96 protein-coding genes (2 of these 96 cut by a window edge) are annotated in these 115,343 nt (G+C 54.3%); 67 read left to right on the forward strand and 29 right to left on the reverse strand.

Annotated elements, in window-relative coordinates:
- Positions 1-748: the final stretch of a DEAD/DEAH box helicase gene (locus U9O48_RS04585; protein WP_324723638.1), read on the forward strand. The gene continues 1,448 nt to the left of window position 1, outside the view; 748 of the gene's 2,196 nt are visible here — the last part of the coding sequence; its start codon lies beyond the left edge, outside the window; its stop codon occupies positions 746-748.
- Positions 749-1,015: 267 nt separating this feature from the next.
- Here the strand turns inward: U9O48_RS04585 and U9O48_RS04590 are convergent, their stop codons facing one another.
- Positions 1,016-4,003, reverse strand: a complete 2,988-nt coding sequence (locus tag U9O48_RS04590) for a DEAD/DEAH box helicase (protein ID WP_324723639.1) — start codon at positions 4,001-4,003, stop codon at positions 1,016-1,018.
- A gap of 272 nt (positions 4,004-4,275) precedes the next feature.
- On the reverse strand, positions 4,276-7,908 hold the full coding sequence (locus U9O48_RS04595) for a DEAD/DEAH box helicase (protein WP_324723640.1): 3,633 nt from the start codon (positions 7,906-7,908) through the stop codon (positions 4,276-4,278).
- A 431-nt stretch (positions 7,909-8,339) separates the two neighbouring features.
- On the opposite strand from U9O48_RS04595, the gene U9O48_RS04600 reads away from it, so the two are divergent.
- Positions 8,340-8,969, forward strand: a complete 630-nt coding sequence (locus U9O48_RS04600; RefSeq protein ID WP_324723641.1) for a hypothetical protein — start codon at positions 8,340-8,342, stop codon at positions 8,967-8,969.
- 462 nt (positions 8,970-9,431) lie between these two features.
- Positions 9,432-9,875, forward strand: coding sequence for a GNAT family N-acetyltransferase (locus U9O48_RS04605; protein WP_324723642.1), 444 nt, complete (start codon positions 9,432-9,434; stop codon positions 9,873-9,875).
- Between the two features lie 62 nt (positions 9,876-9,937).
- Here the strand turns inward: U9O48_RS04605 and U9O48_RS04610 are convergent, their stop codons facing one another.
- The 9 genes from U9O48_RS04610 to U9O48_RS04650 form a co-directional block, all read right to left on the reverse strand.
- Positions 9,938-11,008 carry an ABC transporter ATP-binding protein gene (locus tag U9O48_RS04610; protein WP_285154684.1) on the reverse strand — a complete coding sequence of 357 codons (1,071 nt, stop codon included), beginning with the start codon at positions 11,006-11,008 and terminating at the stop codon, positions 9,938-9,940.
- Positions 11,001-12,770 carry an iron ABC transporter permease gene (locus U9O48_RS04615; RefSeq protein WP_324723643.1) on the reverse strand — a complete coding sequence of 590 codons (1,770 nt, stop codon included), beginning with the start codon at positions 12,768-12,770 and terminating at the stop codon, positions 11,001-11,003. The genes U9O48_RS04610 and U9O48_RS04615 overlap by 8 nt, the downstream gene beginning before the upstream one ends.
- Before the next feature lie 125 nt (positions 12,771-12,895).
- Positions 12,896-13,987 carry an ABC transporter substrate-binding protein gene (locus U9O48_RS04620; RefSeq protein WP_324723644.1) on the reverse strand — a complete coding sequence of 364 codons (1,092 nt, stop codon included), beginning with the start codon at positions 13,985-13,987 and terminating at the stop codon, positions 12,896-12,898.
- A 692-nt stretch (positions 13,988-14,679) separates the two neighbouring features.
- Entirely contained in the window at positions 14,680-15,162 is a 483-nt protein-coding gene (locus U9O48_RS04625; protein WP_285145301.1) for a SymE family type I addiction module toxin, read from the reverse strand.
- A gap of 356 nt (positions 15,163-15,518) precedes the next feature.
- Positions 15,519-16,211 (reverse strand): response regulator, encoded by a 693-nt coding sequence (locus tag U9O48_RS04630; RefSeq protein ID WP_324723645.1) that lies wholly within the window; start codon positions 16,209-16,211, stop codon positions 15,519-15,521.
- Positions 16,189-17,829 carry a sensor histidine kinase gene (locus U9O48_RS04635; RefSeq protein ID WP_324723646.1) on the reverse strand — a complete coding sequence of 547 codons (1,641 nt, stop codon included), beginning with the start codon at positions 17,827-17,829 and terminating at the stop codon, positions 16,189-16,191. The genes U9O48_RS04630 and U9O48_RS04635 overlap by 23 nt, the downstream gene beginning before the upstream one ends.
- A 102-nt stretch (positions 17,830-17,931) precedes the next feature.
- On the reverse strand, positions 17,932-18,957 hold the full coding sequence (locus tag U9O48_RS04640; protein ID WP_324723647.1) for an ABC transporter ATP-binding protein: 1,026 nt from the start codon (positions 18,955-18,957) through the stop codon (positions 17,932-17,934).
- A gap of 1 nt (position 18,958) precedes the next feature.
- Positions 18,959-20,533, reverse strand: a complete 1,575-nt coding sequence (locus U9O48_RS04645) for an iron ABC transporter permease (protein WP_324723648.1) — start codon at positions 20,531-20,533, stop codon at positions 18,959-18,961.
- Between the two features lie 25 nt (positions 20,534-20,558).
- On the reverse strand, positions 20,559-21,575 hold the full coding sequence (locus U9O48_RS04650) for an iron ABC transporter substrate-binding protein (RefSeq protein ID WP_324723650.1): 1,017 nt from the start codon (positions 21,573-21,575) through the stop codon (positions 20,559-20,561).
- A 905-nt stretch (positions 21,576-22,480) separates the two neighbouring features.
- Between U9O48_RS04650 and tssB the strand changes: the two genes are divergently transcribed.
- The 24 genes from tssB (at position 22,481) to U9O48_RS04770 (ending at position 52,356) form a co-directional block, all read left to right on the forward strand.
- Positions 22,481-22,978, forward strand: coding sequence for a type VI secretion system contractile sheath small subunit (gene tssB / locus U9O48_RS04655; RefSeq protein ID WP_285145295.1), 498 nt, complete (start codon positions 22,481-22,483; stop codon positions 22,976-22,978).
- A 35-nt stretch (positions 22,979-23,013) separates the two neighbouring features.
- Positions 23,014-24,564 carry a type VI secretion system contractile sheath large subunit gene (tssC, locus tag U9O48_RS04660; RefSeq protein WP_324723652.1) on the forward strand — a complete coding sequence of 517 codons (1,551 nt, stop codon included), beginning with the start codon at positions 23,014-23,016 and terminating at the stop codon, positions 24,562-24,564.
- A 12-nt stretch (positions 24,565-24,576) separates the two neighbouring features.
- Positions 24,577-25,914, forward strand: a complete 1,338-nt coding sequence (gene tssK, locus U9O48_RS04665) for a type VI secretion system baseplate subunit TssK (protein ID WP_285145293.1) — start codon at positions 24,577-24,579, stop codon at positions 25,912-25,914.
- A complete protein-coding gene (tssL, locus tag U9O48_RS04670) occupies positions 25,911-26,564 on the forward strand; it encodes a type VI secretion system protein TssL, short form (RefSeq protein ID WP_282492728.1) in 654 nt (217 codons plus the stop codon). Before tssK ends, tssL begins: the two co-directional genes overlap by 4 nt.
- A gap of 3 nt (positions 26,565-26,567) precedes the next feature.
- Complete coding sequence (locus U9O48_RS04675; protein WP_324724378.1) at positions 26,568-28,298, forward strand: OmpA family protein; 1,731 nt, start codon at positions 26,568-26,570, stop codon at positions 28,296-28,298.
- Between the two features lie 2 nt (positions 28,299-28,300).
- Positions 28,301-28,792 carry an Hcp family type VI secretion system effector gene (locus U9O48_RS04680; RefSeq protein WP_282492727.1) on the forward strand — a complete coding sequence of 164 codons (492 nt, stop codon included), beginning with the start codon at positions 28,301-28,303 and terminating at the stop codon, positions 28,790-28,792.
- Positions 28,793-28,947: 155 nt separating this feature from the next.
- Positions 28,948-31,587: a type VI secretion system ATPase TssH gene (gene tssH / locus U9O48_RS04685; protein ID WP_324723655.1), complete on the forward strand. Its 2,640-nt coding sequence runs from the start codon at positions 28,948-28,950 to the stop codon at positions 31,585-31,587.
- 12 nt (positions 31,588-31,599) lie between these two features.
- A complete protein-coding gene (locus tag U9O48_RS04690; RefSeq protein WP_285149862.1) occupies positions 31,600-32,136 on the forward strand; it encodes an eCIS core domain-containing protein in 537 nt (178 codons plus the stop codon).
- 29 nt (positions 32,137-32,165) lie between these two features.
- Entirely contained in the window at positions 32,166-32,633 is a 468-nt protein-coding gene (locus U9O48_RS04695) for a putative T6SS immunity periplasmic lipoprotein (protein WP_350318548.1), read from the forward strand.
- A gap of 138 nt (positions 32,634-32,771) precedes the next feature.
- On the forward strand, positions 32,772-35,411 hold the full coding sequence (locus U9O48_RS04700; RefSeq protein WP_285149909.1) for a type VI secretion system Vgr family protein: 2,640 nt from the start codon (positions 32,772-32,774) through the stop codon (positions 35,409-35,411).
- A complete protein-coding gene (locus tag U9O48_RS04705; protein WP_285149864.1) occupies positions 35,411-37,435 on the forward strand; it encodes a peptidoglycan DD-metalloendopeptidase family protein in 2,025 nt (674 codons plus the stop codon). Before U9O48_RS04700 ends, U9O48_RS04705 begins: the two co-directional genes overlap by 1 nt.
- 11 nt (positions 37,436-37,446) lie before the next feature.
- Complete coding sequence (locus U9O48_RS04710; RefSeq protein WP_285149865.1) at positions 37,447-38,307, forward strand: hypothetical protein; 861 nt, start codon at positions 37,447-37,449, stop codon at positions 38,305-38,307.
- A 320-nt stretch (positions 38,308-38,627) separates the two neighbouring features.
- Positions 38,628-39,431: a hypothetical protein gene (locus U9O48_RS04715; protein WP_324723656.1), complete on the forward strand. Its 804-nt coding sequence runs from the start codon at positions 38,628-38,630 to the stop codon at positions 39,429-39,431.
- Positions 39,432-39,458: 27 nt separating this feature from the next.
- On the forward strand, positions 39,459-39,716 hold the full coding sequence (locus U9O48_RS04720; protein WP_285149867.1) for a PAAR domain-containing protein: 258 nt from the start codon (positions 39,459-39,461) through the stop codon (positions 39,714-39,716).
- A 7-nt stretch (positions 39,717-39,723) separates the two neighbouring features.
- The gene (locus U9O48_RS04725; protein ID WP_324723657.1) at positions 39,724-40,947 is read left to right on the forward strand and encodes a hypothetical protein; all 1,224 of its coding nucleotides are present in this window, start codon (positions 39,724-39,726) and stop codon (positions 40,945-40,947) included.
- A gap of 322 nt (positions 40,948-41,269) precedes the next feature.
- Positions 41,270-44,368, forward strand: coding sequence for an ImcF-related family protein (locus tag U9O48_RS04730; protein WP_416382161.1), 3,099 nt, complete (start codon positions 41,270-41,272; stop codon positions 44,366-44,368).
- Positions 44,368-45,945, forward strand: a complete 1,578-nt coding sequence (gene tssA, locus U9O48_RS04735) for a type VI secretion system protein TssA (RefSeq protein ID WP_324723659.1) — start codon at positions 44,368-44,370, stop codon at positions 45,943-45,945. The genes U9O48_RS04730 and tssA overlap by 1 nt, the downstream gene beginning before the upstream one ends.
- Before the next feature lie 11 nt (positions 45,946-45,956).
- Entirely contained in the window at positions 45,957-46,610 is a 654-nt protein-coding gene (locus U9O48_RS04740; protein ID WP_285145280.1) for a hypothetical protein, read from the forward strand.
- 52 nt (positions 46,611-46,662) lie between these two features.
- Complete coding sequence (tssF, locus tag U9O48_RS04745; RefSeq protein ID WP_324723660.1) at positions 46,663-48,426, forward strand: type VI secretion system baseplate subunit TssF; 1,764 nt, start codon at positions 46,663-46,665, stop codon at positions 48,424-48,426.
- Positions 48,381-49,484, forward strand: coding sequence for a type VI secretion system baseplate subunit TssG (gene tssG / locus U9O48_RS04750; RefSeq protein WP_324723662.1), 1,104 nt, complete (start codon positions 48,381-48,383; stop codon positions 49,482-49,484). Before tssF ends, tssG begins: the two co-directional genes overlap by 46 nt.
- Positions 49,465-50,001 (forward strand): type VI secretion system lipoprotein TssJ, encoded by a 537-nt coding sequence (gene tssJ / locus U9O48_RS04755; protein WP_282492707.1) that lies wholly within the window; start codon positions 49,465-49,467, stop codon positions 49,999-50,001. Before tssG ends, tssJ begins: the two co-directional genes overlap by 20 nt.
- Before the next feature lies 1 nt (position 50,002).
- The gene (gene tssE / locus U9O48_RS04760) at positions 50,003-50,446 is read left to right on the forward strand and encodes a type VI secretion system baseplate subunit TssE (RefSeq protein WP_282492706.1); all 444 of its coding nucleotides are present in this window, start codon (positions 50,003-50,005) and stop codon (positions 50,444-50,446) included.
- 8 nt (positions 50,447-50,454) lie between these two features.
- Positions 50,455-50,925 carry a hypothetical protein gene (locus tag U9O48_RS04765; RefSeq protein ID WP_324723665.1) on the forward strand — a complete coding sequence of 157 codons (471 nt, stop codon included), beginning with the start codon at positions 50,455-50,457 and terminating at the stop codon, positions 50,923-50,925.
- Between the two features lie 66 nt (positions 50,926-50,991).
- The gene (locus tag U9O48_RS04770; protein ID WP_324723667.1) at positions 50,992-52,356 is read left to right on the forward strand and encodes a VasL domain-containing protein; all 1,365 of its coding nucleotides are present in this window, start codon (positions 50,992-50,994) and stop codon (positions 52,354-52,356) included.
- A 1-nt stretch (position 52,357) separates the two neighbouring features.
- On the opposite strand, the gene U9O48_RS04775 is transcribed toward U9O48_RS04770, so the two are convergent.
- Together U9O48_RS04775 and U9O48_RS04780 are read right to left on the reverse strand one after the other, a co-directional pair.
- On the reverse strand, positions 52,358-53,806 hold the full coding sequence (locus tag U9O48_RS04775) for a capsule assembly Wzi family protein (protein WP_324723669.1): 1,449 nt from the start codon (positions 53,804-53,806) through the stop codon (positions 52,358-52,360).
- A gap of 17 nt (positions 53,807-53,823) precedes the next feature.
- Positions 53,824-54,477: a helix-turn-helix transcriptional regulator gene (locus U9O48_RS04780; RefSeq protein WP_324723670.1), complete on the reverse strand. Its 654-nt coding sequence runs from the start codon at positions 54,475-54,477 to the stop codon at positions 53,824-53,826.
- Between the two features lie 687 nt (positions 54,478-55,164).
- Between U9O48_RS04780 and U9O48_RS04785 the strand changes: the two genes are divergently transcribed.
- The 5 genes from U9O48_RS04785 (at position 55,165) to U9O48_RS04805 (ending at position 59,305) form a co-directional block, all read left to right on the forward strand.
- Positions 55,165-56,718 carry a peptide MFS transporter gene (locus U9O48_RS04785; protein WP_285145271.1) on the forward strand — a complete coding sequence of 518 codons (1,554 nt, stop codon included), beginning with the start codon at positions 55,165-55,167 and terminating at the stop codon, positions 56,716-56,718.
- Between the two features lie 110 nt (positions 56,719-56,828).
- Positions 56,829-57,434 (forward strand): class I SAM-dependent DNA methyltransferase, encoded by a 606-nt coding sequence (locus U9O48_RS04790; protein ID WP_285149879.1) that lies wholly within the window; start codon positions 56,829-56,831, stop codon positions 57,432-57,434.
- 99 nt (positions 57,435-57,533) lie between these two features.
- Positions 57,534-57,830 carry a hypothetical protein gene (locus tag U9O48_RS04795; protein ID WP_285149880.1) on the forward strand — a complete coding sequence of 99 codons (297 nt, stop codon included), beginning with the start codon at positions 57,534-57,536 and terminating at the stop codon, positions 57,828-57,830.
- A 63-nt stretch (positions 57,831-57,893) separates the two neighbouring features.
- Positions 57,894-58,655, forward strand: a complete 762-nt coding sequence (locus tag U9O48_RS04800; RefSeq protein WP_285149881.1) for a PD-(D/E)XK nuclease family protein — start codon at positions 57,894-57,896, stop codon at positions 58,653-58,655.
- Between the two features lie 14 nt (positions 58,656-58,669).
- A complete protein-coding gene (locus U9O48_RS04805) occupies positions 58,670-59,305 on the forward strand; it encodes a hypothetical protein (RefSeq protein ID WP_285149882.1) in 636 nt (211 codons plus the stop codon).
- A 41-nt stretch (positions 59,306-59,346) separates the two neighbouring features.
- Here the strand turns inward: U9O48_RS04805 and U9O48_RS04810 are convergent, their stop codons facing one another.
- Positions 59,347-61,131 carry a diguanylate cyclase gene (locus tag U9O48_RS04810; RefSeq protein ID WP_324723672.1) on the reverse strand — a complete coding sequence of 595 codons (1,785 nt, stop codon included), beginning with the start codon at positions 61,129-61,131 and terminating at the stop codon, positions 59,347-59,349.
- 746 nt (positions 61,132-61,877) lie between these two features.
- Positions 61,878-62,987, reverse strand: a complete 1,110-nt coding sequence (locus U9O48_RS04815; RefSeq protein WP_282492698.1) for an AI-2E family transporter — start codon at positions 62,985-62,987, stop codon at positions 61,878-61,880.
- A gap of 417 nt (positions 62,988-63,404) precedes the next feature.
- Here U9O48_RS04815 and mmuP point away from each other — a divergent pair, with 417 nt between their 5' ends.
- Both mmuP and mmuM read left to right on the forward strand, forming a co-directional pair.
- Positions 63,405-64,805, forward strand: a complete 1,401-nt coding sequence (mmuP, locus tag U9O48_RS04820; protein WP_324723673.1) for an S-methylmethionine permease — start codon at positions 63,405-63,407, stop codon at positions 64,803-64,805.
- On the forward strand, positions 64,792-65,724 hold the full coding sequence (gene mmuM / locus U9O48_RS04825; protein WP_324723674.1) for a homocysteine S-methyltransferase: 933 nt from the start codon (positions 64,792-64,794) through the stop codon (positions 65,722-65,724). The genes mmuP and mmuM overlap by 14 nt, the downstream gene beginning before the upstream one ends.
- 156 nt (positions 65,725-65,880) lie before the next feature.
- On the opposite strand, the gene fbpC is transcribed toward mmuM, so the two are convergent.
- The 6 genes from fbpC to U9O48_RS04855 form a co-directional block, all read right to left on the reverse strand.
- A complete protein-coding gene (gene fbpC / locus U9O48_RS04830; RefSeq protein ID WP_282492695.1) occupies positions 65,881-66,927 on the reverse strand; it encodes a ferric ABC transporter ATP-binding protein in 1,047 nt (348 codons plus the stop codon).
- A 4-nt stretch (positions 66,928-66,931) separates the two neighbouring features.
- Positions 66,932-69,010: an iron ABC transporter permease gene (locus U9O48_RS04835; RefSeq protein ID WP_324723677.1), complete on the reverse strand. Its 2,079-nt coding sequence runs from the start codon at positions 69,008-69,010 to the stop codon at positions 66,932-66,934.
- A 77-nt stretch (positions 69,011-69,087) separates the two neighbouring features.
- Entirely contained in the window at positions 69,088-70,119 is a 1,032-nt protein-coding gene (locus tag U9O48_RS04840; RefSeq protein WP_063135461.1) for an ABC transporter substrate-binding protein, read from the reverse strand.
- Between the two features lie 3 nt (positions 70,120-70,122).
- A complete protein-coding gene (gene uhpC, locus U9O48_RS04845) occupies positions 70,123-71,433 on the reverse strand; it encodes an MFS transporter family glucose-6-phosphate receptor UhpC (RefSeq protein WP_324723678.1) in 1,311 nt (436 codons plus the stop codon).
- Positions 71,434-71,518: 85 nt separating this feature from the next.
- Entirely contained in the window at positions 71,519-73,060 is a 1,542-nt protein-coding gene (locus tag U9O48_RS04850; protein ID WP_324723679.1) for an MASE1 domain-containing protein, read from the reverse strand.
- On the reverse strand, positions 73,060-73,689 hold the full coding sequence (locus tag U9O48_RS04855) for a response regulator transcription factor (RefSeq protein ID WP_324723680.1): 630 nt from the start codon (positions 73,687-73,689) through the stop codon (positions 73,060-73,062). Before U9O48_RS04855 ends, U9O48_RS04850 begins: the two co-directional genes overlap by 1 nt.
- Before the next feature lie 662 nt (positions 73,690-74,351).
- Here U9O48_RS04855 and U9O48_RS04860 point away from each other — a divergent pair.
- The 15 genes from U9O48_RS04860 to tauD all read left to right on the forward strand — a co-directional run bounded on the left by U9O48_RS04860 (position 74,352) and on the right by tauD (position 87,104).
- A complete protein-coding gene (locus U9O48_RS04860; RefSeq protein WP_103949952.1) occupies positions 74,352-74,867 on the forward strand; it encodes a fimbrial protein in 516 nt (171 codons plus the stop codon).
- 88 nt (positions 74,868-74,955) lie between these two features.
- Positions 74,956-75,510, forward strand: a complete 555-nt coding sequence (locus tag U9O48_RS04865) for a fimbrial protein (protein ID WP_095280923.1) — start codon at positions 74,956-74,958, stop codon at positions 75,508-75,510.
- A 1-nt stretch (position 75,511) separates the two neighbouring features.
- Positions 75,512-77,998, forward strand: a complete 2,487-nt coding sequence (locus U9O48_RS04870) for an outer membrane usher protein (protein ID WP_324723681.1) — start codon at positions 75,512-75,514, stop codon at positions 77,996-77,998.
- 29 nt (positions 77,999-78,027) lie between these two features.
- Positions 78,028-78,783 carry a fimbria/pilus periplasmic chaperone gene (locus U9O48_RS04875; RefSeq protein ID WP_282492688.1) on the forward strand — a complete coding sequence of 252 codons (756 nt, stop codon included), beginning with the start codon at positions 78,028-78,030 and terminating at the stop codon, positions 78,781-78,783.
- 19 nt (positions 78,784-78,802) lie between these two features.
- Positions 78,803-79,387 carry a fimbrial protein gene (locus tag U9O48_RS04880; protein WP_324723682.1) on the forward strand — a complete coding sequence of 195 codons (585 nt, stop codon included), beginning with the start codon at positions 78,803-78,805 and terminating at the stop codon, positions 79,385-79,387.
- On the forward strand, positions 79,380-79,862 hold the full coding sequence (locus U9O48_RS04885) for a fimbrial protein (RefSeq protein ID WP_324723683.1): 483 nt from the start codon (positions 79,380-79,382) through the stop codon (positions 79,860-79,862). The genes U9O48_RS04880 and U9O48_RS04885 overlap by 8 nt, the downstream gene beginning before the upstream one ends.
- 13 nt (positions 79,863-79,875) lie before the next feature.
- Positions 79,876-80,742 carry a hypothetical protein gene (locus U9O48_RS04890; RefSeq protein WP_285145257.1) on the forward strand — a complete coding sequence of 289 codons (867 nt, stop codon included), beginning with the start codon at positions 79,876-79,878 and terminating at the stop codon, positions 80,740-80,742.
- On the forward strand, positions 80,742-81,515 hold the full coding sequence (locus U9O48_RS04895; protein WP_324723684.1) for an EAL domain-containing protein: 774 nt from the start codon (positions 80,742-80,744) through the stop codon (positions 81,513-81,515). Before U9O48_RS04890 ends, U9O48_RS04895 begins: the two co-directional genes overlap by 1 nt.
- A 145-nt stretch (positions 81,516-81,660) precedes the next feature.
- Positions 81,661-82,398, forward strand: coding sequence for a winged helix-turn-helix domain-containing protein (locus tag U9O48_RS04900; RefSeq protein WP_324723686.1), 738 nt, complete (start codon positions 81,661-81,663; stop codon positions 82,396-82,398).
- Positions 82,361-82,846, forward strand: coding sequence for a hypothetical protein (locus tag U9O48_RS04905; protein ID WP_324723688.1), 486 nt, complete (start codon positions 82,361-82,363; stop codon positions 82,844-82,846). The genes U9O48_RS04900 and U9O48_RS04905 overlap by 38 nt, the downstream gene beginning before the upstream one ends.
- 114 nt (positions 82,847-82,960) lie before the next feature.
- Complete coding sequence (locus U9O48_RS04910) at positions 82,961-83,551, forward strand: hypothetical protein (protein ID WP_324723690.1); 591 nt, start codon at positions 82,961-82,963, stop codon at positions 83,549-83,551.
- A 138-nt stretch (positions 83,552-83,689) separates the two neighbouring features.
- Complete coding sequence (gene tauA / locus U9O48_RS04915) at positions 83,690-84,652, forward strand: taurine ABC transporter substrate-binding protein (RefSeq protein ID WP_095280932.1); 963 nt, start codon at positions 83,690-83,692, stop codon at positions 84,650-84,652.
- 12 nt (positions 84,653-84,664) lie between these two features.
- On the forward strand, positions 84,665-85,432 hold the full coding sequence (gene tauB / locus U9O48_RS04920) for a taurine ABC transporter ATP-binding subunit (protein WP_324723691.1): 768 nt from the start codon (positions 84,665-84,667) through the stop codon (positions 85,430-85,432).
- Positions 85,429-86,256 (forward strand): taurine ABC transporter permease TauC, encoded by an 828-nt coding sequence (tauC, locus tag U9O48_RS04925; RefSeq protein WP_324723692.1) that lies wholly within the window; start codon positions 85,429-85,431, stop codon positions 86,254-86,256. The genes tauB and tauC overlap by 4 nt, the downstream gene beginning before the upstream one ends.
- Positions 86,253-87,104, forward strand: a complete 852-nt coding sequence (gene tauD, locus U9O48_RS04930) for a taurine dioxygenase (protein ID WP_282492679.1) — start codon at positions 86,253-86,255, stop codon at positions 87,102-87,104. Before tauC ends, tauD begins: the two co-directional genes overlap by 4 nt.
- A gap of 60 nt (positions 87,105-87,164) precedes the next feature.
- On the opposite strand, the gene U9O48_RS04935 is transcribed toward tauD, so the two are convergent.
- Positions 87,165-88,865 (reverse strand): lysophospholipid acyltransferase family protein, encoded by a 1,701-nt coding sequence (locus U9O48_RS04935; protein WP_324723693.1) that lies wholly within the window; start codon positions 88,863-88,865, stop codon positions 87,165-87,167.
- A 131-nt stretch (positions 88,866-88,996) separates the two neighbouring features.
- The gene (hemB, locus tag U9O48_RS04940; RefSeq protein ID WP_100777467.1) at positions 88,997-89,971 is read right to left on the reverse strand and encodes a porphobilinogen synthase; all 975 of its coding nucleotides are present in this window, start codon (positions 89,969-89,971) and stop codon (positions 88,997-88,999) included.
- Between the two features lie 462 nt (positions 89,972-90,433).
- Here hemB and U9O48_RS04945 point away from each other — a divergent pair, with 462 nt between their 5' ends.
- Positions 90,434-93,259, forward strand: a complete 2,826-nt coding sequence (locus U9O48_RS04945) for an autotransporter outer membrane beta-barrel domain-containing protein (protein WP_324723694.1) — start codon at positions 90,434-90,436, stop codon at positions 93,257-93,259.
- A 91-nt stretch (positions 93,260-93,350) separates the two neighbouring features.
- Complete coding sequence (locus tag U9O48_RS04950) at positions 93,351-93,977, forward strand: helix-turn-helix domain-containing protein (protein WP_282492676.1); 627 nt, start codon at positions 93,351-93,353, stop codon at positions 93,975-93,977.
- Between the two features lie 4 nt (positions 93,978-93,981).
- Here U9O48_RS04950 and ampH read toward each other — a convergent pair whose 3' ends face one another.
- Positions 93,982-95,139, reverse strand: a complete 1,158-nt coding sequence (gene ampH, locus U9O48_RS04955; RefSeq protein WP_285145248.1) for a D-alanyl-D-alanine-carboxypeptidase/endopeptidase AmpH — start codon at positions 95,137-95,139, stop codon at positions 93,982-93,984.
- A 203-nt stretch (positions 95,140-95,342) separates the two neighbouring features.
- Here ampH and U9O48_RS04960 point away from each other — a divergent pair, with 203 nt between their 5' ends.
- The 3 genes from U9O48_RS04960 (at position 95,343) to U9O48_RS04970 (ending at position 98,325) form a co-directional block, all read left to right on the forward strand.
- On the forward strand, positions 95,343-95,876 hold the full coding sequence (locus U9O48_RS04960) for an isochorismatase family protein (RefSeq protein WP_324723696.1): 534 nt from the start codon (positions 95,343-95,345) through the stop codon (positions 95,874-95,876).
- A 113-nt stretch (positions 95,877-95,989) separates the two neighbouring features.
- Complete coding sequence (gene sbmA, locus U9O48_RS04965) at positions 95,990-97,210, forward strand: peptide antibiotic transporter SbmA (RefSeq protein WP_324723697.1); 1,221 nt, start codon at positions 95,990-95,992, stop codon at positions 97,208-97,210.
- Between the two features lie 14 nt (positions 97,211-97,224).
- Entirely contained in the window at positions 97,225-98,325 is a 1,101-nt protein-coding gene (locus tag U9O48_RS04970) for a DUF1615 domain-containing protein (RefSeq protein WP_324723698.1), read from the forward strand.
- Between the two features lie 3 nt (positions 98,326-98,328).
- On the opposite strand, the gene U9O48_RS04975 is transcribed toward U9O48_RS04970, so the two are convergent.
- Positions 98,329-98,631, reverse strand: coding sequence for a DUF2755 family protein (locus tag U9O48_RS04975; protein WP_282492671.1), 303 nt, complete (start codon positions 98,629-98,631; stop codon positions 98,329-98,331).
- 248 nt (positions 98,632-98,879) lie between these two features.
- Here U9O48_RS04975 and U9O48_RS04980 point away from each other — a divergent pair, with 248 nt between their 5' ends.
- Positions 98,880-99,116: a DUF2754 domain-containing protein gene (locus U9O48_RS04980; RefSeq protein ID WP_285145244.1), complete on the forward strand. Its 237-nt coding sequence runs from the start codon at positions 98,880-98,882 to the stop codon at positions 99,114-99,116.
- Here U9O48_RS04980 and ddlA read toward each other — a convergent pair.
- Positions 99,113-100,213, reverse strand: coding sequence for a D-alanine--D-alanine ligase (ddlA, locus tag U9O48_RS04985; RefSeq protein ID WP_285145367.1), 1,101 nt, complete (start codon positions 100,211-100,213; stop codon positions 99,113-99,115). The two genes, U9O48_RS04980 and ddlA, sit on opposite strands and share 4 nt — an antisense overlap.
- Before the next feature lie 108 nt (positions 100,214-100,321).
- Between ddlA and U9O48_RS04990 the strand changes: the two genes are divergently transcribed.
- The 6 genes from U9O48_RS04990 (at position 100,322) to adrA (ending at position 106,552) form a co-directional block, all read left to right on the forward strand.
- Entirely contained in the window at positions 100,322-101,005 is a 684-nt protein-coding gene (locus tag U9O48_RS04990; RefSeq protein ID WP_324723699.1) for an extensin family protein, read from the forward strand.
- A gap of 169 nt (positions 101,006-101,174) precedes the next feature.
- Entirely contained in the window at positions 101,175-102,386 is a 1,212-nt protein-coding gene (locus U9O48_RS04995; protein WP_324723700.1) for a multidrug efflux MFS transporter, read from the forward strand.
- 234 nt (positions 102,387-102,620) lie between these two features.
- Positions 102,621-102,881 (forward strand): anti-adapter protein IraP, encoded by a 261-nt coding sequence (iraP, locus tag U9O48_RS05000; protein WP_282492667.1) that lies wholly within the window; start codon positions 102,621-102,623, stop codon positions 102,879-102,881.
- 98 nt (positions 102,882-102,979) lie between these two features.
- Positions 102,980-104,395, forward strand: a complete 1,416-nt coding sequence (gene phoA, locus U9O48_RS05005; protein WP_324723701.1) for an alkaline phosphatase — start codon at positions 102,980-102,982, stop codon at positions 104,393-104,395.
- Positions 104,396-105,026: 631 nt separating this feature from the next.
- Entirely contained in the window at positions 105,027-105,347 is a 321-nt protein-coding gene (gene psiF, locus U9O48_RS05010; RefSeq protein ID WP_282492665.1) for a phosphate starvation-inducible protein PsiF, read from the forward strand.
- Between the two features lie 89 nt (positions 105,348-105,436).
- A complete protein-coding gene (gene adrA / locus U9O48_RS05015) occupies positions 105,437-106,552 on the forward strand; it encodes a diguanylate cyclase AdrA (protein ID WP_324723702.1) in 1,116 nt (371 codons plus the stop codon).
- 16 nt (positions 106,553-106,568) lie between these two features.
- Here the strand turns inward: adrA and proC are convergent, their stop codons facing one another.
- A complete protein-coding gene (proC, locus tag U9O48_RS05020; protein ID WP_282492663.1) occupies positions 106,569-107,378 on the reverse strand; it encodes a pyrroline-5-carboxylate reductase in 810 nt (269 codons plus the stop codon).
- Between the two features lie 97 nt (positions 107,379-107,475).
- Between proC and U9O48_RS05025 the strand changes: the two genes are divergently transcribed.
- The 5 genes from U9O48_RS05025 to ppnP all read left to right on the forward strand — a co-directional run bounded on the left by U9O48_RS05025 (position 107,476) and on the right by ppnP (position 110,241).
- On the forward strand, positions 107,476-107,934 hold the full coding sequence (locus U9O48_RS05025; RefSeq protein WP_285145240.1) for a YaiI/YqxD family protein: 459 nt from the start codon (positions 107,476-107,478) through the stop codon (positions 107,932-107,934).
- A gap of 270 nt (positions 107,935-108,204) precedes the next feature.
- Positions 108,205-108,729: a shikimate kinase AroL gene (gene aroL / locus U9O48_RS05030; protein ID WP_282492661.1), complete on the forward strand. Its 525-nt coding sequence runs from the start codon at positions 108,205-108,207 to the stop codon at positions 108,727-108,729.
- Between the two features lie 45 nt (positions 108,730-108,774).
- Positions 108,775-108,966 (forward strand): protein YaiA, encoded by a 192-nt coding sequence (yaiA, locus tag U9O48_RS05035; RefSeq protein ID WP_282492660.1) that lies wholly within the window; start codon positions 108,775-108,777, stop codon positions 108,964-108,966.
- Between the two features lie 238 nt (positions 108,967-109,204).
- On the forward strand, positions 109,205-109,882 hold the full coding sequence (locus U9O48_RS05040) for an AroM family protein (protein ID WP_282492659.1): 678 nt from the start codon (positions 109,205-109,207) through the stop codon (positions 109,880-109,882).
- Positions 109,883-109,953: 71 nt separating this feature from the next.
- Positions 109,954-110,241 (forward strand): pyrimidine/purine nucleoside phosphorylase, encoded by a 288-nt coding sequence (ppnP, locus tag U9O48_RS05045; protein ID WP_324723703.1) that lies wholly within the window; start codon positions 109,954-109,956, stop codon positions 110,239-110,241.
- Positions 110,242-110,289: 48 nt separating this feature from the next.
- Here ppnP and rdgC read toward each other — a convergent pair whose 3' ends face one another.
- Positions 110,290-111,204, reverse strand: coding sequence for a recombination-associated protein RdgC (gene rdgC / locus U9O48_RS05050; RefSeq protein WP_282492657.1), 915 nt, complete (start codon positions 111,202-111,204; stop codon positions 110,290-110,292).
- A 123-nt stretch (positions 111,205-111,327) separates the two neighbouring features.
- Here rdgC and mak point away from each other — a divergent pair, with 123 nt between their 5' ends.
- Complete coding sequence (gene mak / locus U9O48_RS05055) at positions 111,328-112,233, forward strand: fructokinase (protein ID WP_285153302.1); 906 nt, start codon at positions 111,328-111,330, stop codon at positions 112,231-112,233.
- Positions 112,234-112,367: 134 nt separating this feature from the next.
- On the opposite strand, the gene sbcC is transcribed toward mak, so the two are convergent.
- On the reverse strand, positions 112,368-115,343 hold the 3' portion of the coding sequence (gene sbcC, locus U9O48_RS05060; RefSeq protein ID WP_324723704.1) for an exonuclease subunit SbcC. The gene runs 162 nt beyond the window's last position; the window shows 2,976 of its 3,138 coding nt (coding positions 163-3,138); its start codon lies off the right edge, out of view; the stop codon is at positions 112,368-112,370.

Here is a 115,343-nt window from a genome sequence, read left to right on the forward strand (position 1 = left end):
AGAGGGGGAGAAACTGACTAACCATTACACTTTTTATGCTGTGTTCAATACTCCAGAAGAGTTCCGCATTGTCACCGGAAACAGAACCCTTGGAACAGTGCCTGTTGACTCCCCACTGCTACCAGACCAACACATCATCTTCGGTGGGCGGCGCTGGAAAGTGACAGAGATCGAGACAGAGAAAAAAGTTATCTATGTAGAGGCAACCAAAGGCGGTCAGCCACCACAATTTAGTGGGGGAGGTATGTCTGTTCATGATGCCGTTCGTCAGGAAATGCTCGCTATCTATAGGGAAGGTGATTACCGCATAGCAATAGGTAGCAAGAAAGTAGATTATGCCGATACTGCCGCCAGAAACCTATTTGCGGAAGGCTGTAGTAACTTTCAGCGTTTTAAACTTCAAAATGAGTGTTTTATTACGAGTGGACAACACTGTTACGTAATACCCTGGATGGGGGATAAAGTTGTCAATACGATTACAGCCTTGCTCATAAGCTGTGGTTTTAAAGCTAATTCATTGGCTGGAATTATAGAAATTGACGGCTCAAGTGTCGCTTCTGTTCAACAGGCACTTAAAGGTATGCTGCTGTCAGGCTTGCCTTCAGCGTTTGATCTTGCTGTAAATGTTCCAGAAAAGTACTTAGATAAATATGACGAATACTTACCTGAGTCTCTGCTTGTGAAAGGATTTGGGGAAAAAGCGTATGACATTGAAGGCACTCGTATTTGGTTGAAGCAGCACCTTTAGTAAACTGGTTACATAATAAGAGGGAGATGCTCCTCCTAAGATTTAGGCCGATTTTTGATTTCAATGTTCGCTCTTGGCTCGGATCTGCCAGAAATCTAGGTCATAAGATCAGCTTTGAGATAGAAGTAACCTACGCTGAATTATTTGCAAGTCAAATCAATGAATCATTTTCCATTTTTTTCTGGAATAACAATATTTATACTCGCTCGTTTAAAAAAGACAGCCATACTACTTAATGGCTGTCTGATGTTCATCATGTCTGTAGTATTACTTATTAATAATTACCCTCATCTTCACTCCGGAAATCTCATCTAAGTATGCCTCTGTCGAGCCTAACAAGGTCAATATTTCATTAGATATTTTCCCCTTCGAAAGGGCGGGCTGTACAATAGTAACACCATGTTTAAATGTTGCGTACCGTGCAATCCGTGCGTAATAAGTCAAGTCAGTTATTGTACCTTTTTCTATCCTGGATGAGAGTCCTTTCTCTAAACGTGCTTTTTCGCGTTCAACTAGTCTTAGTAGCATTTTTTCATTATCAGCGAACCATTTAACACTTTTAACTGTTTGACCCGCAACTTGATATACATCATCCACCCGTGCACCTGGTGTGGAAATACCGTTTACCGCAGGGCAATATTTACAGTGATATAGATGAATCACCAGTTCGCTATCATTAATATTTTTAATGGCTACAATATCCGCCACTTCTCCTGAACCATCATCATCAAAAACAAAATCGTAATCATTCAATATGTTTTTAATAGTGTAATATTGTATTGAATGTGTCAATTTCATTGCGGTTTGTGACTCTACCGATATATTAACTCCTTTCCAATCCCATTCTTCCAAATTATCTACGCTATAAATGTACTGGTAACTATCAGTTGGAGTAATATGAAGTCCACCATCAATAAAAGAGGTGTCCTCTAAATAAAATAATGGTGGGTATTCATTGAAGAAATCCGCTAGATTATATTTCTGACCACCGAATAAAATATAAGCATTCTCAGGGCAACTGAAAGCAACTTCACCTTTAGACGTAAATTTCATTGTCATGGTGATCATTCCTTTGCTTGAGCGAATCTCAAATAAAACTGCTTCTTTTTTCGGTGAGTAGTAATGGCTAAATAGTGGTTCGCAATGAATAATTGAATCTTCCCATTTTTCCGTATTAATAACTAGTTTTGAGTCGTTCTTTCTCAAAATAGAAAGTGGCCATTCCATTGCTATTACTCGAGTCTCTGGGAAGCAATCAATCTCAATCATTTGCATTGCTGTTTTCATTATGGTATTGGTATCGATAGTATCATCAAGTATTTTTTTACCTATTGAGTTACACCATATTATCCATTGATCAACTGAGTCACTGTCCATTGACCAAATCTTCCCTTTATATGAACAACCAATGCTTACAGGCTTGCCATTTTCATAACCTTTTCCAAATATATTGGATTTAGTTGCACGTTTAGCTTCAATATCAGGTATTTGATCATTAATTTCGGTTCCGGTGTGCATTGAATAACGCAAACCCTTTTTGTGTTTATTTAACCCAACATTTTGTAGTTTTAATCGTTTTAAACCTGCTAATGTCCTGAAAACGCGTTCACCTTGAATTTTTGTTGCATTTTTCGCAATTAGATTTACAAGACGTGTTACAAACCCATCTTTAGCAGATGAATGAACGAATAGTAGGTTGTTTTTAATGTCGAAATATACAATATATAAATCCCACAGCTCATCGTAAAATTCTTTAGAGCTAGTCCATCCAACAGGAGAGAAAGTTTTAACTGAAAAAATTATGATGTTTTTTTCATCATTAATACTCGAGTCATATATATTAAAGTGTTTTTTCCCAAACTTAAGGAAGTTGTCAGGTTCCCAATTAGACATATACGTGTTAAAAACAATGGTGCTAATGGATGGCATTAGGCCTAAGTCGAGCAACTTTCCTGTGGAATTAAATTCTGTGCGAAAGTTTTGATATTCTTTTTCATTTTCTATTTTTTTAGCGCTAATATCACTTATTATATGATTCCAATCAGAATCCTCCTTATATAGTTCCTCCAAACTTTCATTTACAGCAACGCTGGCGACATTAGCTACAAATTTTGCCGCCCCAACATTATGTATATTTCTTGTGAATCTGCCTGTAAATTGAAGCATCACATTTATACTTTTATGAGGGTCATGTATAGCGCATACTTTCAATTGAGGAAGATCAAATCCTTCTCCTAACATATCGACACAAATGATCACTTTGTGTAGTCCAGATTTGATATCCTGTATTATTTTATTTTTGCCTTTTGTCTTACTACTAACTAATATAGGATTGAGATCTTTATACTCATTATAAATATTCAGTATTTCCTCGGCCCTTTTTATAGGGTAGGCTCTCGCCATTAAAATATGGTCAAGGCCTAACTTTAGATCATCGCGCAATAATGAGACTGCTTTTTCTGCTATCGCCTTGTCTGATTTTTCATCCAAAAATTCTCGCACAGGGTGAAATTCTATAGCCTTAAAGTATCCATCTTGCTGTGCTCTTTTTAAAGGGTAATTAAATATGATTCTGCCTTCAATTCTTGAACCGTCTGTTCTGAATGGTGTTGCGGTGAACTGAAAAACACTTTTATGGGAAAATTTCTCTTTAATCCTAGACCATGTCGTTGCAATAACATGATGTGCTTCGTCTATAATCAGATGGGAACAGTGAGAGGCTAATTTGTTAAGATACTTTTCAGGAAAAAAGGATAATGCGGGGGCAGATGCTACGATTACATTTGAATTAAGGATTTGATCAAGTTCTTCGTCATTTTTGATACCATGATTTAAAACGGCGACTATTGGATTTTGAATTTTTGTATCGATTAATCCAAACTGTCTCAATAATCCATATTCAATTATTTTTTTTGCTGTTTGAGAGCGAAGTGCGTCAGATGGAACAACAACTAATGTCCTGTTGAATTTTCCTGCAATTATAATTGAAAGTATAGTTTCAGTTTTTCCTGTGCCTGTAGGCATTATAACGGTAGCTGAGTAGCCCTTATCAGATTTATCGTACCCTAAGGCTGCATATATTCCACCTAATTGAGGAGGGCGTAAGCCTATACTATCTGTCCTTTCCTCTTTGAAAATAAAGTGATTCATCTTCCAAGTTTCTAAAATTTGGTCTCTATTAAATTTTTTTTCATTTAATGGTAACCATGCCACATAGCTTTTGCTTTTTCCTACTTTTTGCTGTATCAAGTCCATGGACGTCTCCATCAAGGATATATTGTATATAGTAAATCATTAACTCTATAAATTACTGGGATTTTTATTATTCTATATATTTTATTAAATCAAAACTTAAGTCAGTTTTGTATGATCTTTCTCTCACTTGTTCAAGAGCAATCATAGTTTTGTAGGATAGTAATTCTCATGGGCAATGTCAGCTTTTGATACATAGTGACCGGTCCATTAATAAAGTAAGCCAAAAATGAGTTGCGATGCGCCCTCAGCAATGAGGGCCACCGCGGAGATTGTCAGGCTGATTGCGCCAATTGCCGATGCAGGACCTGAAGACTAGTTCCCGCCCCAGCCCATGCAGTAGCCGAGCCGACCACATACAGGTTTTGCTTGGCGCGTGAGACGGCTACATTGATTATGTTTGGCGGGCTGGCCGCCCACTGACGCGCTCTTTGCTGGCTCGCTTTCGGCGCACCTAGCAACAGGATTACCGTGTCTGCTTCTCGGCCCTGGAACGTGTGGATCGTGCCTACACGATTACGGCACCACTCATCCAATTTTGCGCCGAACGCCCGCAGCAGATCGGTCTCTCTGTCGAGACGCCGACGCATGTTCTGCTCTACGATCTTGAATGGTGTAATGATAAATACGTCCGGATTTGTAATGCCCGATGCTGCCAGCTCTTTGAGCATTCGTACAACCGCTTCGCCCTCGTCGGGGCACCATTTCGTTTCAGCATCGCCATTGATATCCACCCAGCGAGATCTCCCCAAAGCCGAGCCGATAGCTCCTGGGCTTTTAGGCCCGACAGCATGGACCATCTGCCCGGCATAGGCGATGGAGTTAGAAACATCGAACATTGGCTTCTGGCAACGCCTGTGAACGAGGAGTGGCAGCCCGACTTCTCGATCGCCTACGTCCATGACGAAGGTGGATTTGAAGCGCGATGCCTGATCAGCAAGGGTCTGTGTAGATGCTGCGGGGGCAGACCATTCGATTTGGTCAATGTCAAAGAACTTGCAGATTTCGGCGTTCAGCTTTTCAGGAAGTGAAACTACAGGTGGGATTTGCAACGGGTCACCTACCACGATGGAGCGCTTTGCTCGCATGATAGCTCCAACTGCTGCCTGAGGAACGGCCTGGCCCGCTTCATCTACCAGAAGCCAGCCAAGGCTCTCTGGTGGCAGATCCCCGAACATCGTCCGAACAGAGGCGAATGTCGTGGACACGGTCGGCACGACCATGAAAAGGCTCGACCAAAGGTCGGGGAGAAGTTCACGGTGAGCGGAAGACTGGAAGGCACCAGCCACCATGCCCGACATCAATAGCCCAAGATTGTGTTGCAAGCGGCTGGCCGAAGCATCAATGAACGCTTTATGCACAGTCAGGGCAGCGGCGAAAAGATCCTCTCGCAGGTGATGAACCTCATCGGGAAGCCATGGCGCAGTCAGGTGGATAGCCTCGTGCTCGCGCTCGAAGAATCTCTCATCAACGACCCTGTCTCCCATGCGGTTTCGTGCCTCTGCCTCGGTTGCCTTCAATTTCGAGACAGCCTGACATTTGCTGGAAATTTCCTGGTCGAGTTGCTGTAACTGGGACTTAATATTGCTCCACTTAGTCCTTGCAAGCTCCAGGGCACCGTCTGTCTCCTGCGCCCGTAAGACTGATTGCTGCAAGGTCGCCGAGAGCTTCTGCAGTGTCGATCTCCACGACTTCCAGGCCGCAGTCGCGAACAAACGGGAGAAGAAACCTGGACGGCAAGCAAGATGGCTGTTGAGCATGATCTTGTCCTGCTCGATCTGCGATTTTGCCTTCTCATGCTCCCATTGGTAGGATTCAGCAGTTTGGTGTGCCTCTTCGACAGCTTCAATCAGACTCGGACGACGCTGTTCCACCCTTTGTAGTTCGGTAGTCGCTCCCTTGAGCGCCTGGATATCCCGTCGCATCTCTTCGATGCTGGCGATTTCGGCGTCTACCGTCTCCTTGAGTTTAAGGAAAACGGTTCGTGCTTTCCGCCAGGCCGTTAAAGCGTCCGCTTCGTTGGTGCTGGGCCGCTCATTGACGACCACGCTGGGCATCACGCGATCGATGATTTCGCCAGTTTGTTCATCTTTAATCTCACGCAAGACGTTTAAGCCGCGAGCTGCTTTCAGGTAGGTAAGGAAACCACCGTCTTCATTCCACCAGAAACTTTGCTGGAACGCGCCTCGGTTGCTGCTCTTGCCGAGAGCTGCGGCGATCAAACCCCAGGTTTCGACAGGGTCGGAGGGGATGTCCCCCTCGGCCTCGGCTTCGAAATAGCCGGCGCGTTTGGGATTCGCAATCAGGTCGCTGATGGACCGGAAGTAGGCGATCTGTTCATGGCGACCATTGGCTTCCTTGAGAGGAAGCTCTTTACTGACGTTTTCGACTGCTTTGTTATTGGAGGAGGCTACGACGATCTCATGGCCCCTCAAGGATGCATGTAACTTGTAGAAGTGCAGGAATGCATTGGAACCGAATGCCAGCTTCTCGCCTGTTGTGGAAAAGGCATCCTGCGGTTTATTGAAGCCGCACATCGCCGTGGCCCGATCAAGAATGCACCCAACGACAATATCTCGCAGAAGAGTGGTCTTTCCAGTACCCGGTGGCCCATTGACACCGATGATACCTGGAGCATCATTCAGCTCAGCACGCGCCGCATTCACGGCAGCCTGTTGAAGCAGTACCAATGGATGGCCGCCTTTCGAAGGCCAACGAGCCTGCGGCATGAGCGACGGTGCGACGAAAGGCTCAACTGCGGAAATGGGCGATAGCACGTCGATTTTTTGGTCAGGCCTGCCAATTCCCATATAGCGGCGCAAACCGGTTCCGGCTTTGCCCGTCTCGAGCAATTTGGTTGCTTCACCGAGATCTTCAAGATAGAAGGAATTCAGTAACGAAGGTTCAGGCGGCGACTTGGCCTTGAAATGATGAAACACCTTAATCGCGAATGTGGGTGGCTCAACCAAATGTTCGGGTACACCGAACTGAGACACAAGCCATTTATAAGCATTAAGAACGACATCCAAATCGATCGGTATGGGTTCTCCATCCTCGTTGTGGCGGCGAACTATTCGATTCAGATGCTCAATAATGCGCGGCTCAACATTCGGCCAATTCCCTAAGCTCCCAAGCTTCAGATCGAGAGCCGGCTTGAGTGCCCAGGCAAAACTGGAAACGGCAACGCCTTTTTCCTCAAGCACATAACCTTCCTTGTCGATGAGAATCGAGCCGATGGCCGCTTTCTTACCGTCCGGGCGTGAACTCTCCTCATCCTCGCCAAAAACCTTGACCAGCTCGTCCGTCGCCTTGTCGAGAGCGATGGAGCCGAGGACGACCTCGAAATAAAGCTTATAACTAGGCTTGCTGCGGGCATTTGGTCCCCAAGGAACACCTCGCTCCAATAGAGCTACCCTAGAGCGGTCGCCGGTTGCCATATCCTCTGGGCGTTTATAACCTTGAGGCGACAGTGCTTCGAGGGCTGTCCATGCTGCCAGTATTGCTCGCGCATCATTCGCCTTATCTGACGGAGAGAAAGATGGGAGTGGACCTAGATCAATTTGGCCTTTGTCGAATTGCTGTCGCATGGCAGTGTCTGGGATAGCCTTCGGTTGCAGTTGCTCTGCAGCTGCAGGTGCACTGTGGGGCACCACAGCTTGAGAAAATTGTATGGACGCCGAATCGGGATTACATGTTGATGGGTTGGAAGCCGACATGGCGACCTCGCTTCGGTCGCTAAGTGCAGTTAGAGATTGCTCGATTTTAGACGTCAGCGTCCGCGCCTTGGCAGTGTTGCGAAAGGTCAGCTCGCTCAACAGCTGTTCAAGTTCACTAACATTGTTGCGGGACTGTTCGAAGATTGCTTCCAGATCGAAGATAGATTTTTGCGCATACTGCCGTGTCTTCATTTATTTCTGCGGCTCCATATCCCTTCAGTTAAGAGATATTATGCTAATTAGCTTGATTTCAAAAACTATTAACGTGCGCTCATGACGTAGATCCAGATCTCGGTGGGATGCTTAACTGGCTGCTTACGTGCGAAGACGCACTCTGTGCAAATTAATATAATGCAGGTTCGTTGGTATGACTTGATGGTTGAGGGCCAGCCAAAGGCTATTATCCGTGAGCTTGAGGTTCGGTAATAAGTTTTCGACATCTAGATAGATTTTTATTCGCGTGTCTATGAGCACATTGACTTCGTCCCTGCACATTAATGATATGCAGCATATTGCCCAGGCCCCCATGCTTTTTGCCCTCTTGTTAGCAAGTAGATTTCCTTATTCCCATTAGCTAAACTGTGCGGCTGGATTCCTCCCAGCGAGCACGCGCAGAGTGAACCATGATCCGCAGAAACAAACCATTTAATACTCTTTCCCGCCGTCGGCGTCGTGCCCGGACACAACAAGTCAAGAACCTGATCCACCGCGAGCGTCACCGCTGCGGAGGACTGCATTATGATGATTGCGATTCTGAAAATGCAGAGGCGATTGCTGCGGGTTGGATGTGGACCTGGAGCGATGTTTTATTCTTGGGTAATTCGCCAGATGTGTACTGGAATGCGGAGATCATTACCATTGACGTAGCGCGTGCGGATATTGTGGAAAATCTGGTGTTTGAAGAAGCTCATGCCATGTTGAGCCAAAACCAGCAGGAAGATGAAGCCCGCATGGATACAACACCAAACTACAATGCGAAAGGGAAGGTGGTTAGCCATACGATGGTAGAACGTACCCGCGTTTCTTATCCTCAATTCGGTGGATTAACCTATTTCGACTACATTGATAAACGCTTGGCCGAAGTCATGCGCGACAATCCGCCTGTAGTTACTCCAGGCTATCGCATTCAACCTGGCTATCGTAGCGGCATTGGTTTGCAAATCATCGTGGAAGAGCCGGTGCTCACTCGCGAGATAATCGACAGTGCGATCCGCTCATTTTTGGCTGGGGATATGCCCCTGGTCCCTAAGTAAACAAGATGATGAAGTAAACTCTTTGTATATCAACCCAGCAATAAACGCTCTAATGCACCCGATGAAATCTATGGCAGCCGCATGAACGTGTGAACATGAATTCGACCCAGTAGTAGCCCCGGATGCCACAGGAATGATTTCAGATATCAAGGCTGATGCCTGATACTTTTGAACGCCACTAAAAAAAGAACTGTGCGGCATACTGACATCTGGGGGTACTTATGGGGGTATTCCAAAAGATCGAATAAAATAAATTAATTAAAAATCAATGCATTTATGCAAGTTGTTTTGTTCCTATTATCGCACCATTTCAAACTCTTTTTAAAATCCACCAAAACCAACTCCCCCACAAACACCCGCTTTCACCAGCCCCAACCTCGCATTTCCAGAACAAAAATCTCATTAACCCCATATAGATAATGCAATAATTCCGCCAACGATCGTGCCAACAAGGAAACCACCATGCTCATCCAGGAAGTATTACATAACAAAAAAGACTACCTTGAACTCCTTCTCTTAGGCGATGAGCAGGAGGATATGATCGATCGCTATCTCGACGCAGGGCGAATGTTCAAGCTGGATGATAATGGCGTGAAATGCATTGCCGTCGTTCTGGCGTTAAATAGCCACGAGTGTGAACTGAAAAATATCGCGACCGACCCTGCATCCCAACGAAAGGGATATGGCAAGACCATGATCGCATTCCTGAAAAAAACCTACTTCACGTCTTTTAACACCATGTATGTCGGTACCGGTGATGTGCCTTCAACCCTTGATTTCTATCAGCGTTGTGGATTTGTTGAGTCCCATCGGGTGAAGGATTTCTTTATCGATAATTATGATCATCCTATCTTTGAGGGCGACATCCAGTTACGTGACATGGTTTATCTGAAACAAACCCGATGACCACTACAACCCAGAATCAAATTTCTGCAAAAAGGGAGCGACATAATCGCTCCCTTTCATCATCACCCTTTCGGGAAAATCCAGACGTGCTTTTCCGGTAACGCCAGGTGGCAATGCTGCGGATCGCGAACCTCAGTGCCATAGGCGCGGATCACGAAATCATCGCCGCTGGTGCGGAACAGGTATTCCCAGCGATCGCCGAGATACATGCTGGTCAGGAGTGGGAGTTCGAACTGATTTTCCCCTGGCCCGTCGACTAATGCCACGCGTTCAACGCGGATCACTGCCGTGCCTTCCTGGCCGCTTTGCACACCCTCGGCGGCTTTGCCCCACAGAGACCAGCCGCTGCCTTCGATGCGCGCTTTGCCGTCGCGCACCTCGGTAATTTTGCCGTGCAGGCGGTTGTTGCTCCCCATAAACTCGGCGGTGAACAGCGTTTTTGGCGAACCGTACATCTCCTGCGGTGTGCCCTGTTGCTCGATTTTGCCGTTGTTGAGCAGCAGGATGCGGTCAGAAATCGCCATCGCCTCATTTTGGTCGTGCGTCACCATCAGCGCCGACAGCCCGAGCTTGATGATCAGCTCGCGCAGGAACACGCGGGCTTCTTCACGCAGCTTGGCGTCGAGGTTCGACAGGGGTTCATCCAGCAGGATCACCGGCGGGTTATAAACCAGCGCACGGCCAATCGCCACGCGCTGCTGCTGACCACCGGAAAGCTGATGCGGATGGCGTTTGCCCAGATGTCCCAGCCCGAGCTGATCCAGCACATCCTGCACCCGCTGGGTGATCTCTTTGGCCGGCACTTTGCGCAATTTCAGCGGGTAGGCCACGTTCTCAAACACCGTTTTGTGCGGCCACAGGGCGTAAGACTGAAACACCAGCCCGAGATTACGCTCTTCGGCGGGCACTTCGCTGCGTGGCGTTCCGTCATACACTTTGTTGTTGCCGATGACGATCGCGCCCTGAGTGGGTTTTTCCAGCCCGGCGACGGCGCGCAGCAGCGTGGTTTTGCCGCTGCCCGAGGGCCCCAGCAGCGACACCACTTCGCCGCGCTTCAGGTTCATGGACACACCCTTCAACACCGGATTGTCGCCGTAGGTTAAATGCAGATTCTCGACCGTTAACTCAATCATGTAATTTGACTCCAAAACGAAGGGCAATACCCAGACCGACGACCACCAGCAGGATGTTAATAAAGGAGAGCGCGGCCACGATATCAATCGCGCCTGCCGCCCACAGGGAAACCAGCATCGAGCCGATGGTCTCCGTGCCCGGCGAAAGCAAGTACACGCCGGTAGAATATTCACGCTCGAAAATCAGGAACATCAACAGCCACGAACCAATCAGACCGTAGCGAGAGAGCGGGATCGTCACGTGGCGGGTGATCTGTCCGCGCGTGGCCCCGGTGCTGCGCGCCGCTTCTTCCAGCTCTGGCGCCACCTGCAGCAGCGTGGAGGAGATGAGTCGCAGGCCGTAAGCCATCCACACCACGGTGTAGGCCAGCCAGACGCTGAAGATGGTGCTGCGAAGCGATCGCAGCCAGACAATCAGGTTATCGCGCAGCCACTGCGACCACGGCATCCCGGAAAGCCAGCCCGTTTTCAGGGCGTTATCCAGCCACATCGGCAGGAACAGGAACACCCACAGGAACGCCAGACCGGCGAGCAGGCCCGGCACCGCGCGTGGTACCAGCACGCTGTAATCGAGGAAGCGCGTGGTGTTGTCCGGCTTACGGTGCATGGCGATGCCGATAAACAGATAGCAAACCACCGCCAGCGCGCCGCCGAACACGCCAATCGCCATCGAGTTGACGATCGCACGCAGCAGGTTCGGCTGCTGCCAGATGGTGCGGAAAGTGTTGATCGACAGCTCATCCCAAATCGACACGCCCACGCCCCAGTTGGAGATAAACGCGCGCAGCACCACGCCCAGCAGCGGGACGCCAATCGTCACCGTCAGCCAGAAGGCGACAAGGGCACCGGCGACCCAGCGCCATTTGCCGAGCGGCAACGCGCGTGCCTGAGAGGCTTTGCCTTTCATAGTGACAAAACGGTTGGCGGTACGCATCAGGCGGCGCTGGAGCATCACCAGCGGGATGGTGATACAGATCAGCACCACCGCGACGGCGGCCATCAGATGGTAAGACGGCGTGCCGAGTTTATTGGTCAGCTGGTACAGGTAAGTCGCCAGCACCATGTTGCCTTCCGGATCGCCGAGCACCAGCATCAGGCCGAACACTTCCAGCCCGAGGAAAAACAGCAGCACGACGGCGTAGAGAATAGAAGGGCGCACCATCGGCAGGCTGACGGCGGTCATGACCTGCAACGGCGACGCCCCGGCGATACGCGCGGCTTCTTCCACATCAGACCCGACGCTGCGCAGCGCCGAGGAGATATACAGATAGGCGTGCGGAACGTGCGTCAGGCCGGCAATCACCACGATGCTCGACATGTCGTAGATATTCCACGGCACAAAGCCGATCAGCGACTGCGCCCACAGGGAGAAGAACCCCACCGGGCCCGCGGCCACCACGTAGCCAAAGCCGAGTACCATCGGCGAGACAAAGATCGGCACGAGGATCAGCGGCTCGATCAGGCGGCGGCCGGGGAGGTCGGTTCGCACCATCAAAAAGGCCAGCACGCCCCCGAGTGGAATGGCGATCGCCACCAGGCCGAAGGCGAGAATAAAGCCACTTTTCAGCGCCTTATAAAAATCCGGGTCGGTGAAAATGAAGCCAAATGACTCCAGGCTCCACTCTTTCGACGGGGAAAAGAACGGCGCGGATAAGAAACTTTGTATCACGATGAACGACAAAGGGATGTAGATCACCAGCGCCGTGATCAACACCACCACGCCGCGTGGCAGGCTTTGCCATTTTCTTTGTAAGGCTTGCATAGGGTTTCCCTGGCTGTTGACCCTGAAGAACGACATGGGTTGCCGGATGCGCAGCGCTTATCCGGCCAACTTTTTGTAGGCCCGGAAAGGCGTGAGCTGCCACCGGGCAATCAGACGTAGTGAGGTTATTTACCTGCCGCTTCGCGCCACTGTTTGATGTAATCGAGGCGTTTTTTCGGCTGCAGGTATTCCAGCAGGCTTTCATCCACCGGAATCGGCTTCAGGGCATTGCCCAGCATTTTGGTCATGCCGTCGATGTCGTTTTTGCCTTCGATATCGTTACGGATGGACGGGATGTCGGCCTGGTTCGCCAGAATGCTCTGGCCTTTCTCCGACAGTACGTAGTCAAACCACAGCTTCGCGGCGTTGCTGTTTTGCGCCTGCTGGCTGATGAACGACACGCGTGACAGCACCAGGGTGTAATCCTTCGGATACGAAATGCCGAGCGATGGGTCTGTTTTCGCACGGGCTTCGGCGTATGAGCCCAGAATGTTAAAGCCAATCAGGTTTTCGCCGGAGGAGACGCGTTCCATCATGGTGCCGGTGGAGGACTGCACGGCTAAACCGCCTTTGGCGACGTCAGCCAGGGTTTTGAAGTAGTTCGGATCGGCTTTGGAATCCTGTACCGAGAGCATAAAGCCGAGGCCCGATTTCTCGATATCGTAGGTGGTGACTTTGCTTTTGAATTTATCGGTCTGGCTGGCGATCAGTTTTGCCAGCGAGGCGTGGGAATCCGGCACTTCGTTCGCCGGGATCATGCGCTTGTTATAGATAAACACCACCGGCTCGTAGGTGGTGCCGTAGGCTTTGTCGCTCCATACCGCCCATTTTGGCAGCTGGCTCTGCTCAGGCGATTTGTACTCCATGGCATAGTCGGTGGCGAGCTTCAGGCCGGTGTCCATAGAAGAACTCCAGACTACATCGCCGCTCCCGCTACCGGACGCCTGTTCGCTGATAAAACGGTTGTACAGTTCGGTACTGTTCATATCGTTGTATTCAACTTTGATGCCCGGATAGGTTGCCTCAAAACCCTTAATCAGCGGCCCGGCGGCTTTGGTATCGGTGGTGGAGTAGATCACCACTTTGCCCTCTTTGGTCGCGGCATCGACGACTTTCTGATAGTCCGCCGGATAGCCTTGCGGCAGGGCGGACAGGGCAGAGACAGAGAACAGCACAGTAGCGGTAAGCAGAGAAATACGGAATGTTGTGTTCGACATTGTAATTAACCTTTCAGTTACATTTTATTAGTCAAAACTCAACATAGCGGATGGCGATTTACAGACAATAGGGGGGAACGAGCTCTGTTGCCGAAGTGTGATTGCTGGCCTTTTTTTAGCAATTAACACCATAGAAACCACGGGTGATTGGTTTTTTGCCGGGTGGCGGCTGCGCCTTACCCGGCCTACAAAAGCCACAAGGACACGAAACGTAGGCGGTTGTTTTAAACCGCCCATCCCAAACCTCCCAACCGACAAAAGCGTGATGACCTTGTAGGCCCGGTAAGCGCAGCGCCACCGGGCGGATGTTTTAAACAGTGCAGCGGATGCCTTAAGGGGAATGGTGGGGGTTCTGGTTCAGTGGGGAGGCGGAGTAATTAATACAGCTTGTCCTCATCATGCTGATTAACACGAATATCTATAGACATGCTGTAATGTCCTGAAACGTCACTTCCGGCCGCATACTGGCATCCGCAGCTTAAAGCATGCGATGAAAAAATGTTTATGGAAACGGTGGCGTCATGGTTTTTTGAGCATCAGCAATTGCTGCAACGGTAAATGCCTGGCGGGAATTGTATTTTTAACTCAATTTATGACTGAGTCGTAAGAAGTGAAGCATCCGCTCTTCGCTCAAAACAGCCACTCCCCCCGCATCCCAAAACCTCCCGGCCCTCAGGCCGGGAGCAGTCCCGTCAACTTCCCCCACGAATCAAACCATCCTCCGGTTTACGGCGGATCACTGGGATATTGCCGGTATCGTTCAGGGGATAAGGGAAGGTTTTGAGCCAGGTGGCGACTCTGCGCTGGTTAATATCAATGAAGCTCAGACCTTCCAGGCAGCCCCACAGCTCGCGGGTATTTTGCGGGGTGATGACGATGCAATCCGGCATGACGCGGATTTTGACCGGCATTCCGTCGAAAAATCCGGCTCTCTTCAGCCATTCGCCCTGAAGGGGAATATAGCTCTGGCGGATCCGCGAATGCAGCTCGCAGCAGGCGGCGCTGGATTCCGGGGTGTCGGCTCTGGGGTGGATTGCGGCGGCATCTGGCGCTTTTCCGTGCAGACGGCGGGCGCTGGTTTTGCGAGTCACCTCGGGAAAACGATCATTAGCCTCTGATCCTGGAAGATCTGTTTGGGCCACGATGGGATCTGGCATACACTTCTGAACAGCCATAAATAACTCCTTCTAAGTTGTTTGTGGTAAGCGGCGTGAAGGTGTTCCTGCACCTTTGCGCTGCGTCTTCTTAATTACCTTACTTTAATGCCTTTCTTTTAATTCCCTGGTTCAACCTTGTTAATTGCGCGCGTGCCTATTCTACCTTGCTGGATATAAATACAGGCGCTGCCATTATGGGCAATGTTGTTAAATGCGAGGACGCTTCAGCGAAAAGTGCAGGGGAATGTAACGGTTGCAGGAATGGCTGAACGGAGCCCGCGAATTGCCGGGTGGCGGCTGCGCCTTACCCGGCCTACAAAAGCCACAAGGACACGAAACGTAGGCCCGGTAAGCGCAGCGCCACCGGGCGGTTGTTACGGGACTTTTCGATACAGCCTTCGCGGATGCCCGATGCTGCCATATTGCAACTCCGCGCTAATCAACTTCGCTTCCACACAATATTCCAGGTAACGCCGACAGGTGGTTTTGCTGATGCCGGTTTTTTCCACCACCTGTTCCACGGACCAGTTGGTGTCGGGATCGACGGTGAAAACCTGCTTCACCCGCTCGAGGGTATTGGGTTCGATGCCTTTGGTTGATGGTACCGCGGAGGTGTCGGCGGCGGGGAGATTAAACAGCTTGTCCAGCGCGTGCTGATCGACCACTTTTTGCTGGCGCAGGGTGTGGACCAGCAGCATAAAGCGCTCCAGCGACGCCCGCAGGCGCTGGAAAAAGACCGGTTTGATGAGGTAATCAAACGCCCCGCTGCGCATGGCGTGGCTGCAGGTCTGCATATCGCTGGCGGCGGTGATAAAAATCACCGAGCATTCGAAGCTTTTCAGCAACGGGCTGTCAATCAGGTCCACGCCCTGACCGTCCGGGAGATAGTTATCGAGCAGGATCAGCCGCGGCTGGTGGCGCTGCAACAGGGCGCGGGCCTCCTCAATCGTCCCCGCGATCCCGACCACGCGCAGGTGGAAATTCTGCTCGATATACTCGCGATGCAGCCCGGCAAGGTGCGGCTCATCTTCCACAATGACGACATCAAGCGGCTGGCTGTGCGTCATGGACTCCTCCTGTCTCAAAAGGAATGAACACCGAAAACAGCGTGCCCTGCGGCGTGTTGTCCGTCACTTCAATACTGCCACCGGCCCCTTCCACATAGCCTGCCACCAGATAAAGACCAATACCGTGCTCGGCCCCCGCCGGTTCCTCGCCTTGCGGTTTGCTGGTCACGCCCTGCTCAAACAGATGCGGCTTGAGGGCATCTTCCACGCCGCTGCCCTGGTCGGCGACTTCAATCAGCAGATCCCGATTGCGGTCCGAAATATAAAGTTCGACGGGCGCGCGGGGTAGGGGCGTTTTCAGCGTGGCGTCGACAGCGTTATCCAGCAGATTACCGATCACCGACATCAGCGCCGTTTCGCTGATCCCCGGCGGAATGCGCATCAGCTGACAGACGGGATCAAACTGCAGCTCGATCCCTTTTTCCCGCGCGCTGACGTATTTCCCCAGCAACAGCCCGCACAGCGCCGGGGAGGTAAAGCGCGAGGAGACAAAATCCAGCACCTTCTGCGCACCTTCCGACTGGGCCTGAATGTAGCGGATCGCATCCTCATAGCGCTGCATTTGCAGCAGGCCGACCAGCGTGGCGGTCCAGTTCAGCTGCTCGTGGCGCATGATGCGCAGGTTGTCGGCGTAACGCCGGACCTGGCTCAACTGGCTGCTCAGGGTGTTGATGTCATTTTTGTCGCGAAAACTAAACACCCAGCCGTTGGCTTCGTTCGGATCGAGCGCGATCGCCACGCGGTTGACGATCATCTGCTTCTGATTCAGCACCGTAATCTGATCGTGCTGTGCCATCCCGCTGTCGGCGAAAAAGGCCGGGGGAAGATGCACCACCTGCTCAAGCGGTTTGCCGATCAGCTTTTCTTCGGACTGGGTCAAATCGAGTAGCTCTCGCGCGGCCCGGTTAATCAGAATCAGCTGCCGCTCGGCGTTGACGGCAAACACCCCTTCGTACATCGCCTCCAGCAGCGCTTTTTGTTGCCGGACCAGCAGGGCAATCTCTTTCGGCTCCAGCCAGAACATCTGCTTTTTCACGTTGCGGGTAAACATCCACGAAAAGAGAAACAGCAGCAACAGCAGCGCCAGACCATAAAACGCTGCCTGCCACAGCAGGCGGGCGTTAATGTTGGCGATGTAAGAGGTGAGATAGCCGATGGAGACAATGCCGATCACCTGATGCTGAGCATTTAAAATGGGCGCTTTACTGCGCAGCGACACGCCAATCCCGCCCTGGCGCATCGAGATAATGGTTTTGCCGCGCAGCACCTCGGCGTTATCACCGCCAATCATCGGCAGGTTCAGGCGCTCCGGCGATTCGGAGTGATACAGATGCTGCTCGTTCACATCGCCAATCACAAAATAGCTGGCGTCGCTTTGCTCGCGCAGCGGCTGGATCATGCGCGCGATGCCCTGGAGATCGCGGGCCGCCACTTTCTCTGCCAGACCCGGCATCAGGGCAATTTCGCTGGCCTGCACGCGGGCGCGCTGGCCTAAATCGTGGTGCAGCTGCTTGTCGATGACGTGATACAAAATCCCGCCCAGTATCGCCAGCAGCAGGCAGGAAAAGAGCACCAGCGACAGAAAAAGCTTCACCTGAAAAGGGAGTCTGGGTTTCATATGACCTGCAACAAAAAGGGCCAGAGGACATTTTCGCAGCCTAACATGGGGGCAGAAGCCCCGGAATCAGGATGTTGCAGAGTTGTGAACCTGGCTAAGACTTCAGGAGGCTAACACGCACGCCTGGCCCTGAATCATCACCCTGACCGACGCCCCTTTCTGCCAGTGCTGCTGGCTCAGGGTTTTGATCTGCAGCGCCGTTGGCCAGTCCGGGGACGTTAAGGTCAGAGTCGAAAGATGGCCGGTAAAATCCACTTCGCAGATCGTCGCCGTTGGCTGCGGGTGATCAGTCGTGATCATCAGCTGTTCCGGGCGCAGCATTATGCGTCGGTCGCCCGTTTGCTGCGGATGACTCACCGGCACATCGCCCAGGCAGCACCGCGCCACGCCGCCGTTCACCTGCGCCGGGAAAATCAACGCGTCACCGAGAAACAGCGCGGTCTCTTCATCTACGGGCCGGGAATAGACCTCCACCGGCGAGCCGACCTGAGTAAAACGTCCGTTGCGGATGACCGCAATCTGGCTGGCAAACGACAGCGCTTCCTGCTGATCGTGCGTCACCAGAATCGTGGCGACACCGGCCTGCTCCAGCAGATCCGCCGTAGCTTTGCGCGTGGCGGCACGCAGGCCGGTATCGAGCGCCGAAAAGGGCTCATCCAGCAGCATCAACGCCGGTTTCTGCGCCAGCGCGCGGGCCAGCGCCACGCGCTGCTGCTGCCCGCCGGAAATCTCATGCGGCCAGTGGGAGGCGAGACGGTTATCGAGAGAGACCAGCGCCATCAGCTCTGCCACGCGCTGGCGATTCTCCTCTTTCGAACCTCTCAGGCCGTAGGCGATGTTGTCGCCCACTTTCATGTGCGGAAACAGCGCTCCTTCCTGCGGCACAAAACCAATGCCTCGCTCATGAGCGGGGATAAAGGTGTTCTGGTCGAAAAGCACCCGATCGCCCAGCACGATCTGCCCGGCATCCGGGGTTTCAAACCCGGCTAGAATACGCAGCAGGGTGGTTTTACCGGAACCCGACGGCCCGACGATCGCCGTTCTGCTTCCGACCTCCACTTTCAGGCTCAGGTCGTCCAGCACGGTGGTCTGGTCAAATTTTTTCGAAATGTTCGATAACTCAATCATCTTACAACCCTGCCAGTTTTTGTGACTGCACGTAGAGAATGCCGGTGAGCGGCAGCGAGATCAGGATCATCAGCAGGGCATAAGGCGCTGCGGCGACATAATCAATTTCACTGGTCAGCGCCCAGAACCCGGTCGACAGCGTGCGGGTGCCGAGGGGAGAGAGCAGCAGCGTGGCGGTGAGTTCATTGCAGACGCCAAGGAAAACCAGCGCGGCCCCGGCAGCAGCGCCGGGCGCGGCAAGGCGCAACGTCACGCTCCACAGGGCGGCGGCGGGCGTTTTGCCTAAGCTGCGGGCCACGTTTTCCAGCTCAACGGGGGCCTGAGCGATGCCTGCGCGCAGGTTAATCAGCGCCCGTGGGGCGAACATCAGCAGGTACGCCAGGAACAGTGTGATTTCGGTCTGGTAGATGGGGCGCGCGTAATGGATGGTCACCGTGACCAGCGCCAGCGCCACCACGATGCCGGGCAGCGAACTGGTGAAATAGTTACAGCCTTCCAGCATGCGGAACAGCGGGCGAGGGTGACGCACCGAGAGCCACGCAATGGGCACGCTGGCAAGCAGCGTTAATGCCGCGCCGCTGGCGGCGAGGACCAGCGTTTGCTGGAGCGACATCCACAGATTGGCCTGATTCCAGTTCTCAATGCCGCCCAGCCACAGCCAGCGGCTGAGTACCGCCAGGGGCACCACAAAGGCCAGCAGGATCACCGCGAGGGCAAAGAGTTGCCCGAGGATCTGGAAGAGGGCATTCAGCGGCGAGCGTTTTTGTTCGCGAGGCGCACCGGCCCCGACGCGCGCATAGCGTGCCTTTCCGCGCGTGGCCCCTTCCAGCGTCAGGATCGCGAGACAGCACAGGGCCAGCACGCCCGCCAGCATATTGGCCGCCGGGCCGCTGAACGTCGACTGGAACTGGTCGTAAATGGCGGTGGTAAAGGTGTCGAAGCGGATCATGGCATACAGCCCGTACTCCGCCAGAAGATGCAGCGCGACCAGCAGCGCGCCGCCCCACACCGGCAGCCGGAGCTGCGGCAGGACAATGCGCAAAAAGACGCGCAGCGGCGGCGTGCCTAATGAGGCCGCCACATCTTCGAGCGTCGGGTCCAGACGGCGCAGCACGGCGGCGACCGGAAGATAAATAAAGGGGTAATAGGCGAGCACCGACAGAAAAACGCCCGCGCTCAAACCGTGAATCGAGGGCACGGCGCTCACCCAGGCATAGCTTTGCACGAACGCCGGAATAGCGAGCGGTGCAACCGCCAGCATCGACCAGAGCCGACGGCCCGCGAGGGTGGTTCGTTCAGTCAGCCAGGCGAGCATCACCCCCACAAACACGCACAGGGGCACGGTCACCAGGACTAATAGCAGCGTGTTGCTGAGGAGCTCAGCAACACGCGGACGAAAGATGAGTGCTTTAACGGTTTCCCAGCCCGTGTCAAAACCGATGTAAACGATAAAGGCAGGGGGGATCAGCGACAGCAGCGAAAACACCACGGCCATTATCACCATCACGGGCGCGGGACGGTGCGGTGACACCGGCCGCGGCGCGATCGATTTTTCGGAAACATTCACAACGGACATTCAGCACTCACCACGTTCGTTACGATTAAAGCAGGCCGGCCTGCGTCATCAGGTCGATCACTTTTTTGCTGTTCAGCGATGACGCCTCGACTTTCGGCGCATCCAGATCCTTGAGTGGAACCAGTTTCGGGTTGGACGCGGCATTCACACCCACCGCATATTCGAACGCGTCGTTGGTGCGCAGAGATTCCTGGCCCGCTTTGCCGGTGACCCACTTCATAAAGGCCTGCGCCTGTTCAGGGTGCTTGCTGGACGCCAGGACGCCGCCGCCAGAGATGCTGACGAACGCACCCGGATCCTGATGTTTAAAGTAGTGGAGCTGGGTGTTTTTGCTGTTTTCACCGGTCTTCGCCTGGTCGACAAAACGGTAATAGTGATAGATCACGCCGCCATCAATCTGACCGGCATTCACCGCTTTCATCACCGTGCTGTTGCCTTTGTAGGCCACGAAATTGGTTTTCATCCCTTTCAGCCACTCCAGCGTCGCTTTTTCCCCTTTCAGGGCCAGTACGGCGCTGACGATTGCCTGGAAATCAGCGCCTGACGGAGACGCCGCCCAACGACCTTTCCACTCCGGTTTCGCCAGATCCATCAGCGAATGCGGGAGCTGTGCTTCAGAGAGTTTCGTCGGGTTGTAGACGAACACGGTGCTGCGGGCTGCAATGCCGGTCCAGCGGCCATGCTCCGGGCGGTAAGCCGGGGCGACCTGAGCCAGCGTCGCGGCATCCAGCGGCGCGAATAATTTAGCGTTATCGACCAACACCATCGCCGGGGAGTTTTCGGTCAGGAACACGTCGGCAGGGGACGCGCTGCCTTCCTGTACCAGCTGATTCCCCAGCTCGCTGTCGCCGCCGTTACGCAGCGTCACTTTGATGCCGGTTTCTTTGGTAAAGCCATCCACCCACGCCTGCACCAGGTTCTCATGCTGCGCGTTATACACCACGATACCTTCGTTGTTATCGGCTGCCAGTGCCAGCGGCGACAGCAGCATCGAGGAGGTCATCATCGCGAGGGAGCACAAAGACGATACGCCAAATTTCATAAGTTAATCCTTCATAAAAGTGAGTCATTAGCACCAGAAAGCATAACGAGGCGGATTACAGCACAATTATTATTGGATGATAATGAAAGTTATTATCACTTATAAATAAGACAGCGAAATCGGGGGGAACACCGTTTTTACGGCATAAAACACCAGTTTGCCGAGTGTGGTGGTGGGAAAGATTAAAAAAAACTTAAGAACGGGAAATTATTTTGCCATACCGATCGAATCTCGATGCGAACTGTGTTTTTAATAGACGATTCAGTCATTTATTAACCGAATGTATTTTTTCAGACTCTTAACGGTTTGAGGAGCTGTCAGCCCCCTTAACGGCGAAAGGTGGCGCTGAAATGCCAGATAATCGTTGCAAACACCCTTCCGCAGGGTGCAGATGTAAGTGCCAGTACAACAGAATTAAGCTACAGAATAATGCTGCGCACTCTTTATTCAGAATCACGAGAAAGGTGACCTTCGATAACAATTTGATAACTTTACATCACCTTTATTGCGAGGTTATTCAAACTGAATACTCATCCCTTTGTCATTATGATGGTAAGCCTTCATCCCCTGTCAGGCTTACCCTGCCAAAACTCAACCAGGTAATGACGTAAAATACATACATATTTCAAGCATAAGATTTTTGATATATATATTTTGTGAATATTCCTATTTTTATTATGGGGCAGCGTTATTTGTCTTAGGAATTTTCTTTGTTTGTTTCTTCGGAAGCCTGATTTGACGGCATTCTTCATGAAAATTGAATAGTTCTTTAGCTCCGCTAAAATATTAAAAGCGGTTATGTATCCTTTACCTTGAAATTGATTGCTGGTAAAAAGAAGCTCCAATATTTACGTGAGTGCTCTATCTATATTTATAGATAAATTTATTCAGGAGAAAAATATATCATGGCAGATTCATTTCAATCGGAAATCCCCAAGGCGCGCGTTAATATTCGCTTAGATTTGCACACCGGCGGCGCGCAGAAAAAAGTAGAACTCCCTCTTAAGTTATTGAGTGTAGGCGATTTCAGTAACGGCAAGGCCGAAGGCCCGCTGTCTGAACGCGAAAAAATCAACGTTAATAAGAATAATTTCAACAGCGTACTGTCCGAACTGAATCCCGAAATCAATCTCACCGTAAAAAACACGCTGGCAAGCGATGGTTCAGAAGAAAATATCCGCCTGCAATTCCAGGATATGAAAGATTTTGAACCTGAGCAGGTGGCCCGCCAAATCCCACAGCTGCGTGCGATGCTGGCGATGCGCAATTTGCTGCGTGATTTGAAATCCAACTTGCTGGATAACGTCACTTTCCGGAAAGAACTGGAAAAGATTCTGAAAGACCCTGCCCTTAGCGACGAACTGCGTAATGAGTTAAATGCACTCGCCCCGATCCAGGCTTAATACTGGAAACTATTAACGGAATAATTACGAGTAAAATGCTTATGTCTCTTAATAACGAATCCCAGGCTCACGCTGGCGGCATGACCATGGAAAAAACACTGCCACAGGGCGGTGTATACGCCTCTCTGTTCGAAAAAATCAATTTAACGCCGGTCTCTGAACTCGGTGAACTGGATGGTTTCCAGGACAATAATGTGATGGCGGAAACCTCTGCCGACGCGCGCGTGACCGCGGCGGTGCAGGTCTTCATGCAGTGCCTGAAAAAATCCGGTCAGACCGTCGAAAAACTGGATAAAACCCTGCTCGACCACCACATCGCCGAGCTCGATTTCCAGATCAGCCGTCAGCTCGATGAAGTGATGCACAACGACGAGTTCCAGAAAATCGAATCCGTCTGGCGCGGTCTGAAACACCTGGTCGATAAAACCGACTTCCGTCAGAACGTGAAACTGGAAATTCTGGATCTCTCCAAAGACGAACTGCGTCAGGATTTCGAAGACTCCCCGGAAATCATCCAGAGCGGCCTGTACAAGCAGACCTATATCGCAGAATACGACACCCCGGGCGGCGAGCCGATTGGCGCGGTGATTTCTGCGTATGAATTCGATGCCAGCCCGCAGGACGTGGCGCTGATGCGCAACCTGTCCAAAGTCTCTGCCGCGGCGCACATGCCGTTTATCGGCTCCGCTGGCCCGAAATTCTTCCTCAAAGATTCGATGGAAGAAGTGGCCGCCATCAAAGATATCGGCAACTACTTCGATCGTGCTGAGTACATCAAGTGGAAATCCTTCCGCGAGACCGATGACTCCCGCTATATCGGCCTGGTGATGCCGCGCGTGCTGGGCCGTCTGCCGTATGGTCCGGATACCGTTCCTGTGCGCAGCTTCAACTACGTCGAAGAAGTGAAAGGCCCGGATCACGATAAATACCTGTGGACTAACGCCTCGTTTGCCTTCGCCGCCAACATGGTGAAAAGCTTCATCAACAACGGCTGGTGCGTGCAGATCCGCGGCCCGCAGGCCGGTGGCGCAGTGAAAGACCTGCCGATCCACCTGTACGACCTCGGTACCGGCAACCAGGTGAAAATTCCGTCAGAAGTGATGATCCCGGAAACCCGCGAATTTGAATTCGCCAACCTCGGCTTCATCCCGCTGTCGTACTACAAAAACCGCGACTACGCGTGCTTCTTCTCGGCGAACTCCACCCAGAAACCTGCGCTGTATGACACGGCGGATGCGACGGCTAACAGCCGCATCAACGCCCGTCTGCCGTACATCTTCCTCCTGTCCCGTATCGCGCACTACCTGAAGCTGATTCAGCGCGAAAACATCGGTACCACCAAAGACCGTCGTCTGCTGGAGCTGGAGCTGAACACCTGGGTACGTGGTCTGGTCACTGAAATGACCGATCCGGGCGATGAGCTGCAGGCGTCTCACCCGCTGCGCGACGCGAAAGTGCTGGTGGAAGATATCGAAGACAACCCGGGCTTCTTCCGCGTGAAACTGTACGCCGTACCGCACTTCCAGGTGGAAGGAATGGACGTCAACCTGTCGCTGGTCTCGCAGATGCCGAAGGCAAAAGCGTAATCAGGAGACGGAATGAAAATTTATCGTCCGTTATGGACTGACGGGGCCTTTCTGGCCCCGCAACAGTTCCAGCAACAGTCCCGTTGGGATGCATACGTAGCGGAAAATGTGGCCCGAATGGGAATTGCTCATCCGTGGGGAGTGCTGGCGGCAGAATTTGATGATGCTGCCCTGGCGCTCTCACGGCTGAACGCCGTTCGCATCGTGGCCCGCTTTCCGGACGGCACGATCGTCGATTCCGACTGTGCGGACAACCTGCCGCCAGTCTGCGACCTGTCAACGGCTGCAGACCGCGATTCTGTTGAAGTCTTACTGGCTCTGCCGCTGCTGAGTGCCAATGGCGGCAATCTGGATGACGGTCAGGACAGCGAGCGCCCGCGCAGATGGAAATCTGAGCGGGTTAACGTGCAGGAGCTGGCGGGCCACGAAAGCGGTGAGCTGGCTGTGCTTCGTCAGGCGATGACACTCCGGTTATCCACCCAGGAAAATACCGCTTACCTGACCTGTCCGGTAACGCGCCTGGTGCGTAATGCTCAGGGCCAGTGGAGCCGCGATCCGTCGTTCATGCCACCGCTGCTGTCCTTATCAGCAAGCCCGGTACTGGTGACTGAGTTCGGCGATCTGCTGATCCGTCTGCAGGCTCGCCGTCGGCGTCTGATGGCTATGCGTCGCGAGAGCAATGAGCGAATGGCGGATTTTGCCGTCGCCGACGTCTCACTGTTCTGGTTACTCAATGCCCTGAATAGCGCAGAGCCGGTCCTGGCTGAACTGTTACAGTCGCCTTCCCGCCACCCGGAGCTGCTGTACCGGGAGCTGGTCCGCCTGGCAGGTAGCCTGCTGACCTTCTCACTTGAGCATGATGCCGGAGATATCCCGGCTTACCAGCATGATGCGCCAGAGCAGGTTTTCCCACCGCTGTTGACGTTGCTCGACAAGCTGCTGGAAGCCAGCCTGCCGTCGCGGGTGATCAGCATTCAGCTGGAACATATCGATCAGATCTGGAGAGGCTCTCTGCACGATGCCCGTCTTCGTGAAGGGGCGGATTTCTATCTGTCGGTTCGCTCATCGATGCCGAATCATGAGCTGCAGACCAAATTCCCGCTGTTGTGTAAAGCGGGCAGTCTCGACGACGTCTCCGATGTGGTGAACGTGGCCCTGAGCGGGATGGTGATCAAACCGCTCAGTCACGTTCCGGCGGCGATTCCGTTGCGTCTGGAAAACCAGTATTTCTCACTGGATCTGAGTACCGATGCCGCGCGGGCCATGCTGGAAGCGGGTAGCTGTACGTTCTATACCCCAGGTTCACTCGGTGATGTGAAACTCGAACTCTTTGCGGTGCTGCGCACATGAAGACATCCGATCTTAGCCAAATCGAACACATCTTTTACCCTGGCTGGCTGATGGTCAGTCAGCTACGGGGCGGACAGGACGTTCGCGAAGGTGAAAAACTGTATCGGCATGCCTGTCGTCTGGTTCAGGACGCCCGCGCGGCTCTGACCGAGGCGGGTTACAGCGATATCAGTCGTGACCACATGGTGTATGCCCTGTGTGCCTTGCTCGATGAAAGCGTACTTAACCGCGGTAAGACCGATGATGGCTATCTGGCCTGGCGAAAAGACCCGTTACAGGCGCGCTTTTTTGGCACGCTGAATGCGGGCGAGGAGTTGTGGGAACGTATCCGGAACCTGCTTAAGGAAACCGCGCCGGATCAGGCGGTACTGCTGTGCCTGTATCGCACGCTCCAGCTCGGTTTTGTCGGGCAATATCGTGCGCAGGATGACGAACGTCGCGAGGATGTTATCCGGGCGCTGAGTGAACGGGTTCCGCCGTTTACCCTTGCGCAGGATGCACCGATTGTCGCCCGGGCATCACGCCTGCGCAGCGGTCGTCGCTGGTACTGGCTTTCCTGGGTTACCGGTGCCGTGGTGCTGGTGGCGCTCTGGTTTTTCCTTTCCTCCACCCTGTCAGGGATGGTGGCTCAGATTGGCAGCATGGGGTAGATGATGCGTGACGTTTACCGGAGCCTGCTGACCACCCTGAGTGGGATTTTGTGTCTGTGGCTGATCCTGGGATTCTGGCCGCTCTCGGTGGGAAGCCGGATAACGCTCAGCCTTCTGGTTCTGCTGGTTTGTGGCGCGCTGCTATGGCGACAGCGAACCCTGTCACTCAGTCGCGAGGAGGCGCTCAGGGATATTCAGGATGACAGCCTGCCGCCGGAAGATTTTCAGGGGGCAGTTGTACTTGCCTGCGGAGACAACGCCGCGCTGTTTGCGACGGAAAATCGTCATCGGGAAACCCGTCAGGGCTGGTATCTACGGGTTAAAGATGCTGAGCAACTGCCGTTGCTGGTCCAGCATCTGAGCCTGGTTCGTCCGGCGCTGGTGTCCCAGATTTCGGTATTACTGGCCATTCTGCCGGAAAGCCATCTTTCTGCCGATGCGTTTGCGCAGCAGCTACGGGGCTGGCAGCGGGCGGTGGTGCAGTGTCGCAGCACACTGGGCAGTCTGCCTCCTCTGTGGACGGTCAGCTGGGTTTCACCGCCAGCGGCAAGTGCGGATCCTGAGCCGGTCTGGTTTACCACCGTCAGCACTCGCTCGGGTATTCAGGTTCATCAGCCCGGTCAGGGAAATTTATCTTTAAGCGAATGGACCCGGGAAACGGATGCCGCAGGACGTCTGTCACGACTGAGCCAGGCCCTGTGGCTTGACAGTTTTCTGGCGTGGCAGGCCAGCGCGGTAGACAGTTTGCTGTCAGTCCGTCAGAGCGAGCTTCCGGTCATGAAACCCTGTGCTCAGGGGATCTGCATGCTGCCGGTCAGCGGTGCCGAGGGCAATCTCTGGCAACAGCATATTGCCGCGATTACCGCGCTGGAGCCTGAACAATCCCGGTCTGAGGGTGAACCTTTACCGTTGCCCGAACTGCTGCTGTCAGCACTTCCCCGACATAGGGGGATCAGTCGCAGGATGGTGTTCTGGCGTCATATTGGGCTTATTGGCGGCGTTTTCCTTGTGCTCGCCATGCTGGCCTCGTTTATCAATAACCAGCGGTTGATCCAGAGCGTTGGTGACCATCTGGCGCTGTATCACTCCCTTAAGGGCGAGCCTTACCAGCCGAAACTCAGGGCGCAGCAGCGCCTGCGGGCTGATGGTGCCTTGCTGGATGACTGGCTGCGCCGTGGGGAACCCGTTCGCTATCGCCTGGGCCTGTATCAGGGATTGCGCCTGATCCCGCCTGTGGAAGCGGCGCTCAGCGACTGGGCACCACCGCCACCACCGCCTCCGGTGATCAAGAAAATCGTTCAGGGGCCAAAGACTGTCCGCCTCGACAGCATGTCCCTGTTCGATTCCGGCAAATACGACCTCAAACCCGGCTCCACCAAACTGCTGGTGAACTCCCTGGTGGGCATAAAAGCCAAACCGGGCTGGCTGATCGTGGTCGCCGGGCATACGGATAACACCGGCAACCCAGGACTAAACCAGACGCTCTCTCAGAAACGTGCCGAAGCGGTGCGCGACTGGATGCGTGACACCGGTGACGTCCCTGAGAGCTGTTTTGCAGTTCAGGGCTATGGCGAAAGCCGCCCCATCGCAACCAATGACACGCCGGAAGGCCGCGCGCTCAACCGTCGTGTCGAAATCAGTCTGGTACCTCAGGCCAACGCCTGTCAGATACCGGGCAAACCCCAGACGCCATCGCAGGATGATGACGTCGTCCAAAACAAAATGGAGAAGTAAAAATGGCAATTCCAGTTTATCTGTGGCTGAAAGATGACGGCGGTGCAGACATCAAAGGTTCTGTCGATGTGAAGGACCGCGAAGGCAGCATCGAAGTGGTTGCACAGGATCACTGCCTGTACATCCCAACCGATAACAACACCGGCAAACTGACCGGTACGCGTATCCACACGCCGTTCCTGTTCACCAAGGAAATCGACTCCTCCAGCCCGTATCTGTACAAGGCGGTGACCACCGGTCAGACCCTGAAATCGGCTGAGTTCAAGTGGTACAAAATCAACGACGCGGGCCAGGAAGTTGAGTATTTCAACACCAAACTGGAAAACGTGAAGCTGGTGAAAGTTGCACCAAAAATGCACGACATCAAAGATCCTGCGATGGAAAAACATAACCATCTGGAAATGATCGAACTGCGTTACGAAAAAATCACCTGGACCTACAAAGACGGCAACATCATTCATTCCGATTCCTGGAACGAACGTACTACCGCGTAGTAAGTCCTTTGCGGGCAGGGTTTCCTGTCCGCAGTTTTTTGCTGAGCGCCTGTTCGCGGACGTTCAGCAAAAATCACAATCCGCCTCCCTGACCTCATGCGCTTTGGTTCACAGCGAAGGGCGGTAGCGTGCCCGGAAAAAAGAAGAGAGAAAAAATGGAAAACTCAGCCGTCCTGTTACGTCGCCTTAACCCTTACTGCGCCCGCGCGCTGGAAGGTGCCGCTTCCCTGTGCCAGACCCGCGCTCACGCCGAAATCCTGCCCGAACACTGGCTGCTGAAACTGCTGGAGCAGGGCGAGGGCGACCTCACGGTACTGGCGCGCCGCTACGAATGGGATATGGACGGCATGTGGCAGGCGCTGCTGGGCTGGCTGGATCAGCTTCCGCGCTCGGTGCGCAGCCGCCCGACGCTCTCTGACTCTCTCAACACGCTGCTGAAACAGGCCTGGATGGCCGCCTCTTTGCAGGGAGAAGAGCAGATCCGCAGCCAGCACCTGCTGATCGCCCTGACGGAAAGCCCGAAACTCATCCGCTGCGATGGCCTGTGGCCGCTGCTGACCCTCGGCCAGAGCCAGCTCGAACGCCTGCGTCCGCTGCTGGACGCCCAGTCTGACGAACGTGCGGAAGTGCAGCAGGAAGAAGAGCTGGCGCAGACGCACGGTGGTGAAGTGGAGTTTGTCGGGCGTCCGGTGGGCGCGGAAGTGAAAGAGGGCGAACTGTCGCCTGCGCTCCAGAATGCGCTGGATAAGTTCACCCTCGATGTCACCGCCAAAGCGAAAGAGGGCAAAATCGACCCGGTGTTTGGCCGCGAGACGGAAATCCGTCAGATGGTGGACATCCTCTCCCGCCGTCGTAAAAACAACCCGATCCTGGTCGGTGAGCCGGGCGTGGGTAAAACCGCGCTGGTGGAAGGGCTGGCGCTGCGTATTGCCGAAGGGAACGTCCCGGAATCGCTCAAACCGGTCATTCTGCGCACCCTCGACCTCGGTCTGCTGCAGGCGGGCGCGGGCGTGAAAGGTGAATTCGAACAGCGCCTGAAAAACGTCATCGACGCCGTGCAGCAGTCACCGGTTCCTATCCTGCTGTTCATCGACGAAGCCCACACCATCATCGGCGCAGGCAACCAGGCGGGTGGCGCGGATGCCGCTAACCTGCTGAAACCAGCATTAGCGCGCGGCGAACTGCGTACCATCGCGGCCACCACCTGGTCTGAGTACAAGCAGTATTTCGAACGCGACGCCGCGCTGGAGCGTCGCTTCCAGATGGTAAAAGTCGACGAGCCGGACGACGACACCGCCTGCCTGATGCTCAGAGGCCTCAAATCCCGCTACGCCGAACACCACAACGTCCACATCCATGACGACGCGGTGCGCGCGGCGGTGACGCTCTCCCGTCGCTACCTGACGGGTCGCCAACTGCCGGACAAAGCCGTCGATCTGCTCGACACCGCCGCCGCCCGCGTGCGCATGAGTCTCGACACCGTGCCGGAGCCGCTGACCCGCATCCGCGCGCAGCTCACCTCGCTGGCGATGGAGAAACAGGCGCTGCTGGAAGACCTGGCGGTGGGGCACTCCACGCACGGCGAGCGTCTGGCGGCGATAGAAGCCGAAGAGGTGAGTCTGATTGTCGAACTGGACGAACTGGAAACCCAGTACGGCCAGGAGCTGAAACTCACCGAACAACTGCTGGAGACCCGCCAGGACATCTCCCGCCAGAGCGAAACCCACGCCCTGCAACAGGCGCTGAACGGGATGCAGCACACCAACCCGCTGATCGCCGTGGACGTTGATGTGCGCACCGTCGCCACCGTCATCGCCGACTGGACCGGCGTGCCGCTCTCCTCCCTGATGAAAGATGAGCAGACCGAACTCCTGAGTCTGGAAAATGAAATCGGCAAACGCGTGGTCGGCCAGGACGTGGCGCTGACCGCTATCGCCCAGCGCCTACGCGCCTCCAAAACCGGGCTGACATCGGAGAATGGCCCGCAGGGCGTGTTCCTGCTGGTCGGCCCGAGCGGCACCGGCAAAACCGAAACCGCCCTGACGCTGGCGGACGTGATGTACGGCGGGGAAAAATCCCTCATCACCATCAACCTCTCCGAGTACCAGGAGCCGCACACGGTTTCCCAGCTGAAAGGCTCGCCTCCGGGCTACGTCGGCTACGGCCAGGGCGGCATTCTGACCGAAGCCGTGCGCAAACGTCCGTACAGCGTGGTCCTGCTCGATGAAGTGGAAAAAGCCCACCGCGACGTGATGAACCTGTTCTACCAGGTCTTCGACCGCGGCTTTATGCGCGACGGCGAAGGACGCGAGATCGACTTCCGCAACACGGTTATTCTGATGACCTCCAACCTAGGCAGCGATCACCTGATGCAGCTCCTGGACGAACAGCCGGACGCCACCGAAGCGGATCTGCACGAGCTGCTGCGCCCGATCCTGCGCGATCACTTCCAGCCCGCGCTGCTGGCCCGCTTCCAGACGGTGATCTATCGTCCGCTGGCAGAGACCGCGATGCGCACCATCGTCGAGATGAAACTCAGTCAGGTGAGTAAGCGTCTGCATCGTCACTATGGACTGACCACGCATATCGAGTCGAGTTTGTTCGATGCGCTTACTTCTGCTTGTCTGCTGCCGGATACCGGGGCGCGTAACGTCGACAGCCTGCTGAATCAGCAGATTTTGCCGGTGCTGAGCCAGCAGCTGCTGAGCCATATGGCGGCGAAGCAGAAGCCGGCTTCGCTGACGATGGGGTGGAGTGAGGAAGAGGGGATTGAGCTGGGGTTTGATGATTGCTAACGGAGGTTTGTGATGTCTGATACCTTAAAGGAGGGTGGCGTCAGGCCACTCACTGCTGGTGAAATACAATTGGCACAATCTGTTTTTTTATTCACGATTGATTATTCAACAGTAAAGATACATAAGGACAGTTATCTGCCTTTTAATTTGCAGGATAAACATACGGCTATGACTCCGAATGGTGAAATTTATTTTCGGAATGAATACCGAGATGATTTTTCGCAGACGACAGATGATTTTCAGCATCTGTTTATCCACGAAATGAGTCACGTATGGCAACGGGCGAGAGGGATGAACGTTATAGGCCGGGGATTAGTGAGTTGGATGGTTAGCTATCGCTATACGCTCGATGGCCGTTTATTAAGTGAGTATCCCATGGAGCAACAGGCACAAATTATTGCAGATAATTTTATCCTGCAATATTTCGGCTATCCGGAATGGAATCGCCTTGAAACCCAAAAAAATCCTGAAATTACACTTGATGGTGATATTTCAGAACCAGTAATACGTAAACAATACAAAAATGCATTGCGGGGGTTTCCATGGTGAAGGTGACTGATTTCCTGATCTTACGATCTATGCTTTTAACGAGTTTTAGCCTGCTAATTTTGACTGGATGTCCTGGGCCAGGTGACAGGATGCAGTTTGATGAGACTGCAGTGGTTATGCAGCAGAGTGAAAGTGTATGTTTTAACGTCAATGATTCACAGGATTATCAACCTGCTGACATGGGCATCAATCCGCGAGGGATACCCTCAAAGGAGAAAAAATTTGATTTTTCTCCAGACCTCAAAGTTTCTGACGGTAAATTATGTATTCCTCCTTCTTATTATCACTTTCCGGATAATGGACAATTTATTGTTGAGTACGTTTTAAAATCAAATAAAAATGAAGATATAACTAGAAGTGTTGTGGTTATTCTGGGGATTAAAAATGGACATATCTTCAACTTAACTCCCACAGAAAAAGAAATATCGCTACCTTATTGCCGGTATGCTGAGGAATCTGCTTCAGGCCATTACATTACTGGAGCTTGCCAGCAATAGAATTGACGGTGCTTAAGAAAGTTAATGGAATTCAGTGAATATAATTACCTTATTCATTTTCCTTTTCCAATAAAACCTGACATCTGCTTGTTGGCCGATGGTCATGGACAACAAGGTTTTCCCTATGGAGCCAATATCATGAGTCTGACAGATACTCTGCAAAAGGCGGTGTCAGCCGTTACCGGAAGCATCCTTAACCGTTACCGACTGGATATTCCATCCTGCCCGTCGGCACTGGATGTGGAAAATTTCAGCGGTAAGGAGTACATGAGTGAGCTGTATTACTACACCATCCGGTTCTCCAGCCGCGACATGGATATCAATTCTGCGCAGCTCATGAGCAAACCGGCGACGTTGACCATGGGGACCGGGCCGCTAGAGGCGATGAGTGGGCTGAAGGTAGTCCACGGCGTGGTAACACACTTCCGGCGCATCAGCGGCTCAGCGGACCAGACCACCTACCAGATTACCATTGAGCCGTTTCTGGCTCTGCTGGAGAAGCAGTTCCGCACGCACCGTTTCTTTGTCAACAAGTCGGTCCCGGAAGTGGTGACGCAGGTGCTGCAGGACCACGGTCTTAAAGACTGGGAATACGAATTTAATCTGAAGGCATCGTATCCGAAACGCGCTCAGATTAACCAGTATCAGGAAAATGACCTCGCGTTTATCGAGCGCCTGCTTTCCGAAGTCGGCATTTTCTACTTCTTCACCCTGCAAAAAGACACACAGACGGAAGTGGTACATTTCGCTGACAAGCAGAGTGCCTGGGAGTTTGGTAAAACGTTGCCCCTGAACAGCCCATCCGAAGCGAATGATAATGGTGCTGATTCTGTCTGGGATGTTCATGTCTGGCACAACGTGGTCGAGAGTTCTGTTACAGCAAATGACTATAACCATCGGGAAGCACAAAAAGTCCTGACTTCGGCTCCGGCGGATATGACCCGAGGAGAGGGCGAAGGTATTACTTATGGTGAGGTTTACCATTATCGTCCACGCCATCTGGAAAGTGGCGATAAGTTTGATCCGACAGCGGAGACCGGAAACTTCTGGGCGCGTCTGGAGCATGAGCGATTCCTGTCCACTCAGACAACGGTGACCGGTAGCAGTACGGACTCAACGCTGAGCCCGGCGCAGGTTCTGACTATTACAGAGACAGTCATTCCTCCAACCCTGCCAGCGGCCACTGAAAATGGTCTGGTTATCCTGAGCGCAGGTTTTACTGCAAGCCGCAAGAATGCGCTGAGAGTAGAATGGACCGCCATGCCCTACAGCGAAACCCGCTGCTGGCGTCCACCAGCGAAAAAGCGCCCGGTAGTCAGCGGTACGTTGATGGCGCGCGTCACCAGCGCAAAAGATAACGACATCTACGCCTGGCAGGATGAGGCGGGTCTTTACCGGGTGAAATTTGATGCCGACCGTGACGACAAAACCCAGGGCCAGGAAAGCATGCCGGTGCGCCTCGCCAAACCATACGGCGGGGATGTTTACGGCATTCACTTCCCGCTGATTCAGGGCACAGAAGTCGCGATTGCCTTCCACGACGGTGACCCGGACCGGCCTTACATCGCCCATGCGCTGCATGATTCCCGCCACGTGGACCACGTGACGGAAAAGAACAATACGCGCAACGTTATTCGTACCCCAGCCCTGAATAAAATTCGCCTGGAAGATAAGCGCGGCGAGGAGCATATCAAGCTCAGTACGGAATATGGCGGTAAGACCCAGCTTAATTTAGGGCACAACGTGGATGCGTCCAGGTCGCTGCGTGGTGAAGGGTTTGAGCTGCGTACGGATAAGTGGGGGGGGATTCGCGCGGGTAAAGGAATCTTCATCAGTGCTGATGCTCAGTCGAAAGCCGAAGGACAGATACTTGATATGGCTGCTGCAAGGTCTTTGCTTTCCCAGGCACTCAGTCAAATGGAGTCACTTTCTCAATCCGCCGCGCTGGCAAAGGCTCAACTTCTGGAATATGAGCAGCAGCAGCAATTGATGGAAGAGAAATTATTGGAATTGAAAGAAGCTGTATTACTGGCAAGTGCTCCTGAAGGGATTGCATTAGCAAGTGGTGGGCACTTTCAAGTTGCGGCTAGCGACAATATATTTTTGACCGCTGGCCAAAGTGCTGAAATTGGAGCTAAGAATCATATTTCATTGGCCGCATCTAAGAAAATATCCTTATTTACAGAAAGTGAAGGGATAGAAACTATTGCTGCAAAGGGAGATCTTATCACTCAAGCGCAATCTGGAAACATTGAAACTATTGCTAAACAGAATATTTCACTGACGAGTGCTACGGAAAATATTACGTTAACAGCGGGTAAAACATTGACGCTCGCTTGTGCGGGTGGTGCCTATATACGTCTTTCGGGAGGTAATATTGAATTAGGCTGCCCAGGTGATATTACAATGAAACAAAGTAAATTACTCTACAGCGGACCAGCATCTTTGCAGTCGAACATTCCTGAGTTGCCGGAAAGTGGCCCCCAGTCAATGAAGTTCATGTTATTGGATGCACTTGGTAATGCTGCACCATCTGCAATGAAAGTAAGCCTTTTCGACAAGACCACAAAAGAAAAAATATGGGGTTCGGTTTTCAGTGACGGGGAGTCTGGGTGTTTTGGCCATCCAGAAAGCAAAGACTTTTACGCGGTCATTGGTGATGATAAATGGACCAGCATTTTTTCTGACGATGAAAATACGGACAGTGAAGAAGAAATTGATGAAGAGTATTTCGGTGAGCACGGACCACAGTATGATGGCAATGATGGGGAACAATAATGGAAAAATATACCGTTCAGACTGGTGATAGTCTTTGGAAGATAAGTCGGAAATTTAACATTAATATCCATGAGTTGGCTAGTATTAATAGGCTAAATACAAAAGCGGAACAGCACATTATCCATCCAGGACAAGTGTTGAATTTACCGACAAAAGATAAACCCTATGATACGCAACTGGATTTGAAATTATATGATCTTGCCTGGCGACCACTTAAAAGCGCAAAGGTCAGGCTTATGTTTGATAGTAAAACGCATGGTTATGTTACAGATGGTACAGGTTCTGTAGCGGGTTTACTTATTGAGGATAGCTCAAAGGGCATAAAGGTAGAACTGCAACATTTAAATCAGAAAGATTATATCGTTATTGCCAATCATGAAAAACTCCCACTTGGCAAGAAAACACTGAAAATTTCGTCCAGGGAAATGATCGTAAAAGGTAGTACCAGTGCTGAAAAAGGAACTCAGCAATCAACAAAACAGCAGGAAAAAGAAAAGGCAAAGCAGGGAAGCAAGGAGTCCTCTAAGAGTGGTGCAGACAAAAATACAAAAGAAAAAACCCAACCAGAAATAAATAAAACAACTCGGACAGAAGGAGGTGCTCCTACTAGTGTAAGTAATATTGGTAATGTTAGTGAAGGATTGCGCCTCCCGCCAGAAGCTGAACAGTATCGAGATTATATTATTGATACAGCTAAGAAATATGGTTTTCAGCCTGAAGGGCTTGCGGCACTTATTTATGCGGAGTCGAGGTGGAAAGCCAGCGCTAGTAACGCTTCGGGATCTGGTGCTGTTGGATTGGGGCAATTTAAACCTAATACTTGGCTAGCAATGTGTACCGACCCTCAGTCAAAAGTCTATCAAATGCTTACAAAAAAATACTCCTACAAGACACTAGAATACACTGGTGGGAAACTCTATGGGGTATTGCCGAGTGATATTAAAGAAGAGGTTTCTCGAAGTGCTGTTTTAGAACTCCGTATAAACCCTGAGTATAATATAGATTTGATTGGTCTTTATGATAAAAGAGGTATTGACAGTATTGCTACAGCTTTACCATCTACATCTACATTAGAACCCGATGAGGTTATTAAGCTAGCATATCTTATTCACCATAATGGTGAAAATGGTGCTTATGATATTATAATGAATGGGGTTCAAGTAGCAGGTAATTATAAAGTATATACAGATGAAGATTTGAATGTTCGACTCAAAAACAATGTTAGCTCAGATGTTTACCATAGGTATCTTTCCATTGATGAACGTGGCAGAACGGCATATGTTGCTTGGTTGATTACGCATTACAATTCAATCATTGTTCCCGATGATTATCGTGTGATACCAAAAAAACAAAAATCAAATTTGAAAGATATACTAAAAAAGCTAAACCCAAATTTTGAAATTAACACTAATTTACCAGAGCCCAATGTAAGATCTACTTCACCTTCGGTTCAACAGCCTGACAATAACGCCCACACTCAAAGCGGTGAGAAATGGCATAATCCAATGGATATCTGCAAAATAAGGACTCATAAGCTCCCCAGTCCTGTTGGAGCAAGTTTTGGGAGTGATGTTCGACATGATTCACAAGGAAGGCCAAAAGCTCATCAAGGTGTTGATATTGAAGCTGCGCCGGGTACTCCTATTTATTCAGTGGCAGATGGACGAGTTGCATTTGTAAAAAACAATGGCGACTATGGAATGCAACTCTGTATTATTGTTCACACTAATGATTTGCCTCAAGAAAAAAATAATCTTTGTCAATACGAAGATGAAAAGTTAAATGTTGTTTACTTTTTTTATGCTCATTTATCTGAAATTAACTCAAATTTATCAGGAAATTCACTAGTGAAATGCGGTGATATTATAGGTAGAACAGGAAGCACGGGGAATGCAAATAACATGACCTCCATCCTACTTGGATCACATTTGCATTTTGAGGTAAGAAAAATAGAACGGACTGGTAGGGGGATTGCTAATCGCATTGACCCTGCGCCATTTATCGATGGTTTTAATTTTCCTTAAGGATTTTGTATATGATTAATGCTATTAAGGTACTGATTTTTTATTTGTTTTCCGTGTTGTTTGTGGGGCGTTTTCTAGTATTTCCTGTTTATGCAGGAATTAATTCAACTCAAACGTTGCAGGAAGCATTCGATAGTGATGAATATAATAAGTATATTGAGTTTAAAAATGGACAAAATAATCTTCCTGACAATGAAAGGGATCGTCAATTAAGAACGAATGAGTACTGGTTGATAAATAAATCACAGGATTTATGGATCGGTGTTTTTGATGGTAAATTTGTTTCCGTGCCGACTGGTGCATATGTTTCAGTCCCTAAGGGGGGGGCCTTTCCTGAAAAAGTTCTCAGGATTAAAAATGGTGGTAAAATATCACAGTTTTTATTGAAAGATAGCAGTGGTAAATATCCTCCTATGTGCGTCAATAGACGTGATGGAGTTTTAAAAGATACTCTCGATTACATGGTTATATACACTGGTTGTGCATATGAAAGCAAGCCAGCTGCTAATCGGTTAACTGTTTTTTATAATATATATTTTTACAGTAAAGAATATGATTCAGTGTTACTACTTGATGAATTTCCTGACTCTTCATTACAAAATAAAAATATTAATTCTTTAAGTAAAGTAATAGAAAAAATGAATGGGTATTATGTTGACTATAGTATTGAAGCTGGATTTAAGTTTCTTGGTAAAGATAAGGTTATACCTGTAGATATTGATACTGGTGAAATTAAGTCAAAAGTGCCTGACATTGATGGGAATGGTAATATCATTAAAGTTAACGGAAAGCCTGTAATGATCGATGATCCAGATGGATTCCAGGCTTCATTTCTCAGCAGAGTTTCAGAAGTAACTCTTACTAATCAATAGCGAGTTATTGTGGGCGAAGTTCTGAACTAGAAGTTAGAATAGGAAAAATTTTATTATGTTGATACATTTCTGTGATTATTGATTTCAGCTATATCAGCTCTGGAAAGCTGCAACTAATACAACTACACTTCGGCTAGGTCATTATCCCCTTCGGGGATAATGCTTACGGTTTAATAAAGAAGGAAACTTTCTTTAGTAATATGGTAATCTGTTTTATCACCTGCGTGCTAATTTTTTATTAATAGTTAAGTCTAACAAATATTGACATTATAAACATGTGAATTGGTGTGTGTGTTTCAATTATTTTTATAGGAAGTATAATGAAATACTCTATTGCATTTCTATTTGTCTTCTCAACTGGCTCAGTAGTTGCAGTAGAGAATAATGCACAACCCTCATACGATAATAGTTTTGAAGCAATATCAAACCAGGATGCGGCAGAAAGATTTCATGATCAGGCCCTTGATAATAAAGCAACGCAAAATAATCTTCCTGATAATGAAAGAGATAAGGATTTATATGATAATGAGTACTGGTTAGTAAATAAATCTCAGGATTTATGGGTGGGGGTTTTTGATGGGAAACAAGTTAAAGTTCCAAAAGGAATTTATCCAGATATAACTTCTGAAACATATCTTCCACAGCAGGTTATTCGAATTAAAAACAATGGCAAACTTTCTCAGTTTGTATTAAAAAGCACAATGCCTGCTAGTTACGGATACCCGCTACATTGTTTGAACAAAGTTGATGTTGTTCTGCTGGATAAGTCAGAATATATGCTATTGAATTCTGGTTGCACTGATGTTGTGCCTGACAAAAATGGACAGAGAACGATTGCATATAATATTTTATTTTATAGCAAAAAATTCGACACGTTAGTTTCTGTAAATGAGTTTGACTCATCCTCTTTAATAGACGGAAAACTATATTCAGGCTATTTAAAAGATAAGAAAGGATACTTTGTTTATGAAGTAAATAATATTGCATTCAGAATTAAAGGTAAAGATCAAGTAGAAGACGTCGACCCCGATACTGGAGTTTCGCTGCATTCAGGAGAAGATGAATCTGAAGATGCAGAAGGTGTCCAGGTTTTACCTCTCGAAAGACTTACTGAGGGTAAGTGATAATAACGTTGAAAACGTGGATGTAGTATGAAAAAAACTATTTCTGTCGGTGACAAAACATCTCATGGTGGAACCGTTTTGACCGGATCATCAGTTGTCACTATAGATGGTAAGGCGGTAGCGCGTAAATCCGATCAGGTCTCTTGCCCTGAACATGGAGTTAATAGTATTACCGAAGGTGATGAAAAACATTGCGATAACGGATTAGCAATTGCGCTAGAGGGCCATCGTTGCGCTTGCGGTGCCATCCTGATTTCAAATGGCTCGCGTGTTATAAAGGAATAATAAAGTTATGCCAGTAAATATCCTCGATATTCCATCAGAAAAGAAAATAGTTAAAAAACCACCCTCTTTATGGCTATGGGGACTTATTTTACTCTGCTTCACTGTTGTATATGTATTTGTTTTTTTGCTATATTTTCCACAGTATCTGTCAAAAAATAACTATATTTTGGGTTTGGAGTTGATACTTTTGCCTTTGCTTATATGGGGGGGCGTTTTTTTCTTTAGGGTTATTGCATGGAACAATGAATATGTCGAGGTGATAGACTGGAATAAAACGAGGGGTGATTTTTATCAGGAAATGCTTAGTAAAGGAAGGATTGCGCTCAATATTAGAGACTTAAAGATTAAAGTACCTGACATCAACGGTGATATCAGCAATGTTGTAAATAACTCTTTGCTACCAGTACGTTACACGCCAGACTCAACACTGATGGCCAGGTATCTTGCTTTTGATTCAACGATTATAAATAAGAAAGAATATCATGGGAAATCAAATAGAAAGACATCTCTGTTTAATGAATTGATAAATGAGTTGATTGATGATATTTATTTGCATTTGAGTTTGCTGCCTAAGTTGACAAAAGTAAATGTTGTTTGTGCATTAGATAGTGAATTAAGTACTATGATGCAAAACATATGGGATGTTCGTTTTAAAAATAATTTTCCTGGAGTGGATCTTCAATTTAGCGAAAGCTTATTAGTCACCATTGATTCTTACTTAGATGATCATCGAAATGAATTTTTAGTATTCGTTTCCGCCAGTTTATTTGATGACCATGATTTAAGTGGTGAACGTATTAAAAATAAATCTGAATCAGTTATGCTACTTTTTGGTGAAAGATGTAACAATGAAAAGGATAATGTATATTCTTTAGGATGTTTATTTCGACCTGAAAACGATTGGCAAGGCATAGATAAATCGCTTATATGGGGATGTGTTCCTGAAAAGCAAATGCTATCCGGTGTTATTTACTCCGGATTAAATGACCAAGAAAAAAATAAACTTATTCTAAAAACCTCAGGATTTATGTCTGAAAGTGCTCTTTCATCATATTCGTTTATTGATACCGATGATCTCTTTTGTACATGCCCTCCATTAACAGAATTTTTGCAATTTCAGTATTTAAAAGAGAATAAAGATGACGGTTGTTATTTGATCGTAAATAAAAATGATGATTTATTGACATCCTACTTTATCACTTTAAAAGCCAATGAATCAGGCGAAATATAGCATGAGAGAATTTTTAATTAGATTTTCAGGCGTATTATTTATCATCTTTGTTACAGCAATATTATTATTAATTTACTATCTTTGGGGGGAGTCGCTGGGATGGGTTGAGCCATCAGAGAAATTTCGCGTCCTCTGTACTATCCTTTTCATCCCCTTTATTTTATCCCTCATATTTATAAGCAGACGCTCTTTGATTGCTATAGCTTCAAAGATACGTTTCTTTCGTCAGTTAGGTGCCGCTGAAGATTCTCAGTCAGACAAAGAAGCGTCTTCTAAGCAAAAGAGTCTTCATAAAGAGAAAATTAGTGAACTTAAACAGGCCATGCACAGTAGTTATGGTCTATTTTGGTTCCGCAAAGTTCGCATCCTGCTCATCACCGGCACCGCCGCTGAAGTGGAACAACTGACCCCCGGCCTCACCAGACAACTCTGGCAGGAAGATCGGGGCACTCTGCTGCTGTGGGGCGGTGACCTCAACACACCCGCAGATAACGCATGGCTGACCGCCCTGCGTAAAGTGCGCCGCCGTCCGGCTGACGGACTGGTGTGGGTGACCTCAGCGTTTGACCAGCTGTCAGCGCCAGGGCTTGAACGACCGCTTCCAGTCCCTTCCGACAGCACCATGGATGCGCTGGCGCATGCCATCAACGCCCGCAATGAAGCGCTGGGCTGGCAGTTGCCGCTGTACATCTGGTCATTACATCCGCGTGCCGGGAAACCGGAAGGGCGCATCACCCAGGCGACCGGGTGTTTGCTCCCAGCCGGGTGTCGGGCTATCGGATTGATGCAACAGCTTCAGGCTCTACCGCAGGAACTGATTGCACAGGGTATTCAGCAGACCTGTCACTCCACGCAGCACAACTTCCTGCTGATGCTGGCCGACCAGCTTATTCGCGAACCGCAAAGCGTTGCTGATCCGCTCTCTGTGATGCTCAACCCTTATCGCCCACTGCCGCTGGCGGGCGTGGTGTTCAGCCAGGTTTCTGAGGATGCGGAACGCAGCGTGTCCCATCACTGGGGAATGGATCAGCGCTGGGACGTACTGCCGGATTCCGTACGCTCACTGCCTGCTGCGCTTCGCCCGCGTAAACCGGGTATCCCGTGGCGCAAAGTGATGTTGTCTGGCGCGGCCGCGCTGATGGTGCTGTGGGGCACCTGGATGGTGTTCTCCTTTATCAGCAACCACAATCTGATTCAGGACGCTCAGGATCAGGCCGCGCTTTCTGCTCATCAGAAGCAACCCCTGGCCGATCGTCTGCACGCTCTGGCCGCGCTACAGAAAACCCTCGGTCGTCTGCAATACCGTTCTGAGCACGGCGTGCCGTGGTATGACCGGGCTGGGCTCAGCCAGAATGATGCTCTGCTTGCTGCACTCTGGCCGCGCTACCGTGACTCGGCACAACCCTTACTGCGCGATGCCGCCGCCGCTCATCTGCAAAAGCAACTGAACGCCTTCAATGCCCTGCCACCGGACAGTCCACTGCGTGAGCAGATGGCGAAAGCCACCTACGACCAGCTTAAGCTCTACCTGATGCTGGCTCGCCCGGAGCATATGGACGCGGTCTGGTTCAGCGCGTCGCTGATGCAGGCATGGCCGCAGCGTGCTGGTGTCTCAACCAGTATCTGGCAGGGTGTGGCTCCGTCATTGCTGACATTCTATGGCGCACAACTGATCGCCCATCCGCAGTGGCGTTTACGCGCCGATGAAAGCATGGTCTCTCAGTCCCGCTCCATGCTGGTGCGCCTGATGGGGATGCGTAACAGTGAATCAACGCTGTACCAGAAAATGCTCTCTCAGGTGGCGCATCTTTACGTGGACATGCGCCTTGAGGACATGACCGGGGAGACCGATGCGGCGCGTCTGTTCAGTACCGACGAGATCGTGCCGGGGATGTTCACCCGTCAGGCCTGGGAACAGGCCGTTCAGCCCGCGATTGAGAAAGTGGTGAAAGAGCGCCGCGATGAGATGGACTGGGTCCTGACCGACAGTAAGCAAAAAGCTGTGCAGGAAGGCTCACCGGAAGAACTCAAAAACCGGCTGACCGAGCGTTACTTTGCCGATTTCGGTGGGGCATGGCTCGGGTTTCTTAACAGTCTGCGCTGGAACCGCGCTGAGACGTTGTCGGATTCTATCGACCAGTTGACCCTGATGGCGGATGTGCGCCAGTCGCCGCTGGTGGCGCTGATGAATACCCTGAATACACAGGGGCGCACCGGGCAGACCGGGGAAGCCATTTCCGATTCACTGGTGAAATCGGCGAAAAACCTGCTCGGCAAGGATGACAAAGACGCCATCGATCAGAGCGTCAGCGAGCAGGGGCCGCTGGATGCCACCTTTGGTCCGCTGCTGGCGCTGATGGACAAAACTCGCACCGGCTCGCAGGCCCAGAGTCTGCAGTCCTATCTGACCCGCGTCACTCAGGTGCGCCTGCGTCTGCAGCAGGTGACCAACGCTGCCGATCCGCAGGCGATGACCCAGACGCTGGCGCAGACGGTATTCCAGGGCAAAGCCGTGGACCTGACCGAAACCCGCGACTACGGCAGCCTGATTGCCGCCGGACTGGGCCAGGAGTGGAGCGGTTTTGGCCGCACGGTGTTTGTGAACCCGATGGAGCAGGCCTGGCAGCAAGTACTCGCTCCGGCGGCGGACAGCCTGAATGCGCAGTGGCAGCAGGCGGTGGTCAGCGAATGGAACAGCGCCTTTGGCGGGCGTTATCCGTTTAACGATGCCAGCAGCGATGTCTCTTTGCCGTTACTCGCAAAATACCTCAACGCCGATTCCGGGCGCATCGCCCAGTTCCTGCAAACCCGTCTGAATGGCGTACTGCATCGTGAGGGCAGCCACTGGGTGCCGGATACCATTAACGCACAGGGGCTGACCTTCAACCCGGAATTCCTTGCGGCGATGAACACTCTGAGTCATATCTCCGATGTCGCTTTCACTCAGGGCAATGCGGGGATGAGCTTCGAATTACGCCCGGGTACTGCCGAAGGGGTGATGCAGACCGACATGATCATCGACAGCCAGAAGCTGAAGTATGTCAACCAGATGCCGCAGTGGAAGCGCATCACCTGGCCTGCGGACACCGAAGCGCCGGGAGCATCCCTGAGCTGGATCAGCACTCAGGCGGGGACGCGCCAGTATGCTGATGTTCCTGGCTCCTGGGGATTCATACGCCTGCTGGATACTGCCGCGATCAGCGCTTATCCGGGCGTCGGCAGCAGCTACAGCCTGAGCTGGAAAGCGCAGGACGGACGCTCACTCAATTACACCCTACGCACCGAGGCAGGAGAAGGCCCCCTGGCATTGCTTAAATTACGTCACTTCCGTCTCCCGACGGCTATTTTCAGCGTGGACGCCACTCAGGTTCAGGCGTCGCTGACAGGCACTCCTGAGGCTGACGCCGGGGAGGATTACTGATGTCATCGCTAAATATGTTACTCACGGCCTGTCAGACTGAGCCGGAGACGTTACAGCAGCAGGCCCGCGAGCGCATCGCGCTCTGGGAAAGCTGGTTACTCCCGATTAGCGACAGTGCCCCGACGGGAACCGATCCGGGGTATGACGATGACTTCCAGCAGATGCGAGAAGAGGTCAATAAGTTGTCCGGGGCGGATACGGAGCTGGTCTGCCAGCTGGCCGAAAAACTGCTGACCACCAGCGCAAAAGATATCCGCGTGGCGACCTATTACTGCTGGGCGAAACTGCACCGGGAGGGCGAGCGTGGCCTGGCCGATGGTCTGGAACTGCTGGCCGGTTTGCTGGAACATTTTGGCTCACAGCTCCACCCGCAGCGCGATCGCAGTCGCAAAGCCGCGCTGGAATGGCTGGCGAGTTCGCGCATGATCGACAGCCTCTCTCTGTACCCGGAAGTGGTCCGGGAAGAGGCGTTGCGTACCGTCGGTGCGCTGTTACAAATCGCCCAGATTATCGAGCCGGAGCCGGATGAAACGCGACCGGAACTCGGTGCGCTTTACAGCGCACTGGAATCCCGGCTGCAAAAAGCGGGCGGCGTGGATGCGGTGGTGCCGCAGAACGTGAGTGACAACACGCCTGCCGCAAGAAGCGATGCCCCTGAAATGAGCCGCGTGATCTCCGGTCAGGATTTACTGGCCCAGGCGCGCACGCTGACGGAGTACCTGCGCGAGCAGCCGGACGGCTGGCTGTCGGCCCATCACCTGATGAAAAGCGTACGTCACGACACCCTGCAACAACTGCCCGCCCTGACGGGCGATGGCCGGACGCGCATCGAAGCGCCAAAACCCGATCAGCGGGCGCTCCTTAAACGGCTTTATCTGCAACAAAGCTGGAGCGAAATGCTCGAGCAGGCCGACAGCCTGTTCTCCCGCGGAGCCAACCATCTGTGGCTGGATTTGCAGTGGTATGTCCACCAGGCGCTGCTGAAACTGGGCAAAGATCGACTGGCCGATATTATTGCCGCCGATCTGAAAGGCTTGCTCTCCCGCCTGACCGGGCTGGAAAGCCTCGCCTTCAGCGACGGCACGCCGTTCGCCGATGAAGTGACCACCAACTGGATCCAGCAGAGCGTAATGGATACGGTCGGCGGCTGGGGGGAAGAGATCCCGGCAGGGGCGATTGAAGATGACATTCTGGCGCTCGAGCCCGAAGCCGTGGCCGTGGCAGACAGCGACGGCCCCGAAGCGGCCCTGACCTGGCTACAGAATCGCCCCGGCATCACGACGGTGCGGCAGAAATGGCTGCTGCGTCTGCTGATGGCGCGGGTTGCCGAACAATATGGCAAAAACGAACTGGCGACGCATTTGTTCAGCGAACTAGGTGCGCAGGCTGGTGACATCACGTTAGCCCAGTGGGAACCGGGATTGTTGTTTGAAGTCCGGGCCCGGCATCTCAAACTCTTGCGCCTGAAAGCAGGGCGTAGCGAAGCGGATAAAGCGCGCCTTGGCCCGGTGATGGAGCAGCTGCTGGTGGGGCTGATACAGCTTGATCCAGCTCGGGCTGCGGTGCTGTGTGGCTAAGGAGGGCACTTATGGAATTCACCAAAGATATTGTAATAAAATTGTTGGTTCCTATTATTTCAGTTGTGTTGACGAAACTATTTGATTTGTATGGAAAACAACTGGGGAATCCTCGCCCGACGAGAAAATATCGATTCGATAAAATATTAATGGATAAGAAAATTGATATTTTAAATAAAATAGATGAGCTAAAGGAAAAGAAAGTAACACCATATATTAACGTTCAGGTAAAATTTTTGTATGAGTCTCTGGGTATTTATTTGCCTGCCTGGCATGCTCATCAACTAATTCGCTACATAGCATCCGAAAATATGAGTTCGATAGATGTACGCCTGAGCAGTTTTCTTCGTTACCCGGTTATAGGTAATTATTCGGTTGAAGGTTTTTCTGTTAATGCTAAGAAAGCCAACAAGTTATATTGGGTTGGCAGTGTGTTTGGTATGGTTGCTGTGCTTGTTTTAATAATGTCTGGATGGAATTCTGTGCTTCCATACTGGAGGCATCAGTCTTTAGGTTTGTTTCTTGTATTTTTTTGTATTTATTTCGCAGCAGTCATTTTTGTTGTTTATTTCATGTTTAGCCTAATTGAAAATACATGGCTTGCAGTGCAGTTTGGGCGCGTGTTTGAGTTGTGGCTTGAGCATAACCCTCAGTCTGAAAATTGAGGCGAAATAAATTAAATAAGAGAAATGCATACACATGCATCATGAGGGATATATGGAAGACCTAACCCTGCGCTATTACGACGCGGAAATGCGCTATCTCCGCGAAGCGGCGAAAGAGTTCGCTCAAACTCACCCGGATCGCGCCGCAATGCTCGATCTGGACAAAGCCGGTACCCCCGACCCATACGTTGAGCGCCTGTTTGAAGGCTTTGCCTTCTCGATGGGGCGGCTGCGCGAGAAGATTGATGACGATCTTCCGGAGCTGACCGAAGGGCTGGTCAGCATGCTCTGGCCGCACTATCTGCGCACCATTCCGTCCCTGTCGATTGTGGCGTTCACGCCGGATCTGCATGCCATGAAAATGGCCGAAATTGTGCACGCAGGCGTTGAGGTTTACTCGCGCCCAGTGGGGCCAAAGAATACCGTCTGCCGCTATCGCACGACACGCGAGATGATGCTCAATCCATTGAGCGTATCCGGTGTGACCATGTCTACTGAGCCGGACGGGCGTTCAATGTTGCGCCTGCGACTGGCCTGTAGCGGCCAGGCGGACTGGTCGCAGGCGGAGCTCAGTCGGTTGAGTTTTTATCTCGGTGCGGAAGCGCCGATCAGCAGCCAGCTGCATCTGATGCTCACTCGTCGTCAGGCGGCGCTGTATATGCGTCTGCCCGGCCAGACCGATCGCATTAAGCTGGAGGGGAGGTTCACTCCCGGTGGTTTTGATGAGGACGATGGACTCTGGCCAAAAGGTGACACCGGGTTCAGTGGCTATCAGCTGCTGCTTGAGTATTTCACCTTCCGTGAGAAATTCATGTTCGTCCATCTTCATGGCCTGGAGGGCATTACCCCGCCTGCCGGGACGGACTATTTCGATCTTGAAGTGGTCTTTAATCAGCAGTGGCCCTCGGATCTGCCCGTCACCGATGACGTCATGCGGCTGCACTGCGTCCCGGTGATCAACCTGTTCACCCTGGAAGCTGACCCGCTGACGATTTCCGGGCTGGAAAGTGAATATCTTCTGCGTCCAAAGCGTCTGCAGGACGGGCATACGGAGATTTACTCGGTCGATTCTGTGACCGGTTCCAGCCGCACCAGTGATGCTGAATATGTGCCGTTCAGCAGTTTCCGCCATAAAGGCGGGATGATGCGCCGACAGGCTCCGCCCCGTTACTACCACACGCGGGTGAAACGCGGCGTCACCGGGCTGCACGATACCTGGCTGATCCTCGGCGGGATGCAGTGGGAAGATGACCGCAGCTTTGCCCGCGAAACCGTGTCACTGCAAATTACCGGGACTAACGGCCAGCTGCCGCGTCGGGCGCTCCAGAGCACGTTGCTGGATCGCTGCGAGCAGGTGGTGCAGACGAAAATGACCGTCAAAAGCCTCTGCAAACCGACGTTGCCGGTCTATCCGCCCGCCGAAGATCGTTTTCACTGGCGCGTGTTGAGCCATCTCGGCTCCGGTTTTCTGAACATGATGAGCAGCGCGGAAGTGCTGCGCGGCACGCTGGCGCTGTACAACTGGCAGGAGGACGAGCTGAACAACCGCCGCCTCGATGCCATTCAGCGGGTTGAGCACCACCGTATTCAGCGTTTCGAAGATGGCTTTTTGCTGCGCGGGCTGGATGTCGAAGTGACCCTCGACAGCAGCGGTTTTACGGGTGACGGGGACGTGCATCTGTTCGGTGAACTGCTCAACCGCTTCTTTGCCCTCTACGCCGACATGAACCAGTTCAATCAGCTCACCCTTATCGTTCAGCCTGAAGGAAAATGCATCCGGTGGAAAGAGAATCACAGTCCGCGCCTGCCCGGCTGATGGCACAACTGGGCGACCGGTTGCCCTATACCAACTTTTATCGCTTCTGCCAGTTGCTGGAACAAAGCCAGCCGGATAAGCCCGTCATCGGCAGCACCTGGCAGGTTCGCCACGAGCCGGTGCGCTTTCGTCCACACCCTGGGATGGGCTTTCCCGCCTCGGAAATTAAAGCGGTAGAAGCTGCGGATCATCCGCATCTGCCCCCGACGGTTCGCATTACCTTTATGGGGCTTTACGGGGTGGAATCGCCCCTGCCGACGCACTATATCGACGACATCACGCAGCGCCGGGAAGGCTATGAAGCCACGGCGGATTTTCTCGATATCTTCAACCACCGGCTGGTGGCCCAGTATTACCGTATCTGGCGGAAATACTCTTACCCGGCGACCTTTGCTGAGGGCGGGAAAGATAAAACTTCGCAGTATTTGCTGGGCCTGGCGGGGCTGGGTATCGACGGTTGTACTGACACCATTGCCACACCAGCGTCCCGTTTCCTGGCGCTGCTGCCAGTTATGCTACTTCCGGGCCGCACGGCTGAAGGCATGGCGTCACTGGTGCGCCTGCTGGCCCCGGACACGCAGGCGAAAATCTGGCATCACGACAGACGTCGGATCCCGCTTAAAAAACCGTTGGCGATGAGTGTTCGCCACCCCTCTACGCTGAAAGGCCGCCCCGTGATGGGCGCTTATGCGACGGACGTGAACAGCCAGGTGCTGATGCAACTGTCGACGACGAACCGGGATGAAGTGCAGGGCTGGCTGCCGGGCGGTGACCTTCATACCGACCTGATGGCGCTGCTGCATGTGTATCTGGGCTCGCGTCTGGATGTCAGGCTGCAGCTGCAGGTTGACCGCCGTCTGCTGCCTGATGCGACGATGCAAAGCCAGCCGCGCGCCGGTGATGTCCAGCTCGGGCGCACGGCGATATTGCGGGCGCTCAATCCGTCGAACACCACGAAACACCCTAAAACAATCACCATCAATCTTGGCCGCTATGAGCGCGTTCAGGAGAACCATCACCGCAGGGAGACCGATGAAGATGGCAATTACCACTGGTAAAACCGCGATGCTCGTACTGGCGTCGGGCGTCGCGATGATGCTGGCAGGCTGTGGCCTGACCCAGAAGGTCACGGACGGCACCGTGTCGATGACGAAGTCGATTTTTTATAAGCAGGTGAAAACCCTGCATCTCGATATCCGCGCCCGTGAGGCGGTGAACAGCAACGCGGGTGGCGTCGCCCTGTCGACGATAGTGCGTATCTATCAGCTGAAAGACCGGAAAACCTTCGACAGCACGGACTACCCGTCGCTATTTGCCACCGACAGTCAGGCGATTAAGGCCGACCTGGTGGCAGAAAAGGATGTTCGCCTGCTGCCTGGCGGCGCGGTAACGGTGGATATGCCGATGGATGAAAGCGCGCAATATGTGGCTATTGCCGGGATGTTCATCTCACCGGATCTGGCGAAAGATACCTGGCGGGTGGTGCTTTCCCGTGACGACCTCGATCCGGATAAAGCTCGGGTGATCGAGGCGGGCAACAACCAGCTGACGCTGGTCGCGGTCAAGGATAAGTAAAATGCCGCGCCCATCCCTCTACGAAACCCTCTACGGCAACTTCACCGGCGGTCTCGACCTCCATCAGGTCAACGAGCCCAACCAGGTGATCCTATCCGTACTCGATAACATGCAGCGGATCCTCAACTGCCGCGCGGGCACGCTGGCGCATCTGCCCGACTACGGTCTGCCGGACATGACCAAAATCCTGCAGGGCATGCCCGGCACCGCGCATCAGCTGATGACCACATTTTCAGAGGTATTGCTCAAGTACGAGCCGCGCCTGAAAAGCATCAATGTGGTGCTACAGGATCAGGAAGTCCCCGGCGAGCTACGCTATGCCATTGATGCGGAACTGAAAGGCATCGGGCTGGTGCGCTATGGAACCGATTTTATGCCCGAAGGGCGGGTGCTGATCCGCCATCTCAAACAACAACACTACCTTGATAACAAATCCCGGATGTAAGGCCGCACATGTCAGCAAAAGCACGCTTTCTAAAAAAACTTCAGGATCAACAGCCTCATCCCCGCCCGTTTAGCAGCAAAAGTGAGGCGGATATTGCGGAGTTCTGCACACGAATGACGCTTCTTCAGGGCGCGATGGACGACTGGCTGGCGGGAACGGGCATTCAGATTGAGAGTGAGTCCGTTTCCGTACTTGACCTTTTTGCCGGGGGAAGTTCGTTCACTGTTCCTGGCCTGGCGTTGGGCTACGAAAATCGAAAGATAAAGTTCACGCCGGAATTTTTATACGGGCAGGGCGTGACGGGCGGCGTCGACGTGACGCTGTACGCCGACGGCAAGAGCACTTCGCTTTACCGCCTGTTTATGCGATCAAGCGATGACGTCAACTGGTCATACAGCGTTTATGGCGGCGTCGCGTCGCCTCGCAAAACCTTTAGCGAAGATGTGTTCTTTGAAATGATCGGGAATCTGCTTCCCTGATCGACCAAATCCCCGGCGGACGAGCATCGCTTCTCCGCCACTCTTTCCCTCAGGGATGAAACCACTATGCACGATGTACACCCTCGCCCGGTAAAAACGGGGCACGATCCGCGGGCGCTTCCTGACTTTATCGCCCTGCGTGAGGAGATGGCGAAGCTGACCCATCCCGCGCGTCCGGACGTAAACTGGAAACAGGTCGAAGCACTATCCCTTTCATTATTCGAGATAAACGGCGTCGAACTGCAGACCGGAGCCTGGTATACCCTGGCGCGGAGCCATCTGGCGCGCGTTAACGGGATCAATGAAGGGCTGGCGATCCTGAATGCGCTGCTCAGCCATCAGTGGACCCAGCTCTGGCCGCAGCCGGTCCATGCCCGCGCCGAGATCCTCAACGGATTGTTCCAGCGCTTACAGAAAATATTTCGCACTTACTCGCTCAACCCGGCCGATCTTACCGCGCTGGAGCAGGCGGAGAAGCTGATTGAGGCGATGGACGATATTCTGGCGCGGCAGGCACTGAAGCACGCCTGCCAGACGGCGCCGCTCATGCAGCAGGTGCGCGGTGCGCTGACCCGGCTGGAAAACAGTTCATCGCAGGAGAGCCTGTCGCCCGCCATTACGCTTCCCGCTCAGGCCCTGGCGTCACTGCCTGCAAACGCTGACTCTGCGCCGGTGAGCCGCCTGGTGTATGTGATTCGTCCTGAGCCGGAGGTGAATGTCGAAGTCATCCACGAAACGCTGCCGCCGCCCAGACGCTGGCCCGTGTTTCTCGCCGGAGCCTGCTCGTCGCTGGTGGTCGGCGCGATGGCGTTGTGGGGCTGGAATTTTGCCCATCGGGCGGATGAACTGTCGATGGCGCTGCAGGCCTCTGTCGCGCCATTACCCCAGGCACTCACGCCGGATCAAATCCAGGGTTTGCGCCAGCCTGACCGCGTAAACGGCGATCCGGCACGCTGGTTAAAACGGGCGTCGGAGCAGCTTGATGCCCTGGCAGCATTGCCGCCCGGCTGGACGGTTCAATATGGCAACGCGCTGCTGAATCAGGGGAAAACCCTCTGGCCGGAAAACCCGGAAATGGGGCAGATGCAAAAGAACTGGCAGCAGCGTCTCGCGGCCAATGCGCTTCCCGCGAATTCACTGACCGGCTGGTACGAGGGCATGCAGCGGCTTCAGATGCTGGCAGATCGGCTCAATGCGCTGGACGGGCAGAAAGGGAAATACATTACCGTGAGCGAGCTGAAATCAAACGTTTACGAGATGATGAACAGTTTTCGCCAGACGGTTCCGGTGGAAGAACAGCTCCGCCAGGCCGCGAGTTCTCCGACGCAAGGCGCGGATAGCATCGCCCAGCGTCAGAGAATTGAAGAGCATCTGAAACGCTCGATTGTCTCTTATTCGCAGCTGGAGGGGGGAGACGCCCAGCCGAAATAAGTTAATGAACTTCCCCCGAGAAAAAGCTGAGTGTGACCGCGATTCCGGTATCGAGACTGGCGGAGTCGCGGTCCGTAAACCAGACGGCACTCCCGACGGTTATCCGTGGCGATACAGGCACCGACCACCTCAGCTCTGCACCTTTCAGCGTATCCGCCTGTGGATAGGCTTTGTTAATCCGCAGCGAGTCGCGGTTGACTCTGGCCCACATTAGCCTGGCGCTCAGGCGCTGTTCATTTTCCAGTACGACGTCAGTTTTTACCGAATAGCGCGTACCGTCTCCGCCCATCGCGTCCCCCAGGGAAGCCCCTTGCTGGTAGTAACCTTCGTGGTAGCAATAGTGATAGTAAGTGTTGCCCGTGGTTTTCATCCCCGCGCGCGTATCTGCGCCTTCCACGTACCAGTTAACCTGCTGATTGCCCCAGGAATGATTGCCCTGAAAACCGGCTAAGAACGCGTTGTGCGAGGGTAAAATACCCGCCTGATCGTCTCCGATCGCCTGCCCGTAAAACGCGATCGGCAGCCCGGTGAGGCTAAACAGTTTCCAGTTAACGTCGAAACCAGCCATCTGATTCCCCGGATCGCGATCCTGGCTGCCGGTATTGTCACGTCCCAGGAAGGCATCCCGGAATGACGTCAGATGGTTTGGCCGACCTTTTCCTCCCCACATCATCATCCTCGAAAAGCCCGTTTCAAAAGAGGCGACAGGCACGAACGTCGCGCGCGCTCCCATCAGTTTGGCCTCTTCGGGGCTGTGATACTGGCGCAGTTGCCCGGCGGAAAGCTGGTACTGCCAGCTTCCCAGCCAGGCAAGCCACGGAGTATCAAAAGGCGACTGCTCTGCCCGCTGCATTAAAAAACCCACCACCGGTCGCGCTGCGTCAGAGCGAATCAGGCTCCCGTCATTGCCCGGCCCCCACCACTGCGGGATCTCGCCGAAGGCGATCCATTGGTTGAAGAGGTTTATTCCGGCGTAAGCTCCGTTCAGATTCCCATGGGTCACATCGTTGATGTACTGGTGATGCTCCTGTTGTCCCTGCAGATTAATGTCCCAGGCTTCTCCGCTCATTTCCAGCGCCGCACTGACGCCATGGGCGCTGGCTCGGGAATCACTAAACCCAGGCGGTAATGCTGATTGGGTCGACTGCGCCCAGGTTTTCACTCTGAGCGGCGATTTTATTTCATTAAGACGATAGTGCACCCGGTTGATGACTTGTCCGGTCATCAGGTTGTCGCTGTGCTTTGCCCCGGCGAGGGCCCGGGCAATGTCATCCTGGCTGAGCGGCCAGGTGGAGAGATTAATGGCAATAATATTATTGTTATTCAGCCATGTGAGATCGCTTCGAAGCTGATTATCGCTTAATACCATTCCCCCGGCATAAGCGTGCCATGGGCCATAGGCCAGACATAAAATGAAGCATGCCCGGAGCCCGTTTTTGACGTATTTCATACGCATCCTCTGCGATATTATGCCCGCTTCAGCTCCCGGTGTGCCGTGAGGAAATCTGGGGTGTCATTATTCAGCGCTTTTATCACGTTAAATAACGTGAAGAGTTGAAAGTCTGAATGTAAATTGAATTTACCCATGATCATTCGCTTATGAGTAAATACCGTTTTGATACTGATACACAGAATTTGCGAGATTTGCTCGGCGGTGGCACCCTGGTAATAATGATTGGCGACGTTAATTTGCTGTGGTGAAAGTGTTTTATGACGGCAATCCTGACATTTCCATTGCCGGGGTATCATCGGCAGAATACGACAATTTTCCCAACTGCGTAAAAACCGCTTTTTAATCTCGGGCAAGGGTTCTGTACGATTGACGAAAATAATATTTTTAAAACAGAGTGGGAGTGGGTCGCAGTACGGGGGCGCATTCCCTTCATACAGGCCGATTATCAGGCTGTTTTGCTTGCGGGCATGAAGCACGGGATGGCAGATGCTGATTTCCCCATGGGAAAGCCCCATCACAATCACATCAGCGACCGCCACGCTTTGTGGGTTCAGGTGATGAGTGAAGGCGATACGATTATCAAATTCGGCCGGAAAAAGGGCGCTAAAAAGCGTCTGCATGCCGAGGCGATAAAAACTATCACGGTCGTTAAGAATAATATTTATCATAGTAAACCTGAAAAGAGAGTCGATCCCAGATGACGACGCTCACGGATAGTGTAAATAAATAGCGGCTTCTGCTTCAGGAATAAATGCCCAGACAACCGAACTAATCAATATCAATACGATCATGACTTTCATTATTTTTGATAAAAGATACATGCTTTTATCCTTGGTTTTTTTCTTAGAGTGACAGAGGATTTTTAACCAGGGCGCATCTTTTGCTCAAGTTTTATCTGGGTCTAACTGTAGACCTGATGGGAATTAATCCATCAGGTGTGAGATTTTTCGCATATAACCCGACAGGTTTCACTTAAACGTGCAGGTGAGTTATTTTTCGCTTTTAACTCTGCTGGCGATATTGCGTTTATTGAAGATGGAAAACGTAAGAAAATAACCGGGAAATCTCTTGATAAAGGGCGGCTATGAAGAGGTTATTTTGGGACGAAAATCAGGTCGTGCCTTCTGCATTCTTGTCAATCTTTACCCTTTCTCATCAAACTAAAAGTCTACAAAACTAGACATCTGTCGAATTTTCGTCTTAAAGTCCCCCTCCGGGCACTAGACAAAACCACCGTCCGGTTATCAAATGGTTAAATAATATTTCGCTGGATGTAACGGTTCGGCTCTCAGGATTGAGGGTCGGCAAACAATCTGGTGGTGATTTGCAACACGACACACCTCTTCGGGAGAATTATGCAATCCTCTGTTAATCAAAAAGAAAGTCGAACTTTCTTCGGTCATCCTTATCCCCTTGGCTCGCTGTTCTTCACGGAAATGTGGGAGCGCTTCTCGTTCTACGGCATTCGTCCGCTACTGATCCTGTTCATGGCTGCGACCGTCTACGACGGCGGCATGGGGCTGGCGCGTGAAAACGCCTCGGCGATCGTCGGTATCTTCGCGGGTAGCATGTACCTGGCGGCACTGCCGGGCGGCTGGCTGGCGGATAACTGGCTCGGCCAGCAGCGTGCGGTGTGGTACGGCTCGATCCTGATTGCGCTCGGCCACCTGTCGATCGCGCTCTCCGCGTTTATGGGCAACAACCTGTTCTTTATCGGCCTGATGTTTATCGTTCTTGGTTCCGGTTTGTTCAAAACCTGTATCTCGGTGATGGTCGGTACGCTCTACAAGAAAGGCGATGCGCGCCGTGACGGCGGCTTTTCGCTGTTCTACATGGGCATCAACATGGGGTCGTTTATCGCGCCGCTGATCTCCGGCTGGCTGATTAAAACTCACGGCTGGCACTGGGGCTTTGGCATCGGCGGTATCGGGATGCTGGTGGCGCTGGTGATCTTCCGCCTTTTTGCCGTCCCGTCGATGAAACGCTACGACAGCGAAGTTGGTCTGGACTCCACCTGGAACAACCCGGTGGCGAAGAAAAACGGCGTTGGCGCGTGGCTGCTGGCGCTGGCCGTCGGTGTGGCGGTCGTCGTGACGCTGATTGCCCAGGGCATCATTGTGATCAACCCGGTCGCGGTGGCCAGCACGCTGGTGTACATCATTGCGGCTTCCGTGGCGCTGTACTTCATCTATCTTTTCGTCTTTGCCGGGCTGAACCGCAAAGAGCGCGCGCGACTGCTGGTCTGCTTTATCCTGCTGGTTTCAGCGGCGTTCTTCTGGTCTGCGTTTGAGCAGAAGCCGACCTCCTTCAACCTGTTCGCGAACGACTACACCAACCGCATGATCGGCGATTTTGAAATCCCGGCCGTGTGGTTCCAGTCGATCAACGCCCTGTTTATCATTCTGCTGGCACCGGTCTTTAGCTGGGCCTGGCCGATGATGGCCCAGAAAGGCGTGCGCCTGAGCAGTATCACTAAGTTCGTAATCGGTATTCTGTGCGCGGCGGCGGGCTTTGGCCTGATGATGCTGGCGGCGGAAAATGTCCTGAGCAACGGCGGCGCGGGCGTCTCCCCGATGTGGCTGGTGGGCAGTATTCTGATGCTGACTCTTGGCGAGCTGTGCCTGAGCCCGATTGGTCTGGCGACCATGACCCTGCTGGCCCCGGAAAGAATGCGCGGTCAGATGATGGGCCTGTGGTTCTGCGCCAGCGCGCTGGGTAACCTCGCGGCGGGCCTGATTGGCGGCCACGTGAAAGCTGACCAACTGGATATGCTGCCGGATCTCTTCGCGCGCTGCTCCATCGCGCTGCTGATCTGCGCCGCGGTACTGGCGGTGCTGATTGTGCCGGTGCGTCGTATGCTGGAAAACGCTCAGAGCAAAACTGAGCCGAAACCGGTGACCAACGCCTGATAAGCACGCTATTCGCACTCACAAACCGGCGCCTCTGCGCCGGTTTTTTTGTTTTGAGCCTGGCGAGTAGGGTATAAACATTCCAGAAACCCGCATAAATGAGACTCAACATGTCTGATGCCGCCGCGAAAAACATCCTCACGATTTACGACACCCATGCCGGTGCGTTTGCGAAGCTGCGCTCCCGTCATCTGATGGAGAAAAGCTGGCTGGATAAATTCACCCGGCTGGTCGGGGAGGAGGGGACGATTCTGGATATCGGCTGCGGTAACGGGGTGCCGATCGCGGAGCATTTTATCCGCCACGGCTACCAGCTAACGGGCTTCGATGGCGCACCCGGTATGCTGGCGCGCGCGCAGCAGGCGTTTCCCGAACAGCGCTGGTTGAATCTGGATATGCGCCAGATGGCGCTCAATGAGACCTTCGACGGGCTGATCGCCTGGGACAGTTTTTTCCACCTCTCACACGACGATCAGCGTCAGATGTTCCCCATTTTCGCCCGTCACAGCCACTCAGGCAGCGTGTTGATGTTCACCAGCGGGACGGATAACGGTATCGCGATGGGGGAATTTGAGGGCCAGCCGCTGTACCACGCCAGCCTGTCGCCGGATGAATACCGGCAACGGCTGGCGGATAACGGCTTCACGGTCATTGAGGTGATGTTTGAAGATCCGGAGTGCGGCGGGCATTCGGTCTGGCTGTGCCAGCGAAGTTGAAATTGATCATCAGATAATTTTTATTGTTTTACGTCATAACTTCTTGAGCATTCTGGTCCTAATGTGTACCTGATCACTTTCTTTCAATGAGCAATGTAGATGAAAACGAGACCATTTTTGATGGTGCTTTTGGCTACGTGCTGCGTCTTTATGACGGGCAGCGTAATGGCGAAAAGCAATAACGTATCGGATGCGACTGTTAAAGAAAATATCATTACAGAATCCATCGCCTCTTATCCCAGTGTTTGTGCTTGTCCTTTTAATCGGGCAAGGAACGGAAGCTCATGCGGTCGCCGCAGTGCATGGAGCAAGGCCGGAGGGTATGCACCAATCTGTTATAAAAATGAAGTTACGGATGAGATGGTGAAACAATGGCGTGAGCAGAACGAGAGCTAATTAAGATTTAAAGATGTTTTGCCGATACATTAATATAAACCATTATTACGGATAATATATTTAATGGAACAAATCCCTCATGGTTTAGCGGGGAAGTTAATGTCCTTTTTTCAGCAGTGGCCAAAGGATCTGCTTTTATCGGATATCCGCTCAACACCCGTCATATTTCCAGAGCCAGGTGCTCTGCAGCATTTTTTTACCAGACTGGATAAGCCGCTCCTCGCGTTACGCCACGATTCATTCCGTTTTGAACCGTGGCAAGTCGCGGGAATTGGTCACAACGAAGTCCGCAATTCGACGCTATTAGCATGGTTATTGGACCCCGCAGGGAGTCATGGCTTGGGTGATGGCCCACTGGGTGCATTATTGGAAATACTCCACAAACGAAGTGAGGGTAAATTCCCCGCCAAATTCAATCGCTATTGTCGGGTTCAGGTTGAAACAAATCCGACCGGTGATACTCGTAATCGTGTCGATATCGAAATAGATAGCGATGCATTTTTCCTGTTAATCGAGGTCAAAATTCGGGCGGGTGAACAGGAAAACCAAATGCAACGCTACTGTGAAGAGGCTGCCGTAAGGGCGGGAATTCGCCCTTGGGCTGTGGTGTATTTGACCCCTCATGGCGGGGCATCACAAACGGTTGGACCTGACGTTTTACCTGAACATACCCCGGCAATTTCATGGCGACAGCTTGGTTTGGCTTTTGATACTGCAGTATCTGAAACATATCAGGAAATAGCTTCAGCGCAGCCAGTATCAACGGCACGTTTAATGGCGGCCTGTTCGGCAATCAGTTTTATCAATCACATGAATCAACTCTAAATAAGGATATCAAAATGACCTATTACAATGATGAGGAACGTCAGGCGGGTGCGCTGCTTTTTTCTCAGCTGAAGATGTTCAATCAGGCAGCTGTGGTTTTTGAAAATCATATAACCCCTGCGTTCTGCAAAGGATTTGATCAGCGCGTCAAACAGTTTGTTCTGGCAAGCGGATGGCATGGGGAATCAAACATTGAAGACAATAATTATCTCTGGATTTCTCCTGCAAGTTGGTATGTGTCTGAAGACAAATGTAAGTGCTGGTTCGAAAATTATCAGACTGATTGCCGGGAAGAGGACTATCTCCTGGCAGTATTGACCCATAATGCGACCGAAAAAACGACATATGGTTTTCGTCTGACACTGGATAACAGTATTTACGGCGGTGTGCGTAATTTGAAGCACTATGCGAATGAAAAGACTCGCCCAGTGCTCGAGAAATTAGCCGCCATGGGTTTTGAAGATCACGGGAAGGGCAATTTCTTTCTCCCGCTCTGTCTGGATGTTGGGCAACTCTCAGAGTGTTGGCTGGAATATGGCAAATTCCCAGCGGAACATCCTTTGTTCGATCCGCTGACTGACGTGCTGACAAAACTGAAAGACGCTGTGCCGCTTTTCGACGAGATCCTGGTACCGCTGCAAAAGGACTGAACACGCTTGTCGCCCGATTGATCGTACGTTCGGGCGCACCTTTACCCCGCCTCCAGCATCCCAAAACTCACAATCCGCGAACGTCCCAGCTCTTTTGCGCGGTACAGGGCCACGTCCGCCGCGCGCAGCAGGTTGTCGCTCTGAGCGTGCTGCGGATAGCTGGCGATGCCGATCGACACATCGACCGGGCCAATCTCCGCCAGGCCGTAGCGCAGGGACAAGGCGCGAACCCCTTCGTAAATCTCCGTGGCGCAGGCGTGGGCACCTTCTTCACCGATCCCGGCCAGTAGCGCCAGAAACTCTTCCCCGCCGTAGCGGAAGGCGATGCCGTTGTCGCTGACGGCGCGCTGCACAATCGCCGCCACGCTTTTGATCACCTGATCGCCCGCCTCGTGACCAAACCGGTCGTTAATGCTCTTGAAGTGGTCGATATCGATCATCAGGCAGCTTACCGGTTCGTCGTTACGCAGCGCCTGACTCATCAGGGTCTGCATTTTGTCTTCCAGATGATGGCGGTTACGCAGGCCGGTTAACGGGTCGTACAGCGCTTTTTCCAGCAGGGCGTCGCGCAGACGCTGGTTAGCCAGCGCCAGTCCGAGCGCTTCGGCCATCAGCTCCAGATAGGCGCGGGACGGCGCGGTCTCCGGGGTGATGTTCTGGAACGAGAGCAAACCGATGGCCTCGCCCTGAGCGATCAGCGGCACGCACAGCGACTGATTTGCCGCTGATTCCGGCAGGTGATAGCAGGTGATATCCGGTTCGCCGTTGACCGGCGGATGGCTCTGACCGCGACGCACGGCCCAGCACTCGTCCGGGTGGAACGGGAGCTGTTTCTCATCGTCGATCAGCCACTGCGCGACGCAGCGCATCTGCCAGGGAGCGCGGTCAAGAATATAGAGCTGCCCGCCAATGCCTGGCGCGATATTGGGGGCGAAAAGCTGGGCGACGTTAATCACGTCGGCGAAATTCTCACAGCCCTGCAGACGCTGGGTCATGCGCGCCAGCAGCTCACGGATCGCCCAGTCGGCGTCGCGCTCTTTCTCCAGCTGCTGCCGTACCAGGCCGTTCTCACGGAAGATGCGGATCGCCTGCGCCATATCGCCGATCTCGTCGATCTGATTAAAGTTCGGCGTTTCCACGGCGTAATCCTGCGACGCCAGTCGATGCACGACATCGCTGAGCCGCACCACCGGGCGCAGCACGCGGCGCTTCAAAATAAAACCGAGCACGAATAAAAACAGCAGGGCGGTCAGGCCGACCATCACTTCCGACAGGGTACGCAGGGTGCGGGACGCCTTTGTCGCCTGTTCTACGGCATTCTGGGCGCGGCGATCCAGGATCAGGCGGAAATGGTCGATCTGATTCTGCACCCGATCCAGCTCCTGCTCGTAGGGCTTGCCGTACAGCAGAATGACGGCCTTCCTCTCCTCGCCGCGCGCCATGCTGGCGAGCGCGGCCTGCTGCTCATCCTGCAGCTCATCGGCAACCTGTAATCCTTCATGCAGCAGCGCCAGCTCTTCGCCGGTGGCACCGTTATCTTTGAGCCGCGAAAGGCGCAGATCGATACTTTTAAGTGATTGTTCTTTCTGCTGATACTCCTTCAGCGCATCAGGATCTTTATTCACGACGTACAGGCGCGCCAGATCGGAGAGCGACCAGGCGTCGGTTTCGACCTCCTCGGTCAGCTGATCGAAAATCTGCCGCTGCTCAACGGCCCGACGCTCGGCGTTATCGGCATTCGAGGCCATTAGCATGACCACGCCGGAGGCGAGAGTCAGGCACACCGTGGCACCGTAGGCCCAGTTGGTAATGGTGGCAATTCGCACCTGTTGGATCCTTTTCAGCCGTAAGTGGGAGTGCGTTACTGGAATTATAGGAAACGCCTGATTTTGCGTGACAAAAAAAGGCGGTCTGTGGCTATTGCTGGTCAGTTAAGTATCTGAGGTTGTTCCGTTCACCTTATGTTTAGCAGAATATAATCGCGTCACAACCTGTGAACGTGCAAAGGGGGCTACGCGGCCCCCTTTGCAATCCCCGCGCCCCGTCAGGAAATCGGTGCTTCGCACTGCGCTCACCTCCCGGCCATCTGCCTGCGGTCGGCTCGACTCGACTTCCTGTCTCGTTTCGCCTCTGGCCGCCATCCCTGGCGTCCAGCCCTTGTCATCCGGCCTTCGGTTCGCCGATTTCAGCGGGGACCCACACCGGTGCCACATTCAGACAGCTGTGAAGGTTGAGGGAACGTGAGTCCGGCTGAAAATCGCTGAGGCGTTGACTGGAGGCAGGGGCGACGCACAGGGATGTGCGTCGAGGGCGCGACTTACAGGGATGTTACCTGCGCCCGTCCCCGCCAGCCGGAAGGAATAAGACGAAGGCACCGCGAAGCGGCGATTTTCTTTGCCGGGAGCCGGGGTTGCCAGGGTGGTGGCGATTGAGCCACCCTGGCACGTTCACCGCAGAGAGATGGACCGGAAGCAGAGGAATGAAAGTGAACGGAACGATTCCACCGATGCCCTAAAGATCTTGGGCAAGCAATAGGCCCGTGGCCGCCTGTTTGCTATTTATCATCCGGGATTCACAGATCGGGAGGATTTCTCCCTTCTTCGATGAAAGCCTCGTCGATTTCGTCTACGTTGCCCGCGTGATCGCGCCCTGAGAGCAAGTTCCAGCAGGCGATGAACAGCGCCGCCACCAGCGGGCCGATGACAAATCCGTTGATGCCGTAGATTTCCATCCCGCCGAGAGTCGAGATCAGGATCAGGTAGTCCGGCATTTTGGTGTCTTTCCCGACCAGCAGCGGACGCAGGATATTATCCACCAGCCCGACGATAATCACGAAGAAGCCGACGATAAAGAACCCTTGCCACAGCTGCTGGGTGGCGAACAGGAAGATGGCGGCGGGCACCCAGATAATCGCCGAGCCGACGGCGGGGATGAGCGACAGGAACGCCATCAGTGCGCCCCACAAGACGCTGCCGTCGATGCCGGCAATGTAGAAGGCGATCCCGCCCAAAATCCCCTGAACTACCGCCACCACGGCGGTGCCTTTGACGGTCGCGCGCGAGACGGCGGCGAATTTGGCAAACAGATGCTGCTTAACAAAATCCGACAGCGGCAGCGAATCGAGGATCTGGCGCACCAGCCACGGCCCGTCTTTGAGCAGGAAAAACAGCAGGTAGATCATCACGCCGAAGCTCACCGCAAAGCCAAACGTCCCTTTGCCGATCAGGAAGGCGCTGCCTGCCAGATACTGTCCGCCTTTCAGGGCGACGTCCGACAGCTTTTGCTGGATCTGGGCCGCGTTATCCAGATTGTGCTCGACGAGGAAGTTCCGCGCCCAGTCCGGCAGATGGGCAAACAGGCTCGCCACCACCTCCGGGAACTGCGGGTTGGTGTGCTGAAGCTTGGTGTACACCACGTTCAGCTCGATGGCCAGCGACGAGAGGATCACCACCAGCGGCGTAAAGACGATCAGGCAGATCACCACCAGCGTAAGTAGCGACGCCACGCCGTTGCGCTCGCCAACCCAGCCGCGCAGCTTGTTTTTCACCGGATGGAAAATCACGGCCAGAATCGACGCCCATAGCACGGCGGAGAAGTAGGGCGCGAGGATGTCAAAGAAAGCCACTGAGACAATGGCGAGAATAAGAATAAAGAAACCTTTAGTCAGTCCGTTAAAGCGCATTAGCGAGTCCTGGTGGCTAAGAAACAGAGTCGACTATAGAACCCTTTGGCAGATTTACCAATTTTGTTGGGTGGATCACATTGCTGCCGTGAAAGAAGTCGGGTGGCGGCTGCGCCTTACCCGGCCTACCAAACCCGGTCAATCCGCAGGCCCGGCAACGAGCGCATGAGTTCATCAGCTGCAGATACCACTTTCGACTGACCGAAGAGGTCAGCACCTCGCGCCATGCTGTAAGTATCTGCCTGTGGAGGTGCTTATGGCCTGGCGACCGATTCTCTACGTCATTCTCACGAATCACCCTCGTCTCAGCGCGCGGCGCGCCCGGCTGCGGCTGGTTCACGGCTAGCTTTTTGTTAACAATCACGGTATAACGAACCTTCTTTGGATGTTTAGATGTCCATACGTTTAGAAGGTAATATGCAAACAGAACAAGACAATGGGCAGCTAAAACGCACCATGAAAACCCGCCACCTGATTATGCTTTCGCTGGGTGGCGTGATTGGGACAGGGTTGTTTTTCAATACGGGTTACATTATTTCCACCACCGGGGCCGCCGGGACGCTGCTGGCGTATCTCATCGGCGCGCTGGTGGTGTGGCTGGTGATGCAGTGCCTAGGCGAACTCTCCGTGGCGATGCCGGAGACCGGGGCGTTTCACGTCTATGCCGCGCGCTATCTGGGCCCGGCGACCGGGTATACGGTGGCGTGGCTGTACTGGCTCACCTGGACGGTGGCGCTTGGCTCGAGCTTTACCGCCGCCGGATTTTGTATGCAGTACTGGTTCCCGCAGGTTCCGGTATGGATCTGGTGCGTGGTGTTCTGCGCCGTCATCTTTGCCCTCAACGTCATCTCTACGCGCTTTTTCGCCGAAGGGGAATTCTGGTTCTCGCTGGTGAAAGTCATCACCATCATCGCCTTTATTATTCTCGGCGGGGCGGCGATCTTTGGCTTTATCCCAATGCAGGACGGCTCACCCGCGCCGGGGCTGGCGAACCTCACCGCGGAAGGCTGGTTCCCGCACGGCGGTTTGCCGATCCTGATGACCATGGTGGCGGTTAACTTTGCTTTCTCCGGAACCGAGCTTATCGGCATCGCGGCGGGTGAAACGCAGAACCCGCACAAGGTGATCCCGGTGGCCATCCGCACTACCATCGCGCGCTTAATCATTTTCTTTATCGGCACCGTGTTTGTGCTGGCGGCGCTGATCCCGATGCAGCAGGCGGGCGTCGAAAAAAGCCCGTTCGTACTGGTATTCGAGAAAGTCGGCATTCCCTATGCGGCGGATATTTTTAACTTCGTGATCCTGACGGCGATCCTCTCGGCGGCCAACTCCGGTTTGTATGCGTCGGGGCGCATGTTGTGGTCGCTCTCCAATGAGAAAACGCTGCCGCGCTGCTTTGCCCGCGTCAATAAAAACGGCGTCCCGCTGACGGCGATCTCCGTGAGTATGCTCGGCGGCGTGCTGGCGCTGTTCTCCAGCGTCATCGCGCCAGACACGGTGTTTGTCGCGCTCTCTGCCATTTCCGGTTTTGCGGTGGTGGCAGTGTGGATAAGCATCTGCGCGTCGCATTTTATGTTCCGCCGTCGTCACCTTCAGGCCGGGAAACCGCTGGCTGATTTACAGTATCGCGCGCCCTGGTATCCCCTGGTGCCGGTGCTGGGATTTGTGCTGTGCCTGGTGGCCTGCATCGGGCTGGCGTTTGACCCGACCCAGCGCATCGCCCTTTACTGCGGGCTGCCGTTTGTCGCGTTGTGTTATGGTGCGTACTACCTGACTCAACCCCCGAAAAACCAGGAGCCTGAACATGTCGCAGAATAATCCGCTAACCGCCCTCCTTGAAACACAGCCTTTTATCGTGCTGGACGGAGCGATGGCGACGGAACTGGAAGCGCGCGGTTGCCACCTGGCCGATAGCCTGTGGTCCGCCAAAGTGCTGGTGGAAAACCCGGAGCTGATACGCGAAGTGCATCTCGACTACTTCCGCGCCGGGGCGCAGGTGGCGATCACCGCCAGCTATCAGGCGACGGCGGCGGGTTTTGCCGCACGCGGTTATGATGAGGCGCAGTCTCGTGCGCTGATCGGCAAAAGCGTGGAGCTGGCGCGCAAGGCGCGGGAAGCGTATCTGGCGGAAAATCCGCAGGCGGGCACGCTGCTGGTAGCCGGATCGGTCGGGCCGTACGGCGCGTATCTGGCGGACGGCTCGGAGTATCGCGGGGATTACGTTCGCAGCGCGGCGGAGTTTAGCGAGTTTCATCGTTCGCGTGTGGAAGCCCTGCTGGACGCCGGGGCCGATCTGCTGGCCTGCGAAACCCTGCCGTCCTTTGCGGAGATCAAAGCCCTGGCGGAACTGCTGACAGGCTATCCGCGCGCGAAGGCGTGGTTTTCGTTTACCCTGGGCGATAGCGAGCATCTGAGCGACGGTACGCCGCTGCGTGACGTGGTGGCAACGCTTGCGGATTATCCGCAGATTGTGGCGCTGGGGATTAACTGTATCGCCCTGGAAAACACCACGGCGGCGCTGGAACATCTGCAAACCCTGACCGCGCTGCCGCTGGTGGTCTATCCGAATTCCGGTGAGCATTACGACGCGGTGAGTAAAACCTGGCACCATCACGGTGAGGCTTGTGAGACGCTGGCGGGGTATTTGCCGCAGTGGGTTGCAGCAGGAGCGAAGCTGATCGGCGGGTGCTGTCGCACGACGCCGAAGGATATTGCTGAGCTTAAAGCTTTGCGCTGAACATTGCCGGGTGGCGGCTGCGCCTTACCCGGCCTACAGGTAAGAAGGCCGCACCGAACAGTCCCCTCTCCCTTGAGGGAGAGGGTTAGGGTGAGGGGGAAGGTGCGCGCTGGTGCCCTCACCCCGGCCCTCTCCCACAGGGAGAGGGAGCAAACCCTAGGCTGCATCCGCCAAAACAAACATCCCGTACGGATGGATCTCCAGGTAATAATTTTCCCCTTCGTTCGGCTGCAGACGCGTGGCGTTGACCTGCAGCAAAATCTCCTGCCCGTGCCACTCCACAATCACCTCGTACTGCGGTCCCATGTAGGCGACGTGCCGGATAGTGCAGCGCTGGCTCTCTTCGCCGCGCTCGCTCAGAGTGATCGCCTCCGGGCGTACGCCGACGGAGCCTTCTCCGTCTTGCGCAAAATGCATCGGACGCGGCAGACGATACCCGTGGATCTCGACGAAATCCTCGCTAAAGCGCGCCGGGAACAGGTTGGCGTCGCCCATAAAGCTCGCCATGAAGCGTGACGCGGGCTGGCGATAGAGATCCTGCGGCGAACCGATCTGCATGATGTTGCCTTTGTTCATCACCAGCACGGTGTCTGATACCGCAAACGCCTCGCTCTGATCGTGCGTGACGTACAGCGAGGTGATATTGAACTGCTTTTGCAGCTCGCGGATCTTGTCGCGCATGCTGCGGCGCAGGTTGGCGTCGAGGTTACTCAGCGGCTCATCAAACAGCAGCACTTTCGGTTTCAGGATCAGGGCGCGCGCCAGGGCCACGCGCTGCTGCTGGCCGCCGGAGATCTGATCGACGTAGCGATCTTCAAACCCCTCCAGATCGACCATCGCCAGCGCCTCTTTCACCCGCGCTTTAGTTTCCGCGCGCGATACGCCGAGCATTTTCAGCCCATAGCCGACGTTCTCACCCAGCGACATGTGCGGGAACAGGGCGTAAGACTGGAACACCATGCAGATATCACGCTGCTGGATGGAACGGTGCGTCACATCCTCGCCATCAATCAGAATCTGCCCTTCCGTCGGTTTTTCCAGCCCGGCGACCAGGCGCAGGACGGTGGTTTTGCCGCACCCGGACGGGCCGAGGAGCGTCACCATCTGTCCCTGCGGGATCGCCAGGTTGATGTTCTCGATAACGGTATTTGTCCCGAAGCGCTTGGTGACATTGCGCAGTTCAACGAAATGTTTCTGAGTCATAGTGTTACGCCTGGTTTTTGGCTTTAGAGCGGGAGGTGCGTGCCTCACCGATCAGCCAGTCAAAGAGGAAAATGATCGCCAGCATGACCACAATCAGGATCGAGCCGTAGGCAATCGCCACACCGTATTCGCCGTCTTCCACGCGGTTCAGGATGTAGGCCGTTGCCACGCGGGTATCCGGCGTGACGAGGAACACAATGGCGCTGACGGTGGTAATGGCGCGCACGAAGCTGTAGATCAGCGCCGACAGGATCGCCGGGCGCAGCAGCGGCAGCAGAATGTGGGTAATGGTGCGCAAGCTCCCGGCACGCAGGCTGAGGGACGCCTCGTCCAGCGACTTATCGATCTGCCCTAATCCCGCAATCCCGGCGCGAATGCCGACCGGCACGTTACGCATCACCATCGAAATAATCACAATCGCTGCGGTACCGGTGAGGTAAACCGGCGCGCTGTTAAAGGCCAGGATATAAGAGACACCCGCTACCGTGCCCGGTACGGCGAAGCACAGCATGGTGGTGAACTCAATGGTCTTTTTGCCTTTAAACTGCTGGCGCACCACCACCCAGGCGATCAGCAGGCCAAAACCGGCGGTGATCGGCGCGGCGATCCCGGCGTAAAGCAGGGTGTCGAGCAGGGAAGGCCATGCGCCGTCGCTCATCCCCTGGCCGAACAGTTTGATAAAGTTATCCAGCGTCAGGGTGTAATCCACGCCCCAGTTAACGGTGAAGCTGCCGTAGAAAATGCTGCCGTAGAGCAGGGCGTTAAAGGCAATCCACACCGCCAGCAGGGCGACCACACCCCACACCAGCGTCACCGGCAGAGGTTGCACGTCGCCACGGTAGGATTTACCGGAGACGGTGACGTACGAGCGTTTGCCGATCCACATGTACTGGATGCAGAACACCAGCAGCGAGAAGACCAGCAGAAACGCGCCGAGGGTGCTGGCGGCCTGATAATCCAGCTGCGAACCGGTGATGTAGAAGTAGATTTGCGTCGCTAAAACGTCGAAGTTGCCGCCGAGCACCAGCGGGTTACTGAAGTCGGCGAGCGACTGGACGATCACGATCAGGAACGCGTTCGCCAGCGCCGGTTTCAGCAGCGGGACGAAGACGCCGTTAAAGGTCTGCCAGCGGCTGGCGCGCAGGGTGTAAGAGGCCTCTTCCAGCGAGGGATGAATGGTTTTGATCGCCCCGTCGAGGATCATAAAGGCCATCGGGGTGAACGCCAGCACCTGCGCCAGCCAGATGCCGGTGAAGCCGTACAGCCAGTTGGTATTGGTCAGGCCGAACCAGTCGACCATCAGCTCGGTGACATACCCGGAGCGGCCCATCATCAGCGTCACGCCTAAACCCACCACGAACGGCGGAGTGACGATCGGCAGGATCGAGAAGATGCGCCCGATGATGGCGCTGCGTTTCGCGATGCGGGTGGTGTAGATCGCCAGCACCAGCCCGAAGAAGGTACAGCCGATACCGACGGCGATCGACAGCAGCACCGAGTTGATGATCACCTGCACGATGTGCGCCTGTGACAGCACGGTCATAAAGGCCAGCGGGGCGAACTCGCCCGCGTCGTTGGTGAACATCGGAATGAAAATGGCGATGCTCGGCCAGACGATAAAGATGCCGATCAGCGCCACGATGGTAATCAGCGAGCCAATCACAAAGCGGTCGCCGCCCAGCCACTCCAGCCGCGTCAGCGCCAGGGTCATGATCGCGCCGAGAGCAACGAACAGCACGATAGTGGCAAAACCTAAACCGCGTCCTTCCACCGTCGCGCTGATGACGATAAAGGCCATGCACAGCAGCGCCCAGCCCGCGTCGAGGTAGTGGCGGCTGCGCTGTTCGCGCTTCGCTTCGTTAAACGGCCGCACCAGCAGCAGGCTTGGCAACAGATACCACAGCCAGCTGATATTGAAGTGGGACCAGCTGTAGGCGTCGAGAATTTCTTCGCGCGTTGACTCCAGCAGGCCGTAATCCAGGCTCCAGCTCGGCAGCAGCGCAAACGCCACCCAGCCAAGTAAAACCCAAAGGAATACCGCATCCCGTTTTTTGACGGGATGAAGAGCGAGTGTGTGTGACATAAGTTTTCCGGGTGTTGAGGAAAATGTAGGCCGGGTAAGGCGCAGCCGCCACCCGGCATTGACCACTTATCGCAGGCTTATTTACCCATCTTCACGTCGCTGACCCATTTGTTGATCAGAGCCTTGCGCACATCCGTTGAGCCGTACTTGTCCATGTCGTAGCTGATCAGCTTCAGGTCGTCGAGCTTGAGGGAGTTCGGCGAGGTCTCGGCGGTGGTGTTGGTCAGGATCTGGTAAGACTTGCCTTTCTTCCACGCCAGCTCCTGAGCCTCTTTTGACAGCACCCAGTCAACGAACAGCTTCGCGTTCTCTTCGTTGCGCGCGCCTTTCAGGATACTGACGCCGCCGATCTCATACCCGGTGCCTTCGCACGGCGAAATCAACTCCAGCGGTGCGCCCTGTTCTTTTTCCAGCGAGTAGTCGTGCAGGAAGCCAATCCCGATAGCCGTTTCACCGCGTGCGGCGTTACGCGCCGGGGCGATGCCGGATTTGGTGTACTGAGAGACGTTGCCGTTAAGCTGTTTCAGGTAGTCGAACGCCTGATCTTCTCCCCACAGCTGCACGAAGGTCGCCAGCGCAGTGTAGGCGGTGCCGGAGCTTTGCGGATCGGCGATCTGGATCTCGCCTTTGTATTCCGGTTTGGTCAGATCCTTCCAGCACTTCGGCACCGGCAGGTTTTTCTCTTTCAGGCGCTGGGTGTTGACGCCAAAGCCCAGAATGCCGACGTAAACGGCGGAGGAGAGGTTGCCTTTCACCTTGGCCGGATCGCGGAATTTCTCCATGATCTGCTCCAGATTTTTCGATTTATACGGCTGCAGCAGCCCCATTTCACCGGCCTGCGACTGCGGGTCCAGCGTGCCGCCGTACCAGACATCCGCCTGCGGGTTTTTCTTCTCAGCATCAACTTTTGCCAGCGTACTGCCGGAGCCGTTGCGGATGAATGAGGTTTTGACGTCATACTTATCGCCGAAGGCTTTGGTTTCGGCCTCGCACATTTCGTTGGTGGCGCTGCAATAGACCACCAGACGGCCTTTGGCCTGCGCGGCACCGGTTAAGGTAGCGAGCGCGATCCCGGAAGCAATGAGGGTAGAGAGAAGCGTTGTTTTCATTATTCAGCCCTTATAAGACGTTATGTGACTGCGAGAAGCGGTGATGCCCGACATCAGCAGCGGCATCAGTAATAAACCCATCAGTACGGCGGCGATGGAGAGCAAACTGAACATCCCCGACCAGCCGTAATGTTCAATCACCAGCGACAGCGGCCATCCGGCCAGCGACGCTCCCAGATAGGCAAAGACGCCGAGAAAACCGGTGATCGAGCCTGCCGCCTGTTTATGCCCGCATTCGACGGCGGCAAGACCAATCAGCATTTGCGGGCCGAAGACAAAAAATCCGACCGCAAAAAAGCACATCGCCAGCAGGGCGTAGTGGTGAACCGGCGCCAGCCACAGGGCGGCGACGGAGACCATCAGGCCCAGCGTGAAGAGCAAAATCATCGGCGCACGTTGCCCGCTGAACAGCAGATCCGACCCCCATCCGGCGAACAGCGCGCCGAGCAAACCGCCGACCTCAAACAGCATCACCGTCGCGTTGGCGCTGAGCAGATTGACGCCGTGGCTTTCCGACAGCCAGATGTTGCCCCAGTCGTTGAGCGCAATGCGGATCAAATACACCAGCACATAGGACGCGCCGAGCAGCCAGATCATCGGATTTTGCAGCATGGTGGTGCGTAACATCTGCCACAAACCCATCGGCGGACTTTGCTGCTCCTGGCGCAACTCCAGCGGATCGTTGCGCCACTCCCCGACCGTTGGCAGACCCTCTTCCTGCGGTGTCCCCCGCAGCTGTGTGGTCAGCCAAATGCCGAGCACAATGCTGATAATCCCCGGTGTCAGCATCGCGGCCTGCCAGCCCCAGAGATGGGCGGCAAGGGCACAAATCAGCGGAATAATCGCCCCACCGATATTGATGGAGGTATTCCAGCATCCCCACCAGAAGCCGCGCTCGTTGCGCGAATACCAGTGGGTGAGCAGGCGCGCGCAGGGCGGCCAGCCCCATCCCTGAAAGAATCCGTTCAGCGTCCAGATGAACAGCAGCAGGCCAAACGAATCGCTGAAGGTAAACAGCACGTTCAGCACGCCGGTGGCCAGCAGGCCGATCCCCATAAACGCCCGCTGTCCGTGGCGGTCGTGCCACAGTCCGGCGGCAAATTTCGACAGTCCGTAGCTCAGATAAAACAGCGACCCGATAAGCCCGATGTCGCTTTTGCTCAGCCCCAAATCCATTTGCAGCGCGGGCAGGATGTAGTTGACGCTTTTGCGCGTCAGGTAAAACGCCGCGTAGCCGACAGCCATGCACAGCAACAGGCGTGGGCGCAGGGCCCGATAGCGTTGAGAAATCTCTTCAGCAGACAGTGCGTGCATGGCGTTCTCCGTTTGAGCTGACTGTAGGGAAGTGCAAGGCAAAAGGGATGAGAGAAAGTCTGGAGTGGCTAAGACTTTTTCCTGGTTAGCGCGGTGTTTGTTGCAAAATTGTGGGCAGGTTAACAATTACGCGGGTGCCGTCCTGGGATTCCAGCGTGAATTCTCCACCGAGAGCGTGAACGCGCTCGCGCATCCCCTGAATGCCAAAGCCGGGCGTTTTTTCCGGCTGAATGCCGCTGCCGTTGTCCGACACGTCGAGGATCAGACGATGATTTTGCTGGCGCAGTACGATCCGCACTTCGCTGGCGTCCGCGTGTTTGCTGACGTTATTCAGCAGCTCCTGCAGCAGGCGATAGAGGGTAAAGACCAGGGTTTCGTTTTGCGGCGGGGCGTCCAGCTGCCAGTCAAAACGGCAGGTAATGCCGCGCTCCGGGAAGGCGAATTCGTTTACCAGATGGTGCAACGCCTCTTTCAGCGACAGCTCGTCGAGCACCGGCGGACGCAGCTGACGCAACAGCTGGCGGGTGGAGTGGTGAATGCGCCGCGCCAGCTCGTTGATCTGCCCGGCGGCTTCGACCGCCAGCGGAGTATCTCCCGCGCGTTTCACCAGCTGGGACTGGATCTGAATCGCCGTGATGTTCTGGCCGATTTCGTCGTGCAGCTCGCGGGCCAGGTGTTTGCGGGTGTCCTCTTCGGTGTGGATCAGCTTTTCGGTGAGCTCACGCCGGGCCTGCAGCTCCGCTTCCAGCCTGCGGCGATAGTGGTCGAGATTCAGCGCCAGCTGCTGCTGGCGGCTGATGGCGATCCCGAGCCCAATCCCGAGCAGCGACTGGGTGGCGAGAAAAATCTCCAGCTCCAGCAGATCCGTAAACCCGACGCCCACCTGGCGGGCAATGGTGATCATCATGCTGCCGAGCAGTCCGGAGAGCACGCCGCCCTGCCAGCCAAATTTCCACGCCATCACCACGTTCGGCAGGAATACCACAATCAGCAGCAGCCGCTCCAGAGCGGGGGAGAGCACCATCTGCGTGCCAATGCCGATGATGAAAAACAGGCTGCACCAGATAATCAGCGAGGTGCGCAGGGGCGGGTTGGTGGTGTCCAGCCCGAGGAGATGATACCGGTGCTGCTGGCGCAAAAATTCAAACACCAGATAGACAAAGGGCGTCAGCAGAACGCCGCCGGTAAACGACGCCAGCCCGAGCAGCGTGGCCGGGCTTTGCAGAAACGGCGCGAGGCACAGGGTTTGCAGCAGGGCGTTGACGCTCACCGCCGCAATCAGCAGTGACAGCCGCTGCCAGTAAAGGGGAAAACGGCGCCAGTAGCGTTGCACGGCGTAAGCCGGGAACAGCCCGAGCACAGGGGCGGCCAGCATCAGATAGCCGGTCAGTAATTGCTCACTGTGCAGCCACAACATCGCGGCCAGCGTCGGCAACACCACCGCAGGCCAGAAGCGGCGCGACAGAAGAATTAACAGCGCCAGATAGACGCCCTGCGGCAGGAACAGCACCCCCTGCTGGCCGTTGTGGGTGAGATAAAAACTCAGCGTCCACAGCATCAGCCAGCCGGTTCCCCAGGCCAGCATAATGAACAGGGAGAGGACAATGTGCCGCAGAGAACGCCGCATCAGTGGCCCGTCAGCAGCTGATTGTCGAGGGCGAAATGCACCAGCTCAATGGTGCTGCTGCACTGTAATTTCCCCAGCACGTTGGCGCGATGCACGTGAACGGTTTTATGGCTCAGCTCGAGAGTAAAGGCGATGGCTTTGACGCTTTCACCTTTCACCAGCAGGTCGAACACTTCCCGTTCGCGCGGGGTGAGGACATCCAGCACTTTCGACACCGGCTGGCCGCCGCGCAGGGCTTTCACCGCGTCGGCGCAGAGATAGTGGCCGCCCATGCCGACGGAGCGCACCGCCTGCACCAGCTCTTCCGGGCCGCAACGTTTGGTGAGATATCCGCTGGCCCCGGCGTCGAGGGCGCTTTGCACAAAGGCGGGGGTGTCATAGATGCTCAGAATGATGGCGCGAAACGCCGGGCGCTGCTGGCGCAGACGTTTGAGCAGGCTCAGCCCGTTTTCATCGGGCATGGCGACATCCAGCACCGCGACGTCAATATCACTGTGCGTTAATGCAGGCCAGGCGTCGGCCGCGCAGCTGTACTGGCCTTCGACCACCAGGTCGTCTTCCAGATTTAAAAGCTGCGCAAAACCAGACCGCACTACCACATGGTCATCCACCAGCACCACTTTGATCATTGCTTATTTCTCTTACCGAAGTTGATATCCATGATGCCTGTTGCGCCGGGCGTGGCAATAAGCTGAGCGCGGTTATGTAACCTGTGTAACAAAAATGCAATAAATTAAAAACCTTTGCCAATATCCCTGCCGATATCAGGGCAGGGCGTGGGTATTGTCTTTTTCAGTGGGCGGAAACAGAGGCACGTTAATATATGAATCAATTTGTCTGTTTATTGACATGGTGTGAAAACAGGTGACGGAGATGTAACGCATTGCTGCTGCGAATAGTGATTTTACCTCTGCCTGCCGCGGCTGATTCATTATTTTGTGGTTCAATAACCTATTATTTCATGTTTCGTTAGTATTAAAATCTAATCCTCGTTTCTGCTGTATTTATTATTCTAATTAAACCTCTTATTTGTTGGAGTTGTTTGTTATTGACTGGAAGGGCTATTTCGCCTTTTTTTTAAGTCATTACGGGTTACTATTTATTGCATCAGCGAGGCGCAGGCCGAAATACGCAATCAGGTTTGAACTTGCTGGTGAATATGTTTAGAGGTTTTTTGATTGATGAGGAAATTAAGCCAGAGCATTTATCTGGTTCGGGAGAGTTTTGCTCAAGATTCATTAATCAAAAATCTTATTTGTGTGTCATTTCCTTAAATTACAGGACCACTTTTATGAAACTGAATAACGTTTTTTCTGCTCTGGTATTGGCTTCAGGTTTAACTGCATTTGGCGCTCAGGCCGATCAAGGTAGCGGCGTGGTGACCTTCACCGGCTCCGTGATTGACGCGCCATGCTCCGTGGCAGCGGGCGATGACGATCAGACCATCGACCTGGGCCAGGTTTCCAGCTCTGCAGTGGCTAACGGCGGCACCTCTACGCCGGTTCCTTTCTACATCCACCTGGAAAACTGCTCTGTGGATACGGCTAACACCGTCTCCACCACCTTTACCGGCGCGGATTCCAGCGTTGACGGCGCGGTACTGGGCGTGACCGGCTCTGCAACCGACGTGGGCATCGTGATGACCGACGGCGACAGCAACGCGATCACCCTGGGTGAAGCGACCGTAGGCCAGACCATCCAGAACGGCGACAACACCCTGGCGTACTCCGCCTACATCATCGGTGGCGAAGCGCCAACCGAAGGTGATTTCACCGGTGTGACGAACTGGACTCTGGCATACGAATAAGGTTTCCCCTTATTCCACGATGTTATTCAGGCGGCCTTTCTGGCCGTCTGATATTCCACTCTGACCGAATAAGAGAAAAGGGATTGCGATGCATTTTTTATTATCTACATCGACACCGCCGATCGTGAAAATCTTCCTTTTTCTCCTGTCTGGTTATTGCCTGCCATTACTGGCGGCAAACCAGGGGGACGGCGCGATATTCATTAAAGGGGAGGTGCTTTATACCCCCTGCGCCATTGATCTTGATAGCCGCGACCAGACGATTGATATGGGAGAAACCCCCGTCGCCGAAATAGCCACCAAAGGCTATGGCCCAACGCGTCATTTTACCGTTCGTTTAATCAATTGCCTGATGCTGCCCTCACCAGGGAACAGCCAGTTCGACTCTGAGTATTACCAAATCACCTTTGATCCCATGACCGGAACGGAACGTTTTGCCATTCGCGGTGAAGCCGAGGGCATTGAACTCACCATTCGCGATACCGACGGCAATCTCGCGGTGCCCGGCGTGGCGCTTCCGGCAAAAGAGGTCACCCGGGGAAATATCGATCTTCACTATGCGCTGCAGATGGTAAGCGACGGCCAGCCGCTGAAATCAGGGACGTATCAGTCGCTGATTCGCTTCAGAATGGATTATTACTGAGATGAATAAACAGACTCCGCCACGATTCAGACGCTCGACCCTCAGTTTGCTCATTCTGGGAATGCTGCTGCCGGTTTCAGCATCCTGGGCCGATGACGAGATCCAGTTCAATACCGATGTGCTGGATACTCAGGATAAAGACAACATCGATCTCAGCCATTTCTCCCGTCGCGGCTATGTCATGCCTGGCGACTACACCTTCACCATTATGGTGAACAAGGAGAGCCTGAAAGAAGAGCAAATCGTGGTTTATCCGGTCGGCGAAAATGGCCAGGAGAGCCTGATCTGCCTCTCACCTGAGCTGGTTTCACGCCTGACGCTGAAAGCCAGCGCCATGCGAGAGTTAAGCTGGCTGCGTGACGGCCAGTGTCTGGATAAAGCCAGCCTCGAGGGGCTGGAGATGCGCGTCGATCTGGCGAAAGATACCCTCTATCTGGCGATCCCGCAGGCTTACCTCGAATTCACCGCCCCGAACTGGGACCCGCCGTCGCGCTGGGATGAGGGGATCCCTGGGGTGATTGCCGACTACAACCTCAACGTGCAGACCCAGCACTCGGTCAATTCGTCCGACAGCCAGAGCCTGAGCGGAACCGGCGTGTTCGGGGCGAATCTGGGGCCGTGGCGCGCCCGCGCCGACTGGCAGACCAACTGGGACAAGCGCAACGGCAATACCGACAAAGATTTCAGCTTTAGCCGCTACTACCTCTATCGCGCCATCCCGTCGCTGAAAGCCAAGCTGACCGTGGGCGAGGATTACCTGAGCTCGGACATATTCGACACTTTCCGCTTTAGCGGCGTCAGTCTGAACTCGGATCTCAGCATGCTCCCACCGAGCCTGCGCGGCTATGCGCCGGAAGTGACGGGCATCGCCCGCTCCGGCGGGAAAGTGACCATTAGCCAGCAGGGGCGCGTGCTGTACGAAACCCAGGTGGCGGCGGGGCCGTTTCGCATTCAGGAGCTGAATGACGCGGTCTCCGGCACCCTGGACGTGCGCGTGGATGAGCTGGATGGCAGCGTGCAGACCTTCCAGGTGACGACGGCGTCGGTGCCTTATCTGACGCGTCCCGGTGCGGTGCGCTACAAGCTTGCGGCGGGTAAGCCCTCCGAGTGGGAGCACAGCATGACCGGGCCGCTGTTTACCTCCGGGGAGGCCTCCTGGGGGATCGCTAACGGCTGGACGCTGTACGGTGGTACGGTCATTGGCGGGGACTACAACGCCCTGTCGATGGGGATCGGTCGTGACCTCTACCTGCTGGGCGCCGTGGCGGCGGATATCACCCAGTCGCGCGCCTCGCTCCCCTCTGACGGCACGCTCTCCGGCACCTCTTATCGGGTCAGCTACTCCAAAACTTTCGACGAATACGACAGCCAGGTGACCTTCGCGGGCTACCGCTTCTCCGAGCGCGACTTTATGAGCATGTCGGAATATCTCGACGCGCGCTACGGCAGCGGGGCGTCCCACAGCCCGAAAGAGAAATACACGCTCTCCTTCAACAAGCGCTTTCGCGAGCTGGGGCTGAGCACCTATCTGAACTACAGCCACCAGACCTACTGGAACAGCGCCGACAACGATCGCCTGACGCTTTCGATGTCGCGTTACCTCGACGTTGGGCCGTTCAAAAACATGAGCGTCTCCCTGTCGGTGTACCGCAGCGAGTACTACTCCCTGAAGGACGACGGGGCATATGTGTCGATCTCACTTCCGATTGGCAACGGCACATCCCTGAGCTACGGCGCCACCGTCAACCGCACGGATAACACCCATCGCGTCAGCTATTACAGTCGTCTGGATGAGCACAACAGCTTCCAGGTCAGCAGCGGGCTGTCGCGCAGCGGGCCGACGGGCTACGGCTACTACACCTGGCAGGGCGACAGCACCCAGGTGCAGGCCAACGCCAGCTACCAGGCCGGCAGCTACAGCGCCCTGGGGATGACCCTCAACGGCGGTCTGACCATGACCACGGAGGGCGGGGCGGCGCATCGCTCCAACGCGCGCGGCGGAAGCCGGGTGCTGGTGGATACCGCAGGCGTCAGCGGCGTGCCGGTGAAAGGCTTTGGCGCATCGGTCAAAACTAACCGCTTCGGCAAGGCGGTGATTGCGGATGTGAACAGCTACTACCGCAATCCGATCCGCATCGACGTCGACAAACTGGACGAAAACGCCGACGTCACCCGCTCCGTTTCCCAGGCCACACTCACCGAAGGGGCCATCGGCTACCGCCAGTTTGATGTGATTGCCGGGGGCAAAGCGATGGCCTTTATCCGTAAAGCCGACGGGAGCTATCCGCCGTTTGGCGCCTCCGTCGTGAATGACAAAAATCAGGAAACCGGCGTCGTGAACGACGAAGGGAGCGTCTGGCTGAGCGGCATCCAGGCCAATGGAAAAATGACCGTGAAATGGGACGGCAAAGCCCGCTGCGTGGTGAACCTGCCACCTGTCCTTCCGCAGGTACTGGATAACCTGCTTTTAACCTGTGCGCCGGAATGAACCGGCCCGAACAAGAGATGAGCTTTGAGATGACGAATGTACGATTGCATGCCCTGGCGGGCATCGCGCTGGCGTTTAGCGCTGTTGCGCACCAGGCCAACGCCGCCGTGGCGCTGGACCGTACCCGGGTGATTTTCGACGGCGCGGCGAAATCCGTCAGCCTGCGGATCACCAACGAAAACAAAACCCTGCCGTACCTGGCGCAGGGCTGGGTGGAAGATCCTCAGGGCAAAAAGATCACCGATCCGCTGGTGTTGCTCCCGCCGGTTCAGCGCATCGAGCCGGGCGAGCAGAGCCAGATCAAGGTGCAATCCACCGCCGCGATCCAGCGTCTGCCCCAGGATCGGGAGTCGCTGTTCTACTTCAATCTGCGTGAGATCCCGCCGAAAAGCACCAAACCTAACACCCTGCAGCTGGCGCTCCAGACCCGCATCAAGCTGTTCTATCGCCCGTCGGCCCTCGAGGTGAAGCGCACGGATTACGCCACGCCGTTCCAGGAACAGCTGACCCTGACGCGCGAAGGGGACAAGTACCGCATCACCAATCCGACGCCGTATTACATCTCGCTGGTGAATGCGTCGTCGACGCTGACCGGCAAAGCCGCGGCCGGGTTTAAGCCGGTGATGGTCGAACCGAAAGGGCAGCTGGTTCTTGCACCTTCCGCATCGGCACTCGGCGGCGCGCCGGTCCTGACCTATGTGAACGACTTTGGTGGACGAGCGAAGCTGGTCTTTAGCTGCGGGGGCAACGCGTGTAAAGCCGTCCCGCAGGAAAAGAAAAAGTAAGCGATTTCGGGAGGGCTGAATGAAATTCAGAGACTGGAAAAACGGGGGCGCGCTGGCGCTGCTCCTCGCCGCAGGACCCGCCGCCGCCGATGACGTGGCGCTGGTGGACGGCGAGTACGGGCTGCTGCAGGTTTACGGCGCGTTGACCGAGAGCGCCTGTCGGCTGGCGATGGAGTCGGCGTGGCAGGAGATCGACATGGGCACCATCGCCACCGGTGAGCTGAAAAAACCGGGCGATCAGGGCACGCCGGTACGCGTCGCGATCCGCCTGGAAGATTGCCTTCCGTCACCCGCGACGATCCGCGATGCCTGGAGCGGGGATCTGCTCTGGAGCCGCGATCAGCCCTCCGTCACCGTCAGCTTTGTGGCACCGGGCGAGGTGTTGAATCCCGGCCTGGTAAAAGTGTCCGGGACGAGCGGCGTGGCGCTGCGCCTGACCGATCGCTATCACCGTGATGTGCGTCTGGGAAGCGAAGGGCAGCCGCTGCTGCTCGAGCCGGGCGGCAACACGCTTTTCTACTATATCGCGCCGGAACGTACCGCTGCCCCGCTGGTGGCGGGCGCGTGGCATGCGCTGATCCACTTCAGGCTTAACTATGACTAGTTTCTTTCTTCGCCTGCTTTCAGGCGCATCTGCGCTCTTGCTGACACCCGTCTGTTTTGCCGCCCTGACGGTGAACGTGACGGGGGTGATCGTGGAAGGGGTCTGCGAGATCAACAACGGCGAAACCATTCACGTGGATTTCGGCAATAACCTGCAGTCGAAGCAGATCGACGGCGAGCATTTTATGCAGAACATCGACTACTCGCTGGCCTGCGAGGATCTGACCTCCAACGATCTGGAGATGCAGTTTGAAGGCACAGCCACTTCGTTCAGCGACGATTATCTCGGCACCGACCGGGAAGGGCTGGGCATCAAGCTGTACATGAACGGCGAGTCGATGCCGCTCAACACCTGGATGCCGTTCACCTGGCCGGAAGTGCCGGTGTTGCAGGCCGCACCGATGAAAGATGACGCGACCGAGGTGGAAACCGGGGTCTTTACCGCCTCCGCCACGCTGAAAATTCAGTACCAGTAAGGGACACATTCTGATGAAACGATTGCTGTACGCCATTATGTTGCTGGGAGGGCTGGCCTTTAGCCAGGCTGCGTCGGCGTCGATCTGGACATGGATTGACAGTCTTGCGACCTGCTCAAGCACCGCGACCTACTGCTACGACTACAGCTTTACCCTTGCCGACTGGGATGAGGAGGATTCCACCCCCAATCCCTGCTACGGCTTAACGGCATGCACGATTTTTGTCGGTCACCGGCACAACGCAGCCGGGACGTCTGGCCCGCGTACGCACCGTTCATGGGGGGCGGGTGTCTATCCGTTTTTATTGACGGCACAGACGCTGGGCGATCTCGGCAAAGAGATGAAAGCCATCTTCCCGATGCCTTACTCCTCCACTACGCGTCATAGCGGAAGTACGGTCGCCACCGAAGAGTGCGTCGGGTTCTTTTATGCCGCCGGAAAAAACCTCGGCAGCAACTCTTCGGAGGTGAATTCGACGACCTTTGAGGGCTACCCGCTCATGCCCGGCAGTATTTGCGGCGCGGCCCCCGCCCCGAGCGGCTCCTGCGATTTCGACCAGGACGTACTGACCCTCGATCACGGCACGCTGAGTCGCAAGGAGCTGGAAGGGCATGAAGTCAGTGAAAATGTCAGCATCAGCTGCACGACCTCGCAAACGCTGAAACTCTACATCTACTCCGCCGACAAAGTGGAGCTGCGCGACGACGGCAGTCTCTACTCAGAGCTCTACATGAACGACAACGTGCTCGGCACCTCGGGCTTTACCCTGGATGTGGAAGCCCAGGATAACGTGGTCGTGAAGTCGGTACTGCGCACCAATGGCACTCCGGAAGCGGGCGAGTTTTCGGGCTCAACGATTATGCTGATCACGGTGGAATAATGAAAAATCCTGAATCGTCTTTAAGCAGTGTCGATCTCTACTGCGCCCTGATGATGGGGGAGATTGTTCCCTATTATCAGCCGGTGATTGACGCCGGAACCCAATCCCTTCACGGGCTGGAAGTGCTGATGCGCTGGGCGCTGGCCGACGTGGACTCAACGCCCGTCGATCTGATTGCTGCGTTTGAAGAGCAAGGGCTGATGCCAGAGATGACCCAGCATCTGCTGCGCCAGGTGGCGGAAGATATTAATGAACTGGATGCGCTGCTGCCAGACGGGTTACATCTCTCTTTTAACGCCAGCCCGGCGCAAATTGAAAAGCCCGGTTTTGTTTTCGATACGCTGTCGTTTCTTGCCGCCCTGCCGCTGGAGAAATATCGCCTGGTGGTGGAAGTCACCGAATCGCAGCCCCTGGCGAATACGCCGGAAGTGGCGGGGACAATCCTGAAATTACAGCTGGCGGATGTCGCCGTCTATTTTGATGATTTTGGCACCGGCTGTGCAAACCTGAATTGCATTGAACAATTCAATGTCGATGGATTAAAAATCGACCGCTTATTTGTCGAAGGATTATCGTCAGGCGCGCGTTCCGCGTCGATTATTTCCCTGATTGCCAGTCTTGCCCAGTCGCAAAAAATGGATGTCATCGCCGAAGGCGTTGAAACAGCGTGCCAGTCGCAGGCACTGTGTGAAATGGGAATTCAGATCCAACAGGGCTATCTATTTTCAAATGCATTAAGTAAAACGCAATTACAACAATACCTTGCGGCCTGAATTGAATATTACCATCGGAACAATGTGGTTTATTAGTTTGGTTGATTTTCTGGTGTTTTGTCACCCTTATTCATATACGCTAAAATGGTTATTGGCATTATCGCCATAAAAAGTGTGGATTAATATTGGAGCTGGTGACAGTGCTATGCATTTTATAATAAACAAAAAGGTCTCTTTCAAAGTGGCGGAGAGGACGATTTCGGATGATAAAGATCAGCATTTGCTTTCCAATCCGGCGTGTCGGCTTTTACTGGTACTTCTGGAGAATAATAATAAGCTCATGACGCGAGAGGATCTCTTGCAGAAGGTGTGGGGAGATTTTGGATTGACGCCCTCGAGCAATAGTCTGAACAATAATGTCAGCATACTGCGCAAGATTTTTTCAGAATTCGACATTCACGATGTCCTGAAAACCATCCCCAAACAGGGGTTTGCCTTGATGCTTGACGATCTGCAATTTAATGAGAAATCCAGAGACTATATGGTGATGCAGGCCATTTCTCAGCCAGATAAGGAGCCGGGTGTCAATAAGAGCTGGCTGATAGGTGCGGGCGCGACGCTGGTGATGATTATTGCCGTTGTGGTCGCGCTGTATCTCAATTTTTTTACTAAGCGTGAAGAGGTCATTTTTTACAAACAAGTGAATGCGTGCAAAATTTACTATTTCAATAACGTCAATGTGGATCGTGTCGAACGCTATTTCGCGGACGGTAAAGGCGTAAGGTTATTACAGAAATGCGCGACCCCACATAATATCTATTACGATGACAGTAAGCTCCATGAAAAAACGGACCTTCTTGAAATCATTGTCGCAAAATGCACGCTGGATGTGAAAGGGGCTCTGGGTGAATGTAAAAACTACATCACGACTAAAGGTGATTAGTCTTGTTGCGCTGTTGATTATCTTGTTTGTGGGGGCGCTGCTTTACGTACCGAAGAGTAAAAGCGATCTCGATTGTACTGCCGATATCCATCTCACGATGGACAGTAACGAGGAAAAACTGGATGCCCGAATTCATCTCGTGGTCCATTTTGTCCCGGATGCGCGCAGCTATATTACCGAGTATGGGGTAGTGAATTACGGTGATAAACGCTATATCGTCGATCGCTATGTGCGGCTACGATATTCCGATGACAGTAACCACAATTTTGTTGAATTCCAGCGCGAAGGGATTGATAAAAACAGTGGTGAAACCTTGCCTGAATTTCTGTCGCAAAAGCTCACCTCGGCACAAAAAGTGTTTTTCTTTAAAGTAAGGAAATTACACAACGAAATCTGGAGTATTAGCGATTTACGGCGAACCGTACTGGTATGCGCTAAAACTGAATAACGCGGTATCTCATTAGTTTTCATTGATAATTGCCTGTCCTGGCCCTGTGAATATCAAGGGCCAGCGTTTTCCTGTGCCTTTTTCTGACTGATATAAGCTTGATGGTGTAATCGAATGTCTTCTATGGTGTTAATAACAAAAGATAACTATTTGTATAATGGAATAAAGCAATTCCTGCCGGTTCGTCGTTTGCAGGAGATTATCTATTCCAAAGAACATTCGAGCGAATGTTTGGTGTTAATAGATAGCCGGGTTTCGTTACGTTATCTCGAAGATGTCTATTTATGGTTATCCGCCCTGTTCGATAAAACCAAAGCGCTGGTCCTGAAAATGGAGAGCGAAACCTGTCAGGTCTCGCCCATGCCAAGACGACATAACGCTGTCGATATGAAATCCCCCGGGGAACAGATCGCCTGCGACATTTTGAGCGAGCTTGAAACGTTTTCTGCCGATAAATGGCAGCGGAAAATTTATGTTGAAATCAATGAGCGCGAGACGACGTTAATCAGGAGCTTACTGGCGGATATAGACGTTGAGGAGATCGCCGAACGGCTGTGTTGCTCTTATAAGCAGGTCTATAAATTACGCGACAAAATGTGCCAGAGGTTAAATGCCAAACACTTCTATATGGTCTGCCTGTATGTGTTTCGCCACGACCTGCTTAACCGGGAATACCTTCTGCCCACCACCTGGCTGCGGGGATAAATCGGGTTATCCGTTTTTTCACTTTGCTTTGCACTTCTTTATCTAAAAACCGTTTGGAATGACAGATTCTTTTTTATTCCTTTATCAAAATTCCTGCGCCAGAAATACTGCTCCCATAACAAGAGGGGAGCAGACACTATGGCAATTTCATCGCGTATTACCTTACTCGGCGCACTGGCGCTGTGGGCATTTCAGGCGCAGGCGGTCGATGTGACCGTCGCGTATCAAACCTCCGCGGAACCGGCGAAAGTCGCGCAGGCGGACAACACCTTTGCCAAAGAGAGCGGCGCAAAAGTTGACTGGCGCAAGTTCGACAGCGGCGCGAGCATCGTCCGGGCACTGGCATCGGGGGATGTGCAGATCGGCAACCTCGGCTCAAGCCCGCTGGCGGTAGCGGCCAGCCAGCAAGTGCCGATTGAAGTCTTCCTTCTCGCCTCGCAGCTCGGGAATTCCGAAGCGCTGGTGGTGAAGAAAAATATCACCAAACCGGAAGATCTGATCGGTAAGCGCATCGCAGTGCCCTTTATCTCAACCACCCACTACAGCCTGCTGGCGGCCCTCAAACACTGGGGGATCAAACCCGGTCAGGTGCAGATTCTGAACCTGCAGCCACCGGCGATTATCGCCGCCTGGCAGCGCGGGGATATCGACGGGGCCTACGTCTGGGCTCCGGCAGTGAACGAACTGGAAAAAGACGGCACCGTGCTGACCGACTCGGAAAAAGTGGGCCAGTGGGGCGCGCCGACGCTGGACGTCTGGGTGGTTCGCAAGGACTTTGCCGAGAAGCATCCTGAAGTGGTGAAAGCCTTCGCCAAAAGCGCCATCGATGCCCAGCAGCCGTATATCGAAAATCCGGACGAGTGGCTGAAACAGCCGGCGAATCTGGAAAAACTCTCGCGCCTGAGCGGCGTCCCTGAATCCGACGTGCCGGGGCTGGTGAAAGGTAATACCTACCTGACGCCTGCGCAACAGGTGCAGCAGCTGTCGGGCCCGGTGAATAAGGCGATTGTCGACACTGCCGGGTTCCTGAAAGAGCAGGGCAAAGTGCCTGCGGTGGCGGCGGATTACAGCCAGTTCGTGACCGATCGCTTTGTGAAGTAACGGGAGGCCGTGATGCTGCAAATAACAAACCTGTCTGCCAGCTACGGCGGGAAGCCCGCGCTGGAGGATATCAATCTGACGCTGGACAGCGGAGAGCTGCTGGTGGTGCTTGGGCCGTCCGGCTGCGGGAAAACCACGCTGCTTAATCTGATCGCCGGGTTTGTTCCGTATCAGCACGGTACCATTCATCTGGAAGGTAAACGGGTGAAAGGCCCCGGCGCGGAGCGCGGCGTGGTCTTCCAGAGTGAAGGATTACTGCCCTGGCGCAACGTGCAGGAGAATGTCGCCTTCGGTCTGCAACTGGCGGGGACCGAGCGCGCGCAGCGCCTTGAAACGGCGCGCCAGATGCTGAAAAAAGTGGGGCTGGAAGGGGCGGAAAAACGCTTCATCTGGCAGCTCTCGGGCGGGCAGCGTCAGCGCGTGGGGATTGCTCGTGCGCTGGCGGCGAATCCTCAGCTGTTGCTGCTGGATGAACCTTTCGGTGCGCTGGACGCCTTCACCCGCGAACAGATGCAAACCCTGCTCCTGCGCCTGTGGCACGAGACCGGCAAGCAGGTGCTGCTGATTACCCATGACATCGAAGAAGCGGTGTTTATGGCGACCGAGCTGGTGCTGCTTTCGCCGGGGCCGGGCCGGGTGCTGGAGCGCCTGCCGCTGGACTTTGCCCGTCGCTTTGTCGCGGGAGAGCCGGTGCGCAGCATCAAATCCGATCCGCAGTTTATCGCTCAGCGCGAATATGTGTTGAGCCGTGTGTTTGAGCAGCGGGAGGCGTTCTCATGAGCATCGTCTTTAGCGAAAAACGGGCCGGAAAACGCTTCACCTTCCGCTGGCCATTTTCTCGTCAGATTACCCTGAGTGCAGGCACGCTGCTGGTGCTGCTGGCGATCTGGTGGGCCGTCGCGGCGCAGCAGTGGGTCAGCCCGCTGTTTCTGCCGCCGCCTGCCCAGGTACTGACAAAACTGATCTCCATCGCCGGGCCGCAGGGCTTTATGGATGCGACCTTATGGCAGCATCTGGCGGCGAGCCTGGGGCGCATTCTGGTGGCGCTGCTGGCGGCGGTGATCATCGGTATTCCGGTGGGGATAGCGATGGGGCTCAGTCCGACGGTGCGTGGGATCCTCGATCCGCTGATCGAGCTGTACCGCCCGGTACCGCCGCTGGCCTATCTGCCGCTGATGGTGATCTGGTTTGGTATCGGGGAGACCTCGAAGATCTTACTGATCTATCTGGCGATTTTTGCCCCTGTCGCCATGTCGGCCCTGGCCGGGGTGAAGAGCGCCCAGCAGGTGCGGATCCGCGCGGCGCAGTCGCTTGGCGCCAGCCGCGCACAGGTGCTGTGGTTTGTGATTTTACCCGGCGCGCTGCCGGAGATTTTAACCGGTTTGCGCATTGGTTTAGGCGTGGGCTGGTCGACGCTGGTGGCGGCGGAGCTGATTGCCGCCACGCGCGGGCTTGGATTTATGGTGCAGTCGGCAGGCGAATTTCTGGCGACGGATGTGGAGCTGGCAGGGATCGCGGTGATCGCCGTGATTGCCTTTAGTTTAGAACTGGGGCTGCGCGCGTTACAGCGCCGCCTGACGCCCTGGCATGGAGAGATACAATGAGTGAACGTCTGACCATTACCCCGCTGGGGCCGTACATTGGCGCACAAATTTCGGGCCTCGACGTGACGCGCCCGCTGAGTGACAACCAGTTTGAGCAGCTGTATCACGCGGTGCTGCGCCATCAGGTGGTGTTCCTGCGCGAGCAGGCGGTAACTCCGCAGCAGCAACGCGCTCTGGCGCTGCGTTTTGGCGATCTGCATATTCACCCGGTCTATCCGCATGCCGAAGGGGTGGAGGAGATTATCGTGCTGGATACCCACAACGATAATCCGCCGGATAACGACAACTGGCACACCGACGTGACCTTTATCGAGACGCCGCCCGCAGGCGCGATTCTGGCGGCCAAGCTGCTGCCGGACACCGGGGGTGATACGCTGTGGACCAGCGGGATTGCGGCATTCGAGGCGCTGTCAGCCCCGCTTAAACAGCTGCTGAGTGGTTTGCGCGCGGAGCACGATTTCAAGAAATCCTTCCAGGAATATAAGTATCGCAAAAGCGAGGAGGAGCATCAGCGCTGGCAGGAGGCGGTGGCGAAACATCCGCCGCTGCTGCATCCGGTGGTGCGCACCCATCCGGTGACGGGCAAACAGGCGCTGTTCGTGAACGAAGGGTTTACCACGCGGATTGTGGATCTGGCCGAGAAAGAGAGCGAGGCGCTGTTAGGGTTCCTGTTTGCGCATATCACGAAACCGGAGTTCCAGGTGCGCTGGCGCTGGCAGCAAAACGATCTGGCGATCTGGGATAACCGCGTGACGCAGCATTACGCTAATGCGGATTACCTGCCGCAGCGCAGGATTATGCAGCGGGCGACGATTTTGGGGGATAAGCCGTTTTATCGCGCGGGGTAAGGGCGTCGGGTGGCGGTTTTGTAGGCCGGGTAAGGCGAAGCCGCCACCCGGCAAAAAAAGCTAAAGATGCACCTCGATATACCGCTGATACCGGTTCGCCTTCAGATAGCATAAATCCACCAGCACCAGCCCATCCACGCAGTTGTTGAACGCCGGATCGCTGCCGAAATCGATAAACTGCACGCCGCCGGGTTCGCACAGTTCGGAATACTGCTTGTAGAGCGGGGGGATGCCGCAGCCCAGATTACCGAGCAGGGATTTCAGCTTTGTCAGATCCTCGACATAATCCACGCCGCCAAACTGCGCCAGCACGTCGGGTAACGACGCCGGATAAGGCTGACGCGACGCGGCCAGAGGATGACTGGCCGGGAACCACAGGCGGTAAAACGCCACCAGCAGGTCCCGCGCGTCGGGAGGCAGCCCGCCGGAAATCGAGACCGGGCCGAACAGATAGCGATACTGCGGATAGCGCGCCAGATACGCCCCAATCCCGGACCAGAGATAATCCAGACCCCGACGGCCCCAGTAGCGCGGCTGAATAAAACTGCGGCCCAGTTCAATGCCGTGCTCCAGCACGTCCTGCATGTTGTCGTCGTAGTGGAAGAGGCTATAGCTGTACAGGCCGTCCAGCCCGCGCTGTTCGATCTGCCGGGCGGTCGGCATAAAGCGGTAAGCGCCGACGATCTCCAGATCCTCTTCATCCCACAAAATCAGATGCAGATAGTCATCATCATAGCCGTCGGTGTCGCGGCGTTTGCCGCTCCCCTCATCGACGGCGCGAAAGGCGATCTCACGTAAGCGTCCCAGCTCGCGCAGGAGTGGCGCATCCTCTTGCCCGTTGCGTTGCCACAGATAAATCCCTTTGCCATCAGCGGTTTTACCGAGGCATTCGGCCTGCGTCAGTTCGCGTTTCAGCGTCGCCCTGTCTTCCGGGCGGGCGATGGCGCACTGGCTTTTGAACAGGCCCGGCAATCCCTTGCCAAGACGGATCACGTGCTGGCGGCACTGCTCGGCCATGTCACGCGACGAAAGGGTGGCGCTAAACCAGTGGTTAAAAGCAATCTGCTGACCGATTTTTATCGGCAAGATGCTGTGACGGCGCCGGAACATCTGCTGCATGAGCAGCAGCATCGAGAGCGTCGGCGAGACCAGCGTGCTGGCGTAAAACAGCAGGCTGTTGTGCGCCTGAATATGGACCGGCAGCAGCGGCGCACGCAGCTTGCTGGCCAGTTTGATAAAGCCGGAATGCCACTTTTTATCGCGGATCCCTTTGCGCGTCGGGCGCGAGACTTCGCCCGCTGGGAAGAAGATCAGCACGCCACCGTCTTGCAGGTGGTTTTCCATCTGTAAGAGCGACGATTTCGCCGTTTTGCCGCCCATGTTATCCACCGGGATAAACAGTGAGCTGAGCGGCTCAAGATGCGTCAGCATCCGGTTGGTGACCACTTTCACATCCCGACGAACGCGGGAAACCGCATACAGCAGTGCCAGGCCATCCAGCGTGCCGGTGGGGTGGTTGGCGATAATGACTAGTGGACCGTGTTCGGGGATTTGTTCGAGATCGTGCGCGGAGGTGGTGCAGAGAATATCCAGATGTTCCAGAACCTGCTCCACCATGTCGAGTCCTTTCAGGTGGCGGTTTTTTGCGGCGAACTGCTGAAACTCTTCTTCGTAAAACAGTCGTTTTAACAGGCTTTTTTGCCAGGGTGCGGGCCTCGCCTGAGGCCAAAGATCATCAAGAACGCTGTCGAGACTAAACATAGTGGTTTCTCCTGTCCTCTTGCCCAGACAGTAGAAGTTCCAGATGTCGTTTGTATTGCAGTTCGGTGAAGTTTCGTGGGGTGGGAATGCAGGCCGGGTAGGGCGAAGCCGCTACCCGGCACACCGGCGTATCAACGCAGGATTTTCTTCTCGGCCAGATCCAGTGCGAAGTAGCTGAAGATCAGATCCGCGCCGGCGCGTTTGATCGCTCCCAGGCTTTCGAGGATCACTTTCTCTTCGTCAATGGCACCCGCCTGTGCGGCGAATTTGATCATCGCGTACTCACCGCTCACCTGGTAGGCACCCAGCGGCAGCTCGGTACGCTCGCGGATGTCGCGCAGGATGTCCAGGTACGCCCCGGCAGGTTTCACCATCAGGCAATCGGCGCCCTGGGCTTCGTCCAGCAGGGATTCGCGGATCGCCTCCCGGCGGTTGAGCGGGTTCATCTGATAGGTTTTGCGATCGCCCTTCAGCGCGGTGCCCGCGGCTTCGCGGAACGGGCCATAGAACGAAGAGGCGAATTTGGTGGAGTAGGACATGATGGCGGTGTCGGTGAAACCGGCCGCGTCCAGCGCCTGACGAATCGCCTGCACTTGCCCGTCCATCGCCGCCGATGGCGCGATGAAATCGGCGCCGGCTGCGGCGGCAACCACTGCCTGTTTGCCGAGGTTGATCAGGGTGGCGTCGTTATCCACGCCGTGATCGCACAGTACGCCGCAGTGGCCGTGGGAGGTGTATTCGCAGAAGCAGGTGTCGGACATGACGATCATTTCCGGCACCGCCTCTTTGCAGATGCGGGACATGCGCGCGACCAGACCGTTCTCTTTCAGGGCGTCGCTGCCTGTCGCGTCCGTATGGTGCGAGATCCCGAAGGTCATCACCGAGCGGATACCGGCGTTGGCGATGCGTTCAATCTCACGCGCCAGGTGTTTTTCCGGAATGCGCATCACACCCGGCATGGCGTCGATGGCTTTGTAGTCATCGATCTCTTCTTCCACAAAAATCGGCAACACCAGGTCGTTTAAGCTGAGTGTTGTCTCTTCAAACATAGCGCGCAGCGCAGGGGATTTGCGCAGGCGGCGGGGACGTGCAATTAAATCGGTCATGGGATGCCTGATGTCTGGAGAACAATGGGCAGTATTGTACCTGAAATGGCCCTGAGCTGTTTTACGAAAGTGGTGGTTTTGCTGGCAGAGGTGATGAGGTCTGTGCCGCGGAATGTCGCAGCTGGGGCTTTATTTATATTTAAAGACAGCGGTACGATTTCATTAATTTATTCATGGTGTTTCTTGTTTCTCCTGGTTGTATTTTCCTAAGTATTATATTTCATGGAAATATATTAATTAATAAGGTTTTCTCATTCTGTGATTCATTGTAATTATAATGTCTTTTGCTTATTTATTAATGTTTTCAGTGGCTATTGCCCATAATTGTCTGGAAACGGACTTAATCGAATCATTCATTGAACCTTTTTGAATGGAGACTGCATAATTCGCTCCGCAATATATTTTGTTGCACTTGTGTTTTGACGGACAAACTTGCTTACGTCCCTGAGGAGGGATGACTCAATGCAAACATGGAAAAAGAAACTCGTTGTATCTCAAATTGCATTAGCGTGCACGTTGGCTATCGCTTCTCAGGCTAATGCTAAAGATATTTCCGGCACCACGTACAATACTTACGGCTACGATAATACCGTTACAACTCCCTGGTATCATGGTTATGCTGATTGGGATTACTCAGGCAGCGCGCATAATGGCGACATTTATCCGGTTATCAATAAATCGATCGTCAACGGTGTTATTTCCACGTACAACCTGGACGATGGAATCAATGGCCGTGCGAATGCGCTAAGCATTTCTAACAGCAAGGTCAATGGGATGATCACTTCTCAGTGCCTGCCGGGCTACTGCGATGAAGTTCAGAACTCGGACGGTACTGCCCACAAGCAATACGATCGTTTCAGCCTGACGGTAGATAATTCCACCATCAACGATACCTATGAGCATTTTGCTTATGACGTAGTGAATGGTGATAAAACCGAAACTCATTATATTGATACCTACGCGCTGGGTAACGCCATTACGCTGGACACTGAGTCCGATATCGTTATCCAGAATAATTCGCATGTAGCGGGTATTACGCTGGCTCAGGGCTATAATTATCCGGATAACACGCCTTATGACAGTACTGTGGGCGTTGCCAATAGCAGCCACGTCTTTACCGACACGCTGGTGGTTAAAGATTCGGTGCTGACTTCTGGTGCTTATAGCGATCTTGGAACCGACGGTTTTTATGGCCAAAGCGCGAAGCCGAGTGACTACGGTGAAATTAATGCCACGGCGCAAGACAATGCGGCTTTAATTGTTTCATCAGGCTATCTCTCCGACAGTCTTGCACCTGAGGATTTCGCCAGGTTATCAAACCGTTCAGACAACGCGATGCAAACTACAGCGACGTTTGATCATTCAACGGTTACCGGCGATATTCTGTTTAATAGCACCTTCGATAAAAACTTCTATGTAAACGGCGACCCGGCGACTAACACGACGGACGATGGCGCCTATAACCCAACTACCAACGGCTGGGATGGTACCGATAAACTGGATGTCACCTTAACCAACGGCAGCAAGTGGGTGGGGGCAGCAGTTTCAAATGTTGAATATATCTCCACTGAACAAATGTATGGTCTCGGTTATACCGGCGTTGACTTGACGACTCTGTCACCAAACAGCATCTGGCCTTATCCTCTTGAGAGCACTGCTAACAGTCATATCTTAAGCAATCAGGTTTATCAGAGCGGCCTGTTCAACGTCACGCTAGACAATGGATCTGAGTGGGACACGCGTAATGACTCCAACATCGATAAGTTGGCGGTAAATAACCAGTCTCAGGTCAATGTAGAAAGCTCTCGCCTGATGGCTGACAGCATCACGCTGACCAACGACTCATCACTGAACATTGGTGATGCCGGTATCGTGAAAACAAACAGCCTCTATCTGGATAGTGGCAGCCATGCTGCGCTGACCGAAGAAATTGCTGAACTCTATGCCAACACCATTACCGTGGACAACGGTGCCGAACTGGCGCTGGGTCTGGGCCAGGTGGATACCCACAACATGGTGCTGACCGATGGCGGTGTGCTGAACGTGGCCAGCCGTGATTATGTGCTGAACTCCGATCTGAACAACGCACGCAATACCACCAACGATAAGAGCAAAGCTGAATACGACTACGGCGTGGTTGCGCTCAACTCCGACGGTCACCTGGCGGTGAACGGCGAAGTCGCTGGCAACTATAAAGTGCGTATCGATAATGCGACAGGCGCAGGTTCGGTTGCTGATTATAAAGGCAACGAAGTCATTCGCGTTTATGACAACAATGCCGATACTCAGGCTACCTTCACCGCAGCCAACAAAGCCGATCTGGGCGCCTATACCTATCAGGCGCAGCAGCAGGGCGACACCGTGGTTCTGCATCAGGAAGAGCTGACTGACTACGCCAACATGGCGCTGAGCATTCCTTCTGCCAACACCAATATCTGGAACCTGGAGCAGGATGCCGTGGGCAACCGTCTGACCAACAGCCGTCATGGCCTGGCAGATAAAGGCGGCGCATGGGTGAGCTACTTCGGTGGCAACTTCGACGGCGATAACGGCGTAATCAACTACGATCAGGATGTTAACGGCGTGATGGTCGGTCTGGATACGCAGATTGACGGTAACAATGCGAAATGGATCCTCGGTGGTGCGGCAGGCTTCGCAAAAGGCGATGTGAGCGATCACTCTGGTCAGGTTGATCAGGATAGCCAGACGGCGATGATCTACTCATCCGCGTACTTTGCTAACAATGTCTTTGTTGATGGCTCCCTGAACTACACTCGCTTCAATAACGATCTCTCCGCAACCATGAGCAACGGTCAGTATGTGGACGGTAACACCACCTCTGATGCCTGGGGCTTTGGTCTGAAACTGGGTTATGACTGGAAACCAAACACTTCTGGTTATGTGACTCCGTACGCTGCCGTGTCGGGTCTGTTCCAGTCTGGCGACAGTTACCAGCTCAGCAACGACATGCGTATGGACGGTCAGTCATACGACAGCATGCGTTATGAAACGGGTATTGATGCGGGTTATACCTTCAACTACGGTGGCGATCAGGCTCTGACTCCGCACTTCACGCTGGCGTACGTTTATGACGACTCCAGCAACGATGCGAACGTGAACGGTGACAGCATCGACAATGGTGTGAAAGGCTCTGCTGTTCGCGTAGGCCTGGGCACTCAGTTCAGCTTCACCAAAAACTTCAGCACCTACACGGAAGCTAACTATCTCGGTGGCGGTGATGTTGACCAAAACTGGGGCGCAAATCTGGGTGTGAAATATACCTGGTAATGCCTGAATCGCGGGGGGAGTGATCTCCCCGCTTTTTTTATAACGATAATAATGAAACAGAACCGATAAGTACGGATAGCTTGAGGTCTGAATGAACCCGGATGCGAAACCCCTTTCTGAATTTAAACGGCTCGAACACTGTCTGAAAGCCGAAAGCACACCCTTTAAAGCCTCTGCGCAGAATATTATTTACCATGAATGCTTCGATAAAGAGCAATACACCTTTGTTATACAAACAGGCATTGTGGCTATTCATCGTCAACCAGACGATCTTCTGCTCGGGATCGTAACTAACCCTTTTATATTTGGTCTGGCTGCGGGAATGACGGAGCATCAGCAGAAATATACGATAATTTCCCAGTCATCCAGCAGCGGTTTTTATCTTCCCGCGACAACGGCTCGCCAACTTATTCAGCAATCTGATCTTTGGCAGGACGCATTTTGTTGGCTGTCATGGATAAACCGAATATTAGCGAAGCGAAATATGCAGTTAGTAGGGAATAATTCCTACAGTCAGATTCGTGCGATGCTGTTGGATATGGCGGAATGGGATGAAAGCTTGCGCGCTAAAATCGGTGTGATGAATCATATTCAGCGCAGTACGCGTATTTCGCGTTCCGTCGTGGCGGAAGTTTTATCGGCATTACGTCAGGGGAATTATATTAATATGAACCGGGGCAAACTGGTCAGCATCAACCGTTTGCCCGCGGAATATTAAACAATCAGGAAGCGGGAACGACCTGAGCTTTGTTTTCGCTCAGCTCGGTGACCAGATTATTAATACCGTCACTCATATTGATGAATCGTGTATTTGGCGAGCGGGTCACGACCACAAATGCGCCGACATTCGACTGTGGGATCATGGCCATATAGGTGATAAACCCGCCGCCACCGCCCGTTTTCTGAATAATACCCGGACGTCCATCTTTAGGGGCCATGTAAACCCAGCCCATACCGAGTGCATCGGCTTTACCCGGGACGTCCATCCCAATCACGCGATGAAGCTGAGTGCGTTTATAGATGAGGGTTTGCATACGGTCGGCCTGATTGCTTCGCGCGTAGAAATCGGACGACAGGAATTGCTGCATCCAGCGCATCATATCGCCTGGCGTGGAGTAAACCCCGCCGCTGCCAATCGCCGCGAGTGTGTTATTGCACGGACTGGCCCCTTTCTCTGCCACCATCAGGCGTTTGCACTGATCGGGGGATGGGGTAAACGTTGTGTCCTTCATCCCCAGCGGACGAGTAATTTGCTCTTCAAACAGCTGGGTATAAGGCTTACCCGATGCGGTAGACAGCGCATCGGCCAGCAGATCAAACGCCAGATTGGAATACGCTGCCTGCGCACCCGGTGCTGATTTCAGCGTGGCGGTCGTCAGATAGTTCCAGCGCTGCTCGCGCGTTGGCCAGACAAACACAGGGCGATGCGCCGCGCCGCCGGGCTGTTCACGCGGCAGGGCGCTGGTATGGGTCGCCAGATTCACCAGCGTGATAGGCGTACCCTGATAAGTGGGCACGTGGGCGCCTTGCGGTGCGTATTTGCTTAACGGATCGTTGAGCTTCACCACCCCCTGATCCAGCAATTTCACCAGCATTTCACTGGTCATCAGCTTCGTCAGAGACGCAATGCGGATAACCGAATCCAGCTGCGGGTGGACATTGCTGCCTGGACGTGTTTCACCAAAACTGCGAAACACACGCTGATTGCCATCAATAACGACCAGCGCCATACCCGTTGCGCCACTGCCGTAATAAATAAGATTGGCGTAGCGATCTGCAATATCAGAAGCAAAAGCGGGTGCTGTCAGCGGCTGGGCGGCCTGGACAGAAGTGAGGCTCACCGCACACAGCGCGGCGAAAGAGAGCAGACAACGTTTCAACGAAAAGCATCCATGAAGTGAATGAAGGAAGTAATGCGTATTTATACTACTAAACGGCGCGGTGCAATGGGCCGAATTGCATAACGATAGCGTGAAAAACGTAACCACGGGTAAATAAGAACAATTTCGTTGCACTCTGTCTCCAGTTTTGTGACATCGGGCTTATGATAGGAGCAGGTGTTCCTCAATTTTTGGAGACGGCGATGTCGGATAAACGAGTGGTCATGGTGGTCGATATGCAGCAGGGTGTGTTCGCCACCCCGCGAATTCAGCGCGAGCAATGCGTTTCACGAATCAATCAGCTCACGCGTAGCGCAGATACGGTCATTTTTATTCAGCATACCGAGGCGGGCGGGCTGGAAGAGGGGAGCGAAGGTTTTGCGCTGCTACCTGAACTGCATCAGCCAGAGGGCGCGTTTTATGTCACCAAAACCGCCTGCGATGCGTTTTATCACACGTCGCTGGACGCGTTGTTAACGGAACTGAATATTAAGCAGTTCGTCATCTGCGGCTGCGCGACCGACTATTGCGTCGATACCACGCTCAAAAACGGCGTCAGTCGGGGATATCACATCACCGTCGCACAGGACGCGCACACCACCGCTCATCGCCCGGCGGCAGAGGCTCAGGTACTGATTAACCACTATAACGATGTCTGGCGAACCTTCACCGCGCCGGACAACCCGCCGCGTGTGAAACTCACCGAAACAATTCTCGCCGAGTGGCAGGCGAACTAACCTATAAACCGCAGGTCTATTTTTTCGCACGAGCCGGTGAGCGGCTCGTGGCGGCATTTTCGTGTGGTATTTTGTTGAACACAGCAACGCCATAACAACAAGAAGGAAGCACAATGTTTAAGTCTTTTTTCCCAAAGCCGGGGCCTTTTTTCCTCTCGGCATTTATTTGGGCGCTGATCGCCGTCATCTTCTGGCAGGCGGGCGGCGGCGCGTGGATTGAGCGCCTGGCCGGTGCAACGGGAGATGTGCCGATCAGCGCAGCGCGATTCTGGTCGCGCAGTTATCTGCTGTTTTATGCGTATTACGCCTTGTGCGTGGGCATCTTTGCTCTTTTCTGGTTCACTTATGCGCCGCATCGCTGGCAATACTGGTCGATTCTTGGGACCTCGCTGATCGTCTTTGTCACCTGGTTCCTGGTGGAAGTGGGTGTCGCCGTCAACGCCTGGTATGCGCCGTTCTACGATCTCATTCAGACCGCGCTCAGTTCGCCGCATAAAGTCACCATCAATCAGTTCTATCACGAAGTGGGTGTTTTCCTCGGCATCGCGCTGATTGCGGTGATTATCGGGGTGATGAATAACTTCTTCGTCAGCCACTACGTGTTCCGCTGGCGTACCGCCATGAACGAACACTATATGGCGCACTGGCAGCAACTGCGTCATATCGAAGGTGCCGCCCAGCGTGTGCAGGAAGATACGATGCGTTTTGCCTCGACCCTGGAAGATATGGGCGTGAGTTTTATTAACGCCATCATGACGCTCATCGCGTTCCTTCCCGTTCTGGTCACACTCTCGGCCCATGTGCCGGATCTGCCGATTGTCGGCCACCTGCCGTACGGCCTGGTGATTGCCGCCCTCGTCTGGTCGCTGATGGGGACTGGTCTGCTGGCGGTTGTGGGTATTAAACTGCCGGGACTGGAATTTAAAAACCAGCGCGTGGAAGCCGCCTATCGTAAAGAGCTGGTCTATGGGGAAGACGACGCGGAACGCGCCTCGCCGCCGACCGTTCGCGAACTGTTTGGCGCAGTGCGTCGCAACTATTTCCGTCTCTATTTCCACTACATGTATTTTAATATTGCGCGCATTTTATATTTGCAGGTCGATAACGTTTTCGGTTTGTTCCTGCTGTTCCCGTCGATTGTTGCGGGTACGATTACGCTCGGTCTGATGACCCAGATCACTAACGTTTTCGGTCAGGTTCGCGGCTCGTTCCAGTATCTGATTGCCTCATGGACTACGCTGGTTGAGCTGATGTCGATCTATAAACGTCTGCGCAGCTTCGAACGCGAGCTGGACGATCAGAACCTGCAGGAAGTGACCAACACATTAGGGTAAAACAGGGAGTTGCTATGCCATTTGCCGTACCACGCGCGTTACCGTTATCCCTGCTGGCCGCCTTCGTGCTGGCCGGATGCGCCGAGAAAGGGGCCGCGCCGCTGAAAAAGGGCAAAAAGCCTGTCGATGTGGCAAGCGTGGTGCGTCAGAAAATGCCCGCCAGCGTCAAGGATCGCGACGACTGGGCGATCGTGCTCGCGAAGACATTCGAGAGTCAGAAAATCGCCCCGACCGAGGAGAATATCTGCTCGGTGCTGGCGGTGGCGCAGCAGGAGTCCATGTATCAGTCCGATCCGGCGGTGCCAGGTCTTAACAAAATTGCCTGGAAAGAGATCGACCGGCGTGCGGAAAAGATGCACATCCCGGTCTTTCTGGTGCATACGGCACTCAAAATCACCTCGCCGAACGGCAAAAGCTACAGCGAACGGCTGGATACGGTGAAAACAGAGAAACAGCTGAGCGCCATTTTCGATGATTTTATCGACATGGTGCCGATGGGGCAGAAGCTGTTTGGCTCGCTCAATCCGGTGCATACGGGCGGCCCGATGCAGGTCAGCATCGACTTTGCCGAGAAACACACCAGCGGCTATCCGTGGAAAATCGACGGCACCGTGCGCCAGGAGGTGTTCTCACTGCGCGGTGGATTGTGGTTCGGGACATATCATCTGCTGAACTACCCGGCCAACTACAGCGCGCCGCTGTATCGTTTTGCCGATTTCAACGCCGGATGGTACGCCAGTCGTAACGCCGCATTCCAGAATGCGGTAAATCGCGCAACGGGGGCGAAACTGGCCCTGGATGGCGATCTGATTGCCTACGGCAGCAGCGAAGCGGGCACGACAGAACAGGCGGTGCGTAAGCTGGCCATCAAACTGGATATGAGCAACAGCGAGATTCGCCATCAGCTGGAGAAAGGGGACAGCCTGGCGTTTGAGAAAACGCAGCTGTATCAGCAGGTTTATAAGCTGGCGGAACAGAAGAGTGGTAAGGCTTTGCCGCGAGAAATTTTGCCGGGCATTCAGCTCGAAAGCCCGAAGATTACGCGTAATCTCACCACGGCGTGGTTCGCAAAACGCGTCGACGATCGTCGGGCTCGCTGTATGTCACTGAACTAAGCGTCAGTGGTAGCGGCGCCAGCGCAGAACAAGGGCGACGATGCCGAGGATCGCGCATCCGGCGAGGAAGGGCACTAAACCAAAAATGGTGCTCACGCCGAAGCCGATATCCACGCGCGGTCGGCCCGTATCCTGGACCTGCATCAGGTGTTCATAAACGCCGGGGGCATGCACCAGAATGTTCAGCAGTTGTGAACCGGCCCAGAAGCAGAACAGCACGAACAGGGCGTAGGCGATGTTTCCCGACGTGGAGGTTCCTGGTTTTTTATCACCAAAAATCGGCTTCGCCAGTGTAAAGTCTGCCATAAAAACCTCCGATATCTCACTCTGACCATCTGCAGTCGTACAAAGTGAAGTCTGACAGGTCATCACATTTGTCAATATCAGAATCGTGGTAATTTGGCCCAGGGAATTCTCCTGGTTTATCGATTTCTGTCCTGCGTCACAGTTTACTGACTTAAGTTAAATTGATTCGCATTTAAGAATTTCCGTATCCGCCACAGACCGCGTGTGAAAACTGTGAGAGGATATCTTTTTATTCTGTCGGAGTTGCCATGAACCTGTCTGCCAAACTACGCCGCGACTGGCACTATTACGCCTTTGCGATTGGCCTGATTTTTATTCTTAACGGTATTGTCGGGCTGCTGGGATTTGAAGCGAAAGGCTGGCAAACCTATGCGGTAGGGCTGGTGACCTGGGTTATCAGTTTCTGGCTGGCGGGATTCATTATCCGCCGTCGACCACAAGAGCCGACGACGGAAAGTATTGAGAGCGCCGATAAAGCGGATTAACCGTTTACCGAGCTTTTCAGGGCGCTGTCAGCGGCGTGACGCTCCAGCGCCAGTTCGATCAGGCGAGTAATCAAATCCGGGTAGCTGATACCGCTGGCCTGCCATAGTTTTGGATACATGCTGATATTGGTGAAGCCAGGCAGCGTATTGATTTCGTTGATAATCACCTCATTCTCCGCCGTCAGGAACACGTCGACGCGCGCCATGCCGCCGCAGCCGAGCGCCTGATAGGCCTCGATGGCGATCGCACGGATCTTGTCATTGATTTCGGGATCCAGCACCGCCGGGACCACAACCTGTGCCCCTTTGTCATCAATGTATTTGGTGTCGTAGGAGTAGAAATCGCTGTTCAGCACCACTTCGCCGCAGGTACTGGCCTGCGGGAAATCGTTGCCCAGCACGGCGCATTCGATTTCGCGGCCTTTAATCCCTTGTTCAACCACCACTTTGTGGTCAAATTCAAACGCCAGACGCACGGCTTCGGTGAACTGCGCTTCGCTGGTCACTTTGCTGACGCCCACGGAAGAGCCCTGGTTCGCCGGTTTAACGAATAACGGCAGGCCAAGCTGGGAAGTGATTTGGTCAAAACTGTGCTGCTGACGATTAGCGCGGGTGAGCGTCACAAACGGGGCGATGTTCAGGCCGGCATCGCGCAGCAGGCGCTTGGTCACGTCTTTGTCCATACAGGCGGCGGAGCCGAGAACATCCGATCCGACGAACGGCAGATTCGCCATGCGCAGCATCCCCTGCAGGGAACCGTCTTCGCCCAGCGTGCCGTGCACAATTGGGAAGACGACGTCAATCTGCGAAAGCGCCTGGGCATTGCCCGCGTTAATCAGCTGGCCCTGCACCACACCTGGTACGGTGGCGACGCTGATTTCCGATGGATTGAGCGCGATATGTGCCGGATCGTCGGCATTTAACAGGTACTGGCTGGCATCGTTTACGTGCCACTGGCCCTGTTTATCAATGCCCAGCAAAACGACATCAAAACGGCTCTTATCAATCGCATCAACGATATTTTTGGCCGATTGCAGTGACACTTCGTGTTCTGCCGATTTTCCCCCAAAAACAATTCCTACCCGCTGCTTCGCCATCTTCACTTTATTCCAGTCCGACTCATCAAAGCCTATAACATACCACGATGCCCGGTGGGTTTCCCCGCCTTCTGCCATAATGTTTTGAGGTGGAAAAGAGGAGGGAATGTGCGAGGGAAAAGTCTGCTTATCTGTGTGATTCTCGCGGGAGCGGCGGCGATGGGGTATCGCTGGCTGCCGTCGTATTACAATCCTTTTGTGCCGCTAAGTCTCGACGATCCGCCGGGGAAAATCAGCCAGTTTAAGCTGCGCCGCCTGACGCCCGAGGCTTGCACTCGTTTGCTGTCAGAGGCGAACCAGAAACGGCTGATCCAGACGCAGGCGATGGCCAACAGCGCAGGGGATTGCCCCCTGAGCGACGTGGTGCGGGTGCGCAATTTCGGCCCCGTGACCCTAAGCAGCAGTTTTATCGCCAGCTGTCCGCTGGCCCTGAGCTCCGCGCTGTTTATCCAGCAGCAGGCGCGGCCTCTGACCAAAACGATGATGGGCAGCGACCTGACGCGCGTTGAGCACCTCGGGAGTTTTGCCTGTCGCAATATCTATCACCGACCTGATGCGCGCCGCAGCGAACACGCCAGCGCCGATGCGCTCGATATCAGCGGCTTTCAGCTGGCGGACGGCCAGCGGGTGACAGTGCTTACCGGCTGGCGAAACGAAAAAACGCAGCCCTGGCTGCAGGCGTTGCTGAGCGCCAGCTGTGACTATTACGGCAACGGGTTAGGGCCGGAGTATAACGCCGCGCACGCCAACCATTTTCATCTCGGCATGCGCGGGTTTGGCCTCTGTCGTTAAAGCATATTTCACCAGTCGAAAGAGGATACTTTGTGACTTATTTCACAAATATGATGACTGGGGAGATAAAACACCAAAATGTGCGCCGTCGCATCTCTGGTTCCACGTCATGTGACGTAACTTGCTAATCTGTCGGCGAATTCGCCTAAAAATGAAGATTGTGCCGCTTATGGAATCCTGGAAAGTAAACCTTATCTCGGTCTGGTTTGGCTGTTTTTTCACCGGTCTTGCTATCAGCCAGATTTTGCCCTTCCTGCCGCTGTATGTTTCCCAGCTCGGCGTGACGTCGCACGAAGCGCTGTCGATGTGGTCCGGTCTGACCTTCAGTATCACTTTCCTGGTTTCCGCCATTGTCTCGCCCATGTGGGGCAGCCTCGCGGATCGCAAAGGGCGCAAGCTGATGCTCCTGCGCGCTTCACTCGGGATGGCGATTGCGATCCTGCTCCAGGCTTACGCGACCAACGTCTGGCAGCTTTTTTTACTGCGCGGCCTGATGGGCCTGACCTCCGGCTATATTCCTAACGCCATGGCGCTGGTGGCCTCGCAGGTTCCGCGGGAGCGCAGCGGCTGGGCGATCAGTACCCTTTCCACCGCGCAGATCAGCGGCGTGATTGGCGGCCCGCTGATGGGCGGTTTTCTGGCTGACCATGTGGGTTTGCGGGCGGTCTTTTTCATCACCGCGATGCTGCTGGTGGTGAGTTTCCTGGTGACCTTCTTCCTGATTAAAGAGGGCGTGCGGCCGACCGTCAGTAAAGCCGATCGTCTGAGCGGCAAAGCGGTCTTCGCCACGCTGCCGTATCCCGGCCTGATGATTAGCCTGTTTATCACCACCATGGTGATTCAGCTGTGCAACGGTTCGATCGGGCCGATTCTGGCGCTGTTTATTAAATCCATGGCGCCGGACAGCAACAATATCGCCTTTCTCAGCGGCATGATTGCCGCCGTGCCCGGCGTGTCCGCGCTGATTTCGGCCCCGCGTCTGGGCAAGCTCGGGGATCGCATCGGCACGGCGCGGATATTAATGGCGACGCTGATTATCGCCGTGGTGCTGTTTTTCGCGATGTCCTTCGTTACCTCGCCGTTCCAGCTCGGCGTCCTGCGTTTCCTGCTTGGCTTTGCCGATGGGGCAATGCTGCCCGCGGTACAAACGCTGCTGGTGAAATACTCAAGCGATCAGGTGATCGGGCGCATCTTCGGCTATAACCAGTCCTTTATGTATCTGGGGAATGTCGCCGGTCCGTTGATGGGCGCGACCGTCTCGGCGATGGCAGGATTCCGCTGGGTATTTGCGGCGACAGCCGTGGTGGTGCTGATCAACGTGATTCAGCTGGCAATTGCCTTGCGCCGCCGCCGTCAGAAAGCGGCGAATAGTGTTAACTGAAGATATATTATGTATTAAGCAGACATGGCCATTGTTATCAAAAATAATGGTGTCTGCTTTCTAATAATTCGCCGCCAGGCAATCACTTTTTATAATAGCAAAACGTTTCGCTGGCATTAAATCATCGTTATTTGCGACATAGCGTGTTTTTTCATAAAGATAATACTTTTCGCCTCTTTGCATTATTCAACCGTAATGATACCGTCAGCAAAAACCTGATAAGGAAATAGCTCGATGAAAAATCTCATTGCAGAGTTGCTGGTTAAGCTTGCCCAAAAGGAAGAAGAGTCAAAAGAACTGGTTGCCCAGGTTGAAGCGCTGGAAATCGTCGTCACTGCCCTGTTACGGCAAATGGCGCAGCACGATCAGCAGACGCTGATCCGAAGTATCGAGGGCGCACTGGAGGATGCCAGGCCCGACTCTCAAGTGCCGGTTCAGGATAGCGAAATGCTACAGCAATACGTAAAAAAGTTGTTGCGGCATCCACGCAGTTAATCTGTCACAGAATCTAAAAGCCTGTCATAGATTTGTCATCTGGTATGCCTATAGTCGCTCTGTTTATTTTTTATGTATTTGTACATGGAGAAAATAAAGTGAAACAGAGCGCACTTTTCATCGCATTAATGCCGTTATTATTTACCCCAGCCATTTATGCTGACACCGCGAATACCCACGTGCTGGATAATCGTGCAGCCCAGGGTGATATCACGCAGCCGGGTGGCGCGCGCCGCCTGACAGAGGATCAAACCGAAGCGCTGCGTGCATCCCTGAATGACAAACCCGCTAAAAATATTATTTTGCTGATTGGCGACGGGATGGGTGATTCCGAAATCACCGCCGCGCGAAATTATGCCGAAGGGGCCGGTGGCTTTTTTAAAGGCATCGATGCACTGCCGTTGACCGGACAATACACCCACTACGCGCTGGACAAAAAAACCGGTAAACCGGATTACGTCACCGATTCCGCCGCCTCCGCCACGGCCTGGACCACCGGCGTGAAAACCTATAACGGCGCGCTGGGCGTCGATATTCACGAAAAAGATCACCAGACCATTCTCGAGATGGCGAAAGCCGCCGGGCTGGCAACGGGCAACGTCTCTACCGCTGAACTGCAGGATGCCACGCCTGCTGCACTGGTCTCGCACGTGACCTCGCGTAAATGCTATGGCCCGTCCGTCACCAGCGAAAAATGCCCGACCAACGCGCTGGAAAAGGGCGGTAAAGGATCCATCACCGAACAGCTGCTGAACGCCCGCGCGGATGTCACGCTCGGCGGCGGGGCGAAAACCTTCGCGGAAACCGCGACGGCGGGCGAGTGGCAGAGCAAAACCCTGCGTGAACAGGCGCAGGCGCGCGGTTATCAGCTGGTGAGCGATGCCGCTTCACTGGCGGCTATCACCGAAGCGGGTCAGGATAAGCCGCTGCTCGGTCTGTTCTCGGACGGCAATATGCCGGTGCGCTGGGAAGGGCCAAAAGCCTCTTACCACGGCAACATCGACAAACCTGCTGTCACCTGTACGCCAAACCCGAAACGTGACGACAGCGTCCCTACGCTGGCGCAGATGACCGATAAAGCCATCTCCCTGCTGAGCAAGGGTGAGAAAGGTTTCTTCCTGCAGGTGGAAGGGGCGTCGATCGATAAACAGGATCACGCGGCCAATCCGTGCGGTCAGATTGGCGAAACCGTCGATCTCGACGAAGCCGTGCAGAAGGCGCTTGAGTTTGCGAAGAAAGACGGTAACACCCTTGTCGTCGTCACCGCTGACCACGCCCACGCCAGCCAGATTGTGGCGCCTGATACCAAAGCCCCAGGCCTGACCCAGGCGCTGAACACCAAAGACGGTGCGGTGATGGTGATGAGCTACGGCAACTCAGAAGGCGATTCAATGGAACATACCGGAACGCAGTTGCGTATCGCCGCGTATGGCCCACATGCTGCGAACGTGGTGGGCCTGACGGATCAAACGGATCTGTTCTACACCATGAAAGCTGCTCTCGGTCTGAAATAACCTATCGCCCGGCGGAAATCCCCTTCCGCCGGGTGTAATACCAGTCAGTTAAGCAACATAATGAATTTAAATTCATTATGTTGCTTGTTCCAGGACCTTTATGGCATCAGTGGAATTGTTCCGTTCACTTTCGTTCCTCTGCTTCCGGTCTATCACTCTGCGGTGAACGTGCCAGGGTGGCTCAATCGCCACCACCCTGGCAACCCCGGCTCCCGGCCAGGAAAATCGCCGCTTCGCGGTGCCCTTAGCTTATTCCTTGCGGCTTTCGGGTCGGGCGCGATCCTGCATCCATGCAGGTCGCACCCTCTCGGCGCTTCCCTGCGCCTCGACCCGGCCTCCAGGAAACGCTTCGGCGATTTTCAGCCGGACTCACGCTCCCTCCAGCTTTACAGCCGTCTGAATGTGGCACCGGTGTGGGTCCCCGCAGAAATCGGCGAACTGGAGGCCAGATGACAAGGGGGCCGCGTAGCCCCCTTGTCACGTTCACAGGTGATACAGGTTTTATATTCTGCTGAACATAAGGTGAACGGAATAACCTCAGATGCTTAACTGACCAGTATTACTTCCGCCGGGTGGTATTTTTCCCGCCACGAACCAGACTTAGTGTGAACCTTCACAAAAGGATGGTGCTATGAAACTGACCCTCGCTGTAACCCTGCTTTCTTCTCTGCTTCTGATGTCTGTCGCGTCTGCCGCCGAGAGAACGCTTACGCCTCAGCAGCAACGGATGACCAGCTGCAATCAACAGGCGACAGCCCAGACGCTGAAAGGCGATGCGCGCAAAACCTACATGAGTGATTGCCTGAAAAACAGCGCTTCGAAACCGGGCGAAAAGAGCCTGACGCCTCAGCAGCAAAAGATGCGTGAATGTAACGGCCTCGCCACGCAACAGTCCCTCAAAGGCGAAGACCGCAGCAAGTTTATGAGCGCCTGCCTGAAGAAAGCGGCGTAGTCCTAACGGGTGAGCGGCCACGCCGACTCACCCGAAATTTCATACTTTCCCCGCAACACCCCTCTCTATAATTTGGGAAATGTTTCAGAATGTTCCCAAAAATTATGAATGACGAAAACTTTTACAATAAAGACGTCACGCGAGAAGAGTGGCAGCAGGGCCTTTCTCAGGATGACCATCACCGTTCCGGTATCCGGTTTGCGCGGCGCGTTCGACTGCCGCGTATCTTCGGGCTGGCGGCCATGTTTTTCCCGATCGCCGGGGCCCTGGTGGCGCAAGCTCCGCCTGGAGGCTGGTGGTTACTGCTGGTCGGATGGGCGTTCGTCTGGCCGCATCTGGCCTGGCAGCTGGCCTATCGCGCCGCCGATCCGCGCGTCAGTGAGATGAACAATCTAAAGGCTGATGCCATAGTCGCAGGCGTCTGGATTGGGCTGACAGGGGTGAATGTGCTGCCCACCGCGGCTCTCATCATTCTGATCGGCATGAATACCATGGGGGCGGGCGGGATCCGGTTGTTCACTGCTGGTGCAATCATGACGACAATTGCAGCCCTGGTGACGCTACAGCTTACCGGCGTATCTCCTGGCTTTACGCTTACCCCGCTGGAACTCTGGCTGGCGTTGCCGGTGATGGTGTTCTACCCGCTGTTTTTTGCCTGGGTGAGCTACCAGACGGCGATTCGGCTGGCAGAGCACAAGCGCCGCCTGGAGTTGATGAGCACCCGCGATGGCATGACCGGAGTATTCAACCGCCGCCACTGGGAGATCCTGTTACGCAATGAGTACGACACCTGTCGGCGCGCTCATCGCGAAGCGGCGATCCTGATTATCGATATCGATCATTTCAAGAGTATCAACGACACCTGGGGCCACGACGTGGGCGACGAGGCGATTATCGCCGTCACGCGACAGCTGCAGTTAACCCTGCGCGCCGGGGATATGATTGGGCGCTTTGGCGGAGATGAATTTGCGGTGATCATGAGCGGCACGCCAGCGGAAAGTGCCATCGCGGCGATGTCTCGTGTGCATGAGCGGCTGGCGGTCTTAACGCTGCCCTGCGCGCCGCAGGTGCGACTGCGGATCAGCGTCGGGGTGGCCCCTCTGACGGAAGAGTTTTGTCACTATCGGGAGTGGTTAAAAGCGGCGGATGTGGCGTTGTACAAAGCGAAAAATGCCGGACGCAACCGCACCGAAGTGGCGGCCTGACGCCCGGCGCGCTTCATCAGGACTTACTGAGTTGCTCTGATTTTTCCATGCACTTGTTCATCGCTTCAATCACCGCCGAGCGGAATCCACGCTCTTCCAGAACGCGCACGGCTTCGATGGTGGTGCCGCCCGGTGAACAGACCATATCTTTCAGTTCGCCCGGATGTTTGCCCGTTTCCAGCACCATTTTCGCGGAGCCCATCACCGCTTGGGCGGCAAATTTATAGGCCTGCGCGCGCGGCATTCCGCCGAGCACGGCGGCATCGGCCATCGCTTCGATAAACATGAACACATAAGCGGGCGCAGAGCCGCTGACGCCCACCACCGGATGGATCATCGCTTCGGCAATCACTTCGGCTTCGCCAAAGCAGCGGAAAATGTTCAGCACGTCGGCCACGTCTTCTGGCGTCACCAGCGCGTTCGGCGTGACGGAAGTCATCCCTGCATTGACCAGCGACGGAGTGTTTGGCATGGCGCGGACAATTTTGCGATCGTGGCCGAGAGCGCGTGCGAGCTGATCGAGGGTCACACCCGCGGCGATGGAGACCACCAGGGTCTCTTTGTTCAGGCTGGAAGTGATGTCGCTCAGAACCTTGATCATGATGTTAGGTTTAACGGCGCCAAAGACGATATCCGCAATCTGGGCAACTTCCTGTGCGCTTTCGGCAGCGTTAATTCCGTATTCATCACGCAGCGCGGCGACTTTATCCGGTGACGGGGTGTAGACCCAAATCTGCCCTGGCAACACCTGGCCGCTGGCGATCAGACCGCCGAGAATGGCTTTTCCCATATTGCCGCAGCCGATAAAACCGATTTTTTTGTCCATCACGTCTCTCCGTTATGATGCGTTGTGAGTTCTGATTTATAGCTTAACAACGAAAAGCAGGCGACAATAGCCACCAATGTCATCCAGGGGAGAAACTATGGCGATTTGGGTGGATGCGGATGCGTGTCCGAATGTCATTAAAGAGATTTTATTCCGCGCGGCCGAGCGCGTGCAGATGCCGTTGACGCTGGTCGCAAACCAGAATTTGCGCATTCCGCCGTCGAAATTTATTCGTTCAATGCGCGTCCCGGCCGGATTCGACGTGGCGGATAACGAAATTGTGCGCCTGTGCAGCCCTGAAGATTTGGTGATCACCGCCGATATTCCCCTTGCAGCAGAAGTGCTGGAGAAAGGCGCAGCGGCGCTGAATCCGCGCGGTGAACGTTACTCGCCCTCCACGATCCGCCAAAAACTGACGATGCGCGATTTTATGGATACCCTGCGCGCGAGCGGGGTGCAGACCGGTGGGCCGGATTCGCTCTCACAACGTGACCGCCAGCAGTTCGCCGCTGAGCTGGATAAGTGGCTGCTGGAAGTGAAGCGCCGCAACGCGTAATGATAAGCATTGCTGATTTATGGTATAGTGTGGCAACCGCAGGGTTGTCATCGCCTGATGCTTTGCAGTAAAGTTGACGCACCCGCTTATGCAATGATTTCTTTACAGAGACTGCGCGCTAAACTCACTCATCACGCTCTCTGTCATGCAAACATATTCTTGTTGTAATCCAATTTTTACAGTTACCTTGCGTACTAGTTTAATGGTATTATTGCTCGTTTTTTGACATCACACGCCGCAACCTCGCGGTATCAAGGGGAACACCAGGCTATGACCCAACCCATCTTTTTAGTTGGCCCCCGTGGCTGCGGAAAAACAACCGTAGGCCTCGAACTGGCGCGCGTGAGTGACAGCCAGTTTGTCGATACCGATCACTGGCTGCAAACGCACGCTCGTCAGACCATCGCAGAGATCGTCGAAAAAGAAGGCTGGGAGAGTTTCCGCACGCGTGAGTCTGAAACCCTGGAAGCTGTCACCGCGCCTTCGACCATTGTCGCCACCGGCGGTGGGATCATCCTCGCAGAACGTAATCGCCAGTTTATGCGCGAGAAAGGGATTGTGATTTACCTGTGCGCGCCAGTTTCTACGCTGGTAGAGCGCCTGGAAGCCTTCCCGGAAGAGGGGCAGCGCCCGACGCTCACCGGAAAGCCCATCAGCGAAGAGGTGAGCGAAATTCTCGCCGAGCGCGACGCCCTGTACCGCGAAGCGGCGCACCACGTGATCGACGCTTCGCTCTCGCCGGAACAGGTCGTAAATCAGATTGTTACCGCCCTGCGTCTGGCTTGCGCCAGCTAACTGGCGTCTATACTCATAGTTTAGCCCTCGTAAAAAGGATGAACTATGCCAACCAGACCGCCATACCCACGCGAAGCACGCATTGTCACTGTTGAAAAAGGCACCGGTACCCAAACCGTGACCTGGTATCAATTGCGTGCGGATCATCCCAAACCCGACTCCCTGATCAGCGAACACGAAAGCGAGCAGGAAGCCCTGGATGCCAAACGCCGCTACGAAGATCCCGATAAGTCCTGATACAAATCTGAAATCCACCATAACCGTGTCTGAATCACACTTTTAACTCAACGATAATGTTAAGTGAGGGTTAATATTTAGTTATTACAGTGGGATTCAGAACGGGCGTTCGATCTTTACATTTCGGTGTGGAGATATGCTGCTACGCTTTTGTCCTGTTTAAGCTGAAACAAGAACCGCGCAGCGTATTGAGCTTGTGCCTGTATTATCGCAGTGGTAGTGAAGAAAGGCGAAAAAGATGAAGGCAACATTGGCGATCCTCACCATCGGAGTGGTCCCTGTCAGCGAAGTTTTACCGCTCCTGACGGAGCATGTCTCTGAACAACAAATCACCCATCTGAGCCTGCTGGGCAAGATGAGTCGGGAAGAGGTCATGGAAGACTACGCACCCGTCGCCGATGAGGTGACGCTGCCGACATTGTTAAGCGACGGTAAACTAGCGCACGTTTCACATCACAAAATCGAACGTGCATTACAGGGTGTCATTGAAGTGCTCGATAACCAGGGATATGACGTGATCCTGTTGATGAGCACCGCTCCGATTTCCGGTCTTATGGCACGAAATTCTATCCTCCTTGAACCGATGCGAATCATTCCTCCGCTGGTGGCGTCTATTGTGGACGGGCATCAGGTCGGGGTGATTGTGCCGATTGAAGAACTTCTCGCTAATCAGATCGCCAAATGGAAAGTTCTGCAACGCACGCCGCTGTTTGCGCTGGCGAATCCGATCTGGGACAGCGAAGCCAAACTGATTTCAGCGGGGCGTGAACTGCTGGAGCAGGGCGCGGACGTCTTGATGCTGGATTGCCTCGGTTTTCACCAGCATCACCGCGATCTCCTGCAAAAAGCGCTCGATGTGCCGGTGCTGCTCTCAAACGTACTGGTCACGCGCCTGGCGTCCGAATTACTGGCCTGATGATTTTGCGTGACAGGCACGGAGGCTGGCCCCTATAGTGGATTTTTATCCAAAGACATAAGGGCCAGTTCATGCTTCAAAGTAACGAATACTTTTCCGGTAAAGTGAAATCCATTGGTTTTACCAGCAGCAGTACTGGCCGTGCCAGTGTCGGCGTGATGGCTGAAGGGGAATACACCTTTGGGACCGCAGAGGCTGAAGAGATGACGGTCGTCAGCGGCGCGCTGAACGTGCTGTTGCCTGGCGAAACCGAGTGGAAGGTGTACGCCGCGGGAGAAGTTTTCAACGTCCCTGGCCACAGCGAATTTAACCTGCAGGTTGCCGAGCCGACTTCTTATCTGTGTCGTTATCTGAAATAAAAAAAGGCCGGGTGAGCGTTAACGCTACCCGGCCTTTTTCTTCACGATTTAGCGCTGCGCTTCGCCGCCTAAACCTTCCACCAGATTCTGAATCAACGCCGCCAGTTCACCCGTCATCAGGATAAAGTCCGCGTCAAAACGCTGGGCAAAATCTTCGCGATCGATATCTTCGTTCTGATCGCGCAACTCATCGCAGAACTTCAGACGTTTTATCGAACCGTCGTCGCACATCACGAACTGAATGCGCTGCTGCCAGTCGAGGGCCAGCTTGGTCACCAGTTTGCCCGCTTCGATATGGACCGCGATCTCGTCGCAGACCAGATCCTGTTTCTTCGCGCGGATCACGCCGCCATCTTCGAGCATCGCTTTCAGCTCGGCTTCATCCAGCAGCTGGAACCCTTGTGCCGGGCTGCCGCTGCGAACCCATTCGGTCAGCGTCAGTTCGATCGGATTTTCCATCGCCAGCGGAACCACCGGCAGGGAGCCCAGGCTCTTACGCAGCAGGGCCAGCGTATCTTCGGCTTTCTTGGCGCTGGCGCAGTCCACCATGATCAGACCGTTGACGGTGTCGATCCACATCATGGTCTGGCTGAAACGGCTAAAGGCGCGCGGCAGCAGGGAGTGCAGCACTTCGTCCTTCAGGGAATCTTTTTCGGTTTTTTTCAGCTTGCGGCCCTGTTCAGCCTCGAGCTTGAAGATCTTCGCTTCCAGCGCCTGCTTCACCACCGGTGACGGCAGGATTTTCTGTTCCTGGCGCGCGCAAAGAATGATTTGACCATTGGTTGTCGAGTGGGTCAGCGCATCGCTTTGAGAACCCATCGGAGAAACCCAACCGGTTTTTGCCATATCCTGGCTACCGCATGGGGTAAAGGTGTAAGCGGCTAACTGTTTTTCCATCTCTTCCGCACGCAGCGAAACGTCGCGGCTGAGACGGTAAACCATCAAATTTTTGAACCACAGCATGATAATTTCCACGGCCTTGTCGTTAAATCAGCGGGCATGATAACGAATTGTGGCAGCGCTTGCATTGCTAATCGGGTAGCCTGCTTCTACTCTGTTGATAATCAAAATAATGAGGAGAGTCCTGTGCGTATTGGTATTGATTTGGGCGGCACCAAAACAGAAGTCATTGCGCTAAGCGATCGCGGCGAGCAGCTCTTTCGCCACCGCCTGCCGACACCGCGCGACGACTACCAGCAGACTATCGAAACCATCGCACAGCTGGTGGAGATGGCAGAAAAAGCCACAGGGCAGACCGGCTCGGTCGGGATGGGGATTCCTGGCTCGATTTCGCCGTACACCGGCGTGGTGAAAAATGCCAACTCGACGTGGCTCAACGGGCAACCATTTGATAAAGATTTGAGCGCGCGCCTGAACCGCGAAGTGCGGCTGGCGAATGACGCCAACTGCCTGGCGGTCTCGGAAGCGATCGACGGCGCGGCGGCGGGCGCACAGACCGTGTTTGCGGTGATCATCGGCACCGGCTGCGGCGCGGGCGTGGCGTTCAACGGTCGCGCGCACATTGGCGGCAACGGCACGGCGGGCGAGTGGGGGCACAATCCGCTGCCGTGGATGGACGAAGACGAACTCAAATACCGCGCCGAAGTGCCGTGCTACTGCGGGAAACAGGGCTGCATTGAAACCTTTATCTCCGGGACCGGTTTCGCCACCGACTACCACCGCCTGAGCGGAAAGCCTCTCAAAGGCAACGAGATTATGCGTCTGGTGGAAGAGCAGGACGCCGTGGCCGAGCTGGCGCTGAGCCGTTACGAAATGCGGCTGGCGAAATCTCTGGCGCACGTGGTCAATATTCTCGACCCGGATGTGATCGTGCTGGGCGGTGGCATGAGCAACGTCGACCGGATTTACACCACGGTTCCGCAGCTGGTGAAACAGTGGGTGTTCGGCGGGGAATGCGAAACGCCGATCCGCAAAGCGGTGCACGGTGATTCCAGCGGCGTTCGCGGCGCGGCATGGTTGTGGCCGCAGTAGGTAAAATGCCCCGAGCGCGTTTGCTGCCGGGTGGCGGCTCCGCCTTACCCGGCCTACAAAACAAGTTAATATCGGCACGATCGGTCCCCTCTCCCTTTCAGGGAGAGGGTTAGGGTGAGGGTCCCAGGCCGCACCTACTCCACCGCAAACTCCCGATCCAACTTGCTATACCCCAGCCCGTTAATTTTCTTCACTTTAATCTGCACCGGAATGCGCTCTTTCATCGCCTCAACGTGGCTGATCACGCCGATGGTTTTGCCCGTCGCGTTCAGGGCATCCAGCGCGTCCAGCGCCGTATCCAGCGTCTCGCTGTCCAGGGTGCCGAATCCTTCATCAAGGAACAGCGAATCAATCCGCGTTTTATGGCTGACGAGGTCAGAGAGCGCCAGCGCCAGGGCCAGACTCACCAGGAAGCTCTCGCCCCCGGAGAGAGTTCGCGTATCGCGCACCGCGTCGGCCTGCCAGGTATCGACCACTTCCAGCTCCAGCGCGTCGCTGGCCTTGCGTTGCAGCAGATAGCGCCCGTGCAGACGGTTCAGCTGCTGGTTCGCCAGCCACACCAGATTATCGAGGGTCAGACCCTGAGCAAATTTGCGGAAGCGATCGCCGGTGCTGGAGCCAATGAGCGAGTTCAAATATCCCCAGTCGTCCGCCAGACGCGCGGCGTCTTCGATCTGCTGCATCAAACCCTGCTGATGAAGGCGGTTGTCGCCGTCCTGCTTGAGCTGCTGGCGGATCTCACCCTGACGTGTGGTGTTCTCGCGCAGTTGATGCGCCAGTCGCTGTAATTGTTCCTGCAAAGTCTGCACATCCAGATCCTCCGGAAGTGCTTCCGGTTGCCGTCCCTGGTGTTCCAGGAACTGCTGATCCGCCTGTGCTGCCAGCGCGGAAGATTGCTGGAGCTGCTGTTCCAGCGTGTGCCTGAGCTGTTCCAGCTTGCGCACGGTGTCGCCATCGAGCAGCGCCGCGAGGAACGCTTCTTCACTGGCAAAACTGCTCTCATGAAGTGCGGCAGCAAATTGAGTTTGCAGCTGGGCCAGCCGTTCGCGGTCGCTCTGCTCCTGCTGTTGCAGGGTGGTGAGCTGGCTTTGCAGAGAGATACAGTCGCTGTGGATCTCACGCCAGTTGTCCGGTACCGGCTCGTCTGCGGTTTCCTCTTCCGATGGCGGAAGGGTTTCAAGCAGCGGTTTCAGTGCGTTGATACGTTCCTGAAGCGCCGAGAGCTGCTTCTGTTTTTCCTGCCAGTCGTGAGCCTCGCTTTCGCGCTGCATCAGCCACGCGTTTTCCTCGCCGTCTTCTGGGGTGTTCAGTCCGAGCGGGGTTAACGTGCTCAGCAACGACTGGCGCTGCGCCTCGATCTGCTGCCCAAGCTGTTGAACCTGCTGTTCCAGCTCGTTGAGCTGATTTTGCAGCACCTGGCGCTGGCTGAGCTGATACAGCTGGCGCTCGTACTGCTCCTGTTCATCCAGCCAGGCGGCGATATCGTCCTGAATCGTCAGGCTGACGTTCAGGGGGGCGCACACCGTCTGCCACTCTTGAGTGAGCGCTTGCTCCTCCTGAGTGAGCGACAGGGTTTCTGCGGCGTCGCGTTCACGCTGGGTGACCAGGGCATTCAACTGCCCGCGCACCAGTTGTCCCTCTTCTTCGAGGCGCTTCACTTCGGCATGCAGTTCGTCGCGGCGACGCTGGTTGGCGCTGAGCTCCAGGGCCTGATACTGCGCCACGGCAGGGTGTTCCTTTGCGCCGCACAGCGGGCAGGGTTTTCCCGCTTCCAGGCTGGCGCGATGCGCTTCCAGACCCTTGATTAATGCTTCCTGCTCGCAAAGGGTTTTCAGATCCAGGTAGTGCTGGTTTTTCTCTTTGTACTGCTGACGGCGCGCGGCCAGGGTTTGCTCAAGCCCCGTCTGGGTAGCCTGATCTTTTTCCTGCGCGTCACGTGTCTGTTTCAACCGTTTTTGCAGAGGCTGATAGCGGGCCTGTAGCGTCGCCAGACGTTGACGCGCCGGGCGATACTGCACCTGCTGCTCGAGCGCCTGCGCCGTCTCATCCGCAGACAACGTCAGGGAGCTCGGCGGCAGCGTGGCCAGTTTTTGCTGGAACTCGGCAAGGCGCTTACTCAGGGTTGCGGATTGTGATTTGTCCCGCTGCTGCTGAGCAAACAGCGCCCGCCAGCCGCCGATGTGCTGGCTCCACTGTTCGAAGCGGCGATGTTCCTCCAGCCAGAGGGCGACCTCTTTGTGTCGGGACTGGAGCTGCGCGTCATCCCGCATTGCGCCGTTGCGGATCCGCGCCCGCTGGGCCTTGCGCGACAGTAAGCGAGTGTTTACTTCAGTAATCTGCTGCTGGGTGCGGGTGAGCGTGGCGGCCTGCTCCTGCTGTCGGTCCCAAAGCGGTCGCAGGGCCAGCGCAGGCTGGGCCTGCTGCAGTTTTGCCAGCTCAGGCTGGGCGTCGGTTTGCGCCTGGATGGCCTGCTGATGCGCGGAATGGGCACGCTGCTGTTCGCGTAAGAGTTCATCGCGGCGCGTCAGCCATTGATGCTGAACCTGACGTTGTTGCTGTTCACTCAGCAGCGTTTTCTCTTCGTCAGTCAGTGCTTGCAAACCCTGTTGCAGCTGCTGTTGCTGTTCTTCGCTCAGGAGTACCACGCCTGCGGCCTGGGCTTCACGCATCTCCAGTTCGGTTCGCGCCGTTTTATGCTTCTCAAACACCATGGCGGAGATTTGTCCGTAGATTTCCGTGCCGGTCAGCTCCTCCAGCAGCTCGGCGCGCTCTTTCGGTTTGGCGTTCAAAAACGCCGCAAACTGGCCCTGGGACAGCAGCATTGAGCGGGTAAAACGGCCATAATCCAGACCGGTCAGCGAGGCGGTGAGATCGAGTTTATCTTTCACCTTATCGGCGAGGATTTTGCCGTCTTCGCACTGGGCCAGTTCCACGCGCGGTGCCTGTAAGTTCCCGTCCGGCTGGTTGCGGGCGCGGTTTTGGCTCCAGAATGCGCGATAGGCCACGCCTTTGACCTCAAATTCTACCTCGGCCAGGCACTCCGCCGTGTCGCGGGTCATCAGATCGTTTTGCGACTGCGACACCGTGTTCAGGCGCGGCGTCTCGTGATA

Source organism: Lelliottia sp. JS-SCA-14 (assembly GCF_035593345.1).
Classification (GTDB): domain Bacteria; phylum Pseudomonadota; class Gammaproteobacteria; order Enterobacterales; family Enterobacteriaceae; genus Enterobacter; species Enterobacter wanjuensis.

Bases quoted from the DNA above. Each gene is read 5' to 3' on its own strand.
- U9O48_RS04590 (WP_324723639.1), bottom strand. From the start codon at position 4,003: ATGGACTTGATACAGCAAAAAGTAGGAAAAAGCAAAAGCTATGTGGCA.
- U9O48_RS04595 (WP_324723640.1), bottom strand. From the start codon at position 7,908: ATGAAGACACGGCAGTATGCGCAAAAATCTATCTTCGATCTGGAAGCA.
- U9O48_RS04600 (WP_324723641.1), top strand. From the start codon at position 8,340: ATGATCCGCAGAAACAAACCATTTAATACTCTTTCCCGCCGTCGGCGT.
- U9O48_RS04605 (WP_324723642.1), top strand. From the start codon at position 9,432: ATGCTCATCCAGGAAGTATTACATAACAAAAAAGACTACCTTGAACTC.
- U9O48_RS04610 (WP_285154684.1), bottom strand. From the start codon at position 11,008: ATGATTGAGTTAACGGTCGAGAATCTGCATTTAACCTACGGCGACAAT.
- U9O48_RS04615 (WP_324723643.1), bottom strand. From the start codon at position 12,770: ATGCAAGCCTTACAAAGAAAATGGCAAAGCCTGCCACGCGGCGTGGTG.
- U9O48_RS04620 (WP_324723644.1), bottom strand. From the start codon at position 13,987: ATGTCGAACACAACATTCCGTATTTCTCTGCTTACCGCTACTGTGCTG.
- U9O48_RS04625 (WP_285145301.1), bottom strand. From the start codon at position 15,162: ATGGCTGTTCAGAAGTGTATGCCAGATCCCATCGTGGCCCAAACAGAT.
- U9O48_RS04630 (WP_324723645.1), bottom strand. From the start codon at position 16,211: ATGACGCACAGCCAGCCGCTTGATGTCGTCATTGTGGAAGATGAGCCG.
- U9O48_RS04635 (WP_324723646.1), bottom strand. From the start codon at position 17,829: ATGAAACCCAGACTCCCTTTTCAGGTGAAGCTTTTTCTGTCGCTGGTG.
- U9O48_RS04640 (WP_324723647.1), bottom strand. From the start codon at position 18,957: ATGATTGAGTTATCGAACATTTCGAAAAAATTTGACCAGACCACCGTG.
- U9O48_RS04645 (WP_324723648.1), bottom strand. From the start codon at position 20,533: ATGTCCGTTGTGAATGTTTCCGAAAAATCGATCGCGCCGCGGCCGGTG.
- U9O48_RS04650 (WP_324723650.1), bottom strand. From the start codon at position 21,575: ATGAAATTTGGCGTATCGTCTTTGTGCTCCCTCGCGATGATGACCTCC.
- tssB (WP_285145295.1), top strand. From the start codon at position 22,481: ATGGCAGATTCATTTCAATCGGAAATCCCCAAGGCGCGCGTTAATATT.
- tssC (WP_324723652.1), top strand. From the start codon at position 23,014: ATGCTTATGTCTCTTAATAACGAATCCCAGGCTCACGCTGGCGGCATG.
- tssK (WP_285145293.1), top strand. From the start codon at position 24,577: ATGAAAATTTATCGTCCGTTATGGACTGACGGGGCCTTTCTGGCCCCG.
- tssL (WP_282492728.1), top strand. From the start codon at position 25,911: ATGAAGACATCCGATCTTAGCCAAATCGAACACATCTTTTACCCTGGC.
- U9O48_RS04675 (WP_324724378.1), top strand. From the start codon at position 26,568: ATGCGTGACGTTTACCGGAGCCTGCTGACCACCCTGAGTGGGATTTTG.
- U9O48_RS04680 (WP_282492727.1), top strand. From the start codon at position 28,301: ATGGCAATTCCAGTTTATCTGTGGCTGAAAGATGACGGCGGTGCAGAC.
- tssH (WP_324723655.1), top strand. From the start codon at position 28,948: ATGGAAAACTCAGCCGTCCTGTTACGTCGCCTTAACCCTTACTGCGCC.
- U9O48_RS04690 (WP_285149862.1), top strand. From the start codon at position 31,600: ATGTCTGATACCTTAAAGGAGGGTGGCGTCAGGCCACTCACTGCTGGT.
- U9O48_RS04695 (WP_350318548.1), top strand. From the start codon at position 32,166: ATGCTTTTAACGAGTTTTAGCCTGCTAATTTTGACTGGATGTCCTGGG.
- U9O48_RS04700 (WP_285149909.1), top strand. From the start codon at position 32,772: ATGAGTCTGACAGATACTCTGCAAAAGGCGGTGTCAGCCGTTACCGGA.
- U9O48_RS04705 (WP_285149864.1), top strand. From the start codon at position 35,411: ATGGAAAAATATACCGTTCAGACTGGTGATAGTCTTTGGAAGATAAGT.
- U9O48_RS04710 (WP_285149865.1), top strand. From the start codon at position 37,447: ATGATTAATGCTATTAAGGTACTGATTTTTTATTTGTTTTCCGTGTTG.
- U9O48_RS04715 (WP_324723656.1), top strand. From the start codon at position 38,628: ATGAAATACTCTATTGCATTTCTATTTGTCTTCTCAACTGGCTCAGTA.
- U9O48_RS04720 (WP_285149867.1), top strand. From the start codon at position 39,459: ATGAAAAAAACTATTTCTGTCGGTGACAAAACATCTCATGGTGGAACC.
- U9O48_RS04725 (WP_324723657.1), top strand. From the start codon at position 39,724: ATGCCAGTAAATATCCTCGATATTCCATCAGAAAAGAAAATAGTTAAA.
- U9O48_RS04730 (WP_416382161.1), top strand. From the start codon at position 41,270: ATGCACAGTAGTTATGGTCTATTTTGGTTCCGCAAAGTTCGCATCCTG.
- tssA (WP_324723659.1), top strand. From the start codon at position 44,368: ATGTCATCGCTAAATATGTTACTCACGGCCTGTCAGACTGAGCCGGAG.
- U9O48_RS04740 (WP_285145280.1), top strand. From the start codon at position 45,957: ATGGAATTCACCAAAGATATTGTAATAAAATTGTTGGTTCCTATTATT.
- tssF (WP_324723660.1), top strand. From the start codon at position 46,663: ATGGAAGACCTAACCCTGCGCTATTACGACGCGGAAATGCGCTATCTC.
- tssG (WP_324723662.1), top strand. From the start codon at position 48,381: ATGCATCCGGTGGAAAGAGAATCACAGTCCGCGCCTGCCCGGCTGATG.
- tssJ (WP_282492707.1), top strand. From the start codon at position 49,465: ATGGCAATTACCACTGGTAAAACCGCGATGCTCGTACTGGCGTCGGGC.
- tssE (WP_282492706.1), top strand. From the start codon at position 50,003: ATGCCGCGCCCATCCCTCTACGAAACCCTCTACGGCAACTTCACCGGC.
- U9O48_RS04765 (WP_324723665.1), top strand. From the start codon at position 50,455: ATGTCAGCAAAAGCACGCTTTCTAAAAAAACTTCAGGATCAACAGCCT.
- U9O48_RS04770 (WP_324723667.1), top strand. From the start codon at position 50,992: ATGCACGATGTACACCCTCGCCCGGTAAAAACGGGGCACGATCCGCGG.
- U9O48_RS04775 (WP_324723669.1), bottom strand. From the start codon at position 53,806: ATGAAATACGTCAAAAACGGGCTCCGGGCATGCTTCATTTTATGTCTG.
- U9O48_RS04780 (WP_324723670.1), bottom strand. From the start codon at position 54,477: ATGATAAATATTATTCTTAACGACCGTGATAGTTTTTATCGCCTCGGC.
- U9O48_RS04785 (WP_285145271.1), top strand. From the start codon at position 55,165: ATGCAATCCTCTGTTAATCAAAAAGAAAGTCGAACTTTCTTCGGTCAT.
- U9O48_RS04790 (WP_285149879.1), top strand. From the start codon at position 56,829: ATGTCTGATGCCGCCGCGAAAAACATCCTCACGATTTACGACACCCAT.
- U9O48_RS04795 (WP_285149880.1), top strand. From the start codon at position 57,534: ATGAAAACGAGACCATTTTTGATGGTGCTTTTGGCTACGTGCTGCGTC.
- U9O48_RS04800 (WP_285149881.1), top strand. From the start codon at position 57,894: ATGGAACAAATCCCTCATGGTTTAGCGGGGAAGTTAATGTCCTTTTTT.
- U9O48_RS04805 (WP_285149882.1), top strand. From the start codon at position 58,670: ATGACCTATTACAATGATGAGGAACGTCAGGCGGGTGCGCTGCTTTTT.
- U9O48_RS04815 (WP_282492698.1), bottom strand. From the start codon at position 62,987: ATGCGCTTTAACGGACTGACTAAAGGTTTCTTTATTCTTATTCTCGCC.
- mmuP (WP_324723673.1), top strand. From the start codon at position 63,405: ATGCAAACAGAACAAGACAATGGGCAGCTAAAACGCACCATGAAAACC.
- mmuM (WP_324723674.1), top strand. From the start codon at position 64,792: ATGTCGCAGAATAATCCGCTAACCGCCCTCCTTGAAACACAGCCTTTT.
- fbpC (WP_282492695.1), bottom strand. From the start codon at position 66,927: ATGACTCAGAAACATTTCGTTGAACTGCGCAATGTCACCAAGCGCTTC.
- U9O48_RS04835 (WP_324723677.1), bottom strand. From the start codon at position 69,010: ATGTCACACACACTCGCTCTTCATCCCGTCAAAAAACGGGATGCGGTA.
- U9O48_RS04840 (WP_063135461.1), bottom strand. From the start codon at position 70,119: ATGAAAACAACGCTTCTCTCTACCCTCATTGCTTCCGGGATCGCGCTC.
- uhpC (WP_324723678.1), bottom strand. From the start codon at position 71,433: ATGCACGCACTGTCTGCTGAAGAGATTTCTCAACGCTATCGGGCCCTG.
- U9O48_RS04850 (WP_324723679.1), bottom strand. From the start codon at position 73,060: ATGCGGCGTTCTCTGCGGCACATTGTCCTCTCCCTGTTCATTATGCTG.
- U9O48_RS04855 (WP_324723680.1), bottom strand. From the start codon at position 73,689: ATGATCAAAGTGGTGCTGGTGGATGACCATGTGGTAGTGCGGTCTGGT.
- U9O48_RS04860 (WP_103949952.1), top strand. From the start codon at position 74,352: ATGAAACTGAATAACGTTTTTTCTGCTCTGGTATTGGCTTCAGGTTTA.
- U9O48_RS04865 (WP_095280923.1), top strand. From the start codon at position 74,956: ATGCATTTTTTATTATCTACATCGACACCGCCGATCGTGAAAATCTTC.
- U9O48_RS04870 (WP_324723681.1), top strand. From the start codon at position 75,512: ATGAATAAACAGACTCCGCCACGATTCAGACGCTCGACCCTCAGTTTG.
- U9O48_RS04875 (WP_282492688.1), top strand. From the start codon at position 78,028: ATGACGAATGTACGATTGCATGCCCTGGCGGGCATCGCGCTGGCGTTT.
- U9O48_RS04880 (WP_324723682.1), top strand. From the start codon at position 78,803: ATGAAATTCAGAGACTGGAAAAACGGGGGCGCGCTGGCGCTGCTCCTC.
- U9O48_RS04885 (WP_324723683.1), top strand. From the start codon at position 79,380: ATGACTAGTTTCTTTCTTCGCCTGCTTTCAGGCGCATCTGCGCTCTTG.
- U9O48_RS04890 (WP_285145257.1), top strand. From the start codon at position 79,876: ATGAAACGATTGCTGTACGCCATTATGTTGCTGGGAGGGCTGGCCTTT.
- U9O48_RS04895 (WP_324723684.1), top strand. From the start codon at position 80,742: ATGAAAAATCCTGAATCGTCTTTAAGCAGTGTCGATCTCTACTGCGCC.
- U9O48_RS04900 (WP_324723686.1), top strand. From the start codon at position 81,661: ATGCATTTTATAATAAACAAAAAGGTCTCTTTCAAAGTGGCGGAGAGG.
- U9O48_RS04910 (WP_324723690.1), top strand. From the start codon at position 82,961: ATGTCTTCTATGGTGTTAATAACAAAAGATAACTATTTGTATAATGGA.
- tauA (WP_095280932.1), top strand. From the start codon at position 83,690: ATGGCAATTTCATCGCGTATTACCTTACTCGGCGCACTGGCGCTGTGG.
- tauB (WP_324723691.1), top strand. From the start codon at position 84,665: ATGCTGCAAATAACAAACCTGTCTGCCAGCTACGGCGGGAAGCCCGCG.
- tauC (WP_324723692.1), top strand. From the start codon at position 85,429: ATGAGCATCGTCTTTAGCGAAAAACGGGCCGGAAAACGCTTCACCTTC.
- tauD (WP_282492679.1), top strand. From the start codon at position 86,253: ATGAGTGAACGTCTGACCATTACCCCGCTGGGGCCGTACATTGGCGCA.
- U9O48_RS04935 (WP_324723693.1), bottom strand. From the start codon at position 88,865: ATGTTTAGTCTCGACAGCGTTCTTGATGATCTTTGGCCTCAGGCGAGG.
- hemB (WP_100777467.1), bottom strand. From the start codon at position 89,971: ATGACCGATTTAATTGCACGTCCCCGCCGCCTGCGCAAATCCCCTGCG.
- U9O48_RS04945 (WP_324723694.1), top strand. From the start codon at position 90,434: ATGCAAACATGGAAAAAGAAACTCGTTGTATCTCAAATTGCATTAGCG.
- U9O48_RS04950 (WP_282492676.1), top strand. From the start codon at position 93,351: ATGAACCCGGATGCGAAACCCCTTTCTGAATTTAAACGGCTCGAACAC.
- U9O48_RS04960 (WP_324723696.1), top strand. From the start codon at position 95,343: ATGTCGGATAAACGAGTGGTCATGGTGGTCGATATGCAGCAGGGTGTG.
- sbmA (WP_324723697.1), top strand. From the start codon at position 95,990: ATGTTTAAGTCTTTTTTCCCAAAGCCGGGGCCTTTTTTCCTCTCGGCA.
- U9O48_RS04970 (WP_324723698.1), top strand. From the start codon at position 97,225: ATGCCATTTGCCGTACCACGCGCGTTACCGTTATCCCTGCTGGCCGCC.
- U9O48_RS04975 (WP_282492671.1), bottom strand. From the start codon at position 98,631: ATGGCAGACTTTACACTGGCGAAGCCGATTTTTGGTGATAAAAAACCA.
- U9O48_RS04980 (WP_285145244.1), top strand. From the start codon at position 98,880: ATGAACCTGTCTGCCAAACTACGCCGCGACTGGCACTATTACGCCTTT.
- ddlA (WP_285145367.1), bottom strand. From the start codon at position 100,213: ATGGCGAAGCAGCGGGTAGGAATTGTTTTTGGGGGAAAATCGGCAGAA.
- U9O48_RS04995 (WP_324723700.1), top strand. From the start codon at position 101,175: ATGGAATCCTGGAAAGTAAACCTTATCTCGGTCTGGTTTGGCTGTTTT.
- iraP (WP_282492667.1), top strand. From the start codon at position 102,621: ATGAAAAATCTCATTGCAGAGTTGCTGGTTAAGCTTGCCCAAAAGGAA.
- psiF (WP_282492665.1), top strand. From the start codon at position 105,027: ATGAAACTGACCCTCGCTGTAACCCTGCTTTCTTCTCTGCTTCTGATG.
- adrA (WP_324723702.1), top strand. From the start codon at position 105,437: ATGTTCCCAAAAATTATGAATGACGAAAACTTTTACAATAAAGACGTC.
- proC (WP_282492663.1), bottom strand. From the start codon at position 107,378: ATGGACAAAAAAATCGGTTTTATCGGCTGCGGCAATATGGGAAAAGCC.
- U9O48_RS05025 (WP_285145240.1), top strand. From the start codon at position 107,476: ATGGCGATTTGGGTGGATGCGGATGCGTGTCCGAATGTCATTAAAGAG.
- aroL (WP_282492661.1), top strand. From the start codon at position 108,205: ATGACCCAACCCATCTTTTTAGTTGGCCCCCGTGGCTGCGGAAAAACA.
- yaiA (WP_282492660.1), top strand. From the start codon at position 108,775: ATGCCAACCAGACCGCCATACCCACGCGAAGCACGCATTGTCACTGTT.
- U9O48_RS05040 (WP_282492659.1), top strand. From the start codon at position 109,205: ATGAAGGCAACATTGGCGATCCTCACCATCGGAGTGGTCCCTGTCAGC.
- ppnP (WP_324723703.1), top strand. From the start codon at position 109,954: ATGCTTCAAAGTAACGAATACTTTTCCGGTAAAGTGAAATCCATTGGT.
- rdgC (WP_282492657.1), bottom strand. From the start codon at position 111,204: ATGCTGTGGTTCAAAAATTTGATGGTTTACCGTCTCAGCCGCGACGTT.